Raw genomic sequence first — 98,716 nt, 5'->3', positions numbered from 1 at the left:
AGCGAACCGGGACAGCCGGATGGGCCTCGTGACCCCGGCTCGCCTTCAGACCCTGGTGCCGGGGACGAGGATCTCGCGGCTACGGGTGGTTCGCCGATGCCGCTTCTCGTGAGCGGCGCAGCAGTGATCCTGCTGCTGGGCGCCGTCGCTGTGGTGATTGCGATGCGCCGCGTGAGGCATCTGCAGTAGTTGCAGAGGTTCGCGAGGCGGGGACAGGAACGTCCCCGCCTCGCACAAGGAGAGTATCCTCGCGGAACCATCAGGTCATCGAGCTGAGCCCTTGATCTCCACTGGGCGATCGACTGAAGTTCCGTCGTCAAACGCGATAGTTCACTTCACAAGAGGGGCTAGGGATTGATGTCCCTGGCCCCTTCTTGTCGTGTCACCTGAGCTGCTTGAGCACCGCCTGGGCGGCGAGGCGGCCGGGCATCCCGTGCACGCCCGCGCCCGGCACGGTCGACGCCGAGCAGAGGAAGACGTCGGGGGCGCTCGTCGCCCAGGGCGAGAGGGCGAGACGCGGGCGGGCGAGGAGCTGCCGGAGGTCGCTGATCCCGCCGTCGATGGCGCCGCCGACGAGGTTGGGGTTGAGCGCCTCGAGGGCGGAGGGGCCCATCGAGTGCCGCGCGAGGATCCGATCGCGGAAGCCGGGCGCGAAGCGCTCGATGCGCGCCTCGATCGCCTCGACGGGGTCGCCGTCGTATCCGAACGGCACGTGGCAGTAACCCCCGAACGCGACCTTCCCCTCGGGCGCGCGCGTCGGGTCCATCCGCGACGCCTGCGACAGGAGCAGGAACGGCTCGTCCGGCATGCGGCCCCGCGCCACGTCGCGCTCCGCCCGGACGACCTCGTCGGCCGGGCCGCCCAGGTGGACGAACCCGGCGTCGGCGAGCGCGGGGTCCGTCCACGGCACGGGCGCGTCGAGCGCCCAGTCGACGCGGTGCACCGCGGCGCCGTACCGCATGCGGTGCAGGGCGTTCGCCGTGCGGGCGTCGAAGAGGTGCCCGGCGATGCGCAACGCGTCCCGCGGCGAGGTGTCGAGGAGCACGGCGCGGGCGCGCGGCAGCGTCTCGATGCGCGACACCCGGGTGCCCGTGACGAGCTCCCCTCCCCGCGAGAGCAGGCGCCGCACGAGGGCGTCCGCGATCGCCTGCGACCCGCCGACCGCGACGGGCCAGCCGACGCCGTGCGCGAGCGCGCCGAGGGCGACGCCGACGAGCGCGGTCGCCGGCTGGCCGAGGTCGACGATCGAATGCGCCGCGAGGCCCGCGATCACGGCGCGGGAGCGCTCGTCGCGCAGCGCGCGCAGGACCCACGGGGTGGGCCAGACGCTCGTCGCGCCGAGGGCGACGAGGTCGGGCGTCGGATGCAGGGGATCCCCGATCGCGCGGCCGAGCTGGCGCCAGCGCGGGGCGAAGAAGCCCATCACGCGGTTCCAGAGCGCCTCGTCGTCTCCGAACCTCTCGGCGGTCTCGGCGACGCTCCTCCGCAGGATCCCGGAGCGCCCGGGCGCGATCGGATGCCCGAGCGGCACGTCGGTCTGGGCGAAGGCGAGTCCCTCGCTCTCGAGCCCGAGGGCGCGGAAGGCGGGGCTCGCCATCGCCATCGGGTGGTTCGAGGCGCCGACGTCGTGCCGGAAGCCGGGGAGCGTCGACTCCACGGTGCGCAGCGCTCCTCCGGCCTCGCTCTGCGCCTCGACGACGACCACCCGCCAGCCCGCCTCCGCGAGGGTGACGGCGGCGACGAGGCCGTTCGGGCCCGCGCCGACCACGACGGCGTCGACGTCGTATCGGCTCATGGCCTCACGCTACCGCCGGGCGGGGCGCCTCAGGCGTCCTGCAGAGCGTGCGCGACGAGGCGCTCGAGCGTGCGGATGCCGTCGCGCGACAGGATCGACTCCAGGTGCCCCTGCACGCTGGCGAAGCCCCGGCCGCGCAGCGCGTGCACGTCGCCGTTCTCCGACGCCGCGATCTCGACGTCGCCGACCGCCCCGCTGCGGGTCTCGCTCGGCGTGAGCACGCGCACGCCCGGCAGGACGCGCGCCGTGAACGTGTTGTAGAAGCCGATCGCGGCGGGCTCGCCGAACAGGTCCACCTGCAGCTGGAGGCCCTGGTGCGGGCTGTCGAGCGCGGCGATGCCGATGCCGAGCCGGGTCGCGAGCACCTGATGGCTGAGGCACACGGCCACGAGAGGGGCGCGCGCGTCGAGGCGCCGCGACACGATCTCGCGCATCCGCCGCACGCGCGGGTTCGCGTCGTCGAGCGGATCCCCCGGGCCGGGGCCGGAGACGACGAGCTCGGCGCCGTCGACGAGCGCGTCGGTCGCCTCGCTCCAGGGGACGATCGCGACGTCGAGCCCGAGGTGGCGCAGCTGGTGGGCGAGCATCGTCGTGAAGCGATCCTCGGCATCGACGACGAGGGCGCTGCGTCCGGCGAACGGGCGCGGCGCGGATCCGTCCTGCTCCTCCAGCCAGAAGGGGGCCAGGCGCGCGTTGCGGGACGCGAGGAGCTCCGCGATCGCCGGATCGTCCGCGAGGCGGGCGGGCGCCGCCCCGGGGGCGTCCTCGTCGACGCCGGCGACCGTCGTGACGGCCCGGGGGATCGCCCCGATCGCCCCGAGCACGCCCGCGGCCTTGCCGTGGGTCTCCGCGACCTCTCCGTAGGGGTCGCTGTGCCGCACGAGCGTGGCGCCCGCGGGCACGCGCAGCTGGCCGTCCTCGATGTAGGCGGTGCGAATGAGGATCGGGGCGTCGAGGTCGTGCCCTCCGTCGCCGCGCGGCGCGAACAGCGCCGCGACGCCCGAGTAGTAGCCGCGCGGCTTCTGCTCGTGGCGCGCGATGACGGCGCAGGCGTTCTGCATGGGGGAGCCGGTCACGGTCGGGGCGAACATGGTCTCGCGGAGAATGTCGCGCGGGTCCATCGTCGAGGTGCCCCGTAAGACGTACTCGGTGTGCGTGAGCCGCGACATCTCCTTGAGGTGCGGGCCCGTGATGCGGCCGCCGTCGCTGCAGACGGCGCTCATCATCTTCAGCTCCTCGTCGACCACCATGAAGAGCTCCTCCGTCTCCTTGGCGTCGGTGAGGAACGCGGCGAGCGTCTCGGCGGTCGCGCCCCCCGCGGGGTGCCGGAAGGTGCCGGAGATGGGGTTCATCGTGACGGTGCGGGCCGCCCCGCCGCCCTCGCTGACGGCCGCCCCGCCGCCCTCGCTGACGGCCGTCACGTGCGCCTCGGGGCTCGCCCCGACGGCCACGTGACCCGGCGTCACGATCGCGAAGGTCCAGTAGGCCCCGCGCTCGTGCTCGAGCAGCGCGCGGAACCAGGTCAGGGCCGCCTGCCGGGGATCCGCGTCCACGCGGGCCGTGTAGTCGCGGCGGATGACGAAGTTGGCACCCTCGCCGCGGCCGATCTCGTCGCGGATCACGGTGCGCACCGCCTCCGCGTACTCCTCGTCCGCGAGGTCGAACCCGGCGTCGGCGAGCGGGACCTGCGCGTCGGGCAGGGCGGCGATCAGCCGGTCCGCGGGCATCTCGCCGCGCTCCTCGACGAGGAGGCAGCGGAGGGGGGCGCCGTCGTCGTGCGCGGCGAAGCCGCGCTCGCGCACCTGCCGGAACGGCACGAGGGCCAGCACTTCGCGGGGCGCGCCCGCCTCGTCGACGAGGGGGATCTCGGCGAGCAGGTCGACGTCGACGACGGGGCCGGAGAGCACCTCGACGCGGTCGGATCCCTCGCGGGCGATGAGGGCGAAGGACGCGTCGGGATCAGCCGCCAGGGCGATCGGGTCGGCGGCCGGGGAGGAAGGCGTCATGGGTCTCGCTTCGGATCGAGGCGGCACCGCATCACGGGTCGACCGCCGGGGGAGGACGGTCGTTTCGGGGTTCGCGAAAAGGGCCGCCTCAGCGAGCGGGCCACCACCAGATGCGGGTCGCGAACATACGCATGAACGTACACAGACGGCCGCGACCCGCGCAACTCGCGGCGGCCTGCCGACCCCGCGGGCGTAGGCTGGGCGCGTGCCCGCAGTGAACCTCGGTATGCCCCACGTCCCTGAGCTCCTCGCGCCGCGTCGGCGGAGCCGGCAGATCAGCGTCGGCCGGGTGAAGGTGGGCGGCGACGCGCCGGTGAGCGTGCAGTCGATGACGACGACGAAGACGCACGACATCAACGCGACGCTGCAGCAGATCGCCGAGCTCACCGCGTCAGGGTGCGAGATCGTGCGCGTCGCGTGCCCGACCGACAAGGACGCGGACGCGCTGAAGATCATCGCGCAGAAGAGCCAGATCCCGGTGATCGCCGACATCCACTTCCAGCCCAAGTACGTCTTCGCCGCGATCGACGCGGGCTGCGGCGCGGTGCGCGTCAACCCGGGCAACATCCGGAAGTTCGACGACAGGGTCGGCGAGATCGCGCGGGCGGCGCAGGACGCGGGCGTGAGCCTCCGGATCGGCGTGAACGCCGGATCCCTCGACCGCCGCCTGCTCGAGAAGCACGGCAGGGCGACGCCCGAGGCGCTCGTCGAGTCGGCGGTCTGGGAAGCGTCGCTGTTCGAGGAGCACGACTTCCACGACTTCAAGATCTCCGTGAAGCACAACGACCCGGTCGTGATGGTGAAGGCGTACCGGCTGCTCGCCGAGCGCGGCGACTGGCCGCTGCACCTCGGCGTGACGGAGGCGGGCCCGGCGTTCCAGGGCACGATCAAGTCGGCGACGGCGTTCGGGATCCTCCTCTCGGAGGGCATCGGCGACACGATCCGCGTCTCGCTCTCGGCCCCTCCCGCCGAGGAGGTCAAGGTGGGGCACCAGATCCTGCAGTCGCTGAACCTGCGGGAGCGCACCCTCGAGATCGTGTCGTGCCCGTCGTGCGGCCGCGCGCAGGTCGACGTCTACTCGCTCGCCGACAGCGTCACGGAGGGGCTGAAGGACATGACGGTGCCGCTGCGCGTCGCGGTCATGGGCTGCGTCGTCAACGGGCCGGGGGAGGCGCGCGACGCCGACCTGGGCGTCGCGAGCGGCAACGGCAAGGGCCAGATCTTCGTCAAGGGCGAGGTGGTCCGCACGGTTCCGGAGGCCGAGATCGTCGAGACGCTCATCGCCGAGGCGAACCGGATCGCCGACGAGATGGGCCAGGACGCGCCGGTCGGCACGGCCCAGGTCGTCACGAGCTGACGGGATCGTCGCCCGCCTCGGCGGGGCACGCCTGGGGTGCCAGGCGCTCGCGGAGCAGGGCGTCGGATGCGTCGAGATCGATGGCGCCGGATGCCGCGCCGATGACGCCGCCGCACGCCTCGTCGGGCGTCAGCGCACGTGCCCGATCGCGGGCGGGCGCCCGCCGCGCAGGAGGCGCGACGCGAACGCGACGACGCGGTCGATCTGCGACCCGAACGGGTTGTCGGCGACCATGTACGTCCAGGTCGACGACAGCCGCGACAGCCCGAGGCTCTCGAGCGAGTCTCCGGCCGCGGCGCTCTCGAGGATCTCGCGCGTCGCCCGCGCGGCGCCGGTCGGCACCGCCCGGAAGCTCTCGTCCTCGATGCGGGTGTAGGCCTGCAGCGGGCTCTGGCGGCCGAGGGCCCGCAGGTGGATCCCCTCCCGCACGGCGGCGAGCTCGCCGAGGTGATCGGTCCAGGCGCGGTCGATCTGCAGCAGCGCGACGTCGCGGGCGAGGCCCAGGCGCTCCGGCGCGGCCCACTCCCGCACCCGGTCGGGATCGTCTGGCCAGACCAGCGTCAGGTACTCGGCGAGGGCGTCGTCGTCGGCGAGGATCCGCTCCCGCGTACGCAGGAGCAGGGCCCTGTTGCGGTCGGTCCGCCGGTGGTAGCGCCTCGTCGTGCGGTGCAGCTCCATCAGCCGGCCCTCCGCGACGCGCTGCGCGTGCGCGTACAGCCGCCGCGCTCCCTCGCTCGCGATCCGCCCCTGGGCGTCGGGAGGGGAGCCGGCGAGCGCGTCGCCGCGCAGGATGAGGTTCTCCGTGATCACGGGATCCTCCAGCGAGGTGAAGAAGACCGACCGGCCCGGATCGCCCTGCCGGCCCGAGCGGCCGCGCAGCTGCCGGTCGAGGCGGGCGCTGTCCCCGCGCCCGATCCCGACGACGAGCAGCCCGCCCGCGGCCGCCGCGCCCTCTCCGAGCAGGATGTCGACCCCGCGCCCGGCCATCTGCGTCGACACCGTGATCCGGCCGCGCTCTCCCGCCCGGGCGATGACCTCGGCCTCCTGCCGGTCGTTCTTCGCGTTGAGCACGACGGGGTCGAGCCCGTGCCGGGCGAGCACGCGGGCGAAGCCCTCGGAGGCGGCGACGCTCGCGGTGCCGACGAGCACCGGCTGCCCCGTCTCGTGAGCGCGGCGGATCTCCCGCGCCGCCGCCTCGTCGCGCCGCCGGGCCGTGTCGAAGAGCCGGTCGGGCTCGTCGATGCGGATCACCCGGCGCTGGGTCGGAACGACGCCCGTCTCGAACCCCATGTCCTCGGCGAGGCGCTCGGCTGCTTCGGCGGCCGACCCGCTCATGCCCGTGCGGACGGGGTAGCGGCGCACGACGGACTCCACGAGGATCTGGTCGAGGACCTCCGCGCGGGCGGTCACCTCGAGGCCCTCCTTGCGCTCGATCGCCGCCTGCAGCCCGTCCGGCCAGCGCTGGCGATCCGCGATCCTGCCGCGCGCGGCGGCGACGAGCCGCACCCGCCCGTCCGAGACGACGTAGTCCACGTCGCGTCGCACGAGCGCCTCGGCGTGCAGCGCGACGTGGGCGGCGGTGAGGAGGTCGACCGCGTCGTCGGCATAGAGGTTCGGCACGCCGAGCGCCTCCTCGAGCGCCGCGATCCCGGCATCGGTGAGCGCCGCCGCCCGGCGGTCGGGGTCCACCTCGTAGTCGGATCCCTCGACGAGACGGCGCACGGCGTCCGCGACCCGCCGATCGTCGGGATCCGCGTTCGCCTCTCCCGCCAGCACGAGCGGCACGGTCGCCTCGTCGATGAGCGCGGCGTCGATCTCGTCGAGCACCGCGGCGCCGGGCGGCGGCACGAGGCGGTCCGCGTCGCGGACGCGCTGCCGATCGCGCAGCAGGTCGAACCCCACCTGCGGCACGGTCGAGAACGCGACGTCGGCGCCGTACGCCTCGCGTCGCGCGGCGTCGTCCATCCCCTCCACGACGGCGGCGCTCGTCATCCCGAGCAGGCGGAAGAACGGGGTGCCCTCCTCGGCGTCGCGCGCGGCGAGGTAGGCGTTGGCGGTGAGCACGTGCACCCGGACCCCCGTGCGCACGAGGCCGGCGGCGGCGAGGAAGCCGACGAGCGTCTTCCCCTCGCCTGTCGCCATGTCGACCACCCGGCCGCGCAGCAGAGCCGCCGCCGCGACGAGCTGAGGAGGGTGCGGATCCCGTCCGATGGCCCTCCTGGCCGCCTCGGCGACGAGCGCGAGGTGCGCCGCGAGCTGGTCGTCGTCCGCCGGGTCGAGCGGGAGGCCGGCGCGGGCCGCGAGGTCTTCGTCCGGCAGCGGCGACATCTCGTCCTCGCGGGTCCGGGCGGCGTCGGCGACGCGGCCCTCGGCGGCGAGGCTCGTCGTGCCCGGCTCCTGCTTCAGCCTCCGGGCGCCGTGCGCGATCCGCGACCACCACGTGCCATCGGAGCGCTGCCTCACCGCGCCAGGCTAACCCCGCGACGCGGGGGAGGGAGCCGTGATCGCGCGCGCTCGTAGAATGGTCGCGGAATCGAGCGCTCCCGGGACGACCCGGCGGGCGGACCGCACGAGCAGGGACGACCCCGCAGAACGGGAACGAGGCATGTCGTCCGTCCTCAGAGCCGTCCTCTCTCCGCGCGCGATCGCCGCAGCGGGTCTCGGATGGGGATCCGTGATCGCGCTCGCCGTCGTCGGGCCTCAGCGCCCCGACCTCCTCGCCGGTCCGGCGATCGCGGGGCTCCTCGCGATCGTGGTCGCGGTCGTCGTCGTGTGCGCGTTCGGCGTCGTGGCCCAGGCGGAGCGCCTCGCGCGTCTGCTGGGCGACCCCTACGGCACTCTCGTGCTGACCCTCTCGATCGTCGCGATCGAGGTGGTGCTCATCTCGGCGGTCATGCTCGGCCCTGGCGAGCACGAGACGATCGCGCGGGACTCCGTCATGGCCGTGGCGATGATCATCCTGAACCTCGTCGTCGGCGCGGCCCTCGTCGCGGGCGGCCTGCGGCACGACGTCCTCGCCGCGCGGTCCGAGGGCGCGACCGCCTACCTGTCTGTGCTCGTCGTGCTCCTCGTCGCGGCGTTCGCGCTGCCGGGGCTGATCGGATCCGGCGGCGCCTTCCGCCCGGCGCAGGCCGTGCCGATCCTCGTGCTCACGATCCTCCTCTACGCCTTCTTCCTCGCGAGGCAGACCGGGGCGCAGCGCGCCGACTTCCAGGAGATCGGCTCCGAGGAGGAGCACGGGCGCGCGCCCCTCGGGGAGGTCTGGCGCGCCCATCGCGCCGAGATCCTCGCACGCGCGGCGACGCTCGTCGTCACGGTGCTCCCCGTCGTCCTGCTCTCGCACGACATGGCGGTCCTCCTCGACGAGGGGCTCGCCCGGGCGGGGGCGCCGGTCGCGCTGTCCGGGATCCTCATCGCGGCCGTCGTGTTCCTGCCCGAGACGATCACGACGATCCGCGCGGCGCTCGCGGGCGAGATGCAGCGGGTCAGCAACCTCTGCCACGGGGCGCTCGTCTCCACCGTCGGCCTCACGATCCCCGCGGTGCTCGCGATCGGGCTCGCCACGGGGCAGACCGTGGTGCTCGCCGAGACGCCGACGAACCTCGTGCTCCTCGCCGCGACGCTGCTGCTGTCGGCGACGACGTTCGCGTCGAGGCGCGTCACGGCCGTGCACGGCGCCGCCCACCTGATGCTGTTCGCGCTCTACGGGCTCAGCGTCTTCGCCTGACGCGCGTCCGGCGACGTGCGCGGCCACCTCGGCGAGGAACCAGTCCGCCTGATCCTCGATCTCGGCGGGGTCCGTCAGGTGGACGAGGGGCAGCACGAACTCGTCGACCCCCGCTGCTGCGTAGGCGGACATGACCTCGCGCAGCCGCTCGGCGGAGCCGCCGACGGCGGGGCGGGATCGCTCGGCCGCCTCGCGCTCGCCGTCGGCGCCGGGCAGCACGTGGGCCTGCGTCGTGCGCCAGAGCGACGCGGGGTCGCGCCCCGCGTCCTCGAGGGCGGCCGTGAAGATCGCGTTCTTGCGGGCGAACAGATCGGGAGTCGCCCACATGTTCCACTCGTCGGCGTAGCGCGCGACGATCCGGGGCATCACCTTCTCGCCCTTGCCCCCGACGAGGATCGGGAGGCTCGCGTGCGGACGGGGGCTGAGCGTCGCGCGCTCGAGCCGGTAGCGCTCGCCGCGGTGATCGACGACGGGCTCGTCGCGCAGGCGCGTGATGACCTCGAGCGCCTCGCGGAACCACCGGATCCGGCTCGGCACGTCGCCGTACTCGATGCCGAACGCGCGGTGCTCGTTCTCCTGCCAGCCCGCGCCGAGGCCGAGCACGAAGCGGCCGTCCGCGATGTCGCTGAGTGCGGCCGCCTGCTTGGCGACGACGGCGGGGTGGCGGTACGTGTTGCCGAGCACCATCGAGCCGATGCGCACGTCGGGCACCGAGGCGGCCAGCGCCGCGAGCTGCGTGAGCGACTCTCCTCTCGGGCCGTCGTTCGGCTCGGCGGCGTTGTCCATGAAGTGGTCCTCGAGCCACAGGCCCCGCCAGCGGGCGGGGCCAGATCGCGCCTGCGCCGCTCGCGTCGCGACGGCGCGGAGATCGTTCCAGGGCAGATGCGCGGGCAGCCAGAGCGAGAACCTCATGCCCTCAGACTACGAGCCGTCGCGCGGTGGGCGATCTCCCTTCGCGCTCTCCCAGAGGGACGCCCACTGCTCGGGCGAGAGGTCCCTCGGCAGCGCGCGCTCGCCGATCCCCGCCCGCGCGAGCGTGCGGCGCGCCTGCGCGGGCCCGAGGGGCGCGGCATGGGTCAGCATCCGCGCGAGGCCCGCACCCCGCGCGACGAACACGGATCTCACGAAGCGCTCGTACGACGGGCGCCGGGCCGGATCCACGAGCGGCGTCGCGCGTCGGACGAGGCCGAGCACCCCGCCGTCCACCCCCGGGCGGGGCGAGAACCCGCGGGCGGGCACGCGGCCGTGGAGGGACGCGTCGAACCAGGGAGCCGCCTGCGCGGTCAGGATGGTGCCTCCGCCGACGCCCGCGCGCTTGCGGGCGACCTCCCACTGGGTGAGGAGGAAGGCCTGCTCCCACGTGCCGGTCGTCAGCAGCCGGCGGAGGATCGGGGTCGTGAGGTGGAACGGCACGTTCCCCACGACGACGGGCGCGCTCAGCGGGTGGCGGAGCGCGTCGGCATGCACGACGCGCACCCCCGGCAGGGCGCGGCGCAGCCGGCGGACGCGATGCTCGTCGATCTCGATCGCGGTGACGGGGCGGCCGAGGGCGCTCAGCGGACGCGTGAGAGCGCCGTCGCCCGCGCCGATCTCGAGGATCGGCCCGCGCGTCGAGGCCGCGAGCGCGGTGAGGAGGTCGATGGTCGGGCGGTGGACGAGGAAGTTCTGGCCGAGCTCGTGTCGGCCGCCGTGGGCAGAACGGGGCATGGGGTGCGCTCCAGGGACGAGTGTCGGAGCGCCCGAGAACAGGCGAGGCGCCGCAGAGGACGCGAGGGGACGCCGTTCCGAGGCGCTTCAGGGCTCTCGGAAGGACGACGCGCGATGCCGCGTGAGGGGAGACGCGCCGTCAGGCGCGGCGGTCCCGGAAGGTGCGCACGCACGTGTCCGCGCGCATGCAGATCAGACTTCCCATGCCGGCGACTGTATCAGGGGCGGCGAGCTCACGCCGCGTCGGCCTCCGCGAGGGCGCGGCGGATGTCGTCGAACGAGACCGCCCCGATCCGCTCGCCCGCCGCATCGGTCACGACGAGGGCATCGGCCGAGGAGCGCACGAGGGCGTCGAGGGCCGCGTGCAGCGTCGCGTCCCTCGGCACCTGCGGGGCGTCGTCGGAGACCGGCGCGCCCGCGAGCGCGAGGTCGCCGACGGCGCGCAGGCGCAGGCGCTGCATGGCGGCGCCGGATCCCACGAACCGCTCCACGAAGTCGGTCGCGGGCCGGCGCAGCACCTCGTCGGGCTCGGCGAACTGCGCGAGCGTCGCCGAGCGGTCGAACACGGCGATCCGGTCGCTCATCTTCACGGCCTCGTCGATGTCGTGCGTGACGAAGAGGATGGTCTTGCGCATCTCGCGCTGGATGCGGAGGAGCTCGTCCTGCAGCTCGATGCGGGTGATCGGGTCGATCGCGCCGAACGGCTCGTCCATGAGCATCACGTCCGGATTCGCGGCGAGCGCGCGGGCGACGCCGACGCGCTGCGCCTGCCCGCCCGACAGCTGGGACGGATAACGGGATCCGAACTCGCTCTCCGGCACGCCGACGAGATCGAGCAGCTCCCCGACGCGGGAGCGGATGTCCGCGCGACTCCAGCCGAGGAGCTTCGGGACGGTCGCCACGTTGTCGGCGATCGTGCGGTGGGGGAGCAGCCCCACCTGCTGGATGACGTAGCCGATGCGGCGCCGCAGCGCGACCTGATCGAGCCCCCCGATGTCCGACCCTCCCAGGGAGATCGTGCCCGAGGAGGGGTCGACGAGCCGGTTGACCATCTTCATCGTGGTGGTCTTGCCGCAGCCGGAGGGGCCGACGAGCGAGACGAGGGCGCCGTCGGGGATGTCCATCGACAGCTCGGCGACCGCGGGCCGCGCGGCACCCGGATACACCTTCGAGACGCGATCGAACCGGATCAGGGCGTCGGAGGTCATCGTCGGTGCGTCTCCCTGGTGTCGTGGTGCGGCCCGGAGGCGCTCCGCGTCCGGGGAGGCTCATCTTTCCACAGCGGCCTCGCGGCGGGCGCGTTCCGCGCAACCCGACGGAATAGACTCGTGCCGTGGTCACCCGTCTTTCGAAGCTCTTCGTCCGCACCCTGCGTGAGGATCCCTCCGACGCGGAGGTGCGCAGCCATCGCCTGCTCGTGCGCGCCGGATACATCCGCCGCCAGGCGCCCGGCATCTTCGCGTGGCTCCCGCTCGGGCTGCGCGTCAAGACCCGTCTCGAGCGCATCGTCCGCGAGGAGATGGAGGCGGCGGGCGCGCAGGAGGTGCACTTCCCCGCCCTCATGCCGCGCGAGCCCTACGAGGCGACGGGCCGCTGGGAGGAGTACGGCGAGAACCTCTTCCGCCTGCAGGATCGCCACGGCGCCGACTACCTGCTCGCCCCCACGCACGAGGAGGCGTTCACGCTGCTCGTGAAGGACCTCTTCTCGTCGTACAAGGATCTGCCGCTGTCGATCTACCAGATCCAGGACAAGTACCGCGACGAGGCGCGTCCGCGCGCGGGCCTTCTGCGCGGGCGCGAGTTCACGATGAAGGACGCGTACTCGTTCGACGTCTCCGACGAGGGGCTCGACGCCAGCTACGAGGCGCAGCGCGCCGCGTACGAGCGCATCTTCGGCCGGCTCGGCGTCGAGTACGCGATCGTGCAGGCCGACGCCGGCGCGATGGGCGGCTCCCGCAGCGAGGAGTTCCTGCACCCGACCCCCGTCGGGGAGGACACCTTCGTGCGCTCGGAGGGCGGATACGCGGCCAACGTCGAGGCGTTCGCGACCCTCGCGCCGGAGCCGATCCCCTTCGACGGGCTGCCCGAGCCGGTCGTGTTCGACTCCCCGGGCACGACGACGATCGACACGCTCGTCGCGCACGCCGCCCTGGCCGTCCCCGACGCACCGGAGGGCGGCTGGACCGCGGCGCACACGCTGAAGAACGTCGTCCTCGCCCTCGTGCACCCCGACGGCGCGCGCGAGGTGGTCGTCGTCGGGCTCCCCGGCGATCGCGACATCGACGAGAAGCGCCTCGAGGTGGCGTTCGCGCCCGCCGAGGCCGAGCCCGCCACGGCGGAGGACCTCGCGAAGCACCCGATGCTCGTGCGCGGGTTCATCGGGCCGTGGACGGCCCAGGGGCCGCTGCTCGGCGAGGAGTCGGCGACGGGGATCCGCTACCTCGTCGACCCCCGCATCGTCGACGGCACGACGTGGATCACGGGGGCGAACGTCGCCGACCGGCACGTGCACGGCCTCGTCGCGGGGCGCGACTTCGTGGCCGACGGCACGGTCGAAGTCGCGACGGTGCGCGACGGCGATCCGGCTCCCGACGGGTCAGGCCCCGTCTCGCTCGCGCGCGGCATGGAGATCGGCCACGTGTTCCAGCTCGGCCGCAAGTACGCTGAGGCGCTCGGGCTCAAGGTGCTCGATGAGAACGGCAAGCTCGTGACCGTCACGATGGGCTCGTACGGCATCGGCGTCACGCGCGTGCTCGCGCTCATCGCCGAGCTGTTCAGCGACGACAAGGGGCTCATCTGGCCCGAGTCGATCGCGCCGTTCGACGTGCACGTCGTCGCGACGGGCAAGGGCGAGGAGGCCTACGAGCTGGCCGGCGAGATGATCGCGGAGCTCGAGGCGGCCGGCCTCGACGTGCTCTTCGACGACCGCCCCAAGGTCTCGCCCGGCGTGAAGTTCGGCGACGCCGAGCTGCTCGGCGTGCCGAAGCTCGTGATCGCGGGCCGCGGCGCCGCCGACGGCCAGGTCGAGCTGTGGGACCGCCGCACGGGCGAGCGGGAGACCGTCGCCGTCGCCGAGGCCGTGGAGCGTCTGACCGCCTGACGCGCCACGCGCAGGGCCCGTCCTCCGGAGGACGGGCCCTGCGTCGTTCTCCCGCGCGTCACCCGGGGGACAGGGGAGGGACACCTTCGGGCGAGAGGGTGGAGGAAGCCGGTCGAGGGGCTGGCTCCCCGTCCCCATCCCTGAGAGAATCCTCCGCATGTCACAGCAGAACACTGTCCGCGTCCGACGCGGATCGGCGGTCGTCGCGGCCGCCGCGCTCGCCGCAGGTGGGCTCGTCATCGCTCCGAACGCGGCGTCGGCCGCGCCCGACGGGTCCGGGCTCGTCATCAGCGAGGTGTACGGAGGCGGCGGCAACAGCGGCGCCCCCCTCACGCACGACTTCGTGGAGCTGTTCAACCCGACCTCCGACCCCATCGACCTCTCCGACCTGTCGCTCGAGTACAAGTCGGCCGCCGGGGGATCCGGCGGCGTCGTCGACCTGTCGGGAGCGGTCGAGCCCGGCGGTCACTTCCTCGTCCAGCTCGCCGCGGGCAACGGCGCGGGCGACGCGCTCCCCGAGGCCGACCAGACCGGATCGATCAACATGTCCGGCGCGAACGGACGCGTGTACCTGTACGAGGGATCCGGGCAGTTCGACGGGGTCTCGGGCGACGTCGCCGGCATCGAGGGCCTCGTCGACATGGTGGGCTACGGCACGGCGGCCTCGTACGAGGGGAGCCCCGCGCCCGGCCTCGGCAACCAGACGAGCGCATCGCGCGCCGCGGACGGCGCGGACACCGACGACAACGCGGCCGACTTCTCGGCCGGCGCGCCCTCGCCCGTCAACGCGGCGGGCGAGACCACCGCGCCCGAGCAGCCGGAGGAGCCCGAGGAGCCGGGCGAGGTCGTCGAGACGACGATCGCCGACGCGCGCGGCCTGTCGGCCGGCACCCGCGTCGAGGTTCCCGGCGTCGTCACGGCCGTCTACCCCGTGGGCGGCTTCCGCGGATTCACGATCCAGGATCCGTCCGGTGACCCCGATGACGACGTGTCCGACGCGATCTTCGTGTGGGGCGACCAGGCGGTCGCGGCGATCGGCGGCGACGTCGAGATCGGCGCCCCCGTGCGCGTGACGGGCGCGACCGACGCCTACAACGGCCTCGCGCAGCTGCGCTTCGAGTCCGTCGAGACGACGGACGACCTCGGCGAGGTCCAGCCGATCGCCGACTGGGCGGTCGTCGCCGACGAGGAGTCGCGCGAGGCGCACATGAGCGAGCTCGTGCAGCCCGACGCCGCCTTCGTCGTGACCGACAACTACGACGCGAACTTCTACGGATCCTTCCTGCTGGCGCAGGGGGAGGAGCCCCTCGTGCAGCCGACGGCGGTCATCGACCCGCACGACGCCGACGCGATCGCCGAGCGCATCGCGGAGGACGACGCGCGCACGATCACGCTCGACGACGGGCGCAGCGTGAACTTCAACAGCCAGAAGGGCGAGCCGCTGTCGTACCTGACGCCCGAGAACCGGGTGCGCGTCGGCGACGCGGTCTCCTTCGAGCGCCCCTTCGTGCTCGACTGGCGCTTCGACGGGTGGAGCCTGCAGCCCACCGAGCCCATCGAGGGCGCGGGCGCGGAGCACGTGACCTTCGAGACCGAGGACGGCGTCGACGTCGCCCCGACGGTCGACGGCGACATCTCGGTCGCCATCTTCAACGTGCTCAACTACTTCCCGACCACGGCCGAGGAGTACGTCGACGCGGACCTCGGCACGTGCACCTTCTACACCGACCGCGACGGGGCGCGGATCACCGCGAACCGCTGCGACCCGAACGGGCCGCGCGGCGCGGCGGACGACGAGAGCCTCGCCCGCCAGGAGGCGAAGATCGTCCAGGCGATCAGCGAGCTGGACGCGTCGATCGTGTCGCTGCAGGAGGTCGAGAACTCGATCGCCTTCGGCAAGGACCGCGACTTCGCGCTCGAGACGCTCGTCGATGCGCTCAACGCGCACGAGGGCGCCGAGACGTGGGCGTACGCCGAGAGCCCCCTCGAGGTGCCGGCCGACGAGGACGTGATCCGCAACGCGTTCATCTACCAGCAGGCCGAGGTCGAGACGGTGGGCGCGTCGCATATCCTCCTCGACCATGAGGCGTTCGAGAACGCCCGCGAGCCGCTGTTCCAGGGCTTCAAGCCGGCCGGCGCGGCCGACGACGAGGCTTTCCTCGTCGCCTCGAACCACCTGAAGTCCAAGGGCTCGGGCGCCGACGACGGCACGGGGCAGGGCAACGCGAACCCCGACCGCATCCGCCAGGCCGAGGCGCTCGCCGCCTACACGACCGAGGTGCAGGAGCTCACGGGCATCGAGCCGGTGCTCCTCACGGGCGACTTCAACTCGTACGCGATGGAGGACCCCGCGATCGCCATCGAGGGCGCGGGCTTCACGAACCTCAACTACGCGCTCAACGGCGGCGAGGCGACGTACGTCTTCCAGGGGCGATCGGCCTCCCTCGACCACGTGTTCGCCAACGAGGCCGCCCTGGATCTCGTGACCGACGTCGACGTGTGGCAGATCAACGCGCAGGAGCAGATCGCCTACGAGTACAGCCGCTACAACTACAACGCGACGCTGCTGTTCGATGAGACGACGCCCTTCCGCGCGAGCGACCACAACCCGATCGTCGTGGGCCTGGCGGCGGCCGATGAGCCGGGCGACGACGACGAGGAGCCGACGGAGGACGCGGGCGAGACCGGCGCGGAGGATGCCGGCGAGGAGCTCACGGACGACGCCGGCGAGACCGGTGCCGAGGACGCGGGCGAGGAGCCCGTGGAGGACGCCGGCGAGAACGGCGGGGAGGACGCCGGGGAGGCCGGAGCCGAGGACCCGGGCGAGGAGCCCGCGGACGACGCGAGCGAGACCGGAGGCGAGGACGCGACCGAGAGCGGCTCGGAGGAGTCCGCCGAGGCCGGCTCCGAGGATCCCGCCGAGGACGGCGCGGAGGACGCGGCAGACGGCTCCGGCGCGGGCGAGTCGGGTGACGGCTCCGCGGAGGACGCCGGCGGCTCCGCCGACGACCCGGCGACGGATGACGACGGATCCGGCGACGAGTCGGCGCCGCTGAGCCCGACCGGCGGCGGGATCGCCGTGACCGGGATCGGCGCGCTGGCCCTGCTCGCGGTCCTCGCCGGGGTCGCTCTGCGGCGCCGCGCGGCCTGAGCAGCGCGCTCGCATCCGCAGGCCCGGACCCCCTCGGCGGGGGCCCGGGCCTGCGGCGCGCCGGGACGGGCGACGCGCAGGATCGGTCGGGTATCGTCGAACAGATATCGGCATCTCGACCTCGCCGATGGAGAGCTGAATAGGGAGGCTGCAATGGACATCGACCTGGCACTGCTGCGTTCGATCGAGCGCGAGAAGGAGATCCCGTTCGACGAGCTGGCGGAGATCATCGAACAGGCCGTTCTGACCGCCTTCGCGAAGCACGTCACGCAGACGGGGGAGATCCCGCAGGGCGCGCGCGCTCAGCTCGACCGCCGCACCGGCCACGTCGCCGTCCTCGTCCCGGTGACCGACGACGAGGGCGCGGTCATCGGCGAGGAGGAGCAGAACCCCGAGGACTTCGGCCGCATCGCCGCCTACGCCGCGAAGCAGGTCATCAGCCAGCGCCTCCGCGACATCGCCGACGACGCGGTGCTGGGCGAGTTCCGCGGCAAGGAGGGCGACATCGTCGCCGGCGTGATCCAGCAGGGGTCGAACCCCCGCATGGTGCAGGTCGACCTCGGCTCCGTCGAGGGGATCCTCCCCCCGGAGGAGCAGGTCCCCGGCGAGGACTACGCGCACGGCACGCGCATCCGCGTGTACGTCACGAGCGTATCCCGCGGCACGAAGGGCCCGTCGATCACCGTCTCACGCACCCACCCCGGCCTCGTGCGCAAGCTGTTCGCGCTCGAGGTCCCCGAGATCGCGAGCGGTCTCGTCGAGATCGTCTCGCTCGCCCGCGAGGCGGGGCACCGCACGAAGATGGCGGTCGTGGCGAAGGACCCGTCCATCAACGCGAAGGGCGCCTGCATCGGCGAGCTCGGCCGGCGCGTGCGCGCCGTGCAGGACGAGCTGTCGGGCGAGAAGATCGACATCGTCGACTACGACGACGACCTCGCGACGTTCGTGTCGCACGCGCTGAGCCCCGCGAAGGTCTCGTCGAGCTTCGTGATCGACGAGAAGACCAAGGCCGTGCGCGCGCTCGTCCCCGACTACCAGCTGTCGCTCGCGATCGGCAAGGAGGGCCAGAACGCCCGCCTCGCCGCCAAGCTCACGGGCGCCAAGATCGACATCCAGCCCGACAGCATCCTCGAGGGCGAGTGACGCGCGGTCGCTCCTCGGGGCGAGGGGTGTAGGATGGATCCCGTACGAACGTGCGTCGGCTGCCGCACGCGTGCCTCTCGATCCGCTCTTCTGCGGGTGACACTCCAGGAATCCCGACTCGTCGTCGACGAGATCGGCGGGCTTCCCGGACGGGGCGCGTGGGTGCATCCGACGCGCGATTGTGTGCAGCTGGCGCTGAAGCGCCGTGCATTCGTACGAGCACTGCGCGCATCGAGTCCGCTCGATGCGCAGACTCTCGAGGAATGGCTGAACAGCTATGGAAATCAAGTGAACGGCTCGAAATGAGACCCGTCCGCCTCTAGAGGTCTGCCCTGTCCGGGCAGGCCGCCCAGACAGGAGAATTGTGGCTAAACCACGCGTACATGAGATCGCCGCCGAGCTCGGCGTCGACAGCAAGACCGCACTCGCGAAGCTCAAGGAGCTCGGCGAGTTCGTGAAGAGCCCCTCGTCGACCGTCGAGCCGCCCGTCGCCCGCAAGCTGCGGGCCGCGTTCGCGGACGAGGCCGGCGCGAAGCCCGCCGACAAGGCCGCCGCCCCGAAGCCGGGCGCGCGCTCGTCGGCTCCCACGCCCGGGCGCCCCGGCGCGCCCAAGCCCGGTCCGCGCTCGTCGGCTCCGAAGCCCGGCGCCTCCGCGCCCGCCGAGAAGCCGGCCCCGTCGCGCTCCGGCGCGCCGAAGCCCGGTGCGGCGAAGCCCGCGTCGCGTGCGCCGAAGCCCGGCGCCTCCGCGCCGCAGACTCCCTCGAACGCGCCCCAGCCCGGCGGTCAACCGTCGGCTCCCGCCTCCGGCTCGGCCGCGCCGAAGCCCGGTCCGTCCTCCGCGCCGAAGCCCGGCGGGGCGCGTCCCGGCAACAACCCGTTCGCGTCGCAGCAGGGCATGGGCAAGCGCCCGGCCGGCCCGCGCCCGGGCAACAACCCGTTCTCGTCGCAGCAGGGCATGGGGCAGCGCCCCACGCCCGGCAACATCCCCCGTCCCCCCAAGCCGCAGGCGCCGCGTCCCGGTGCCCCGAAGCCGGGTCGTCCCGGCGGCGGTCGCGGCGGTCGTCCCGGACAGGGCGGTCGTCCCGGCGGCGGCGGAGCGCCGTTCCAGCAGCGTCCCGGCGGCGCCGGCGGCGGCATGCGTCCCGGCGGCGGGTTCGGCGGTCGTCCCGGCCCCGGTGGTCGTCGCGGCGGCACGGCCGGTGCGTTCGGAAAGGGGGGCGGCAAGTCCAAGCAGCGCAAGTCGCGCAGGGCGAAGCGCCAGGAATTCGAGATGCGGTCGGCGCCCGTCGTCGGCGGCGTCAAGGTCCCCCAGGGCGACGGCAGCACGGTCATCCGCATGCGTCGCGGCGCATCGATCGCCGACTTCGCGGAGAAGATCGAGCAGCTCAGGGGCGTTCCGGTTCCTCCCGGCAACCTCGTGACGGTGCTCTTCCACCTCGGCGAGATGGCGACGGCGACGGAGTCGCTCGACGAGTCGACGTTCGAGCTGCTGGGCGCCGAGATCGGCTACAAGATCGAGATCGTCTCGCCCGAGGACGAGGACAAGGAGCTCCTCGAGAGCTTCGGCCTCAACCTCGAGCAGGAGGAGCTCGACGAGGACGACGAGGACCTGGAGATCCGTCCGCCCGTCGTGACCGTCATGGGCCACGTCGATCACGGTAAGACCCGTCTGCTCGACGCGATCCGCAAGACGAACGTGACCGAGGGCGAGGCCGGCGGCATCACCCAGCACATCGGCGCGTACCAGATCTGGACCGAGCACGAGGGCCACGAGCGCGCGCTGACGTTCATCGACACCCCGGGTCACGAGGCCTTCACGGCCATGCGCGCCCGCGGTGCCGAGGTCACCGACATCGCGATCCTCGTGGTCGCCGCCGACGACGGCATCATGCCGCAGACGGTGGAGGCCCTGAACCACGCGCAGGCGGCCGACGTGCCGATCGTCGTCGCGGTCAACAAGGTCGACAAGCCCGAGGCGAACCCGCAGCGGGTGCGCTCGCAGCTGACCGAGTACGGGCTGATCGCCGAGGAGTTCGGCGGCGACGTCATGTTCGTCGACGTGTCCGCTCGCCAGAGCACCGGCATCCAGGATCTGCTCGACGCGGTCCTCCTCACGGCCGACGCGGGTCTCGACCTGCGTGCGAACCCGAACAAGGAGGCGCGCGGCGTCGCGATCGAGGCGAAGCTCGACAAGGGCCGCGGATCCGTCACGACCGTCCTCGTGCAGGGCGGAACGCTGCGGGTCGGCGACCCGATCGTCGCGGGCACGGCCTTCGGCCGCGTGCGCGCCATGATCGACGAGCACGGCGACAAGGTGCAGGAGGCGGCTCCGTCGCGTCCCGTCCAGGTGCAGGGCCTCAACTCGGTCCCGCGCGCGGGCGACCTGTTCCTCGTCACCGAGGACGACCGCACGGCGCGTCAGATCGCCGAGAAGCGCGAGGCCGTCGAGCGCAACGCCCAGCTGGCCAAGGCCCGCAAGCGCATGTCGCTCGAGGACTTCACCAAGGCCCTCGAGGAGGGCAAGGTCGAGTCGCTCAACCTCATCATCAAGGGCGACGTCTCGGGTGCCGTCGAGGCGCTCGAGGAGTCGCTGCTCAAGATCGAGGTCGACGACAGCGTGCAGCTGCGGATCATCCACCGCGGCGTGGGCGCGATCACCGAGAGCGACATCAACCTCGCGACGATCGACAACGCGATCGTCCTGGGCTTCAACGTGCGACCCGACACGAAGGCGCGGGAGGCGGCCTCCCGCGAGGGCGTCGACGTGCGCTTCTACAACGTCATCTACAACGCGATCGACGATGTCGAGGCGTCGCTGAAGGGCATGCTCAAGCCGGAGTTCGAAGAGGCCCAGGCGGGCCTCGCCGAGATCCGCGAGGTGTTCCGGTCGTCGAAGGTCGGCAACATCGCCGGTGTGCTCGTCAAGAGCGGCACGATCACGCGCAACGCCAAGGCGCGCGTCATCCGCGACGGCGTCGTGCTGGCCGATGGCCTCGCCATCGAGTCGCTGCGTCGCTTCAAGGACGACGTCACGGAGGTCAAGACCGACTTCGAGGCCGGCATCGGCCTCGGGAAGTTCAACGACATCCAGATCGGCGACGAGATCGAGACCATCGAGATGGTCGAGAAGCCCCGAGCCTGACAGAATCGGTCGTCAGACGAGCGACCGGATGGCGAGACGCCCGTGACCGCGGTTGCGGGCGTCTCGCCTCTCCGGGCCTCGCTCCGACGACCTCGCAGAAGGAGGACCCCATGGCTGGTTTCGAGCGTCAGGCGCGCGTCGCCGATCGCATCCGCGTGATCCTGTCGGAGCGCCTGCAGAAGGGGCTGCGCGATCCGCGGCTCGGCTTCGTGACGATCACCGACGTGCGCGTCACGGGCGACCTGCAGAACGCGTCGGTCTTCTACACGGTCTACGGCACGGACGAGGAGCGCGCGGGCACCGCGGCGGCTCTCCGCGCCGCGACGGGGCTGCTGCGCAGCGAGGTGGGTCGCCAGCTCAACACGCGCCTCACCCCGACGCTGGAGTTCATCCCGGACGCGCTGCCCGAGGAGGCGTCGCACCTCACGGAGCTGCTCCGCGAGGCGCAGGAGCGCGACGCGCAGGTCGCGGGCCTCGCCCAGGGCGCCGCGTACGCAGGCGACGAGGACCCGTATCGGCACGACGACGAAGACGACTGACCCGCGAGACGAGGCGCCCCGGAGAGCTCTGCTCTCCGGGGCGCCTCGTCGTCCTCCTACCGCGGCAGCGCCACGAGGTCGCCGTCCGAGACGATCAGGCCGTCGTCGAACAGCGAGGCGAGCGCGCGGTCCCTCTGGCCGCGGTCCGGCCAGTCGGCGAGCAGCGCGTCCTGGGGGAGCGACGAGGGGGAGGCGTCGCGCAGGGCCCGGAGGACCCGCCCGCGCGCCTGCCGGTCGCTTCCCTCGTACCTCGCCTGCTTGCGGCGGGTGTCCGGCGACGAGGGCGACCCGGCGGCCACCCAGGCGCAGCGGTCGCGGATCGGGCAGCCGCCGCACCGCGGGGCGCGCGCCGTGCAGACGACCTGCCCGAGCTCCATCGCCGCCGCGTTCATCGTCGCGGCGTCGACGGGATCCGCGGGCAGGAGCGCCTCCATCGCCGCCAGGTCGCGCCGGTGGGCGGCCGCGGGGTGCTCGACCCCGTCGACGGCGCGGGCGATGACGCGGCGCGTGTTGGTGTCGACCACCGGGTGGCGGTCGCCGTACGCGAACACCGCGACGGCGCGCGCGGTGTAGTCGCCGATGCCCGTCAGCGCGAGAAGCGCGTCCACGTCGCGCGGCACGACGCCTCCGTGCCGGTCGCGGATCTCGCAGGCCGCGCGGTGCAGCCAGAGGGCGCGGCGGGGATAGCCGAGGTTCGCCCACTGCAGCACCGCGTCCCCCGGGGCGGCGTCCGCGAGAGCGGTCGGGGTGGGCCAGCGCGCGAGCCACGCCTCGAGCAGGGGGATGACGCGCGCGACGGGTGTCTGCTGCAGCATGAACTCGCTCACGAGCGTCCCCCACGCGCCGAAGTCCGGACGCCGCCACGGCAGATCGCGGGCGTTCTCGCGGTACCAGGGCACGAGCGCGTCGGCGAGGGAGGAGGGCATCCCTCGATTCTAGGTTCGTCGGATCGTGACCGAATGGTTGGGAAATCGGAGCGAATCGTGATCGTCCCGTTTCATTCGGCGCGTAACGTCCACAGACGGCGCTTCCATCGACGCGCATGCGCTTCCGGGCCGCGCACCGCGGCGACGACGAGAGGGGATCATGGTCTCGACCGACGCTCGACGCCTCCGCGGGCGCACGGCGATCGCGGCGGCGGGGATCGCCGTCCTGCTGACGCTCGCCGGCTGCGCGCCCGAGGCGGACGACGTCCCCGCTCCACAGGCCTCGTCCCCGAACGCGACGCCCGATGCGACGGCCTCCCCGCAGTCGGAGCCGTCTCGTTCGGATGATCCCGCCGATCCCGGCACCTGGGTCGTCACCGACCGCGGCATCGGCCCGGTCGACGTGGGCGAGGACTACGAGACCGTCCTCGAGGAGGTGCGCGGCGCCGGCATCGGCCCGCTCGGCCCGCAGTGCGAGGGCGTCGCCTACGCCGCGAGCGAGGACAACACGTACGACGTGCAGATCGTCGACGATCGCGACGCGTCGTCCGACGGGGTCGTCGAGGTGAGCGCCCACTGGAACGGCGACGTGATGGGCGTCGGCCCGCGCACCCCGGAGGGGCTCGGGCTCGGCTCGACGAAGGCCGAGGTGCGGTCGGTCTACGAGGACGCGACCGAGCGGGCCTCCCAGATCGACGGCAGGTCGTTCGTCGTGCGCGGAGAGGGCGAGGCGCGGATCGTGTTCGAGTACGTCGACGGGAACGAGGGCGCCGTCGGCGTCGCCGTGATCGCGAGGGCGGCCTCCGAGCCGGCCTACGAGCCCTGCGCCTGAGCGGCCGGTCGCCGCATCGGCACGTGCGGGATGCCGTCCTCGAGGAACTCGTCGCCGCACGGCGCGAAGCCGAAGCGCCCGTACCAGTCGGCGAGGGGCGCCTGCGCGTCGAGCACGATCTCGCGCCCGGCGGCCTCCGCGAGCGCGCGCCGCATGAGCGCCGCGGCCGCCCCGCCGCCGCGGACGCGGGGATGCGCGACGACGCGGCCGATGCGCAGCGCGGTCCCGTCGTCGAGCAGCCGCAGGGTCGCCGCGACGCCCGAGGCGTCCTCGATCCAGAGCTGACGGGCGTCCGGCTCGAGGTCGCGGCCGTCCAGCTCGGGGTAGGCGCACGCCTGCTCGACGACGAACACGTCCACGCGCAGGCGCAGGATCCCGTAGAGCGTCTCGGCGGGGATCTCGGCGAGGGGCGCGACGCGCACCCGCGGATCTTCGGAGGATTCCGGCATCGCACCAGAATAGGCTGGCCACCATGGCCGACTCCGGGATCCTGCTCGTCGACAAGCCGCAGGGCATCACGAGCCACGACGTCGTCGCCCGCTCCCGCCGCGCGAGGGGGACCCGCAAGATCGGGCACGCGGGCACCCTCGACCCGATGGCGACGGGCCTGCTCGTCGTGGGCGTCGAGCAGGCGACCCGCCTGCTGACCTTCCTCGTCGGGCTCGACAAGACCTACCGGGCGGTCATCCGCCTCGGCGAGACGACATCCACCGACGACGCCGACGGCGAGAGCACAGGGCGCCCGGGGGCGGAGGGTGCCGACGAGGCCGCGATCCGCGCGGGCGTCGCGCGGCTGACCGGAGCGATCTCGCAGGTGCCGAGCGCCGTCTCGGCGATCAAGGTCGACGGGCGCCGCGCCTACGACCGCGTCCGCGCCGGGGAGGAGGTCGAGCTCGCGGCGCGCGATGTCGTCGTCTCGCGCTTCGACGTCCTCGAGGTGCGGCCGCAGGGGGATCTCGTCGACGTCGACGTCGTCGTCGACTGCTCGTCCGGCACGTACATCCGCGCGCTCGCCCGCGATCTCGGGCAGACGCTGGGCTGCGGCGGGCACCTCACCGCGCTGCGGCGCACGCGCGTCGGGCCCTTCGGCGTCGAGGGCGCCTGGGACGTCGACGCGCTCGCGGAGGCGGAGCTCGCGACGCCCGCCGAGGTGGCCGCGCAGGTGCTGGGGCGTCTCGACGTCCCCGCGGACGTCGCGCGCGACCTGCGCCACGGCAAGCGCGTCGACGCGCCCGACCCCTTCGACGGGCGCCGCGCGGCGATCGATCCCGACGGCGCGCTCATCGGCGTCGTCGAGCGCCGCGGATCCTCCATGAAGAGCATCATGAACATGCCGGAGCCCCAGGAGGGGAGCGCCCGATGATCCTCTGGTTCACGATCGCCCAGGTCGCCGTCGCGGTTCTCGCCGGAGTCGCCTGCCTCGTCATCGGGCTGTCCGGGCGTCGCCCCGGCGACGTCTCCGTCGGGTCGCTCGTGCTCGTCGAGCTGCTGCTCGTCGCCCAGGTCGTCGTCGCGATCGTCGCGCCGTTCGTCGGCAACGGCCCCACAGGCAGCCTCCTCGAGTTCTGGACCTACCTCGTCTCCGCCCTGCTGCTGCCCGCCGGCGGCGTGATCTGGGCGTTCATCGACCGGGGGCGCTGGAGCGTGGTCGTCATGGGCGTGCTGGCGCTCGCCGTCGCCGTCATGGTCTACCGGATGCACGTCATCTGGACGATCCAGATCGCCTGAGCACGCAGGCTCCGTCGATAGAATCGGTGACGCTATGTCTGAACCCGCGCGCAGCCGTCGCATGACCGGCATCGGAACCGTCCTCGTCTTCCTCTACGGCGTCATGGCGCTCGCGGCGACGGGGCGATCCTTCGTGCAGATCGCCGAGCGCTTCTCGGACGCCCCGATCCCGTACGCGCTCAGCGCGGCCGCGGCCGTCGTCTACATCCTCGCGACCCTCGCCCTCCTGTTCTCGAAGAGCGCCGCCTGGTACCGGATCGCGTGGGTCGCCGTGTGCTTCGAGCTCGCGGGCGTGCTCGTCGTCGGAACGCTCAGCTGGGCGGTCCCCGACGTGTTCCACTCCGAGGAGGCGACCGTCTGGTCGCTGTACGGCAGCGGCTACGTGTGGATCCCGCTCGTGCTGCCCTTCCTCGGAATCTGGTGGCTGGCGACGCACCGTCCGGCCGCCGCGCGGCCCGCGGCGGAGCACGCGGCATGATCGTCTTCCGCGACGTCGCGGAGATCCCCACAGGCTTCGGCCCCTCGGTCGTCGCGATCGGCAAGTTCGACGGGCTGCACGCGGGGCACCGCACGATCATCGATCGGCTCATGGTCGACGCGGCGGGCACCGACGCGCGCACCGCCGTGGTCACGTTCGATCGCCATCCGCTCGCCACGATCGCCCCCGACTCCTGCCCCGAGGCGCTCGTCGGGGTCGAGCAGAAGCTCGACCTGCTCGCTTCCACGGGCCTCGACGCGACGCTGCTGCTCGCCTTCGACGCCGAACTCGCCCAGGTCCCGGCGGAGGAGTTCGTGCGCCGCCACCTCGTCGCCGGCCTCCGCACGCAGCGCGTGCTCATCGGCGAGGACTTCCGGTTCGGCCGCGGAGGAGAGGGCGACGCGGCGCTGCTCGAGCGCATGGGAGCCGCCTGCGGGTTCGCCGTCGAGGTGGTCCAGGACGTCGCGAGCGCGGGGCTGCCCGACGGGGAGGCGGGGCGGCGCGTCTCGTCCAGCTGGATCCGCGAGCTCATCTCCGCGGGCGACGTCGAGCGGGCCGCGAAGCTGCTGGGCCGACCGCACGCCGTGCGGGGGGAGGTCGTGCGCGGCCTCCGGCGCGGGCGCGAGCTCGGCTTCCCGACCGCCAACCTCGCGCGCGATGCGACGGGGCTCGTGCCCGCGGACGGCATCTACGCCGGGTGGCTCGTCGAGCGCCTGCCCGCGGGCGAGCTGGGCGGGGGATCCCGCTATCCGGCCGCGATCTCGGTGGGCACGAACCCGACCTTCGACGACGTGCCCGAGCGGGTCGTCGAGGCACACGTCCTCGATCGCGACGACCTCGATCTGTACGGGGTCGTCGTCGACGTCGAGTTCGAGGCGCGGATCCGCGGGATGGTCGCCTTCACGGGCATCGACGACCTGAAGACGCAGATCGCGGACGACGTCGCCGTCGCCCGCGATCTGCTGAGGAGCCGCTCGGGTCAGTAGCTCGAGGAGTCCTCGGCGCCCGTCGCCGCCTCTCCCGCGGCGCGGCGGCGCGCCTCGCCGAGGATCGTCGCGGCCGCGCTCGTGCCGAGGCGCGTCGCGCCCGCGTCGAGCATCGCGATCGCGGCGTCGAGGCCGCGCACGCCTCCGGAGGCCTTCACCTGCACGGCGGGGGAGACCGACGCCCGCATGAGCTCGACGTGCGGCACCGTCGCGCCGCCGCCCGCGAAGCCCGTCGAGGTCTTCACGAAGTCGGCGCCGCCCTGCTCGACGAGGCGCGATCCGCGCGCGATCTGCTCGTCGTCGAGCAGGCTCGTCTCGAGGATCACCTTCGCGATGCTCCCGTCCGCCGCGTCGACGACGCCGCGGATGTCGTCGACGACCCGCGCGTCCTCTCCTCCGATGAGGCCGCCGATGTGCACGACCATGTCGAACTCGACCGCGCCGTCGGCGGCGGCCTGCCGCACCTCCGCCGCCTTCGCGGCGGTCGAGGTCGTGCCGTGCGGGAAGCCGATGACCGTTCCCACCGCGACGCCCGTCCCGTCGAGGCGGCGGACGGCGTAGGCCACGTCGCTCGGGCGCACGCAGACGCTGAACACCCCCCACTCGGCCGCGATGTCGAGCTCGCGGTCGACGTCGGATCGGGTGAACTCGGGCTTGAGGATCGCGTGATCGATGGTCGACGCGATGGACTTCTCGGTGTGCTCGGCTGCCATGCCACCCAGGCTACTCGCGAGGTTCCCGCGCGACCCCTGCGGATGTCCCGGACACGCCGGGGGAATGGCGTAGACTGTGCGGGTCACCACGCGACGCATCGAGCGCCGGCCTCTCCGGCGCGCGGGTCCCGCTCGGCTCCCGCCGCGTCCGCGATCACGACCTCACCGCCCGGCGGCTCCTCGAGTCCCGGGAGACCAGGCTCAGGAGGAGCATGCCGACCACGGCACCCGCGCGACAGCGCAAGAAGTCCTCGTCCGCACGCCGCGACGACGAGGCGCCGATCATCCCGATCCTCGCCCGCAAGGTGCGCGAGGTGGAGGCGAAGGCGCAGAAGAACAAGCTCGGCCCCACGAACCGGGTCAAGTTCCAGGTCATCGCCTTCCTCGTGCGCGAGGAGCGCGCCCGCGTGAAGGCCGACGAGGCGCTGAGCGACGCCGCGCGCGCCGAGCTGCTCAAGAGGCTCGACGGCGTCGCGACGATCCTCGCCAAGACGGCGGCACGCGACACCTCCCTCATCCAGCTGCTCGAGGCCGACCAGGCCACGAGCCCCGTCGCACGGCGCATGCGCCGCGACTGGCTGCTCGACGCGGGTGTGCAGCTCGCCCCCGACGAGCTCGTGATCGACGACGTCAAGCCCGCGGCCGCCGAGCCGGTCGTGCCCGCCGTCGCCGCGGAGCGCGCGGTCCGCCCGCCGCAGGTCGACGCGCGCATCGAGTCGAACCCCTTCCTCGCTCCCGACCTCTCCCACGCGCACCCGGACGAGACGCCTCGTCGCCGGCTCGACGGGTGGGAGCTCATGGGCCCGCTCTACAAGGCCTTCGCGCTTGGCGCGGGCGGCGGATCCGCGGTCATGCCGCTTCCCCCCGTGCCGGAGTTCGACCGGGTCTCGCCTCGCGGGCTCGAGGTCATGCCGCACCAGTCGCGCTTCCTCGAGGCGGTGCGCGAGGGCCACCGCCGCTTCCTGCTCGCCGACGAGCCGGGACTCGGCAAGACCGCGCAGTCGGTCCTCGCCGCCTCGGTCGCCGACGCCTACCCGCTCGTCGTGGTCGTCCCGAACGTCGTCAAGATGAACTGGGCGCGCGAGGTGGAGCGGTGGACGCCGCAGCGCCGCGCCGCCGTGATCACGGGAGACGGCGCCGACCTCGACGCCTTCGCCGACGTGTTCATCGTCAACTACGAGATCCTCGACCGCCACCTCGGCTGGCTCGCCGAGATCGGGCTGAGGGGCATGGTCGTCGACGAGGCGCACTTCATCAAGAACCTCACCTCGCAGCGCTCGCAGAACGTGCTCGCCCTCGGTCAGAGGGTGCGCGAGACGACGCCGGGCGGCGACCCGCTGCTGCTCGCGCTCACAGGAACGCCGCTCATCAACGACGTCGAGGACTTCGACGCGATCTGGCGCTTCCTCGGGTGGGCCGACGGCGTCAAGCCGGGGCCTGATCTCATGGAGAGGCTCGACGCGACGGGCTTCACGCCCGCCGACAAGGGGTTCTATCCCGCCGCGCGCCAGGCCGTCATCGACATGGGCATCGTGCGCCGGCGGAAGAAGGACGTCGCCCGCGACCTCCCGGACAAGCTCGTCGCCGACATGCCCGTCGAGCTCGACGACGAGTTCGGCCGGTCGATCGCGCAGGCCGAGCGGGAGCTCGCCCGCCGTCTCGCCGACCGCTACCGCCGCATCCTCGCCGCTCGCGGCGATCGCGGCCTCGAGCCCGGTGAGATCGACGACGACATCGTGCGCCTCGTGGCGGTCGGGGAGCTCGAGGAGTCGCGTTCGGCGGGCGCCGACGGCGACAACGTGTTCTCGATGGTGCGCCGCATCGGCCAGGGCAAGGCCCAGCTCGCCGCCGACTACGCCGCTCAGCTGCAGCGCTCCGTGGGGAAGGTCGTCTTCTTCGCGAAGCACGTCGACGTCATGGACACCGCGGAGGCGCACTTCGCGCAGTCCGGGATCCGCGCCGTCTCGATCCGCGGCGAGCAGTCCTCGACCGCGAGGCAGAAGGCCATCGACGCGTTCAACGACGACCCCGAGGTCGGCGTCATCGTCTGCTCGCTCACCGCGGCGGGCGTCGGTGTCAACCTGCAGGCCGCGTCGAACGTCGTGCTCGCGGAGCTGAGCTGGACGGCGGCGGAGCAGACGCAGGCGATCGACCGCGTGCACCGCATCGGACAGGACGAACCCGTCACCGCGTGGCGGATCATCGCCGCGCACACGATCGACACCCGCATCGCCGAGCTCATCGACCGCAAGGAGGGGCTCGCGCTGCGTGCTCTGGACGGCGAGCAGACGGGCGACGACGCGGTCGAGTCGGTGCAGCTCGCGGCGCTCTCGTCGCTGCTGCGCGACGAGCTGGCCCGCTGATCGCCGGACGCCACGCCCGGACGCGTCGCGATGCGGTGCGCCCCGACCCGGAAGGCCCTAGTCTCGAACATATGAAGATCGGCATCCTCACCTCGGGCGGAGACTGCCCCGGACTCAACGCCGTCATCCGCGGCGCCGTGCTCAAGGGCACGCGCAAGCACGACATCGACTTCGTCGGCATCCGCGACGGATGGCGCGGGCTCGTCGACGGCGACTTCTTCGAGCTCGAGCGCCGTCACGTGAAGGGCCTCTCGAAGGTCGGCGGCACGATCCTCGGCACGAGCCGCACCAACCCGTACGAGGGGGAGCGCGGCGGCGCCGAGAACATCAAGAAGACCCTGTGGGGGCACAAGCTCGACGGCATCATCGCGATCGGCGGCGAGGGCACCCTCGCGGCGGCGAACCGCCTGTGGCACGACGGGATCCCCGTGGTCGGCGTGCCCAAGACGATCGACAACGACCTGCGCGCGACCGACTACTCGTTCGGCTTCGACACGGCCGTCAACATCGCGACCGAGGCGATGGACCGCCTCCGCACGACGGGCGACTCCCACCAGCGCTGCATGGTCGCCGAGGTCATGGGGCGGCACGTGGGCTGGATCGCCCTGCACTCCGGCATGGCGGCGGGCGCCCACATCATCTGCATCCCCGAGGTCCCGCTCGACCCCGAGGAGATCTTCGAGCACGTCGAGGCGGCCGCCGAGCGCGGCCGCGCCCCGCTCGTCGTCGTGGCGGAGGGCTTCAAGCTGAAGGGCCAGGAGGAGGCCTACAGCGACAAGGGCCTCGACGCGTTCAACCGTCCGCGCCTCGGCGGTATCGGCGAGGTGCTCGCCCCGCTCATCGAGAAGGCGACGGGCATCGAGACCCGCTCCACCGTGCTCGGTCACATCCAGCGCGGCGGATCCCCGTCGGCGTTCGACCGCGTGCTCGCGACGCGCCTCGGCCTGCAGGCGGCCGACGCGGTCGTCGACGGCGCGTGGGGGCAGATGGTCGCGATGCGCGGCACCGACATCGAGCGCGTGTCGTTCGACGAGGCGCTCGGCGAGCTCAACGAGGTGCCGCTCGCCCGCTATGAGGAGGCCGCGGCTCTCTTCGGCTGAGCGCGAGCGCACGGGGCGTCGGCGGCGGGGAGACCCGCCGCCGACGCCTTCGTCATCACCCCGTGCGTGTCTCATCTCGTGTCGGTATCGCTCCTGTATTTCCGCACTTCGGGAGACACGGGGCGTGGGAGGACCGAATCGTGTCTCACGTGTTGTCAGATCGGCTCCTGCTTTCCGACAACAGGTGAGACACCATCGACCCGCATCGTTGCCGGGCGCGGCTGTGTTCCCCGGACCCCTCCGGTCAGGCGTGTCTCGAATAGTGCGGGAAACATGTCCTCCTTCCCGCATCTCGTGAGACATGGTGCGGGGAGGATCGTGAGCGTGTCTCGCCTTCTGCGGGAATAACGACTGCTGAGCGGCCGATCGCGAGACATGGCTCGGGCGGGGCGATCAGCCTCTCCAACCGCGCGAGAGCAGCGCGTCGCGGATCAGGCCGCAGGCGACAGCGGGATCCGGACGGAGATGGTGGTCGAGAATCCGCACGAGGCGCCACCCCTCACGTCGAACCGCCTCCCACCGGTCGGCATCGTGCGCGAACTGCCGAGGATCCGTCGCATGCTGTCGTCCGTCGTACTCGACGGCCACGCGGTAGCGGGGATACGACATGTCGAAGCGCGCGACGAAGACGCCGCCGTCGGCGAGCAGAACCTCGTTGAGAAGCGGCTCCGGCAGGCCCGATCGCAGAATCGCGAGACGGAGCTCCGTCTCGCGAGGAGACTCAGCGCCGTCGCGTATGAGGGGAAGCGCTGAGTCGAGGATCCGTCCCCTCATGTCGCCCATGTCGTCGACTTCGCGGGCCAGGTCTTCCCAGGCGCAGATCGCATGACGGCGGGAGATGAGGTGATCGCCGGCGGCGATGAGAGAGTCTCGAGGCCAGAGATAGCCTGCCTGACGCCAGGCGCGGGCCGGATCCTCGACGGCGAAGCCTGCCGGATGCTCTCGGCACGCGAGATCGCGACGCTGAAGACGGTGCCCGATGATCCCGCGGGTGCGGGGCGCGGCAGCCGGTCGATGCACCGCGACGTGCAGCGGGATCGGAGCGAGAAGAGGCGGCACCGGACAGCCGTAGAGCGCGAGGGCTGTCGTATGACTGTAGAACTGCCCGGGCGCGAGGAGAGGAGCGAACTCCCGGCAGGCGGAGACGATGTCGTCGGCCGGCGCATCGGAGAGCGTGCGGAGGCCGCGATAGGGCGCGCGCAGGTCGCGAGCCCGGAGCCGGTGAACGGGAACCCCGTGGGCACGGGCCTCGGATGTTCGGAACGGGCCCTCGCCAAGCGGGGGAGGAAGGGGCGTCGGCGTGCGCATGCCCCTCAGCCTCGTGGTCGCGTCTGGCGTATGCGGACGGAAGCCCCGGGAATGGGGACGGATCGGCGGGATCGTCCGACGTGGACACGGAGTCGGTGCTCGAGACGGAGTGGCCCGCGTAACGGGGCGTGTCTCGACTGAGGCGGGATCACATCCGCTCATCCCGCAGATGGTGGGACACGGTGTGGGGGAGAGCGCAGGCGTGTCTCGATAGGTGCGGGAATGCCGGGCCCATTCCCGCCCGAATCGAGACACGCACTGCGGGAGGCGGAGAGCTCGCTGTCTGCGGGCGGCGCGGCAGCGAGCATGTCTCAACTGGCGCGGGAAAGGAGCGGCGGTTCCCGCACGTCTCGGGACACGGTGTGAGGAACAGCGCAGGCATGTCTCGATTCGGGCGGGAAAGCTGAGCCCATTCCCGCCCGAATCGAGACATGCGCCGCCGGAGGCGGGATCAGGCGATGGCTCTCGTCATTCCTCGATGCCGAGCACGTCGAGGATCCAGGCGAGCTGGTAAGCGCGCTCGCGCCACGCGTTGTAGCGCCCGCTGACGCCGCCGTGCCCCGCGGTCATCTCGCACTTCAGCAGCGCGTCGACGCCCGCGTCGCGCAGGCGTTGCACCCACTTGGCGGGCTCGACGTAGAACACGCGGGTGTCGTTGAGCGAGGTCATCGCGAGGATCCGCGGATACCGCACGCCGTCCCGCACGTTCTCGTACGGCGTGTACGACTTCATGTACGCGTACACGTCGGGGTCGTGCAGCGGGTCGCCCCACTCCTCCCACTCGATGACGGTGAGCGGGAGCGACGGGTCGAGGATCGTCGTGAGCGCGTCGACGAACGGCACGTCGGCGAGGATCCCCCCGAACAGCTCCGGCGCGAGGTTCGCGACGGCGCCCATCAGCAGGCCGCCCGCGGATCCGCCCTCCGCGACGATCCGTGCGGGCGTCGTGTACCCCTCGTCCACGAGGAAGCGGGCGACGTCGACGAAGTCGCCGAACGTGCTGCGCTTGTTCGCGAGCTTCCCGCCCTCGTACCAGGCGCGCCCCATCTCTCCGCCGCCGCGCACGTGGGCGACGGCGAACACGACGCCGCGGTCGAGGAGCGACAGCCGCGCGGTCGAGAACGCCGGGTCGATCGAGTGCTCGTAGGCCCCGTAGCCGTAGAGGTGCACGGGCCGGGGCACCTCGCCTGGCTCGCCGAACGAGCGCTTCCAGACGAGGGAGACGGGGATCAGGGTGCCGTCGGCGGCGGGCACCCAGAGGCGCTCCTGCCCGTAGTCGGCGGGGGAGTAGCCGCCGAGCACGCTGGCCCGCTTGCGGCGGTGCAGCTCGCCCGTCGCGACGTCGTAGTCGTACACCGTGCCCGGGGTCGTGAAGGACCCGTAGTGCAGGCGCACGGTCGGCTGGGTCCACTCGGGGTTGCCGGCTGCGCCCGCCGAGAAGAGGGGCTCGTCGAAGGCGATCTCCCGCAGCTCGTGGGTCGCGTAGTCGAGGATCCCGATGCGCGGGATCCCTCCCTGGCGGAACTCGACGATCGCGAAGTCGCGCAGGCAGTCGACGTCCTCCAGCCGCACGCCGTCCTCGGCCGGGATCACCGTCTCCGGCTCGGCGGAGGGATCGTCGGCAGGCAGGCGCACGAGCTCGAAGTCGGGGGCGTTCGCGTTGTGCAGCACGTAGAGCCAGTCGCGCCCGTCGATCACCGCGTGGTCGACGGAGTACTCCACGCGGTCCTCGCGGGAGAACACCGAGATCGAGTCGACGTCCTCGCCCGCGTACAGCCGGGGCACGTCGGCCGCGGCGATGAGCGTCACCTCGCTCGTGGTGTTCGACCCCGACGCGATCTCGAGGAACCGGTCGCTGCGGGTGTATCCGGCCCCCGCCCAGAACGCCTCGTCGGGCTCGTGGAAGATCTCCACGTCGTGCTCGCGCGTCGCGTCGCCGACGCGGTGCAGCCACACCCGGTCGGGACGCCAGGCGTCGTCGACGGTCGAGTACAGGATGAACGCCCCGTCGGGGGTGAACTGCGCGCCGGCTCCGACGCCCTCCAGGAGGTCCGGCAGCTGCTCGCCCGTGGCGATGTCGCGCACGCGCACCGTGTAGCGCTCGTCGCCGCGCACGTCGGCGCCCCACAGCAGGCGCGCGCCGTCGGTCGTGACGCTGAACGCGCCGAGCGAGAAGAACTCCTCGCCCTCCGCCTCGACGTTCGCGTCGAACAGCACCTGCTCGCCCGGCACCTCGTCGTCGGGGGAGAGGCGCGGCGGGGTCCAGTCGTCGGGGCCGCTGAGGGGAGCGCGGCAGTTGAGGCCGTACTGCCGGTCCTTGACGGATCGGCCGTAGTACCACCAGTCGCCGCGGCGCACAGGCACCGACAGGTCGGTCTCGCGCACGCGGCCGCGGATCTCCTCGAAGAGCCTCTCGCGCAGCGGCTCGAGCGGGGCGAGCACCGCGTCGGCGTGGGCGTTCTCGGCCTCGAGGTGGGCGATGACGTCGGGCGACTCGCGATCGCGCAGCCACTCGTACGGATCCTCGAACGCGTCGCCGTGATGGGTGCGGGTCACGGGGATCCGCTGAGCGCGGGGAGCGGGCGGGACGGGGGACGAACGGAGATGCTCGGAGGTCACCGCTCCACGCTAGTCGGCCGGGCGGGAGGGGACGCGGTGCGGCGCGGAGCGGGCGGCGAACTCGGCCGCGGGCGGGTACCGTGGCCCCATGCAGTACGGCCAGCACCCGGCGGCGGCGCGCACCATCGTCCACCTCAGCGACACCCACCTGCTCGCGGCGGGGGCTCTGATCGGCGGCGCGTGGGACGCGACCGCCGGCCTCGACCGTCTGCTGGCGCGGCTCGAGCGGCTCGGATCCGCCGACGCGATCGTCGTGACGGGGGATCTCACGGACCTGGGCGAGCCCGACGCATACCGGGCGCTCGCCGCCGCCGTGGAGCCGGTCGCGGAACGGCTCGGGGCGCGGCTGATCTGGGTCGCGGGCAACCACGACGAGCGGCCGGCGATGCGCGCGGAGCTGCTCGGGCTCTCGGCCGACGAGCGGCCGATCACGAGCGTGGCGGACCTCGACGGGCTCCGCATCATCGCGCTCGACTCGACCGTCCCCGGCTGGCATCACGGCGAGATCGGCGACGAGCAGCTCGCCTGGCTGGGATCCGAGCTCGCGCGGCCCGCGCCGCTCGGCACGATCCTCGCCCTGCATCACCCGCCGTTGCCCAGCCACGTGCCGATGTTCGACATCCTCGAGCTGCGCGACCAGCGCTCGCTCGCCGAGGTCGTCCGCGGGTCGGACGTGCGGGCGATCCTCGCCGGGCACCTGCACTACGCGATGACGGGATCCTTCGCGGGCGCGCCGACGTTCGTCGCGTCGGCGAGCTGCTACTCGATGGACGTCGTCCGTCCGCCCCGCGAGGTGAACGGGATGGACGCGGGGCAGTCGTTCCATCTCGTGCACGTGCACGACGACCAGGTGACGGCGACCGTCGTGCCGGTGGAGGCCGCCGACCCGGCGGAGTTCTTCACGCCGGAGTGGTACGCGGCGCTCGACGCGATGACGCCGGACGAGCGGCTCGCGGCCTTCTCCCGCAAGCGCCGGTGAGCCGGGAGCGGCTTCCCCGGTTCCGGGCATAGCCTGGGAGCCATGACATCCGCGACGACGCGTATCGAGACAGATTCCCTCGGCAGTCGGGAGATCCCCGCCGAAGCCTACTGGGGCATCCACACCCTCCGAGCCCGTGAGAACTTCGACATCACGAAGCGCCCCATCTCCGTCTATCCCGAGCTCGTGACGGCGCTCGCCATGGTCAAGCAGGCCGCGGCGCGCGCGAACCGGGAGCTGGGCGTGCTCGACGCCGATCGCGCGGACCTCATCGACCGCGCGGCTCAGCGCGTGATCGACGGGGAGTTCCACGACGAGTTCTGCGTGGGCGTCATCCAGGGCGGCGCGGGCACCTCGACGAACATGTGCGCGAACGAGGTCATCACGAACATCGCGCTCGAGATGGCGGGCAGGGAGAAGGGCGACTACGACTACCTCTCCCCGAACGACCACACCAACCGGTCGCAGTCGACGAACGACGTCTACCCGACGGCGCTCAAGATCGGCATCCTCCTCGTGCACGTGTCGGCCCTCGACGCCCTCGACGACCTGCGCCATGCCTTCGCGCGCAAGGGCGAGGAGTTCCAGGACGTCCTCAAGGTGGGCCGCACGCAGCTGCAGGACGCCGTGCCGATGACCCTCGGACAGGAGTTCGGCGGCTTCGCCACGTCCCTCGGGCAGGACTGGCACCGGCAGAGCGACAACTCGAAGCTGCTGCTCGAGATCAACATGGGCGCGACGGCGATCGGCACGGGCATCACCGTGCCCCCGGGGTACGCCGAGGCGGTGCGGGCGCATCTCGCCGACATCTCGGGGCTCCCGCTGCGCACGGCGAACGACCTCATCGAGGCGACGAGCGACACGGGCGCGTTCATGTCGTTCTCGGGCGCGATCAAGCGCACCGCGATCAAGCTCTCGAAGATCTGCAACGACCTGCGCCTGCTGTCGTCCGGCCCGCAGGCCGGCCTCGGCGAGATCAACCTGCCCGCCCAGCAGGCGGGGTCGAGCATCATGCCCGGCAAGGTCAACCCGGTGATCCCGGAGGCGGTCAACCAGGTCGCGTTCGCCGTGGCGGGATCCGACACGACCGTCACGATGGCGGTCGAGGCGGGGCAGCTGCAGCTCAACGCGTTCGAGCCGGTCATCGCCCACTCGCTGTTCCAGTCGATCACGTGGATGCGCCAGGCGATGATCATGCTGCGCGTGCACTGCGTCGAGGGCATCACGGCCAACACCGAGCGGCTCGGCGCGATGGTCGGATCGAGCGTGGGCGTCATCACCGCGCTCACCCCGTTCATCGGCTACTCGGCGGCCGCGGCGCTCGCCAAGACGGCGCTGCTGACGAATCGCAACGTCGCCGATCTCGTGGTCGAGGCGGGGCTTATGGACCGCGCCGAGGTCGAGAAGCAGCTGCGCCCGCAGCGCCTGTCGGGGCTGGAGCCGATCACCACGGCGATCCCGATCATCTCGCCGGAGGACCTGCCGTAGGAGCCCGCGCAGACGAGAGGGCGCCGCATCCGTCGGATGCGGCGCCCTCTCGCATTCCGCGGGTCAGTCGGTCGTCGCGCAGCGCGTCGTGAGCTCGCCGATCCCGTCCACGGCGACCGTCACGGTGGATCCGTCGCGCAGCAGGATCTGCGGGTCGCGCGAGTAGCCGGATCCGCCGGGGGAGCCGGTGGGGATGAGGGTGCCTGGCATGAGGGTGATGCCGCGCGACAGGTGGGCGATGAGCGTCGCGACGCTGCGCACCATCTGGCCGGTGGACGCGTCCTGGACGATCTGGTCGTCGACGCGGGTCCAGATGTGGAGGCTCTGGGGGTCGGGGATCTCGTCGCGGGTGACGACGAACGGGCCGACGGGGGTGAAGCCGTCGAGCGACTTGCAGCGGCACCACTGCGCTTCGGAGTACTGGATGTCGCGCGCCGAGATGTCGTTGACGACCGTGTAGCCGAAGACGTGGTCGAGCGCGGAGGCCTCGTCGACGTCCTTCGCCGGACGGCCGATGACGACGCCCAGCTCGGCCTCGTAGTCGACAGACGCGGTCTGCGCGCGCGACCAGGTGGTCGTGCCCCCGTGGCCCGCGAGGGAGTTGGGCCAGAGCGTGAACACCGTGGGGGTGTCGTCGGTCTTGAGGCTCAGCTCGCCCGAGTGCGCGGCGTAGTTGAGGCCGACCGCCATGATCGCGGGGGGCGTCATGACCGCGGGGGAGAAGACGACGTCGGCGAGGGGCGTGCGGGGGCCGGCGTACGCGCTCGCCGCGGCCCGCACGGCGTCCAGCGCCTCGTCTCCGCCGGCGATGAGCTGCTCGAGCCGGGTGGCTCCTCCGTCCACGAGCACGGAGACGGGGACGGCGCCGTCCTCGGAGACCTCGACGAGGGTCGGGCCGGCGGCATCGGGGAGCGTGACGTGTGCGAAGCGCATGGTCCCCACCCTACCGGCGGGAGGGGCCCGCGCCCGGGGGCGTGCGCGCTCGCCGCGTAGGATCTCGGATCATGGCCCCTGGACACGAGAACCCGCTTGTCGGATCCGCGTACCCGACCGTGTTCGCGCAGCCTGAGCGGATGCTGCCGGACCGGATCGCGCCGGCTCCCGCCGCCGAGCCGCACCTCCCCGTCGCCCCTCCTCCCGCGGATCTCGCGCGCTCGGGGCGCACGGTGTGGCCGTGGCTGTGGTTCGTCATCGGGATCACCGCGGTGAGCGTCGTGGCCTACTTCCTGTGGTTCATCGGACCGGCGGGGTCGACGGTGGGGTTCGCGCTCGCCCTCGCGCCCTTCGTGCTCGTCGTCCTGGCGCTGCTGTGGCTCGACCGGTGGGAGCCGGAGCCGCGCGGCCTGCTCGTGTTCGCGTGCCTGTGGGGCGCCAGCGTGTCGATCATCGGCACGCTCGTCGTCAGCTTCCTCGTCGCCGTCGTCTCCCCGGCGCTCGCCGAGAGCACGGTGTTCGGATCGGTCGTGCAGGCTCCCGTCATCGAGGAGCTCCTGAAGTGCGCCGGACTGCTCGTGCTGAGCGTCATGGGGCGGCGGGCGATCGACGGCCCGCTCGACGGGGTCGTGTACGGCGCGCTCATCGGCGCGGGCTTCGCGTTCGTCGAGAACATCCAGTACTTCGCGGTCGCGCTGATCGAGGGCGGGGCCGTCGATCTCGGGGTCACGTTCGTGATGCGCGGCATGATGTCGCCGTTCTCGCACATCATCTTCACGGGCGCGTGCGGGTTCCTCATGGGGCTCGCGGTGCGCAGGGGCCGCAGCGTCTTCGGGTTCTGGGCGGCGGGCCTCGTCGTCGCGATGGCGCTGCACGCGTTCTGGAACGGATCGACCGAGTTCGCGAACTTCCTCGTCGTCTACGTGCTGCTGCAGGTGCCGATGTTCGCCCTGCTCGTCGTCGGCGCGATCTCGCTGCGCCGCGAGGAGATGCGCGTGCGGCGTCGGCGCCTCGAGGACTACGTCTCCGCCGGCTGGTTCTCGCGGCAGGAGGCGGATCTCCTCTCGACCCGGCAGGGGGCGAAGGCGGGGCTTTCCTGGGCACGGGGCGTGCCGGGCGGTCCGCAGCTCATGCGCTCTTTCATCCACGACGGCGCGCGCCTCGCGGGCGCCCGCCAGCGCGTGGTGTCGGGGCGGGACCCCCGCGCATCGGACGACGAGCGCGTGCTCCTCACGCGCATGATGGCGACTCGCCAGCAGCTCCTCGCGCAGATCGTCCGCCCGGCGCACTGAGGCCGGGCGCCCCGGAACCGCCAGCCGGGACGAGGAGCGCGCCCTCCGCCCCTTCGAGGTGCGCACGCTCCGCATCGCGCGCGTCTGACGCGGCCGACCCGGCTCTTCGCGCGACCCCCTTGACAGGGCGGATCCGCTGTCGCATCCTTATCCGCACAGATCAGCCCCCGACGGCTCTCAGGCAGTGCCGAGGCCCGGGGGCTGATCGCCGTCTCGGGCCTATGCGTTTCGTGGCAACGCGCGTCGCGGCTTTGACGGGCGGCTCCGAGTCCGGGTTGGATGGAGTCATGACTGCAGACCGCACGAAGCCCGAGTTCGACGCCCCCGACGGGCCGGCCCCGGCCGAGCTCGAGATCCGCGACATCATCGTCGGCGAAGGCGCCGAGGCGTCCCCCGGCGCGACCGTCACGATCCACTACGCGGGTGTCGAGTACGACACCGGCGAGGAGTTCGACTCGTCCTGGAACCGCGGCGAGCCCGCGCAGTTCCCGCTCGGCATGCTCATCAAGGGCTGGCAGGAGGGCATCCCCGGCATGAAGGTCGGCGGGCGCCGCCAGCTGACGATCCCGCCCGAGCTCGCCTACGGTCCCGCCGGCGCGGGGCACTTCCTCAGCGGGAAGACGCTCATCTTCATCATCGACCTCATCGACGCCGCCTGACGCAGGCGTCGACGTGACAGGGCCCCGGGAATCTCTCGGGGCCCTTTCGCGTTCCGTCTCCTAACAGGATGCACTTGAATACATTCACCTGCATGATTAGCCTGGAGCCGTCACCGCGAACGCGGCCTCGACGCCACATCAGCAAGGAGCTCTCATGACCATCGACATCCCCGGATACCGTCCCGGCACCTACGTTCTCGACGCGGCCCACAGCGAGGTCGGCTTCGAGGTCCGCCACATGATGATCTCGAAGGTCCGCGGTCAGTTCGCGGTCAAGGAGGCGACGATCGTGCTGCCCGAGAACCCGCTCGAGGCGACCGTGACGGCGACCGCCGACGTCGCGTCGATCGACACGGGCGACGAGGGGCGCGACGCGCACCTGCGCAGCGCCGACTTCTTCGACGCCGAGAACCACCCCACGATCTCCTTCCGCTCCACCGGCGTGCGCGAGGCGTCCGGCGGCTTCGTCGTCGACGGCGACCTCGAGATCAAGGGCGTGACGCGCCCCGTGACCTTCGATCTGGAGCTCGGCGGCTTCGGCGTCGACCCGTGGGGCAACTACAAGGCCGGCGCGACCGGGACGACGACGATCGACCGCGAGCAGTTCGGCCTGACCTGGAACGCCGCGCTCGAGACGGGCGGCGTGCTCGTCGGCAAGGACGTGAAGATCACGCTCGACCTGCAGGGCGCCCTTCAGGCCTGACGTCCCGAATGGGCGGATCCCGCTCGATGGGGTAAGCTTTCCTGGTTGCCGTCAGATCGGCCGCGGAGAAAGAGAGCTCGCACATCCTGTGACGGGCGCCGCGCAACAAGAGGAAGGGGATCGGTTCTATGGCACTCGAAGCTAGCGTCAAGAAGGCGATCATCGAAGAGTACGCGACGCACCCCGGTGACACCGGTTCCCCCGAGGTGCAGGTCGCGATGCTGTCGCAGCGCATCAAGGACCTCACGGAGCACCTCAAGGAGCACAAGCACGACCACCACTCGCGTCGTGGCCTGTTCCTGCTCGTCGGTCAGCGCCGCCGCCTGCTCGGCTACCTCCAGAAGACCGACATCTCGCGCTACCGCGCGCTGATCGAGCGTCTCGGACTCCGCCGCTAAGCACGCAGACAGCAGAGCGCACCAGCGTTCAATCGTCTTCTCGAAAGCCCCGTTCCCTCCGCCGGATCATTCCGGAGGGGACGGGGCTTTCGCCGTCCCCGCGGAGCCGGCATCGGCGCGGGAGGTGGAGTGCGCGTCGCCGGAATCGTCGGGGCCGTGCCCGCCGTCGTGCCTGATCCGCCTCCATATCAGATCCGGATGACCGGCGGGTTCGCCGTCCGTTCCCCGTGCGTTTGCCATCGCGACGGACGACGTTCCTCTCCCGCCGGTTCACTCCAGAAGGCGCGTGTCGCGCCGTCGTTCCTCCCCGCGCGCACCATGCGGGGAGTCCTTCCCCCGTCGCCACCTCCTCGAAGGCCGCCTCCATGAATCGTCCCCGTTCCCGCATGCCGTGGTTCTCTCGTCTCGTCGCCGCCATCGGCGGCGGCGCGCTGATCGTCACCGGCGCCGTCGTCGCCCCTGCGGCGATGGCGGATGAGAGCTGGGACATCGACGGAGACGGCTCCGTCCGCTCGCCCTATCAGATCGGCTCCGCCGACGATCTGCGCGCGGTCGCCGAGGCGATCAACGACAACTCCGGCGTCTACGGCTCGTCGGTGTACCGGCTCACCGCCGACATCGATTTCGGGGGAGAGACCTTCGAGGGGATCGACGCCTTCCGCGGCGTGTTCGAGGGCGCCGGCCACACCATCAGCGACATCGTCTACGGCCCCAGCGCGAGCTCGAACCGGCTCGGCTTCTTTCGCGAGCTCAATGACGCGACCGTGCGCAATCTGACCGTCGACGGCGTCGAAGCCGACAACGGCACGCTCTCCGACTTCGTGTCGGGCATGGCCGTGGTCTCGAGGGACTCGACGATGACGGGCATCTCCGTGCTCGACGCGACGCTGACCGCGACCAACGCGGAGAAGGTCGCCGGCATCGTGGCCGAGCTGGACGGCGGCGCCGTCTCGAACAGCTGGGTCGATGCGGAGATCACCGCGAACAAGATGGCGGGCGGCATCGCGGCCTACTCGAAGAACGGCGTCACGATCAGCGACAGCCTGGTCGCCGCCGACCTCACCGTCGTCGAGGACGGCGGCGCCGAGGGCAGCCGAGGCATCGACGCCGGGATGATCGCCAACTACCCGGGCAGCCCGAGCGGCGGATCGGTCTTCTCCGGCAACGTCGTCCTCTCCGGGTCGATCGACTACCAGGGCAGGATCGACGGCTTCGCCGGCCGCGTCGTCGGCTACACCGGGTACGACGGGTGGACGGCGAGCGACAACCTCGCGAACTCCGCGATCGAGATCGGCGGCGCCCCGGTCGAAGGCCCCGGCACGAAGGGCCAGCACGGAGCGGACGCCACGGCGGAGCAGCTCGCCGACCCCGCGACGTACGAGGACCTGGGATGGGACCTCGCCGGCGCATGGTCGTGGGACGACGAGCTCGGCCACCCGGTGCCGGCCTTCGTCTACGCCCTCTACGGCGACGGCACCGCCGAACTTCCGTTCGAGATCGCCTCGGAGGACGACCTCGAGTTCCTCGCCGCGCGGCTCAACGCCGACGACGCGACCTACGCCGGCGACAAGCACTATCTGCTCAGCGCGGACCTCGACTTCTCCTCCCGGGGGCACTGGCCCGGAATCGACCGCTTCGAGGGCGTGTTCGACGGCGCCGGGCACCGCATCGCCGGTCTGGTCTACGGCCCCGGCGGCGAGGGAGCCTCGCTCGGGTTCATCCGCGAGCTCCACGAGGCGACCGTGCGCCACCTCGTGCTCGACGGCGTCACCGCCGACCAGGGCGAGGGGACGCAGTTCGTCGCGGGACTCGCGGTGAGCTCCGTCCGGTCGACGATCTCCGGGAACACGCTCGTCGACATCGACCTCGACGCGCCGAACGCCGAGAAGGCGGCCGGGCTGGTCGCCGAGATGGACGGCGGCGTGGTCTCCGGGAACTGGGTCCGGGTCGATGCCGTCGCCGATCGGATGCCGGGCGGTGCGGTGGCGTACTCGAAGAACGAGGCGGTGATCGCCGACAACCTCGTCGAGGCGCAGCTGACCGTGCAGCGCCCCGGCGGCGCCGACGGCGAGCGCGGCACCGACGCCGCCTTCGTCGTCGCCTACCCGGGCAACCCGAGCACCCGGTCGGCCTTCACAGGCAATGTGGCCTACGACGGCTCGATCTCGTACGACGGCAGGATCGACGGCTTCACCGGCCGCATCGTCGGCTACACCGGATACGACGGCTGGACCGCCTCCGACAACCTCGCCAACGCGGCCATCTCGGTCGGAGGCGACGTCGTCGCGGGCGCCGGCACGAAGAACCAGCACGGCGCCGACCGCAGCGCCGAGCAGCTCGCGCAGCGGGCCACCTACGAGGCCAACGGATGGGACTTCGCCGAGGACTGGCGCTGGGATGACGAGCTCGGCCACCCGGTGCCGAAGTACGTGATGCCCGGGGAGATCCCGAACCGCGTCACCACCACCTTCTACGGCGACGCGTCCACGGGGCGCGCGTTCACCTGGTACTCGACCGTCTCCAGCGACACCGCCGTGGTGCGCGTCAGCACCGACCGGGAGTTCCCCGAGGGGGCGTCGACGTTCGAGATCGAGGCGGTGCGGGAGAGCAGCGAGTCCGGTGAGACGTTCTACCGCGCCGTCGCCGAGGATCTCCAGCCCGGCACCCGCTACCACTATCGTCTCGGCGATCCCGAGAACGAGGTCTGGAGCACCGCAGGGACGTTCCAGACGGCGCAGGGCACCGGCGACTTCAGCTTCGTCGCCCTCACCGACACGCAGTCCCAGAACCTCGCCGAGGCCGAGCTCTCGGCGGCGACCATGGCGAAGTCGCTGGCCGCCGTGCCGGCCGCGGAGTTCATGGTGCACAGCGGCGACCTGGTCGAGTCGGGCGCGCGGGAACAGGACTGGAGCGACCTGCTCGACTCGGCGCGGCAGACGCTGATGAGCACCACGCTCGCACCGGCGTCGGGCAACCACGACGAGGCGTACTCGGTGTTCCGGAACCACTTCACGCTCGAGCAGCCGAACGACCAGGACACCGACCGCGGCATCTACTACTCGTTCGACTACAACGACGCCCACTTCATGGTGCTGAACACCAACGAGGACTGCTGCACCAACCAGGAGGGCACCCAGGCGATCACCGACGCGCAGGCGGAATGGCTGCGCCAGGACGCGCTCGCCGCTCGTGAGGCCGGCGCGAGCTGGCTGATCCTCTCGATGCACAAGGGCCCGTACACCACCGCGAACCATCTCGACGACCACGATGTGGTGGCGATGCGCGAGGTGCTCATGCCGATCATCGACGAGGTCGGGATCGATCTCGTGCTCCAGGGGCACGACCACGTGATGAGCAGGACGAAGGTGCTCGCTCACGACCCCGACGGCGTCCAGCAGGCGCGGGCGGTGGAGACCACCGTGTACACCGAGATGATCAACGGCAAGCGGATCGAGTACACCGTCGACCCCGAGGGGACGATCTTCCTCCTGCCGAACACCGCCGGAGCGAAGCGCTACGACCAGAAGACCAGCGCCCGCGGATTCGACCTGGAGGAGTACCTGCAGCTGTTCGACCGCACGGGCGCGCAGGAGACGCAGAACTTCGCGTCCATCGAGGTCACGGACGATCAGCTCACGGTCGGGATGTACGACATCCGCAACGAGAGCAGCCCGCGGCTGTTCGAGAGCTTCGGCATCGATCGCTCACTCGCGCCGGTGGAGGCGGGGATCTCGGCTCTCCCTGGGGTCGACGAGCTCACCGTCGGCGACGCAGACGCCGTGCGGAGCGCCCGCGCCGCGGTCGACGCCCTCCGCCCCGGCCAGCGTGACGCTCTCGAGGGACTCCCCGCGCTGGAGGCCGCGGAGAGCCGCCTGCGCGAGCTGACCGGCCTCGTCTCGACTGACGGCAGCGTCGTCGCCTGGGCGAAGGCCGACGCCGAGCAGCGTCAGACTGTCACGGTGCGCAACGACACCCGCTCGTCCTTCCAGGACGTGCCCGTCCAGCTGAGGATCGACGACACCCCCGACGTCGACCCGGCGACGCTCGCCGTCTTCTCCGAGAGCGGCGTGCCGCTGCCCTACGAGATCGAGACGTGGAACGTCGGCGGCACCTCCGCGGTCTGGGTCAGGGCCGCCCAGCTGCCGGCCGAGGAGGCCGCCGTGCTGTGGACCTACTTCGGCGGCGGCAAGACCGCGAACGATCCGGCACGGGTCTGGGAAGGCGACTACGCGCTCGTCGAGCACTTCGGCGACGATCGCACCGCGGGAAGCGACGAGGTCGACTCCACCGGAACGGCGACCGGCACGCTCGTCGGCGCCGACCTCGAGACCGCGGTCTCGGACCGCGGCACCGGTCAGGCGCGCTTCGAGGGCTCCCGTCTTCAGTACCCGGGGGACATCGGCGGCGACGCCGACCGGATCAGCATCAGCGGGGTCTACTCGCTGACGGCAGACGACATCGAGGCGCTCTCGGACGACGCCCCCATCATCGCGAAGGAGAGCGCGACGGGCGACGGACGCACGTCGTTCTGGCAGGGCGTCGTCGCGAACGACTCCCGTGTGGGCACGCGCCTCGCCGGGAACAGCTTCGAGTTCGGCGACGTCGACATCAGCGGCCGCTACGACATCCCGCTGGACGGCGAGCCGCACCTCGTGACGCAGGTGTACGACGGCATGACGTACTCCGTGTTCATCGACGGCGAGGAGGTGCACAGCGAGATGGTCGAGTACCGCACCACCTTCGGCGACCACGGCGTGCGCACCACGATCGGCGACGACGACACCGGCGACGGCGAGCTGTCCTCTCCCTTCCACGGCGTGATCGACGAGGTCCAGATCGCCGGGGTCGCGTTCACGCCCGACTTCGAAGCGTTCCGCCACGCGAACTATCTGGGCGACGCGGTGTCGTCCGGCGAGCGCACCTCGCGCGCCGACGAGCCCGTCACCCTCGTCGTGGGCACCCCGACGACGGGGACCGAGGTCGAGGCGGGCCTGGTCGAGTTCGCCGGCAGCGTCAGCGAGCGCGCCACGCTCACCGGGCGGGTCGCCGGGACCGAGGTGTTCTCGGAGACCGTCGACGCCGGCGTGTTCCGCGAGCAGATCCCCGTGGACATCACGGGCGAGCACGACGTCGAGCTGCGCGCCACGACGGACAGCGGCAGCTCCGACACCGTGCGGGTCGGCCTGACCATCGAGGACACCACCGCCCCGGCGAAGCCCGAGGTGTCGGACACCTCCGCCGAGGCCACCCCGAGCGCGACGGAGATCGACCTCACCGCCACGCCGCGCACGGAGAGCCGGGAACAGGTGGAGGCGACCTTCTACGCCGACGAGCTCGTCGCGCTCGACGCGGAGAACACGGTCGTGCGCTCGGGATCCACCGCGGATCGCACGCCGGCGGCGCTGACCCCGTCGTCCGGCACGGTCTCCGGCGAGACGCTGCCGACGACGGTGGGGACCGACGCCAACCCGTACCAGATCTACGAGGTGAGCCTCACCGAGCAGCAGGCCGCGGAGGAGAGCTTCCACCTCGTCTGGAACGGCACCGGCGACGATCGCCGCGTCTCGGCGTACGTCTACGACCACACCATCGAGGAGTGGAAGCTCAAGGCGACCGACGCGGATCGCGACGGAGGCAGCATCGAGCTCGATGTCGAGGCGCGCTCCGACGAGGGCGCCGTCTCCGGCGACCGCACCCTGCATCTGCTCGTCTGGCGCGGTCTGACCGCCGAGCCGTTCGGAGCCGATCACGACTACGAGCAGGAGCCCGACGTCGCCGACTACGACTGGGCGCTCGACCACATCCCCGACACGCAGCTGTACACGCAGGCGACCCCGCAGATGTTCGCCGACCAGATGAGCTACGTCGCAGGGCGCGCGGAGGAGCGCAAGACCTCGATGGTCCTGCACGCGGGAGACCTCGTGAACCGCGAGTACCTGTCGCAGGAGTACCAGTGGCACAACGCCGAGCGGGGGATGTCGCAGCTGGACGAGGCCGGGGTCCCGTACATGGTGTCGTGGGGCAACCACGACTACTCCGACGGGCGCAACAACCGCGTGATGCTCCCGAAGCACTACCCGATGGAGCGCTTCGCCTCCAGCCTGGAGGGCTCGCCGTGGACCTTCGGCGGCAGCCACGACATCGACAACTACTACTACACCGGTGAGATCGGCGGAGCGGACATCCTGCTCCTGACGCTCGGCTTCTTCTCGTCCGACAACGCCGACCGCGACGGCCTGTCGTGGGCTCGCGAGGTCATCGAGCAGCACCCGGACCACGCGGTGATCATCGCCGCGCACCAGTCCGTGGACACCGGCGCGAACCGCTGGGCGAACGACAACGTCACCAGCCAGCTGGTCGACCCGTTCCCGAACGTGAAGCTCGTGCTCGGCGGTCACATCACCGGCACGGGCGTGGCCTCGCGCACAGCCGCCGACGACGCGCAGGTGTTCGGCATCCTGACCGACTATCAGGGGCGCGTCTACGGAGGCCAGCAGTTCTTCCGGTCGCTGAACGTCGACGCCGAGAACGGGCTGCTGTACGCCAACACCTACTCGCCGTATCTCGACACGCGCACGTCCGATGGGCCGTGGCATCAGGAGATCTCCGAGTCCGACATCGCCGGATTCCACGGAGCCGACAGCGAGAACTTCGTCCTCGAGCTCGACTTCGGCGGGACCACCGAGCGCACCCTCGCCACGGAGTCGCTGACCCTCGCGGTCGGCGAGCCCGCTCAGATCGGACCGGCGCAGACCGTGATCGGCGACGAGCCGGCGAGCGTCCAGCTGCTCGGCGTCCACCCGAACGCGGACTACGAGTGGTACGCCGAGCTGCGCGACGGCGCCGGGCACGTGACCCGCAGCACCGTGAGCACCTTCGCCGTCACCGGGGCCGAGGCGCCGAGCGCCCCGCAGGGCGTGATGGCCGAAGCCCGCGGCAGCGGGGTGACGGTGGTGTGGGACGCTCCGGAGTCGGACGGCGGCGCGCCCGTGGAGGCGTACGAGGTGCGGCTCAGCGACGGCACCACGCTCACGGTCGACTCCGGCGTGCGTCAGGCGACGTTCGCCGACCTCGCACCGGGCACGTACTCGGCGACGGTGCTCGCCCGTAACGTCGCCGGGTGGTCGGCGGAGTCGGATGCGTCCAACGAGGTCGAGGTCGTCTCCGGAACCGACGACGACGAGGAAGCAGAAGCCCGCCTCTCGGTCTCGGGCGAGCTGGTTCCCGGCGGCGAGATCACGATCCGGGGGACCGGTTTCCTCCCGGGAGGGGCCTACGAGCTCGGGCTGCGCCCCGGCGGGATCGACCTCGGGCCCGTCACCGCCGATGACGAGGGCAGTTTCGCCGTCACCGCGTCGATCCCGGAGTCGGCCGCCCCCGGCGCGTACACCCTCGCGGCGAGCCGGGACGGGGCGGACGTCGCCACCCTCGCCCTGCAGATCGCCTCCGGCGCGGACGACGACTCGACCGGACCCGGCGACGGTGGCTCCGGCGACGACTCGACCGGCCCCGGCGGCGACGGTTCCGGCGGCGCATCAGATGACGGCGGCGCCGGCGAGGACGGCTCCGGCGACAACGGGCTGAGCGGTCGTCTGCTCCAGACGGGAACGGATCCCGGTCTGATCATCTCCGGCATCGTTCTGGCAGGCGTCCTCCTGCTGGCCGGGCTGGGAGCGGTGCGCCTGGTGCGTCGCCGTCGGCACGCGGAGGTCTGAGCCGGGCTTCTGGCACAGCGGAAGGGGGCAGAGCGCGATCCGCGCTCTCGCCCCCTTTCGTCGCGTTCGGCGCGCGGAATAGCTTCGGAGAACGGGGTGTTGCACAATATAGATTCACGCGAATATAAAATGAACGGAGACCTCCGATGAGCGACGCCCCTGCCTGGCCGGGAATGCAGTTCGGCCTCTTCAGCGTGAGCGACATCACGCGCGACCCGGTGACGGGGATCACGCCGAGCGAGCCCGAGAGGATCCGCGACGTCGTCGCCATCGCGCGGCACGCGGAGGAGGCGGGCCTCGACGTCTTCGCCCTCGGCGAGCATCACAACCCGCCGTTCTTCTCCTCGTCCCCCACCACGACCCTCGCGTACATCGCCGCCCAGACCGAGCGGCTGATCCTCTCGACCGCGACGACGCTCATCACCACGAACGATCCGGTGAAGATCGCCGAGGACTACGCGATGCTGCAGATCCTCGCGGGCGGGCGCCTCGACCTCGTGATGGGGCGCGGCAACACGGGGCCCGTGTACCCCTGGTTCGGCAAGGACATCCGGGAGGGGCTTCCCCTCGCCGTCGAGAACTACGCCCTCCTGCGCCGGCTCTGGGACGAGGACGTCGTCGACTGGGAGGGGCGCTTCCGCACCGCGCTCAGCGGGTTCACCTCGACCCCCCGGCCCCTCGACGGCGTGGCGCCCTTCGTCTGGCACGGATCGATCCGCACGCCGGAGATCGCCGAGCAGGCGGCCTACTACGGAGACGGGTTCTTCGCGAACAACATCTTCTGGCCGGCGCAGCACTATCAGCGCCTCATCGGGCTGTACCGCCAGCGCTGGGAGCACTACGGGCACGGATCCCCGGAGACGGCGATCGTCGGCCTCGGCGGCCAGGTGTTCATGGCGAAGCGCTCGCAGGACGCCGTGGACCGCTTCCGGCCGTACTTCGACAGCGCGCCCGTCTACGGGAACGGGCCCTCGATGGAGGACTTCACGCAGATGACGCCCCTGACCGTCGGATCCCCGCAGCAGGTGATCGACCGCTACGCCTCGATGCGCGACCTGTTCGGCGACTACCAGCGGCAGCTGTTCCTCATCGACCACGCGGGCATGCCCCTGAAGATGGTGCTCGAGCAGATCGACCTCCTCGGCGAGGAGGTCGTCCCGGTGCTGCGCCGCGAGCTGCGTCGCGACCGGCCCGAGGCCGTCCCCGACGCCCCGACCCATGCGGCGCGCGTGCGCGAGGCGTACGGCGACGGGGCCCCGCGCGAGGCGCGCCCGCGCGCGAACCGCGGCGACAACGTGACGGGCGGCTCCCCCTACGAGGACGTCGTCCCGGAGCGGGGCGGCGCGGCCTTCGGGACGGCGGCGGAGCGATGAGCGCCGAGCGGGCGATCGCGGTCGTCTCGGCGGGGCTCTCGGATCCGTCGTCCACCCGGATGCTCGCCGACCGGCTCGCGCAGGCGACGGCTCGGGGGCTGGGGGCGCAGGGCGTCGAGGCGGAGGTGCGCCGCATCGAGCTGCGCGGCCTCGCGCACGACGTGACGAACGCGATGCTCACCGGATTCGCTCCGGCGCCGCTCGCCGAGGCGCACGAGCGGGTGGCGACGGCCGACGCGCTCATCGCGGTCTCCCCGGTGTTCTCGGCCGGCGTCTCGGGGCTCTTCAAGAGCTGGGTCGACGTGCTCGACCGCGACGCGCTCGCCGGCATGCCCGTGCTGCTCGCGGCGACGGGCGGCACGGCGCGCCACTCCCTCGTGATCGAGCACGGCATGCGGCCCCTGTTCGCGCACCTGCGCGCCGACCCCGTCCCGACCGGGGTGTTCGCGGCGAGCGCCGACTGGGGCGACGGCGCCGATCGCGTCGCTCCGCTGCAGGGGCGCATCGATCGCGCCGCCGCGGAGCTCGTCGCGCGCCTCGCGGGTTCGCCCGCGCGACGCGCCGCGGCGGATCCGCTGGATCCGGAGGCCTACCTCGGCGCGGGACGGTCGTTCGCCGATCTCCTGGGGGATCTCCCGGCGCGGGGATGACCCGCCGGTTTGACAGGTGAGGCTTACCTAAAGTTAGGCTGTCCTTCGGTCCCGGGACCCCCGGGCGCACAGCATCATGCGAAGGAAGTCTCATGGCCACACTCTCCGCGACTCTGCGGCGCACCGCCGCCGCCCTCGTCGTCGTCACCGCGGGCGTCTCGCTCGCCGCCTGCTCGAGCGACCAGGCCGAGGAGCCGGACGCGTCCGGCGACGCGCCGCAGGAGGAGTCGTCGGGGGAGTGGCCCCGCACCTTCGAGAACGCCGACGGCACCCAGACGGAGATCCCGGCCCAGCCGGAGAACATCCTGTCGACCTCGGTGACCGCGACGGGCACCCTTCTCGCGATCGACGCCCCGGTGACGCACTCCGGCGCCGACGGCAACGGCGACTTCTTCGCCCAGTGGGCGAACATCGCCGAGGAGCGCGGCGTCGAGTCCGTGTGGTCCGCGGGAACGATCGACCTCGAGGCCGCGCTCGTCGCCGAGCCCGACCTGATCGTCGTGGCCGCGACCGGAGCCGACTCGGTGGCCGACCAGGTCGCCGACCTCCAGGACATCGCACCGGTCGTCGTCGTCGACTACGGCGAGCAGACGTGGCAGGATCTCGCCGTCGAGCTCGGCGAGGCGACGGGGCTCGAGGTCGAGGCCGCGGCCGCCGTGGAGGAGTTCGACGCGCTGGTCGACGAGACCGCCGCCGCCATCACCGTCCCCGAGGGCGAGGCGAACATCGTCTCCTACAACGGCGCCGGGCAGAACAGCCCCATCGGCCGCGCCGGCGGCGCGCAGGGCGAGCTGCTGACGTCCCTGGGCTTCACCGTCGAGGAGCCGGACGCCGCGTGGCACACGCAGCCCCAGGAGCGCGCCGACTTCGTGTTCTCCGAGTACGAGCACCTCACCGAGCTCACGGCGGAGACGACCTTCATCCTGTCCGCCGACGACGCGGCCGCCGAGGAGGGCTTCGCCTCCGACCCCGTCCTCGCGAACGTGCCGTCCGTCAAGGCGGGGCAGGTGTACGGCCTCGGCCTCAACTCGTTCCGCATGGACCTCTACAGCGCGACCGAGGTCGTCGAGCACATCGCCGACATCTTCGGCTGAGCCGGACGCGTGCCCACGGCAGTCGCGCCGCGTGCGACCGGAGCGCCCGACGACGCGTCGGGCGCTCCGGCGCGCGGTCGCGTCTCGGCGCGGGTCGCCGGGATCGTCGCGCTCGTGCTCGCGATCGTCGCGGTGTCGTTCGTGAGCGTCGGCGTCGGGCCCGTCGCGATCCCGCCCGGCGAGACGCTGCGGTCGTTCGTCGCCTTCGACCCCGACGACGCGCAGCACCTGCTCGCGCAGCTCCAGCGCACGCCGCGCACGATCCTCGGCCTCCTCGTGGGGGTGTGCCTCGGCCTCGCGGGGGCGGTCATGCAGGCGCTCACCCGCAACCCGCTCGCCGAGCCCGGCATCCTCGGCGTCAACGGCGGCGCCGCCTTCGCGATCGCCACGGGCATCGCCGTCGGCCTGACGAGCGTCTGGCACTACACGTGGCTCGGCCTGGTCGGAGCGGCCGTCGCGGGAGCGGTCGTGTACCTGCTCGGCGGCGCGCGCACGGGCACCAACCCGGTGCGCCTCGTGCTCGCGGGCGCCGCCTCGTCCGCCGTGCTCATGGCGGCGACGCAGCTCGTGCTGGTCAACGCCTCGCCCGACGTCTTCAACCGGTTCCGGTTCTGGATGGTCGGCTCCCTCTCGGGGCGCGGGTACGACGTCCTCGCCGCGGTCTCGGTCCTCGCGGTCGTCGGCATCGTCGGCGCCGTCCTCCTCGCCCGCGCGCTCGACGCCGCCGTGCTCGGAGAGGACACGGCGCGCGCCCTCGGCGCGAATCCCGCGGTCGTCTGGTCGGTCGCGGGCGTCGTCGTCATCGTGCTCGCGGGCGCCGCGACGGCCGCCGCGGGCCCCGTCGTGTTCCTCGGCCTCGCCGCCCCGCACCTCGCTCGCCTCCTCGTCGGTGCGAGCCACCGCTGGGTGCTGCCCTACTCGGCGCTCATCGGCGCCCTCCTCGTCGTCGGCGCCGACGCGCTCGGGCGCATCGTCGTGCCGGGGCGCGAGGTGAGCGTCGGCATCATGATCGCCATCCTCGGCGGTCCCCTGTTCGTCTGGCTCGTCCGCCGGAAGAGGATCGCGACGCTGTGACCGCTCATCTCGCCCCGCCCTCCGGCCGCCTGCTCCGCGTCGGACGCCTCTCGATCGTCCTGCACCCCCGGGTGGCCCTGACGACCGCGATCGTCGCGCTCGCGGCGCTCGCCGCCGGGGTCGTCGCCCTCACCGTCGGCACCGCCTCCCTCACCATCGGGGAGGCGATCGGCGCGCTCGCCGGCTCCGGCGAGCCGATGCACGTCAAGGTCGTCCAGGGCATCCGGCTGCCGCGTGTCGTCACGGCGCTGCTCGCCGGCGTGGCCCTCGGCGCGTCCGGAGCGGTGTTCCAGTCGGTGTCGCGCAACGCCCTCGGCAGCCCGGAGATCATCGGGTTCACGACGGGCGCGGCCACCGGCGCGATCGTGCAGATCGTCGTCTTCCAGGCGGGCAGCGTGCAGGTCGCGATCGGCGCCTTCGTCGGCGGCATCGTCACGGCCCTCGTCGTCTACCTGCTCGCCGTGCGCGGCGGCGTCACGGGCGGGTACCGGCTGATCCTCGTCGGCATCGGCGCGGGCGCCGTGCTGCAGGCCGTCAACGGGCTGCTGCTCGTCATGGGCGACCTCGACCAGGCCGTGCAGGCGAACCTCTGGCTCTCCGGATCGCTCGACGCGCGCGGGTGGGAGCACGCGATCCCCGTCGGGGTGGCGTGCGTCGTCGTGCTCCCCGTGATCGCGCTCCTCGGCCGCCGCGCGACGCTCGCCGAGATGGGGGACGATCTCGCGGCCCAGCTCGGCGTGCGCGTCGAGCGGGTGCGCGTCGTCCTCATCTTCTGCGGCGTGCTGCTCGCGGCCGCGGCGACCGCCGCGTGCGGCCCCATCGCGTTCGTCGCGCTCGCGGCCCCGCAGCTCGTGCAGCGCCTGTCGCGCGGCAGCGGCGTGCCGATCGTCGGCGCGGCGGCGATGGGGGCCTGCCTCCTCGTCGTCTCCGACCTCGCCGCGCAGATCCTGCCGATCGACGCCGTCGTGCCCATCGGCCGCGTCACGGGCATCATCGGCGGCCTCTATCTCATCTGGCTCCTCACACGCAAGGGAACGGTGCGCGTATGACCACGGCGCTCGAGGCTCAGGGCCTCACGCTCGCCTACGACGGCCGCGTCATCTCGACCGGGCTCGATCTCGAGATCCCGCACGGGCGGATCACGGCGATCGTCGGACCGAACGGCTGCGGGAAGTCGACCGCCCTGCGGGCGCTCTCCCGGCTGCTCTCGCCGCGGGAGGGGCGCGTGCTCCTGGAGGGGGAGGACATCCGGCGGCTCGGCGGCAAGGAGCTCGCCCGGCGGCTCGCGCTGCTGCCCCAGACCTCCCAGGCTCCTGGCGGGATCACGGTGGCCGATCTCGTGGCCCGCGGGCGCTTCCCGCATCAGCATCTCCTCCAGCAGTGGTCGGCGGACGACGCGCGGGCGACCTCGCGCGCCATGGCCGCGACGAACGTCTCCGAGCTCGGGTCGCGAGGCGTCGACGAGCTGTCTGGCGGCCAGCGCCAGCGGGTGTGGATCGCGATGCTGCTCGCGCAGGACGCCCCCGTGATGCTCCTCGACGAGCCCACCACGTACCTCGACATCGCGCACCAGCTCGAGGTGCTCGAGCTGGTGCGCGCCCTCAATCGCGACGACGGACGGACGATCGTGCTCGTGCTGCACGACCTCGCGCAGGCCGCGCGCTACGCGGATCACCTCGTCGTCATGAGCGACGGCCGGGTCGCGGCGACGGGGGAGCCCGCGGCGGTGCTGACGGAGGAGCTCGTCGCCGACGTCTTCGGCCTCGAGGCGCGCATCGTCCCCGACCCCGTGTTCGGCATGCCCCTCGTGATCCCCATCGCGAGCAGAGCCGGCGCCGATGGCGGCTGAGCCGACGGAGCGGGCGGTCGTCGGCCTCTCGCTCTCGCCGACATGGCTGCGGGGAGCGGCCTGGCGCAGGGGCGACAGCGATGTCGAGGCCGTGCTCTCGGGCGACGCCCTCATCGCGGCGGCGCAGGCGGCGGAGGCCGCGGGCGCCGCCTTCGTCTTCCGCCCCGACCACCTCGCGCTCGACCCCTCCGTCCTCCGCGAGTGGCCCGGCGCGACGGGCCTCGACCCGATCGTGCTCATGACGGCGATCGCCAGGGAGACCGATCGCATCGGCCTCGTGCCCACGTACTCGACGAGGTTCGCGCCGCCCTACCTCGTCGCGCGGGAGCTCCAGTCGCTCGACCGGATCTCGCGGGGTCGCGCCGGGTGGAATGCCGTGACCTCGCGCGCGGGAGCCGGGAACTTCTCCGACGCCGCGGCGCCTGCGGACGACGGATACCGCGATGCGCGCGACATGATCGCGGTCGTCCGGCGCCTGCAGGCGAGCTACCCGGCTTCGGCGCTCCGCATCGACCGGGAGGGCGGGGTGTTCGCCGACCCGGAGAGCACCGTCCGGATCGAGCCGGCGGGGCGGTTCGACGTGTCCGGGCCGCTCACCGTCCCCGCATGGCGAGACGATCCGATGCCGCTTCTGCACGCGGGCGGGTCTCCCGCGTCGAGGGAGCTGGCGGCGGCCGACGCCGACGCGATCTTCGCCATGACGGCCGACGTCGATGCGGGGGCGGCGCTGCGGGAGGATCTCGCCGAGAGGACCGCGGCGTGGGGACGCGAGCCGGGAGCGGTGCGCGTGCTCCCCGGTCTCGTGCTCTGCCTCGCCGAGAGCCGCATCGACGCCGAGGAGCTCTACGCGCAGGCGCGCGCATCGACCGGCGGCGGGGCCGCGCACGCGACGGTCGTCGGCACCCCGCAGGACGCCGTCGACGAGATCATCCGTCGTCTCGACGCCGGCGCGGCCGACGGCGTCATCGCCCTGCCGTACGGGCACAGGGGATCCATCGACCTCCTCGCCGAGCGGGTGATCCCGACGCTCGCGGCCCGCGGACGGCTCGTGCCGCCGACGGACGACCTGCGCGCGGCGATGCGGGGCGGGGCCGCCGCTCCGTAGCCGGCGCGTGAACGCCGGGAGGCGGGGGATGAACCTCCGGGGAACCCTCCCGGATCCCCCTGCGCGCGCGGGCGAGCCGGAGGGATCCTGGTCGCATGCGCGTCGCGATCGTGGCCGAGTCCTTCCTTCCGCACATGAACGGGGTCACGAACTCCGTCCTGCAGGTCGTGCGCCATCTCGAGCGGCAGGGTCACGAGGTGCGGATCATCGCGCCGCGCGCACCGGGGCGGACGGACGACCTCGTCGCCGTGGACGCCGCCGCGCGGACGACGTGGCTGCGCTCCCTGCCCCTGCCGAGCTACCCGGACGTGCGGGTGGGGCTCGCGCCCGTCGCTCGGCTCAAGCGGCTGCTGCAGGAGATCCGCGCCGACGTCGTGCACCTCGCCTCGCCCGCCGTGCTCGGCTGGCAGGCGGTCGTCGCGGCCGAGGCGCTGGGGATCCCCACCGTCGCCGTCTACCAGACAGACATCGTGGCCTACACCGCGCGATACGGCGTGCCGGGCGTCGCCTCGCTCGCGGAGGGCCACGTCGCCCGCCTGCATCGGCGCGCCACGCTGTCGCTGGTCCCCTCGAGCGCCGCGGAGGCGCAGCTCGACGCGCTGGGCGTCGACCGCCTGTGGCGGTGGGGGCGGGGCGTCGACGCGATCCGCTTCGCTCCCGAGCGCCGCAGCGAGGCGTGGCGGCGGAGTATCGCGCCGGGGGAGCGGATCATCGGCTACGTCGGACGCCTCGCTCCGGAGAAGCAGGTCGAGGACCTCCGGGCGCTGGCCGGGATCGACGGGGCCCGGCTCGTGATCGTCGGCGACGGCCCGGAGCGGCCGCGACTCGAGCGGGAGCTCCCCGACGCCGTCTTCACGGGCTTCCTCGGCGGCGACGAGCTCGCCCGCGCGGTCGCGAGCTTCGACGTGTTCGTGCATCCGGGGGAGTCGGAGACCTTCTGCCAGACCGTGCAGGAGGCGCTCTCCTGCGGCGTGCCGGTCGTCGCGACGGGGGCAGGCGGGCCGATCGACCTCGTGCGCTCGTCGATCGACGGCTGGCTGTACGCGCCCGGCGATCTCGCCGACATGCGCTCCCGGGTCGAGGATCTCCTCGGCGACGAGGCCAAGCGGCGCTCGTTCGGCGCCGCCGCCCGCGAGAGCGTCTCCCGGCGCACCTGGGCGGCGCTCACCGATCAGCTGGTCGGCCACTACGACGAGGCGATCCGGCTGCGGCGCTTCGACGAGAGCCTCGTGGTCCGCGGCGCGACGCGGCCCGTCGTCCCCCGCCCCGCCCCGAGCGCGCGTCGCTGGCGCCGCTTCGTCGCCCTCGGCGACTCCCTCACCGAAGGGCTCAACGACTCGTCGCGCATGGCGGACGGGCAGTTCCGCGGCTGGGCCGATCGCCTCGCCACGCTCCTCGCGCAGTCCGACGCCTCCGACTTCCGCTACGCCAATCTCGCGGTGCGCAGCCGGCGCGTGCGCGACCTCGAGCGCGAGCAGGTGCCGGACGCGCTCGCCCTGCGGCCCGATCTCGTCTCGATCCTCATGGGGTCCAACGACCTCGTCGGCAACCTGGCGGATCCCGTCCGCACGGCGCGGGACCTCGAGCGGAGCGTGCGGCGCGTGCGCGCGACGGGCGCCGACGTGCTCCTCGTGACGCCCTTCCTGCCGCGCCTGCGCCTCGCCCGCCCCCTGGCCAGGCGCCTCGCGATCTACGCGCACGAGATGCGCCGGATCGCGCGGGAGACCGGGAGCATCCTGCTCGACGTCGAGGCGCTGCCCGAGCTGGGAGGCGCCGAGATGTTCTCCGCCGACGGCGTGCACCTGCACTCCCGGGGCCACCGCCTGCTCTCGTACCGCGCCGCGGAGGTGCTGGGCATCCCCGATGCGGAGGCGCTCGGCGGCCTCGACGACGCCCTGCACACGGGCGACGAGCCGGAGGGCGGGCCGTGGATCACCGAGCACGCCCTCCCGTGGGTCTGGCGCCGCATGCGCGGGCGCACCGCGGGCGACGGCATCGCGGCGAAGCACGACGACTGGGTGGTGATCCCCGGCAGGGGCGGCGACCGGCGCCGGGCCGAGGACCCGAGCGGCGTCTGAGAACCGCGCCCGCTCGGGGCGCGTCGCTGATAGGCTGGAGCGCGGATCCGCCTCACGCGGCGGATCCGCAACTCAACACACTCGCGGAGCAGGCTCGCAGGAGCTGGTCCCTAGAAGTGATCTCCCGGGCGGGCGTCCGGTGGCTCTCTCCTGGTGGCCAGCACGACACTCCTCGCTCCTGCTCCTCTCGTACGCCCGCGTCCCGCGCGGGCTCGAACGAAGGAGAGGCCTCTTGGAAGGTCCTGAAATCACCGCAGCCGAAGCCGTTCTCGACAACGGCCGCTTCGGCACCCGCACGATCCGCTTCGAGACCGGTCGCCTCGCGCAGCAGGCGCAGGGCGCGGTCGCCGCGTACCTCGACGAGGAGACGATGCTCCTCTCGGCGACGAGCGCCGGCAAGCACCCCCGCGAGGGCTTCGACTTCTTCCCGCTGACGGTCGACGTCGAGGAGCGCTCGTACGCGGCGGGCAAGATCCCCGGCTCGTTCTTCCGCCGCGAGGGCCGCCCGTCGACCGAGGCGATCCTCGTCTGCCGCCTCATCGACCGCCCCCTGCGCCCGTCGTTCGTCGACGGCCTGCGCAACGAGGTGCAGATCGTCGTCACGGTGCTCTCGATCGCGCCCGGCGAGTTCTACGACGCGCTCGCGATCAACGCCGCGTCGGCGTCGACCCAGATCTCGGGTCTGCCCTTCTCCGGTCCGATCGCCGGCGTCCGCCTGGCGCTCATCCCCGGCATGGGCCAGAACGACGACCAGTGGGTCGCGTTCCCCAACGCCGAGCAGATCGGCGAGGCCGTCTTCGACCTCACGGTCGCGGGCCGCGTGCTCGAGAACGGCGACGTCGCGATCATGATGGTCGAGGCCGAGGCGACCGAGGGCAGCTGGAACCTCATCCGCGGCGGCGCGACGAAGCCGAACGAGGAGATCGTCGCCGGCGGCCTCGAGGCCGCGAAGCCCTTCATCAAGCAGCTCGTCGAGGCGCAGGCCGAGATGGCGAAGGCCTCGACGCGGGCTCCGCTCGAGTTCCCCGTCTTCCCGCCGTACGCCGACGAGACCTTCTCGGTCGTCCGCGACAGCGCCCTCGAGGAGCTCCGCGGCATCTACCAGATCGCCGACAAGCAGGAGCGCCAGAGCGCCGACGACGCCCTCAAGGCCCGCGTCAAGGACGAGGTCGCCGCGAAGGTCGAGGCGGGCGAGCTGCCCGAGTCGTCGCTCGGCGAGGTCTCCGGCGCCTACAAGGCGGTGACCAAGGAGGTCGTCCGCGGCCGCATCCTCACGGAGGGCGCGCGCATCGACGGCCGCGGCCTCGCCGACATCCGCCCGCTCGACGCCGAGGTGCAGGTCATCCCGCGCGTGCACGGATCCGCGATCTTCCAGCGCGGCGAGACGCAGATCATGGGCGTCACGACGCTCAACATGCTCAAGATGGAGCAGCAGATCGACTCGCTGTCGCCCACGACGAGCAAGCGGTACATGCACCACTACAACTTCCCGCCCTACTCGACGGGCGAGACGGGCCGCGTCGGCAGCCCGAAGCGCCGCGAGATCGGCCACGGCTTCCTGGCCGAGCGCGCGCTCGTGCCGGTGCTGCCGAGCCGCGAGGAGTTCCCCTACGCGATCCGCCAGGTCTCCGAGGCGCTCGGGTCGAACGGATCGACCTCGATGGGCTCGGTGTGCGCGTCGACGCTGTCGCTCCTGAACGCCGGCGTGCCGCTGCGCGCCCCCGTCGCGGGCATCGCGATGGGCCTCGTGTCCGAGGACGTCGACGGCGAGACCCGCTACGCGGCCCTCACCGACATCCTCGGCGCCGAGGACGCGCTCGGCGACATGGACTTCAAGGTCGCAGGCACGAGCGAGTTCGTCACGGCCCTGCAGCTCGACACGAAGCTCGACGGCATCCCCTCCGAGGTGCTCGCCGCCGCGCTCACGCAGGCCAAGGACGCGCGCCTGCGCATCCTCGAGGTGCTGAACGCCGCGATCGACGCGCCCGACGAGATGGCGCCCACCGCGCCGCGCGTCATCAGCGTGCAGATCCCCGTCGACAAGATCGGCGAGCTGATCGGCCCGAAGGGCAAGACGATCAACGGCATCCAGGACGAGACCGGCGCCACGATCTCGATCGAGGACGACGGCACGGTGTACATCGGCGCGACCGACGGCCCCGCGGCCGACGCGGCGCGCGCGCAGGTCAACGCGATCGCCAACCCGACCAACCCCGAGGTCGGCGAGCAGTACCTGGGCACGGCGGTCAACATCGCCAAGTTCGGCGTGTTCGTCTCGCTGCTGCCCGGCAAGGACGGACTGCTGCACGTCACCGAGCTCCGCAAGCTCAACGGCGGAAAGCGCGTAGAGAGCATCGAGGACGTCGTCTCGGTCGGCCAGAAGCTGCTCGTGCGGATCTCGAAGGTCGACGACCGCGGCAAGCTGTCGCTCGAGCTCGTCCAGGAGGACGAGGCATCGGCCGAGGAGGCCGTCGTCGAGGGCTGACCCGCTCCCGCGTGCGAGGGGCCCGGAGGATCCGCTGGATCCTCCGGGCCCCTCGCCGTGATCGTGACCGGATCGTGAGGTCGGCATCCGCGTCGCGGGCGGAGGCGGGGCCACAATGGGCGGCGGGGGAGAGATGGAATCCGACATGCAGACCGCGGACGCCCCGCCGGCGCCCGCCCGCGCCGAGGAGCGCGCGCCCGAACGGCAGGGCGGCCCTTCCGTCGTCCCGGCCGCGGGTCGCGAGGAGCCGCGGGTGACGCTCGGGCGCACGGGGAGGAGCGTCTTCCCCGTGATGCTGACGGGCACCGATTTCGGGCCCGGCCTCGGTGCGCGCGCCGCGCACGAGGTGCTCGACCGCTACGTCGAGCTCGGGGGCAACGCGCTCGTCGCGACGGGACTCGAGGAGGCGGGCGTCATCGGCGCCTGGATGCGCTCGCGCCGGCTGCGCGACGACCTGGTGCTCTCGGCGCGGGTCTCGGCGCCGGACGACGACGCGCCGGGAACGATCGACCGCGCGGTGAAGCGCGCGCTCGGGGTGCTGGGCGCCGACCGCATCGACGTGCTCTTCCTCGCCCCGCGCGCGGACCGCGGGCTCGAGCCCGCGCTCGCCGAGGCCGAGCCCCTCCTCGCGTCGGGCCTGGTCGGCGCGCTGGGCCTGCGCGGCGTCCCCGCGGTCCGGCTCATCGAGGCCAGGGTGCTCGCGTCCGCCGGGTATCCGCGCGTCGACGTGGTCGACGCGCCGTACAGCCTCGTCGAGCGCGATCCCTTCGAGAGCAGCGGCCTCGCGACGATCGCGGCGCTGCAGGATCTCGCGATCTCCTCCTCCCGGCCGCTGGGGCACGGCTTCCTCACCGGCCCGCACCGCACGCGCCCCCACCGTGCTCGGCACGGTCGCGCCGCGCAGGTGGCTCGCCTGTTCACCCGGCGCGGGCGGCGCATCCTCCGCCAGCTCGAGCAGGTGTCGCTCGAGACCGGCCTGCCGCAGGCCGCCGTGGCGCTCGCGTGGGTGCGGGCGCAGCGCGGGGTCGCCGCGCCGATGGTCGCGGCGGCGACGCCGCCGCAGGTCGACGAGATCGTCCGCGGCGCGACGGCATCGCTCTCTCCCCGGCATCTCGACGACCTCGGACGGTAGACTGCAGGGGCGACGGCGCCTCATCCGCGACCTCGCGCCCCGACGGACCGCGACGAATCGAACGGCTGTGACGCACTACATCTACCTCGTCCGCCACGGCGAGCACCAGGACGCCGAGCACGGACTCGAAGACGGCCCGCTCTCCGCCCGGGGCATCCGCCAGGCCGGCCACCTCGCCGACCGCCTCTCGGGCGTCCCGCTCGACGCCGTGTGGCACTCGCCCCTCGTCCGCGCGGCCGAGACCGCGCGGATCCTCTCGGAGCGGATGCCCGCCATCGACCCCCAGCCGCACGCGCTGCTGTTCGACTGCGTCCCGATGGGCATGACCGAGGAGACGCCCGCGGTCTTCGAGCCGTTCTTCGGCGGCATCAGCGACGCGGAGATCGAGGCGGGGTCGGCGCAGATGGCCGACGCGGTCTCCGAGTTCCTCGTGCGCAAGCAGGGCGACGTGCACGAGCTGCTCATCACCCACAACTTCGTGATCGCCTGGTTCGTGCGCGAGGTCCTCGGCGCGGCCGAGTGGCGGTGGATGACGCTCAACCAGGCGAACTGCGGGCTGACGGTGCTCGCCCAGAAGCCGGGGCGGCCCTGGACCCTCGTCAGCCACAACGACGTCGCGCATCTGCCGTTCGAGCTGCGCACGGGGCTCCCCGAGATCCCGCCCGTGTGACGGCCGTCCGCCTCGCGGATCCTAGGATGGATCCATGACGAACGTGGCGCTGGTCGGCGGAACGGGAAAGCTCGGACGCATCATCCGCGGGGTGATCGACGAGGCCGACGGCTTCGAGACGACCGCGGTGCTCACCTCCCGCAGCTCCCTGGACGAGATCGCGGGAGCCGACCTCGTCGTCGACGCCTCCCACCCTGCCGTGAGCGGCGACGTCGTGCGCGCCGCGATCGACCGGGGCATGCCCGCGCTCGTCGGCACGAGCGGCTGGTCCGAGGAGCGCATCGCCGAGATCCGCCCCGCCGTCGAGGCGGCGGGGACGGGGGTCGTCATCATCCCCAACTTCTCCCTCGGGTCCGTCGTCGCGACCGCCCTGGCCGCCGCGGCCGCCCCGCTGTTCCCGTTCGCGGAGATCGTCGAGGCCCATCGCGACACGAAGGTCGACTCCCCGAGCGGCACGGCGGTGCGCACCGCCGAGCTGATCGCCGCGGCGCGGGACGAACCCGTCAGCGCGCCGCACGCCGATCAGCGCGCGCGCGGCGAGCAGGTCGCGCAGGTGCCCGTGCACTCGCTCCGCCGGCCGGGCGTCATCGCCCAGCAGCAGACGATCCTCTCGGGGCCGGGCGAGACCATCGTCATCCAGCACGACACGTCCGACCCGGCGGCGGCCTACGCGCCGGGCATCCTGGTCGCGCTCGACGCGGCTCTCCGGGCGGAGGGCGTCGTCGTGGGGCTCGAGCGGTTCGTCGACCTGCGGCTCGGCGCCTGATGGGCGCACGCATCGGCGTGGCCCTCATGGCCGTGCTCCTCGCGCTCTACATCTGGCTCGCGGGCGGTCGGGCGGTCGCGCTGCTCACGGCGGGGATCGACCTCGGCCAGCCGATTCCGGTCGTCATGGGCGTCGCGATGCTGGTCCTCCCCGCGATCGGCGTGTGGGCGCTCGGCCGCGAGCTGTGGTTCGGATGGCGGGCCGACCGCCTCGCGAAGCGCCTCGGGGAGGAGGGACTCCTCCCGTCGGAGGACGTGCGGCTCACGCCGTCGGGGCGCGTCGCGCGCGCCGACGCCGACGCCCTGTTCCCCTCCTACCGCGAGGCCGTCGAGACGGAGCCCGACGACTGGCGGGCCTGGTTCCGCCTCAGCGTCGTCTACGACGCGGCGGGCGATCGGCGCCGCGCGCGCGAGGCGGCTCGCACGGCGATCCGCCTCGAGAAGACGGCGGGCTGAGACGGCGAGAGGGGCGGATCCGGCATCGGATCCGCCCCTCTCGCATCTCGCGGCTCAGCCGAGCGTCGCCTCGAGGGTGATCTCGACGCCGGCGAGCGCCTGGGAGATCGGGCAGCCGGTCTTCGCGCCCTCGGCGAGCTCCGCGAACTGCTCGTCGCCGAGGCCGGGCACGACAGCCGACACGTTGAGGTGGCTGCCGGTCACGCCGGTGCCGGGCACGAACGTGACGGAGGCGGTCGTGCGGATCGACTCGGCGGGCGTTCCCGCCTGGGCGAGCGCGTTCGAGAGCGCCATCGAGAAGCACGACGAGTGGGCCGCGGCGATGAGCTCCTCGGGGGTCGTCGTCGACTCCCCGCCCTCGCTGCGCGACTTCCAGTCGACGGGGAAGGTCCCGATGCCCGATGCGGGGGCGACGGAGCCGGAACCCTCGACGAGCGATCCCTGCCAGGTGGTCGTTGCTTCGCTGGTGACGGACATATGAGACTCCTCGCGGGTCGGGGAAGCGGTTTCGCGCTCAGCCTATCCGTCGGCGCGGAGAGGGGGAACCGTTCGCAGGAAGCGCATACGCTGGAGACATGACGGACGCGATCCCGACCCCCTACGAGGACCTCCTGCGCGACGTGCTCGCGAACGGCGCGCGCAAGTCCGATCGCACGGGCACGGGCACGTCGAGCGTCTTCGGACGGCAGCTGCGCTACGACCTGTCCGAGGGCTTCCCGCTCATCACCACCAAGCGGGTGCACTTCCGCTCGATCGCCCTCGAGCTGCTGTGGTTCCTCCGCGGCGACTCGAACGTCCGCTGGCTGCAGGAGCGGGGCGTGACGATCTGGGACGAGTGGGCCGACGAGAACGGCGACCTCGGCCCGGTCTACGGCGTGCAGTGGCGCTCCTGGCCGACGCCGGACGGCGGCCACATCGATCAGATCGCCGAGGTCATGCGCCAGATCCGGGAGACCCCCGACTCCCGCCGCATGATCGTGACAGCGTGGAACCCCGCCGAGGTGCCCGACATGGCGCTGCCGCCCTGCCACGCGATGTTCCAGTTCTACGTCGCCGACGGGAGGCTCAGCTGCCAGCTCTACCAGCGCAGCGCCGACCTGTTCCTCGGCGTCCCGTTCAACATCGCGAGCTACGCGATGCTGACGATGATGATGGCACAGCAGGCGGGCCTCGAGCCGGGCGAGTTCGTGTGGACGGGCGGCGACTGCCACATCTACGACAACCACCGCGACCAGGTCGCCGAGCAGCTCTCGCGGGATCCGTACCCGTATCCGGAGCTGCGGATCCGGCGCGCCGAGAGCATCTTCGACTACGTCTACGAGGACTTCGAGGTCGTCGGGTATCAGCACCACCCCGCCATCCGCGGGGCCGTCGCGGTCTGAGGGAGCGAGAGCATGGTCATCCGATCGATCTGGGCGCAGTCGCGCACCCGAGCCATCGGCGCCGACGGCGCGATGCTGTGGCACGTGCCGGAGGACACCGCGTTCTTCAAGCGAGCGACCGACGGTCAGCCCGTCGTGATGGGGCGGCGCACGTGGGAGTCGTTCCCCGACCGCTTCCGCCCCCTGCCCGGCCGCTCGAACATCGTGGTGACGCGGCAGGAGGGCTACGAGGCGCCGGGCGCGGAGGTCGTCTCGTCGCTCGAGGAGGGCGTGCGCCGCGCGCAGGAGATCGACGACGAGGTGTGGATCATCGGCGGCGGCGAGATCTACGCGCAGGCGATGGGCATCGTCGACGAGCTGTGGGTCACGGAGATCGACTCGGACGTCGACGGCGACGCCCACGCGCCCGCCTTCGGCGACGAATGGGAGCGGGCGCGGGCGCTCCCCGAGCGGACGGGGGAGTGGCTCACGAGCGCCTCCGGCACGCGCTACCGTTTCCTCGCTTTCGTCCGCAAGGGATAACCTGGAGGGCATGACCGCCTCAGCCAACCCGTTCGGACAGGTACTCGTCGCGCTCGTCACCCCGATGACGGCCGACGGCGAGGTCGACTGGGACGCGACGGAGAAGCACATCGACTCGGTCATCGCGTCCGGCGCGGACGGGATCGTGGTCACGGGCACGACGGGCGAGACCTCGACGCTCACCGACGCCGAGAAGCTCCGCCTCGTCGAGGTGGGCAAGAGCGTCTCCGACGGCCGCGCCAAGATCATCACGGGCGGCGGATCGAACGAGACCGCCCACGCCATCGACCTCTACCAGAAGAGCGAGAAGGCGGGCGCCGACGGCATCATGATCGTCACGCCGTACTACAACAAGCCCACCCAGGCGGGCATCCTCACCCACTTCCGGCTCATCGCCGACTCGACCGATCTGCCGGTCATCCTCTACGACATCCCGGGGCGCACGGGCGTCCCGATCCGCTACGAGACGATCCTGCGCCTCGCGAAGCACCCCAACATCCTCGCGGTCAAGGACGCGAAGGGCGACCTCAGCGAGGTCAGCCGCGTGCTCAACCAGACCGACCTGCTGTACTTCTCGGGCGACGACGCGAACGTCCTGCCCGAGCTGGCCATCGGCGCCTCGGGCCTCATCGGCGTCACGGCGAACATCGCCGCCGGCCCCTACCGAACCATCGTCGACGCGGTCAACCGCGGCGACCTCGCAACCGCCACCGAGCAGCACAGGAAGCTCGAGCCCCTGGTGCGCGCGCTCATGACGCACGTGCCGGGAACGGTCTCCACCAAGTACGTCCTCCACGGCCTCGGCCGCATCTCCAGCCCGCGCGTGCGCCTGCCGCTCGTGGGGCCGGAGGAGTGGGAGGCCGCGATCATCGAAGACGAGCTGGCGCTCGTCTCGGACGTCGACGGTGTGGACTTCTCGAACTTCCGCCCCGACCGCAATGCGGCCGCGGGCGGCGCGCTGCCGAAGGTGCCTGGCACCACTCGGTGACGACACACCCTGCGCGTGACGCGCGGAAAGGCACAATGTCCACTCCTGTCTTCGATCCGCCCCCGCTCGATCCCGGCACCCTGCGCGTGACGCCCCTCGGCGGCCTCGGCGAGGTCGGCCGCAACATGGCCATGTACGAGTTCGAGGGCAAGATCCTCATCGTCGACTGCGGCGTGCTCTTCCCGGAGGAGCACCAGCCGGGCGTCGACCTCATCCTCGCCGACATGGAGCCCCTGAAGGGCCGTCTCGACGACATCGTCGGGCTCGTGCTGACCCACGGCCACGAGGATCACATCGGCGCCGTGCCGTACCTCCTGCGCCTGCGCGAGGACATCCCGATCTACGGATCCAAGCTCACGCTCGCCCTCACGGCGGCGAAGCTCAAGGAGCACCGCCTCACCCCGCGCTCGCACGTCGTGCGCGAGGGCGACCGCCTGCCGGTCGGCCCCTTCGACCTCGAGTTCGTCGCGGTGAACCACTCGATCCCCGATGCGCTCGCGGTCGCGATCCGCACCGAGGCGGGTCTCGTGCTGCACACGGGCGACTTCAAGATGGATCAGCTGCCCCTCGACGGGCGCCTCACCGACCTGCGCGCGTTCGCGCGCCTCGGCGAGGAGGGCATCGACCTGTTCCTGCCCGACTCGACCAACGCCGACGTGCCGGGCTTCACGCCGACGGAGCGGCAGATCGGCCCGGTCATCGAGCAGGTCATGGCGCAGACGACGGGCCGCGTCATCGTCGCGAGCTTCTCGAGCCACGTGCACCGCGTGCAGCAGGTCATCGACGCGGCGCACGCCAACGGCCGCCGCGTCGCGCTGCTCGGCCGCTCGATGGTGCGCAACATGACGATCGCCCAGCAGCTGGGCTACCTCGAGGTGCCGGAGGGCGCGCTCGTCGACTACAAGAAGTCGGGCGACATCCCCGACGGCGAGATCGTCTACATGTCGACGGGATCCCAGGGCGAGCCGATGGCGGTGCTGAGCCGCATGGCCAACCTCGACCACGCCATCGAGCCGGGCGAGGGCGACACGGTGATCCTCGCGTCGAGCCTCATCCCCGGCAACGAGAACGCCGTCTACCGCGTCATCGACGGCCTCACGAAGCTCGGCGCCAACGTCGTGCACAAGGCCAACGCGAAGGTGCACGTCTCGGGGCACGCCGCGGCGGGCGAGCTGCTGTACTGCTACAACATCCTCCAGCCGAAGAACGTGATGCCCGTGCACGGCGAGTACCGCCACCTCACGGCCAGCGCGAAGCTCGCGCAGCAGACCGGCATCGCGGAGGAGAACACGATCATCGCCGAGAACGGCACGTCGGTCGATCTCCGCGACGGCGAGGCGTGGGTCTCGGGGCAGCTCGACCTCGGCTTCGTCTACGTCGACGGCTCGAGCGTCGGCGCCATCACCGACGCCGATCTGAAGGACCGCCGGGTGCTCGGCGAGGAGGGCTTCGTCTCGGTCATCGTCGTCGTCGACTCCCAGAGCGGGCGCATCATCTCGGGGCCCGAGATCCAGGCGCGCGGCATCGCCGAGGACGACCGGGTCTTCGACAAGGTCAAGCCGAAGATCGTCCAGGCGCTCGAGGAGGCCGCGCAGAAGGGCGTGCGCGACAACCACGCGCTCCAGCAGACGGTGCGCCGCACGATCGGACGCTGGGTGAGCCAGCGGCTGCGCCGCCGGCCGATGATCGTCCCGGTCGTCATCGAGGCCTGACCTCTCCCGCTCGGCCCCGGCGCTCTCCCGCGAGAACGCCGGGGCCGAGCGCGTCCTGCGGTCGTTTGTCGGAGGGGCGGCGTACCGTGGGATCCATGGCACGCTCGTCCACCGCGCCCAAGAAGAACGGGCAGTCCGGCCGCGGCGCCTCCTCGAAGGGGTCGTCGGGCCGCTCCGCGCCCGCACCCAAGAAGCACATCGACGACGTCGAGCGCCCGTCCGTGCCCGTCCGCATGTGGAACGGCATCGCCCGCGCGACGGGCGGCGTCTTCCGCGCATTCGGCCCCGAGACGCTCGACAGGAGCGACAGGCGCGACGGGTTCCCGACCCTGCTCGTCCTCCTCGCGATCGCGGGGGCGGTGGTCGAGTGGTTCTTCGTCGGGAACGAGGTCGCTCAGACGATCAGCGCCTTCTCCTTCGGCCTCTTCATCGGCCGCCTGGCGTTCGTCTTCCCGGTCCTGCTGCTGCTCCTCGCCGGGTGGCTCTTCCGGCACCCGTCGTCCGTCCACGACAACGGACGCGTGGGCATCGGCTTCGCGCTGTTCACGATCTCGGTCGCGGGCATCTGCCACGTGGCGATCCCGGGGCCAGACGGATCGCGCCCCTCGCCGTCGGAGGGCATGCCGGCGCTGAGCGCGTCCGGAGGCCTCTTCGGCTGGCTGGCGGGCGAGCCGCTCGCGCTCCTCATCACGCCCATCGGCGCATATGCCGTGCTCGGCATCTTCGTCGCGCTGAGCCTGCTCATCATCACGAAGACCCCGCCGAACCGCATCGGCCGCCGGTTCCGCGACCTCTACACGTGGATGTTCGACGCCGAGCCGGCGCGCGACGAGGCCTCGCCCGACGCGGCGACCGAGGTGCTCGACGAGGAGCCCGCGAAGAAGAAGCGGGGGCGCAGGCGCGGCGCGCAGACCGACGAGCCCGACGCCCCGGCCGAGGGCGACGACGACCTGCCGTGGTGGCGGCGCAACGCCTCCGGCCGCGAGGAGGACGTCGACGCGGTCACCGACCCGCAGGAGCTCACCGACCTCCTCGGAGAGCAGAGCGACGGCGGGTACGACCAGGCGGTCGTCACGAGCGAGGCCCCGGCCTCCGACGCGGTCACCGAGGTGCTCGACGATCCCGCCATCCGACAGCTCCGCGCGACGGGCGACCTCGACGAGATGCGCACGGGGCTGATGGGCGATGGCGACGGGGAGGGCGACGACGAGATCGGCGGCTTCTCCGGGTTCGGCACAGACGGTCCCGGCGCCAGGGGGCCGCAGCCCCCCGAGGCGCCCTACTCGCTTCCCTCGCCCGCGACCCTCGCGGCGGGCCCGCCCGCCGTGGTGAAGTCCGAGACCAACGAGCGCATGGTGGCGCAGATCGAGAGCGTCTTCGAGCAGTTCAAGGTCGACGCGAAGGTCACGGGCTTCTCGCGCGGGCCGACCGTGACCCAGTACGAGGTCGAGCTGGGGCCGGGCGTCAAGGTCGAGAAGATCACGCAGCTGTCGAGCAACATCTCCTACGCGGTCGCCTCGAACGACGTGCGCATCCTCGCGCCCATCCCCGGCAAGAGCGCGATCGGCATCGAGATCCCGAACGTCGACCGCGAGACGGTCGCGCTCGGCGACGTGCTGCGCTCGGCGGCGGCCCAGAAGTCCACGCACCCGCTCACCATCGGCGTCGGCAAGGACGTCTCGGGCGGCTTCGTGGTGGCCAACCTCGCGAAGATGCCTCACCTGCTCGTCGCCGGATCCACCGGCTCCGGCAAGTCGAGCTTCGTGAACTCGATGATCACGAGCCTGCTCATGCGCGCGAAGCCGAGCGAGGTGCGCATGGTCCTCGTCGACCCCAAGCGCGTCGAGCTGACCAACTACGCCGGCGTGCCCCACCTCATCACCCCCATCATCACGAACCCGAAGAAGGCCGCTGAGGCCCTGCAGTGGGTCGTGAAGGAGATGGACATGCGGTACGACGACCTCGCGTCGTTCGGGTTCCGCCACATCGACGACTTCAACCGCGCCGTGACGGCGGGCGAGCTCGAGCTGCCGCCCGGCTCCGAGCGCGTGCTCAAGCCGTATCCGTATCTCCTCGTCGTGGTCGACGAGCTCGCCGACCTCATGATGGTCGCGCCGCGCGACGTCGAGGACTCGATCGTGCGCATCACCCAGCTCGCGCGCGCGTCGGGCATCCACCTCGTGCTCGCCACCCAACGCCCCTCGGTCGACGTGGTCACGGGCCTCATCAAGGCCAACGTCCCCTCCCGCCTGGCCTTCGCCGTCACGAGCGTGACCGACTCGCGCGTCATCCTCGACGGGCCGGGCGCCGACAAGCTCATCGGCCAGGGAGACGCGCTGTTCTCCCCGATGGGCTCCTCCAAGCCCTTCCGCCTGCAGGGCGCGTGGGTCACGGAGGACGAGATCGACCAGGTGGTCAAGCACGTCACGGGCCAGGCGCGGCCCGAGTACCGGGCAGATGTCGCCGAGGCGCTCGACGCGAAGAAGAAGGAGATCGACGAGGACATCGGCGACGACCTCGAGGTGCTCCTCGCCGCGGCGGAGCTCATCGTCACCAGCCAGTTCGGCTCGACGTCGATGCTCCAGCGCAAGCTGCGCGTCGGCTTCGCGAAGGCGGGGCGCCTCATGGACCTCCTCGAGTCCCGCGAGGTCGTGGGGCCGTCGGAGGGGTCGAAAGCGCGCGACGTGCTCGTGCAGCCCGACCAGCTGCCCGCCGTGCTGGCGCGGCTCAAGGGCGAGGAGCCTCCGGCCGCCGCGGCGGCGCCGGCCGAGCCGACTCCGGACGGCCAGGGCGCAGGCGCGGAGCGCGCCGAGCCGATCGATGACGACCGCTACGGCGACGACCCGATCGAGGCGCAGTTCTCCGGCCTCCCCACGGTCGACGAGTCGGAGAGCGAAGACGCCTGGCAGCTCACGGGGCGCGACGACTGAGCCGTCGTCTGCGAGACTGACCCCATGGGCATCCACCCGCAGCTCCCGAACGCGATCACCGTCGCGCGGATCCCGCTCGCCGTCGTCTTCTTCGTCCTGCTGATCGTCGGCGGACCGTTCGGAGACGACAGCGGCGCCGTCCGCTGGGTCGCCGCCGTGCTGTTCGTGTTCGCGATCTCGACCGACTGGATCGACGGCTACCTCGCTCGCCGATACGAGATCGTGAGCGACTTCGGCAAGCTGTGGGATCCGATCGCCGACAAGCTCCTCACGGGCGCGGCCTTCGTCGGGCTCGCCGTGCTGGGCGAGGTGGCCTGGTGGATGGTCATCGTGATCCTCGTCCGGGAATGGGGCATCACGGTGCACCGCCTGCGGGTCAGGCGCGCGCACGACGTCTCGGCGGCGTGGATGGGCAAGGTCAAGACGGCGTTCCAGGGGGTCGCGCTCTCGTGGGCGCTGATCCCGTTCGACGTGCTGATCCCCCGCGACATCTGGACGACCGTGACGGCCGTGCTGATGTGGATCGTCGTGATCCTCACCGTGGCGAGCGGCGTCGACTACGTCGCCGCGCAGATGCGCGGCGCGCGGGCCGCGCGATGAGCGAGCCCGCGCCTCCCGAGCCGACGCGCGCCGACGAGCTGCTCGCGATCCTGCGGGACCGCGGCTGGACCGTCGGCGCGGCCGAGTCGCTCACGGGCGGTCTGGTCTCGAGCGCCATCGTCGAGGTGCCTGGCGCCTCCGCCGCGATGCGCGGGGGAGTCGTCGCCTACGACACGGCGATCAAGGCGTCTGTGCTCGGCGTCGACGCCGACCTGCTGGCTCGGCACGGGCCCGTGCACCCCGAGGTCGCCAGGCAGATGGCGCTCGGCGTGCGCCGCGTGCTGACCCTCGGCGGACGGCCCGCCGAGGTCGGCATCTCGACGACGGGGATCGCGGGTCCCTCCTCGCCCGATGGTCAGCCGGTCGGCACGGTGTGGGTGGGGGTCTCGACGCCGGCGGGCGAGCGCGCGGAGCGCCACCTGCTGGGCGGGGATCGCGCCGAGATCCGCGACGCCTCGGTGCGGGCCGCGATCGCGCTCGCGATCGACGCCATCGCGGAATAGATCCGGGGAGGACGCCGTTGCATCTCTGTACGACAGCCGTTTATGACCCGCGAGCGTTCTCGCGGGCCTTACCCTGGTAACCACGCGTCGCAGTCGTGACGTGTTCCAGGACCGAAGCAAGGGAGGGGCCGCCATGATCCTGATTCGTCAAGAGATCGGCGAGGTGCTTCGCGATGTCCGTCAGCAGAAGGGCAAGACGCTCCGCCAGGTCGCCAGCAGGGCGAGCGTCGCGCTGGGCTACCTGAGCGAAGTGGAGCGCGGACAGAAGGAGGTCTCGAGCGAGATCCTCGCGGCCGTGGCCGAGGCGCTCGAGGTGCCGCTGTCCGCGTTGCTCCGTCGGGTCGGCAACCGCATCGCCGTCCTCGAGGGCATCGACAGCGCGTTCCCCGACGTGGTGCCCGACGAGCTCGTCGCCGAGGTCGAGCCCGAGCTGTCCCTCCGCTGAGCCGCGAGCCGCATGAGGAGAAGCGAGTTCCTGCGCGCCGTCGAACAGCAGTTCGGCGCGCGCGCCAACTGGATCGTGAGCGACCTCGTGCTGCCCGGGATCGATCGCACGGCCGCCGACGCCCTGGAGGCGGGCGTCCCGCCGCGCGACATCTGGCGCGCGCTCTGCGACGAGACCGATCTGCCTGCGTCGGCGCGGTACGGCGTGGGGCTGCGGGATCCGCGCGACTGAGCGACGATCTGCGACGCATCTTCGATTCCCTCGATCCGACGGCGCGTCGGATTCGAAGATGCGTTCGAGGGGGCGTAGGCTCTGTCCACAGACGTGGCGACGCGGTTCCTCTCCACAGATCGGGCGTCTCCGGCTTCGTTTGTCGGAGGCCCTCCGTAACGTGAGAGGCGGTCGCACAGGCCACGCGCCCTGTCGAAGAATCCGTCCCCCAGAGGCGGGTCACGACAGCCTATGGGCGGCGGAACTCGACACCTCAGGAGCACACCATGGCAGCAGCAGATCGCGAGAAGGTCCTCGAGACCGCGCTCGCGCAGATCGATCGTCAGTTCGGCAAGGGCACGGTGATGCGCCTCGGCAGCGAGGAGCGCGCGCCCGTCGAGGTCATCCCCACGGGCTCCATCGCCCTCGACGTGGCGCTGGGCATCGGCGGGCTGCCGCGCGGGCGCGTCGTCGAGATCTACGGCCCGGAGTCGTCGGGTAAGACGACGCTCACGCTCCACGCGATCGCCAACGTCCAGGCGGCCGGCGGCATCGCGGCCTTCGTCGACGCCGAGCACGCCCTCGATCCCGAGTACGCGCGCAAGCTGGGCGTCGACATCGACCAGCTCCTCGTGTCCCAGCCCGACACGGGAGAGCAGGCGCTCGAGATCGCCGACATGCTCATCCGGTCGGGCGCGATCGATCTCGTCGTCATCGACTCCGTCGCGGCCCTGGTGCCGCGTGCCGAGATCGAGGGCGAGATGGGCGACGCGCACGTGGGTCTCCAGGCGCGGCTCATGTCCCAGGCGCTGCGCAAGATCACCGGCGGGCTCAACCAGACGAAGACCACGGCGATCTTCATCAACCAGCTGCGCGAGAAGGTCGGCGTGTTCTTCGGGTCGCCCGAGACGACCGCGGGTGGAAAGGCGCTCAAGTTCTACGCGTCGGTCCGCCTCGACATCCGTCGCATCGAGACGATGAAGGACGGATCCGAGGCCGTCGGAAATCGCACGCGCGTCAAGGTCGTGAAGAACAAGATGGCGCCGCCGTTCAAGCAGGCCGAGTTCGACATCCTCTACGGAACGGGCATCTCGCGCGAGGGGTCGCTCATCGACTTCGGCGTCGAGCACGGCATCGTCAAGAAGTCGGGCTCCTGGTACACCTATGACGGCGACCAGCTCGGTCAGGGCAAGGAGAACGCCCGTCGCTTCCTCATCGAGAACGACGACGTCGCCCTCGAGATCGAGAACAAGATCAAGGTGAAGCTCGGCATCATCGCGGCGCCGGAGGGTGCAGACGACGCCGAGGCTCCGGCCGACGAGGTCGCGGCGCGCCGCACCGCCTGATCCGATGTCCGCACACGACGACGCCGAGGAGCGGCTCGCCCCGGTCGTGCCGCTCTTCGGCGGCGTGGCTCCGGAGAAGCCGGAGCCCGAATCCGACGCGGCTGACGACTGGCACACCACGTGGCGGGGCGCCGAGCGCCCCGCCACCCCGGTCCGGGCGCTCGACGATCCCGCCGTGCGCTTCGTCGAGGCGGGGGAGGGCGAGCCGGATCACGGCGATGCCGACGTCGACGACCCCGAAGTCGACGCCCGCCAGGCGGAGCAGAGGCTCGTCGCCTCGCTCGCTCGCCGCGGACTCTCCGTTCGCGAGGCGGGCGAGCGTCTGCGTCGAGACGGGTGCCCCCGCGACGAGGCCGACGACATCATCGCCCGCCTCGTCGAGATCGGCGCCCTCGACGACGATCGGCTCGCGGAGCAGCTCGTCCATGCGGCGGTGAGCCGCAAGGGGCAGGGGCGCCGCGCGATCGCGCAGAGCCTGGCGAAGCGCCAGGTCTCGCGGGAGGCGATCGATCTCGCGATCGCCGACCTGCCAGACGACGACGCCGAGCGGGCGCTCGAGTTCGCGCGCTCGAAGGCCCGCACGCTCGTCCGGTACGACGAGCAGACGGCGCTGCGCCGTCTCACCGGGCAGCTCGGCCGACGCGGCTTCGGCGGGCACGCCGCCATGTCCGCGGCCCGCCAGGCGCTCGACGAGGCCCGCGGCGGCGCGCGCGGCGTGCGCTTCGAATGATCGGCGGGCTGAGACTGCTGTGAGGCGGCGCGCCGTAGAATGATCCGCGCTATGACCACTCCCTCCAGCGCCCCCACCGTCATCGACCCCTCGCCCGCCGCGTTCGACGCCGGCGGCCGCCCGCGGTCCTACGAGGTGCGCACCTTCGGGTGCCAGATGAACGTGCACGACTCCGAGCGCCTCTCCGGGTCGCTCGAGAGCGCGGGCTACGTGAGGGCCTCCGACGGCGACGACGCCGACGTCGTCATCATCAACACGTGCGCGGTGCGCGAGAACGCCGCCGGCAAGCTCTACGGCACGCTGGGGCACCTCAAGTCGAAGAAGGCCGACCGCGAGGGCATGCAGATCGCCGTCGGCGGCTGCCTCGCCCAGATGGACAAGGAAGCCGTCGTCGAGAAGGCTCCCTGGGTCGACGTGGTCTTCGGCACGCACAACATGGGATCCCTTCCGCAGCTGCTCGAGCGCTCGCGCCACAACGGCGAGGCCGAGCTCGAGATCCTCGAGTCGCTCGAGGTGTTCCCCTCCACGCTGCCCACCAAGCGCGACTCGTCCTTCTCCGGCTGGGTGTCGATCTCGGTGGGCTGCAACAACACCTGCACCTTCTGCATCGTCCCGAGCCTGCGCGGCAAGGAGAAGGACCGCCGCCCCGGCGACATCCTCGAGGAGATCCGCCTGCTGGTCGACGACGGCGCGATCGAGGTCACGCTGCTCGGGCAGAACGTGAACACCTACGGCGTCGAGTTCGGCGATCGCCAGGCGTTCGGCAAGCTGCTGCGCGCCTGCGGCGAGATCGACGGGCTCGAGCGGGTGCGGTTCACGAGCCCCCACCCCGCGGCCTTCACCGACGACGTCATCGACGCGATGGCCGAGACGCCGAACGTCATGCCGCAGCTGCACATGCCGCTGCAGTCGGGCAGCGACCGCGTCCTGAAGGACATGCGCCGCTCCTATCGCTCGAAGCGGTTCCTCGGCATCCTCGACCGCGTGCGCGAGCGCATCCCGCACGCCGCGATCACGACCGACATCATCGTCGGCTTCCCCGGAGAGACCGACGACGACTTCGAGGACACGCTGCGCGTCGTCGAGGCGGCCCGCTTCTCCAGCGCCTTCACGTTCCAGTACTCGATCCGCGAGGGCACCCCGGCGGCGACGATGCCGAACCAGGTGCCCAAGGAGGTCGTGCAGGAGCGCTACGACCGGCTCATCGCCCTGCAGCAGCGCATCACGCTCGAAGAGAACGAGAAGCAGCTCGGCCGCACCCTCGAGGTGCTCGTCTCGACGGGCGAGGGCAAGAAGGACGCCGAGACCCATCGCCTCACGGGCCGCGCCGAGGACAACCGCCTGGTGCACTTCGAGGTGCCGGAGGGTTCCGACGCGCCTCGCCCCGGCGACGTCGTCACCGTCACGGTGACGCACGCCGCCCCGTCGCATCTCCTCGCCGACAGCCCCGACGGCGCGCCTCTCGTCATCCGCCGCACCCGCGCGGGCGACGCGTGGGATCGCGCGCAGAGCGACTCCTGCGCCGTCCCCACGGGCGCCGCGAGCGGCGGGGGAGCGGTCAGCCTCGGCCTGCCGGTCATCCGCACGGGCGCGTGACCGGCGGCGCGCCCCGTCCCCGCCTGTGGGCGGTCCTCGGCGCCACGGGGACCGGGAAGAGCGACCTGTCTCTCGACCTCGCCGACGAGATCGCCGCGCGGGGCGGGCGCGCCGAGATCGTCAACGCCGACGCGATGCAGCTGTACCGCGGCATGGACATCGGGACGGCGAAGGTGCCGGTCGCGGAGCGCCGAGGGATCCCGCACCACCTCTTCGACGTCCTCGACGTGACCGACGAGGCGGCCGTCGCCCGGTACCAGGTCGAGGCGCGCGCCCGCATCGAGGGGATCCTCGACGCGGGGGCGCACGCGATCCTCGTCGGCGGCTCCGGGCTGTACGTCTCGAGCGTCGTCTACGACTTCCGCTTCCCCCCTCGCGACGACGCGCTCCGCGCCGCGCTCGAGGCGCGTCTCGACGAAGAGGGCGCGGGCGCGCTCTTCGAGGAGCTGCGCCGTCGCGATCCTGCGACGGCAGCTCGCGTCGATCCCCGGAACGGGCGCCGCGTCGTCCGCGCGCTCGAGGTGCTCACCCAGGGCGAGGCGGGGCACGGCGCCGCCCTGCCCGACCGCCCCGTCCTGTGGCGGCCGGAGACCACCCTGATCGGCCTGCACCTGGAGCGCGCTCGGCTCGTCGAGCGCCTCGACGCGCGGGTCGAGCGGATGTGGGCCGCGGGGCTCGTCGAGGAGACGGAGCGGCTCCGCGCGGAGGGCCTCGAACGGGGGCGCACGGCGAGCAGGGCGATCGGCTACGCGCAGGCGCTCGCCCAGATCGCGGGCGAGAAGACCGCCGACGAGGCGATCGCCGAGACGCAGGCGCTCACCCGGCGCTACGCGCGGCGGCAGGTGTCGTGGTTCCGACGCTATCGGGAGATGCGCTGGCTCGAAGCCGGGGCGCCCGCCGCCTCCGCGCTCGCCGGCGCCTGAGGCGCGCCGCTCAGCGGCCGACGAGGCCCCACTCGTGGGCGAGGATCACGAGCTGCACGCGGTCCCGCGCCTCGAGCTTCTGCAGCAGCCGGCCGATGTGGGTCTTCACGGTCGACACGGAGACGACGAGGCGCGCGGCGAGCTCGTCGTTCGTGAGCCCCTCGCCGACCGCGACGAGGATCTCGCGCTCGCGAGGAGTGAGCGACCCGAGCCGCGGATCCTCCGTCGCCTCGCCGCGCGCGGGCGTCTCGACGAAGGCCTCGATCATCCGGGCGGCGACGCGCGGCGAGAGCGCGGCATCGCCGCGGTGCACGGCGCGGATCGCGGTCAGCAGCTCCGCCGGGCGGGCGTCCTTCAGGAGGAAGCCGCTCGCGCCCGCGCGGAGCGCCGCGAACGCGTGCTCGTCGAGATCGAAGGTCGTGAGCACCAGCACCCGGGGGCCGTTCTCGGCGCTGGTGATGAGCTCGGTCGCGCGGATCCCGTCCAGGCGCGGCATGCGCACGTCCATGAGCATCACGTCGACCCCGCCGCGCCGGGCGCGCGCCACGGCCTCCGCTCCGTCCGCGCACTCCGCGACGACCTCGACGTCGGCCTGCGCCTCGAGCATCATCCGCAGGCCCATCCGCACGAGCTCCTGGTCGTCGACGAGCGCGATGCGGATCTCGTCCTCGGTCATCCCGTGTCCCTCCCTCGACGCGTCCGCTCTCATCCTGCCGCAGCCTCGTCGCCGGGGCCGAGCCGCACGCGCAGGGCCCAGCGATCGCCCTCCCTGCCCGCGCGGACGGATCCGCCGTGCAGCGCGGCCCGCTCGCGGATGCCCACGAGACCGCGCCCGTCGAGGGCCGTCGCCGGGTCGAGCGTCATCCCGTTCTCGATGTCGATGTCGACGCGGTCGCCCTCGCAGCGGGTGGCGACCACGACGTGCCGCGATCCCGGCGCGTGCCTCAGGACGTTCGTGAGCCCCTCCTGGACGATGCGGAACACCGTCAGCGCGATCCCTCCGCCGGGGATCGGGGCTCCCTCGTGCCGGCGCACGACGGGCATCCCCGCCTGTCGGAACCGCTCCACGAGGCCGTCGAGGTCGGCACCTCCGGGCAGCGGCGCCAGGTCGACGTCGGCGGCGGGATCCCGCAGCACGCCGAGCAGGCGCCGCATCTCGGCGAGCGACTCGCGCCCCGTCTCGGCGACGCGGCGCATCGCGTCCGGGGCGCGGTCCGACCCCGTCTCCGCCTGGGCGGCGGCTCCCTCGGAGAGGGTGATCATGACGGTGAGGCTGTGCGAGACGATGTCGTGCATCTCGCGGGCGATGCGCGTGCGCTCCTCGGAGACGGCGAGCCGCGCCCGCTGGTCGCGTTCGCGGGCGAGGTCCTCCGCGCGGGCGATGAGGGCGCGCTCGTAGCGGCGGCGCCCTCCGACCCAGAGCCCGATGAGCGTCGGCAGCGCGGCGAGGAACACAGCCGTCACGAGGGAGGTCAGGGCGAGCCACCACCAGCGGGGCTCGGCCCCGACGGGGCTCGTGATCTCCAGGGCCCCCTCCATGTCGAAGAAGCTGTCGACGAACCAGACGGCCGCGCTGACGCCGCCCGCGATCCAGGTGCGCCGCGCCGTCGTCACCACGCCCAGCGTGTACAGCGCGACCCAGGAGGAGAGGCCGCCCGCCGGTCCCGCGGCGCCGGGCAGGAGCGAGACGGCGAGGGCCACCGCGAGGAACGTCGTGGGCAGGCGCCGGCGCAGCAGGGTCAGCGCGGCGAGGACGACGATCGAGGCGAGCGCGAGCGGAAGGGACCAGGGGTCGTCGACGGCGATCGAGACGATGAGGAAGAGCGCACCTGGCGCGACCGCGGTCAGCGCGGCGAGGGCGATGTCGACCCCGCGCGGGTGCGCGTCGAGCCAGCGGCGGATGACGCCAGGGGGCCGGGGGAGGGCCAGCTCCGCGGGGCCCGGGACCGCCGCACGAGGGCGGTCGAGCTCGGGCGCCGGCGAGAGCGTCATGGGAAGAGAACCTACGCGTCGCGGCGGTTCATCGCGATCGCCCCGCCGACGAAGGCCGCGGCGGCCCAGCCGATCGTGAGCGCGAGGTCCCGCAGCAGGTCGCCGGTGATCTCCAGCGGCGTCTGGACGAGCGTCTGCGAGGTGGATCCGAGCAGCAGCTCGGAGATCGCGGGGCCCCACTCCCAGGGGAGGGTCGCGAGGATCATGGGCGCGACGAGGAGGAAGACGAGCGCGAGCGTGACGGTCCAGGTCTCGGAGCGCAGCAGGGCGGCGAGCCCGAGCGAGAACACCCCCACGAGCGACACGGACAGCGCGGTGCCGATGACGGGGAGCACGGCGTCGGCGAACGGGTCGCCGAGCCCGATCGGCATGCCGAACAGCGCGGAGAGGCCCGCCGACGCGGCGAGCGCGAGCGCGAAGGCGACGAGGGATCCGGCGAAGAGCGACGCCCCGACGACGAGGGCCTTCGCCCCCAGCACGCCCGTCCGTCGCGGCGCCGCGGCCAGCTGCGTGCGCAGGGAGCCCGTCGCATGCTCCTTCGCGTAGGCGCCCGCGCCGACGATCACGGCGATCGCGAGGGCGAAGATCGAGCCGTTCAGCGCCAGCTCCGCGGGGGAGGGCATCCACTCGAGCAGCGCCGCTCCGCCGTCCGGACCCCGGAACTCCGTGCCGTAGAGCACGGAGAGACCGGCGGAGGGGAGGATCACGAGGGCGATGCCGATGAAGAGGGCCGCGCGGTTGCCGCGCAGGCTGGACAGTCCGATGCGCTCGGCGGCGACGAGGGAGCCGAAGGTGATCCGGGCTCCCTCCGTCGCGGAGGAGCGCTCGCGGGCGGAGGGGACGGCGGTGGCGGTGTCGGTGCTCATGAGGTGATGCCCTTCCTCGTCAGGCCGCGGCGGCCTGGTCGCTGCGGTATTCGGTGGCGTCGTCGGTGAGGGCCAGGTAGGCCTCCTCGAGGGAGGAGCCGACGGGGGAGAGCTCGAAGAGGTCGAGCCCCTCCTCCGCGGCCGCCCGGGCGATGCGGTGGGCGGGGATCCCGTCGATCTCGAGGTCCTCCCCCGAGGTCCGCGTGACGCGGACGCCGTCGGCGGCGATGCGGCGCGCGAGGACGTCCGCGTCGGACACCCGCACCCGTGTGAGGTCCCGGTCGGCGGCGCGGAGGAACTCCGCGAGCGGGGCGTCCGCGAGCACCCGGCCGCGTCCGAGGACGATGATGTGGTCGGCGGTCTGCGCCATCTCGCTCATGAGATGCGACGAGAGGAACACGGTGCGTCCCTCGGCGGCGCGGGCGCGGGCGAAGCCGCGCACCCAGTGCACGCCCTCGGGGTCGAGCCCGTTGACGGGCTCGTCGAAGATGAGCACCTGCGGGTCTCCGAGCATCGTCGCGGCGATGCCGAGGCGCTGGTGCATGCCGAGCGAGAATCCTCCGATGCGGCGCCCGGCCACCTGGCCGATGCCGGTGAGCGCGATGACTTCGTCGACGCGGCGCCGGTCGATGCCGTTCGTGGCGGCGATGAGGCGCAGGTGCGCTTCGGCGGTGCGTCCCGGGTGGGCCGCCTTCGCGTCGAGCAGCGCGCCCGCCTGGCGCAGCGGGGCCGCGTGCTCGGCGAACGGACGCCCGTTCACGGTGGCCCGGCCGGAGGACGGACGGTCGAGGCCCATGATCATCCGCATCGTCGTCGACTTCCCGGCGCCGTTCGGGCCCAGGAATCCCGTGACCCGCCCCGGCTGCACGGAGAAGGAGACGTCGTCGACGGCGGTGCGCGATCCGAAGCGCTTGGTGAGGTTCTCTGCGGTGATCATGTCTCCATCCCACCGGTCAGCCGCGTGCGGCGCATCGGCGCGCGGGATGATCTTGCGCGGGAGAGGTCGTACCAAGGGATGACTCCCGCCTCCTCTGAGCTGAGCTGTCCGCGTGCCACGGTGGCGCGCACGTCCCCCACCCGCAGGAGCCCTCGTGTCCGATCGCCCCGTCGCCGCCGAAGATGTCCGTCTGCCCGAGACGACGCCGGAGTCGTTCCGGCGCGCGCTCGTGCATCACCTCGCATACACGGTGGGCAAGGCTCCCGAGCACGCCTCGACGTTCGACTGGCGGCTCGCGCAGTCGCTGGTCATCCTGTCCGATGCGGCTCCGGAGGGGGGAGGGCAGCGCCGGCCCGTAGACTTCCCCCATGCCCGAGATCGCGTTCACCAAAGGCCACGGCACCGGAAACGACTTCGTCATCGTCGCGGATCCCGAGGGCGAGCGCGATCTGACTCCCGCGCAGGTGGCCGCGCTGTGCGACCGCCGCTTCGGCATCGGCGGCGACGGCCTGCTGCGCGTCGTGCGGTCGTCGGAGATCGCGGAGGGGGCGCGGATCCTCGACGAGGAGCCGGGGGCCTCGTGGTTCATGGACTACCGCAACGCCGACGGCAGCGTCGCGGAGATGTGCGGCAACGGCGTGCGGGTCTTCGCGCGCTACCTGCTCGACACGGGGCTCGCGACGCTCGAGCCCGGATCCGCGCTCCCCGTGGGGACCCGCGCGGGCGTGAAGGACGTGCTGCGCAGCGAGACCGGCTTCCAGGTGGATCTCGGGCGCTGGCGGTCGGGCGGGGAGGATCCCCTCGTGCGCGCGAAGGGGCTGTCGGTGCCGCGGCCGGGGATGTCGGTCGACCTGGGCAATCCGCACGTGGTGGTCGCGCTGGCGAGCGTCGAGGAGCTCGAGGGGCTCGACCTGGGGGCGGTGCCGATCCTCGATCCGGCTCCGGCGGACGGCGCGAACATCGAGTTCGTCGTCCCGGAGGAGCCTCTGGTGAAGGACGGCGTCGGCCGCATCCGGATGCGGGTCTTCGAGCGGGGAGTGGGGGAGACCCTCTCGTGCGGCACCGGGACGGCCGCCGCCGCGCTCGCCGTGCGCAGCTGGGCGGGGGAGGGCGCGCCGAACGCGTGGCGCGTCGAGGTGCCGGGCGGCGTGCTCGGGGTGCGCATGTTCCCGACGGAGGAGGGGGAGCACGTGGCGCTCTCGGGCCCCGCGACGCTCGTCTTCTCGGGCACGGTCTCCCTCGCCTGAGCTTCTCGGGATCGCACGGATCCGCGGCGCCCGGCGGATCTCGAGACGCCCGCCTCGCGTCAGCCGACGGCGAGCGCGGTGGCGAGGCCGAGCATCGCGACGGCGATGAGCGCGTCGAGCACACGCCAGGAGCGGGGCGACCGCAGCCATCGCGCGGCGTAGCGGGCGGCGAAGGTGATCACGGCGAACCAGATCGCGCTGCCGAGGATAGCGCCGAGGGCGAAGACCCAGCGCGCGTCGCCGTAAGTGGTCGACACGGAGCCGAGCAGGAGGACCGTGTCGACGTAGGTGTGCGGGTTCAGCCAGGTGATGGCGACGCAGGTGAGCGCGGCGGGCAGGAGGGCGCCCTTCGTGCGCTGCGCGACGACGGCGATGGTCGCCGTCGCGACGGAGCCGAGCGACCCGTCCGGGGCCGGCGCCGGGGCGGGGTCGGGCTCGCCGCGCTCGGCCGAGGACACGTCGATGGTCTCGCCGCTCGGGCGCACCACGCGGAAGGCGGCGAACAGGCCGTACCCCGTGAGGAACAGCACGCCGGCCCAGCGGGCGACGTCGAACAGCCAGGGCACGTTCTCCACGACGTACCCGAATCCGCCGACGCCGGCCGAGATGAGCACGATGTCGCTCGCGAGGCAGATGACGGCGAGCACGATCGCGTGGCGGCGTCCCTCGGACGCGTGACGGATCCCCTCGCGCAGCAGGAACACGTTCTGCGCGCCGGGGGCGACGATGATCGACAGGCACAGGCCGATGCCGGCGAGAAGAGCGGTGAGCACGTCTCCATGCTCGGCCGCCCCGTGGCAGAATCAAAAGCAGATGTGCAGTTGCGAAAGCTGGTGAAGCAGGGCTTATGTGGATCGCGCCGGAACTCGCCGCCACGGTGGCGGCTGCCGTCGACGAGGGATCGTTCGAGGGCGCGGCTCAGCGCCTCCGCATCTCGCCGTCGGCGGTCAGCCAGCGCCTGCGCGCGCTCGAGACGCAGCTGGGCCGGGTGCTCCTCGTGCGTTCGCGGCCGGTGCGGCCGACGTCCGCGGGGGCCATCGTCGTGCGTCTCGCGCGCCAGTACGCGGTCATCGGGCACGACGCGGAGGTGGCGCTCGGCCTCGATCGCCGCGGCACGATCCACGTGCCGATCGCGGTCAACGCCGACTCGCTCGCGACCTGGCTGCTGCCGGCGCTGGAGAGGGTCACCCGCGGGCACGACGTCACGTTCGAGCTCCTGCGCGAGGACGAGGACCGCACGGGCGACCTCCTCGAGTCCGGCTCGGCGCTCGCCGCGATCACCGCGCAGTCCCGCCCCATCGCGGGGTGCTCCGTCACGCCGCTCGGGTCGGCCCCGTATCTCGCGGTCGCGACGCCCCGCTACATCGAGAGGTGGCTGCCGGCCGGCGTCTCGTCCGACGCCCTCGCGGCGGCGCCGCTCATCGACTTCGACCGCTCGGACGACATCCAGTCCGACTGGCTGCGCGCGCACGGGACCGATCCCCTCGTGCCCCCGCGCCACTACGTCCCCGCGTCGGAGGACTACGCCGCCGCGGTGCGCCTCGGCATGGGGTGGGGGATGCTCCCCGTCGCGCAGGCCGGGCCCGCGATCGAGCAGGGGATCCTCCGCACGCTCGGACAGCCGGATCTCGCCGATCCGCTCTACTGGCAGCAGTGGAACCTCGCCTCGCCGGCGCTCACCGCGATGCGGGAGTCGGTCGTGGACGCCGCGCGCGCCGCCCTGGACCCGCCCGCGTCAGACGACGGGGATCGGGCCGGGTGACGGGCCGCCGTGATGGCGCACCTTGAGCACCCGGAAGCCCTTCGCGGTGGCGTGCCGCCTGGTCGAGAAGCCGTCGACGAACGTCTGATCCATCCACCGGTGGAGGGAGTCGCTCCCGAGGTTGCGCTGCACGACGAGGTAGGCGTCGCTGTCCGGGCCGAGGCGGGGGATCCACGTCTCGAGCAGCTCGTGCAGCTGGGGCTTGCCGATGCGGATGGGCGGGTTCGAGCGGATCGTGCGGAACGAGGCGTCGGAGGGGATCTCATCGGCCGTCACGGCTCGGACGTTGTCGAGGCCGAGGGCCTCGGCGTTGCGCCGCACGAGGTCGAGCGCGCGCTCGTTGACGTCGAGGGCCCAGACCCGGGCGTGCGGCGAGAGCATCGCCATCGTCAGCGCGATGGGGCCCCAGCCGCAGCCCACGTCGAGCAGATCGCCGCCGGGCGGCGGGTCGGGCATGTGCGCGAGAAGCACCTCGGTGCCCTTGTCGATGCGATCGGGGCTGAACACCCCGCGCGCCGTCACCACCTCGACCTCGCGGCCTGAGAGGGTCACGCTCAGCGGTCGCAGCTGCTCCGGGCTCGAGGGCGTCGCGCTGAAGTAGTGATCCCCCATGGCGGGCGACTCTACCGCAGGCGCGGGCGCTCCACGAGAGGCGGATTCCCAGAACGCCGTGGCCTCGCCAGGCGGATCCGCCCGCGCCGGGCCGCGCGCCTCCCGATCCGCGGTATCCTGGAGGGCTCAACACTCCCGATGAGAGGCATTTCTTGGTCGACAGCACCGAAACCCGCGTCCCCGCGGACGCACCCGCCCACGACGACGACGCCGTGGACCGCATCCTCGCACGCGACGAGCGGCGCGGCTCCGCCCGCGTGTTCGGCGCCGCGACGGCCCTGCAGAGCGACGAGACGGCGCGCGGCGGAGACGACGGCGAGCAGTGGGATCGCCAGGAGCGGCACGCGCTGCGCCGCGTCGCCGGCCTGTCCACCGAGCTCGAGGACGTCACGGAGGTCGAGTACCGGCAGGTGCGCATGGAGCGCGTCGTGCTCGTCGGCGTCTTCTCCTCGGGGTCGCTCGAAGACGCCGAGAACTCGCTGCACGAGCTCGCGGCGCTCGCCGAGACGGCCGGGTCGGTCGTGCTCGACGGCGTGCTGCAGCGCCGCCCGAACCCGGATCCCGCGACGTACGTGGGGCGCGGCAAGGCCGAGGAGCTGCGCGACATCGCCCAGGCGACGGGCGCCGACACGGTGATCGCCGACGCCGAGCTCGCTCCCAGCCAGCGACGCGCCCTCGAGGACGTCGTCAAGGTGAAGGTCATCGACCGCACCGCCGTGATCCTCGACATCTTCGCGCAGCACGCGAAGACCCGGGAGGGCAAGGCCCAGGTCGAGCTCGCCCAGCTCGAGTACCTGCTGCCCCGCCTCCGCGGGTGGGGAGACTCGATGAGCCGCCAGGCGGGCGGGCAGGTCGGAGCGGGCGGCGCGGGGATGGGCTCGCGCGGGCCGGGCGAGACGAAGATCGAGCTCGACCGCCGCCGCATCCGCACCCGCATGGCCCTGCTGCGTCGGCAGATCCGCGAGTTCGCGCCCGCGCGCGAGGCGAAGCGCTCCGAGCGCCGTCGCAACACGATCCCGTCTGTCGCGATCGCGGGCTACACGAACGCCGGCAAGTCGAGCCTGCTCAACCGCCTGACGCACGCGGGCGTGCTCGTCGAGAACGCCCTGTTCGCGACGCTCGACGCCACGGTGCGGCGCACCGAGACGGCCGACGGGCGGGTCTTCACGCTCGCCGACACGGTCGGCTTCGTGCGCGACCTGCCCCACCAGCTCGTGGAGGCCTTCCGCTCGACCCTCGAGGAGGTCGGGAGCGCCGACGTCATCGTGCACGTCGTCGACGGGCACCACCCGGATCCCGCGGGGCAGCTCGCGACCGTGCGCGGCGTGCTGGCCGACGTGGGGGCGCGCGACGTGCGCGAGATCGTCGTGTTCAACAAGATCGACCTCGTGGACGAGTCGGAGCGCCTCGTTCTGCGCGGGCTCCAGCCCGACGCGGTGCTCGTCTCGTCGCGCACGGGCGAGGGCGTCGACGAGCTCCGCCGCGTGGTCGAGGACGCCCTCCCCGTTCCGCAGGTCGAGCTGCGCGCCCTCGTCCCCTACGAGCGGGGCGACCTCATCTCGGCGATCCACGAGACGGGGCAGTTCCTGTCGCAGTCTCACGAGGCCGAGGGGACCCTGGTGCACGCGCGGGTCGACGAGCGCCTCGCGTCCGACCTCCGCCCGTTCGCCGTCGCCGGCTGACCGCGCGTCCCGCCGTCAGCTGAGAGGCAGCGGCGGGACGCCCGCGGGTGCGAACCCGAGCACCTGGCCGAGGAACGCGAGCTCGGCTGCGAAGCAGCGCTCGATCGTCTCGGCACTGCGGAACCCGTGGCTTTCGCCCTCGAACAGCAGATAGGCGTGGGGGACCCCGTTGCGGGCGAGCGCGTCGGCGAGCGCCTCGGACTGCGAGGGCGGCACGACGGGATCCTCGGATCCCTGGAGGATGAGCAGGGGGGTCGTGAGGCTCTCCGGTCGCGACAGCGGCGATCGATCGATGTAGACCTGCTCGTCCTCCGGCCAGGGGCCGACGAGCGAGTCGAAGTAGCGCGCCTCGAAGTCGTGCGTCTCGGCGAGCAGCATGCGCAGGTCCGCGACGCCGTAGCGGCTGATGCCGGCGGAGAACACGTCGGTGTCGGCGAGCGCGCAGAGCACGGTCCAGCCCCCGGCGGATCCGCCCTTGATGGCGATGCGATCGGGGTCGGCGAGCCCCGCGTCGACGAGGCCCCGCGCGGCCGCGGCCACGTCCTGCACGTCGGCCACGCCCCAGGCGTGCCGCAGCCGATCGCGGTAGGCCCGTCCGTAGCCGGAGGAGCCCGAGTAGTTGACGTCGAGCACGCCGATCCCGCGGCTCGTCCAGAACGCGGCGTTCTGCGAGAGGTCTCCCGTCACGTGCCCGGTGGGGCCGCCGTGCACGAGCACGAGCACGGGAGGCAGCTCGCCAGGGGGAGCCTCGGCGTCGGGGCTCGACGGGGGATAGAAGAAGGCGTGCACTTCGCCGTTGGGCCCCGGGAACGTCATGGGGCGGGCGACCGAGCGCAGTCCGGGCGCGCCGCCGACCTCCCCGCCGCGCACGGGGGAGAGCGAGCGCTCGTCCACGTCGAGCAGCCACAGGCCGCCGGGCACCTCCGCGCCCGCCCCGCTGAGGAGGACGCGCTCGCCCTGCACGTCCTCGATGTGCAGATCGCCCGTGAGCGGCGTCTCGAGCTCGGTCACGGCGCCGGAGGCCGGGTCGATCATGACGAGGCGTGAGCGGCCGTTCGTCACGACCGCGAGCACGCGGCCGTCGGCGAGCGGGGCGTACCAGCGGGTCCCGAGGCTCCATAGCGGGCCGCCCGTGTCGCCGTCGACGGGGAACAGCAGCTCGGGCGCCGAGGCGGCGGGTCCGTCGGAGATCCGGGTGCGGAACAGGTTCCATCGCGCCGGGCCGAGCGAGGCGTCGGCGGCGGATCGCGGAGGGTCGGCCGCGAACAGCAGCTCGTCGTCCGAGATCCACTCGGGCTGCAGCGCGGCGACGTCCGCCCCGGATCCGTGGCCGCCGGCCACGCGGATCCCTCCGACCGCGCGCCCGTCCTCGTCGAGATCGGCGACGCGCAGCTCCGCGGCGTCCCACGGCATGTCCGGGTGATTCCAGGCGATCCACGCGATGCGGCCGGCGCGGGGGGACGGGAAGGCGAGGAAGTCGCTGCCGGCCACGACGCTCGCGATGCGGTCGGGGTCGGCCGCCGCGGACCCGTCGATCGGGATCCTCACGATGTCGCGCGCCGGGGTCGTGTGGGGTTCCCCGTGGGTCTCCCTGACCGCCCAGAGAGCGTCCTCCGCCCAGACGAGGTCGCCGAAGCAGAAGCGCGGATCCTCCGGCGTGAGGGGCACGGGGTCGTCGCCCGGCGCGAGCAGGCGCACGCGCTGGTCGGCCTGCGTCACGAACGCGACGCGGGCGTCGCCGAGGAGCGTCCAGGCGCCGCCGCCGTACTCGTGCACGCGGGAGCGCGCGCTCCAGGGGGCGGGCAGCAGCGGCTGATCGGACGCCGACGACAGGATGGCGGTGCGCCCGCGCTCGGCGGGGATGCCCTCGGCCCAGAGGATCTCGTCGCCCGCGAATCGCGCTCCCGAGAGGCGGAGGGATCCGCTCGGCATGTCCTGGGGGCGGATCGGGGACGGCCACGTTCCGTAGGGGAGCTGCTGCGCGGGGGACATGCCCCCACGCTAGGGCACGGGCCGCGGACGCGTCACGCCGCGGGGCGTCAGACGGCGCGCAGCACCGCGACGACCTTGCCGAGCACGACCGCCTCGTCGCCGAGGATCGGCTCGAAGGCGGAGTTGCGCGGCAGCAGCCAGACGTGCCCGTCGCGCCGCCGGAACGTCTTGACGGTGGCCTCGCCGTCGAGCATGGCGGCGACGATCTCTCCGTTCTCCGCGGAGGCCTGCGCGCGGATGACCACCCAGTCGCCGTCGCAGATCGCGGCGTCGATCATCGACTCGCCCTGCACCTTCAGCATGAACAGCTCGCCGCCGCCGACCAGCTGGCGGGGGAGGGGGAAGATCTCCTCGACCTGCTGCTCGGCGGTGATCGGGACGCCTGCCGCGATCTGCCCGACGAGCGGGACGAGGGTCGCGTCGCCCATGGCGGGCGCGCTGTCGGCGGGGCTCTCGGTCGAGGCGCCTGGCAGGTCGATGAGCACCTCCATGGCGCGGGTCTTGCCGGGGTCGCGGCGGAGGTAGCCGCTCAGCTCGAGCTGCCCGAGCTGGTGGGTGACGCTCGAGAGCGACTTCAGTCCGACCGCGTCGCCGATCTCGCGCATGCTCGGCGGATAGCCGTTGACCTGGATCGACCGCTGGATCACCTCGAGGATCGCGAGCTGCTTCTCGCTGAGGCTCTTGCGGCGGCGGCCCGGCCGCTTTCCCTCGGTCCTGTCGACGGCGCTCATCCGCGTCTCCTCTTCGAATGTCAGTGGCCCCTGGTGGGCTGTGGTCGTCTCCCCGACGGTACGTCATGCGCACCGTTCTTCGACACCTTTGTTCGAGTGTGTCGCCGACATCGGGCGCGTCGGGAGATGATCGGGGGTTGACTCGATCGGATTATCGAAGATATATTCGGAACATCGGTACGACGGAGGGCATCACGATGAGCACGATCAGCATGGCAGCGGCGGGCGTCGGCTCGGCTCGCCCCGCGACGCGCACCCGTCTGCGCATTACCGCACGGGGGCGTCGCGTCCTCGCCGCTCTCGCGGCCGCACCGCTCGTCGGCGCGATCGCGGCGGGCGTCCTGGGTGGCGGCATCGCCCTCGGCTCCGGCGAACAGGGCGCGGAGCCGGGCTCGTTCGCCACCGTCACGGTGTCGCCAGGCGAGTCCCTGTGGACGATCGCGGAGCGCGTGGCACCGTCCGCCGACCCCCGCGACGTCGTGGCCGAGATCGCCTCGCTCAATCAGCTGGGCGCGCACCCCGTCCAGGCGGGCCAGACGATCGCGATCCCCGCCCAGTTCTCGTCCGACAGCTGAGTCGCGCCGTAGCATGGGGGCGTGGTGACTCTCGACGACCTGCCCCTCCGCGACGATCTGCGCGGTCAGAAGCCCTACGGCGCGCCCCAGGCGCCTCTCCCCGTGGCGCTCAACGTCAACGAGAACACACACCCGATCCCCGCCGAGGTCGCCGACGACATCGCGGAGTCGGTGGCCAAGGCCGTCTCGGGGCTCAACCGCTACCCGGACCGCGAGTTCGCGGAGCTGCGCGAGGGGTTCGCCTCGTACCTCGGCCACGGGCTTGCCGCCGATCAGATCTGGGCGGCGAACGGCTCGAACGAGGTGCTGCAGCACGTGCTGCAGGCGTTCGCCGGACCCGGGCGCTCGGCCTTCGGCTTCGCGCCCACCTACTCGATGTACTCGCTCCTCGTGCGGGGCGTGGGATCGACGTGGATCGCGGGGGAGCGCGGGGCGCGCTTCGAGCTGGAGCCCGGCGACGCCGCGCGTCAGGTGCGCGAGGCCGACCCCGATGTCGTGTTCCTCTGCGCCCCCAACAACCCGACCGGCACGCGGCTGCCACTCGACGTCGTCGAGGCGGTCTACGAGGCCGCGCGCGGCATCGTGATCGTCGACGAGGCCTATGTCGAGTTCGCCGGCGACGAGCAGCCGTCCGCGATCACGCTGCTCCCCGGACGCGAGCGCCTGCTCGTCTCGCGCACGATGAGCAAGGCGTTCGCCTTCGCGGGAGCGCGCGTCGGCTACCTCGCCGCCGACCCCGCGGTCGTCGACGCGCTGCGCCTCGTGCGGCTGCCCTACCACCTCAGCGCGGTCACGCAGGCGGCGGCGTCCGCGGCGCTGCGGCACAGCGAGACCATGCTCCGCACGGTCTCCGACATCGTCGTGCAGCGCGACCGCATCTCCGCGACGCTCGAGGCGCTGGGCTACGACCCCTACCCCTCGGCGAGCAACTTCGTGCTGTTCGGCGGGGTCGACGACCCGGCCGACACGTGGCGACGGCTCTATGACCGCGGGGTACTCGTCCGCGACATCGGCATCCCGGGGCACCTGCGCGTGACCGCGGGGACGGAGGCCGAGACCACCGCGTTCCTCGACGCTCTCGCCGCCCTCCGCGACGCATAGGATCGACGCATGACGAACGCCCGCACCGCGAGCCTGACCCGCACCACGAGCGAGTCCTCGATCGAGCTCGAGCTCGACCTCGACGGCAGGGGGAAGAGCGACATCTCGACGTCGGTCCCCTTCTTCGACCACATGCTCACCGCCTTCGCGAAGCACTCGCTGACCGATCTGCGCGTGCGGGCGACGGGAGACACCCACATCGACGTGCACCACACGGTCGAGGACACGGCGATCGTGCTCGGGCAGGCGGTGCGCGAGGCGCTGGGCGACAAGTCGGGCATCGCGCGCTACGGCGACGCGCTCGTGCCGCTCGACGAGGCGCTCGCGCAGGCGGTGGTCGACATCTCCGGCCGTCCCTTCCTCGTGCACGAGGGCGAGCCCGACGGCTTCGCGATGCACCTCATCGGCGGGCACTTCACGGGGTCGATGGTGCGCCACACCTTCGAGGCGTTCGCCTTCCACGCGGGGCTCACGATGCACGTGCGCGTCGTGTCCGGCCGCGATCCGCACCACATCGCCGAGGCCGAGTACAAGGCGCTGGCCAGGGCCTTCCGCCAGGCCAAGGCGATCGATCCCCTCGTCGACGGGGTGCCCTCCACCAAGGGTGCGCTGTGACGGACGCGCGCCCCGTCGTCGCCGTCCTCGACTACGGATCCGGCAACGTCCACTCGGCCGTCAAGGCACTCGACGCCGCGGGCGCGGATGCGCGCCTCACCCGCGACCGCGGCCTCGTCGCCGACGCCGACGGCCTCCTCGTCCCCGGCGTGGGGGCGTTCGACGCGGTCATGCGGCAGCTCGAGGCGATCCGCGGCGGGGAGCTCATCGAGCGCCGTCTCGCGGGCGGCCGACCCGTGCTGGGCATCTGCGTCGGCATGCAGGTGCTGTTCGAGCGCGGCGTCGAGCGCGGCGTCGAGACCGAGGGCCTCGGCCAGTGGCCGGGCGCGGTCGAGCGGCTTGACGCGCCCGTCGTCCCGCACATGGGGTGGAGCGCGGTCGAACCCGGCGCCGGCTCCCGGCTGTTCGCGGGGCTCGAGGGGGAGCGCTTCTACTTCGTGCACTCGTACGCGGCGCGCGCGTGGTCGCTCGATGTGATCCCGCCCTTCCCCGAGCCCGCGGTGACGTGGGCCGTGCACGGCTCCCCGTTCGTCGCGGCGGTCGAGAACGGCCCCCTGTCGGCCACGCAGTTCCACCCCGAGAAGTCCGGCGAGGCGGGCATCCGCCTGCTGCGCAACTGGATCGGCACGCTGAGCCGCTGAGCACCCCGCGCGGATTGGCGCGATGACCCCGCGGGGTCTAGCTTTGATGCTTGTGCGTGACGTGGGAGAGTCCCGCGGGCATCGAGGAGACATGAACGATTTCGCGTCCACCCCCGGACTGGTCCTTCTTCCCGCCGTCGACGTCGCCGACGGCCGCGCCGTGCGCCTCACCCAGGGCGAGGCCGGATCCGAGACGAGCTACGGCGACCCGGTCGAGGCCGCCGAGCAGTGGCGCGACCAGGGCGCGGAGTGGCTGCACCTGGTCGACCTCGACGCGGCCTTCGGCCGCGGCCAGAACACCGCCGTCCTGCGCCGCGTCATCAAGCACATGAAGGGCGTGAACGTCGAGATCTCCGGCGGCATCCGCGACGACGCCTCGCTCGAGGCGGCGCTGGAGAGCGGCGCGCAGCGCGTGAACCTCGGCACCGCCGCCCTCGAGAACCCCGACTGGACCGAGGCGGTCATCGCCCGCTACGGCGAGGCGATCGCGGTGGGGCTCGACGTGCGCGGCACGACGCTCGCCGCCCGCGGCTGGACCCAGGAGGGCGGCGACCTCTGGGAGGTGCTCGAGCGCCTCGAGGCCGCGAACTGCGCGCGCTACGTCGTGACCGACGTCACCAAGGACGGCACGCTGCGCGGCCCGAACATCGACCTGCTGCGTCAGATGACCGAGCGCACCGACCGCCCGGTCGTCGCGTCGGGCGGCATCTCGAGCCTCGACGACATCGCCGCGCTGCGCGACCTCGTCCCCGCGGGCGTCGAGGGTGCGATCGTCGGCAAGGCGCTCTACGCCGGGGCCTTCACGCTCGCCGAGGCGCTGGATGTCGCACGGGTCTGACGGATCCGGCCGCGACCTCCCGGAGCACCTGCGCGGTCTCGCGGGCTCTGCGGCGGACTCGGCGGGCCAGCCGTGGGCCGGCCGCGCCTTCCAGCCCAATCCGGCGGCGGGCGACGACGGCTCGGCGGATCCGGCGCTGTGGGATGCGCTCGTGCGCTTCCGGGAGGGCTCGGGCGACGCCGTCGCTGTGGTCGACGCGCTGCGCACCGCGCGCGTGCTCGTGCCGCTCGTCGCCGAGAAGGGCGAGGAGGGCGTCGGGCCGACGGGGCTGACGGTCGACAAGACCCAGGAGCTGTCGATCGTGACGGTGCGGGCGCCGGACGGCCGGTCGGTGCTGCCGGTGTTCACCTGCGTCGAGACGATGCGCCGCTGGAACCCCGCGGCGCGCCCGATCCCCGTCGCGGGCACCAGGGCCGCCCTGGCGGCGGCGGGGGACGAGACCGACCTCGTCGTCGTGGATCCCACGAGCGAGACGGAGTTCGCGGTGCGGCGTCCCGCGATCTGGTCGATCGCGCAGGATCGCGCGTGGGCGCCGCCGTGGCTGAGCACCGAGGTCGTCGGGGCCTTCCAGGAGTCGGTCGGCCAGGAGCTCGCGGTCATCGACATCCACGTCGGCCCCGGCGATCCGGAGGCGCGCCTGCGCGGCCCCGAGGTGCTCGTGACCCTCACTCTCGTCAGGGGGCTCGACCGGGCCGAGCTCGACGTCGTGCTCCAGCGTCTCGCGCGGCGCTGGTCGCAGGACGACCGGATCGCGGTGCTCGTCGACTCGATGCAGGTGCGGCTCGCCCCCGCCGACGACTGACGCCCGCCGGCGGGAGCCGACGGGCGTCACGGGGCGGGTCAGACGACCGAGCCGGTGTACTTCTCGCCCGGCCCGCTGCCGGGGGCGTCCGGGATCCGAGAGATCTCGCGGAAGCGCAGCTGCAGCGTGCGCAGCCCGTCGCGGATGGGGCGCGCGTGGGAGTCGCTGATCTCGGGGGCGGCGGCCGTGACGAGCCCGGCGAGGGCGTTGATGAGCTTGCGCGCCTCGTCGAGGTCGACGAGCTCGTCGGCGTCGGCCTCGTCGCCCAGCCCGAGCTTGACGGCGGCGGCGCTCATGAGGTGGATGCAGGCCGAGGAGACGACCTCGACCGCCGGCACGTCGGCGATGTCGCGCACGACGTCGGTGGCGGCGGCCTGGGCGTCGCGCTCCTCCCAGCGGTGGATCCGCGAGGCGTCGGACGAGGGGGCCGGGGCGGGGGAGCCCTCGGGGATGGCGGTCATATGCTGCTCTCTGCTAGACTTCTCCGGGCTCCGAAATCCGTTTCGGACGAAAGAGGATCTACATCCCACCCGCGCTTGCCGCTCCAGGCTACCGGGTCACAGCCGCTCCGCTCGCCGCATGGCGGGCAGGGCAGTCCTGCTCGAGGGCTGCCGGAGGGCGGATGGTGCGCGATGCACGGCGTCTCGCACGGGTGGCTGCAGATCTCTCTCCCGCCCGTGGCGCGGTCCGCGCACCACGGTGGCTCTCATCACCGAACCCAAGGAGTTCCGCATCAGCGATCCCCGCATCAACGAGCGCATTCGCGTTCCCGAGGTCCGTCTCATCGGCCCCGGAGGCGAGCAGATCGGCGTCGTCAGCAGCTCGGTGGCTCTCCGCCTCGCGCAGGAGGCCGACCTCGATCTCGTCGAGGTGGCACCGCAGTCCCGTCCGCCCGTGGCCAAGATCATGGACTACGGCAAGTTCAAGTACGAGGCTGCGCAGAAGGCCAAGGACGCACGTCGCAACCAGGCCAACACGGTCCTCAAGGAAGTCCGCTTCCGTCTGAAGATCGACCAGCACGACTACGACACGAAGCGCAAGCGCGCGGAGGGCTTCCTCCAGGCCGGCGACAAGGTCAAGGCCATGATCCTGTTCCGCGGTCGCGAGCAGCAGCGTCCGGAGATGGGCGTGCGCCTGCTGATGAAGTTCGCCGAAGAGGTCTCCGAGTTCGGCACCGTGGAGTCGCGGCCGAAGGTCGATGGGCGCAACATGGTGATGATCATCGCCCCGGTCAAGAACAAGTCCGAGGCGAAGGCCGAGCAGAACGCTCAGCGCGCGGCCAACAAGAAGGCGGCGCGCGAGGCGAAGCACAGCGCCAAGCAGCAGGATGAGGCTCCGGCCGACGCGTCCGCGTCGGAGTGAGCGCACCCGAAGTCTTCCCGCCGAGAGGCGGGCAGCTCCCACGTCGCCCCTGAGGGCGCAAACGTCAAGGAAAGTCACGAAGAATGCCGAAGCAGAAGACCCACTCGGGTGCCAAGAAGCGCTTCAAGATCACCGGCAGCGGGAAGATCAAGAAGCAGCAGGCCAACATGCGCCACAACCTCGAGCACAAGTCGAGCCGCCGCACCCGTCGTCTGAACCAGGATCAGATCATCTCGGGTAACGACGTCAAGACCGTCAAGAAGCTCCTCGGTCGCTGAAGCGCCCGGCTAGTTCGTTTAAGGAAGACATCTCATGGCAAGAGTCAAGCGCGCAGTCAATGCGCACAAGAAGCGTCGCGTCATCCTCGAGCGCGCCTCGGGTTACCGCGGCCAGCGTTCGCGCCTCTACCGCAAGGCGAAGGAGCAGGTCACCCACTCGCTCGTCTACGCGTACCGCGACCGTCGTAAGCGCAAGGGCGACTTCCGTCGTCTGTGGATCCAGCGCATCAACGCCGCGAGCCGCGCGAATGGCCTCACCTACAACCGCTTCATCCAGGGCCTGAACCTGGCGGGCGTCGAGGTCGACCGTCGCATGCTGGCCGAGCTGGCCGTCAACGAGCCCGCGACCTTCGCGAAGCTCGTCGAGGTCGCCAAGGGCGCGCTGCCCGGCGACGTGAACGCGCCGAAGGCCGCCGCCTGATCTCAGGCGCGCAGAGCGAGTGAAGAGGGGCGTCCCGGATGGGGCGCCCCGCTTCGCGTCCTCGGAGGCGCATCCGTAGACTCGACCCGTGCTCGAGAATCCCCGCGCGGCCCGCGTCCGCACCGTCAAGAAGCTCGCGCAGCGCTCGGAGCGCCGCGAGACCGGCCGGTTCCTCCTCGAAGGGCCCCAGGCGGTCCGGGAGGCGCTCACCTATCGGCCCGACGTGGTCGAGCACCTGTACGCGACGCCCACGGGCCTCGAGAAGCACGGCGACCTGCGCGCGCTCATCGACGACGCGCAGGCGGAAAACCCCGACCTCCTCTGGGACTACGCGTCCGAAGAGGTCGTGCAGGCGATGAGCGACACGGTCACGCCGCAGGGCTTCGTCGCCGTGGCGCGGCAGAACCCGACGGCCCTGAAGGACGTCTTCTCGGGGGAGCCTCCGCGGCTCGTGGTGATCTGCGAAGAGGTGCGCGACCCCGGCAACCTCGGCACGATCCTCCGCGCGGCCGACGCAGCCGGCGCCGATGCGGTGATCCTGACCGGCCGCACGGTCGACCCGTTCAACCCGAAGGTCGTCCGCTCGACGACGGGATCCCTGTTCCACGTGCCCTTCACGGTGGAGGGCGAGCTCGCCGACGCGACGGGCCGCGCCAGGGGAGCGGGGCTGCGCATCGTCGCCGCGGACGTCAAGGGCGAGGACCTCACGGCCGCCCGCGAGCGCGGGACGCTCGCGCAGCCGACGGCGTGGGTGTTCGGCAACGAGGCGCGGGGACTCGCGGACGACGCGATCGCGCTCTGCGACGAGGCGCTGCGCCTCCCGATCTACGGACAGGCCGAGTCGCTGAACCTCGCGACCGCCGCGAGCGTGTGCCTGTACGAGACGGCCTTCGCGCAGCGCGCCGCCTGATCGACCGCGCAATCTGCGCGGTCGGCCGATCTCCGCGCGTTACGAGTGTGTAACCCGCTCGCGTGTGCGGTGGCACGGTGCCCGAACCTGCGCATATGCTGACCGGCATGGCAGAGCCGCTCGTCGTGATCGACCACGTGGAGAAGCACTACGGTGACTTCCATGCGCTGAAGAACATCAACCTCACCGTCGGCAGGGGAGAGGTGGTCGTCGTCATCGGGCCCTCGGGCTCCGGGAAGTCCACCCTGTGCCGCACGATCAACCGCCTCGAGACCATCACGAGCGGTTCGATCTCGATCGACGGGAAGGAGCTCCCGAAGGAGGGCAAGGCGCTCGCGGAGCTCCGCGCCGAGGTCGGCATGGTGTTCCAGTCGTTCAACCTCTTCAGCCACCTGACGATCCTGGAGAACGTCACGCTCGGGCCGCGCAAGGTGCGCGGACTCAGCGCGAAGCAGGCGGAGGAGGAGGCGCGTCAGCTCCTCGACCGCGTGGGCGTCGGGCACCAGGCCGAGAAGCTGCCGGCGCAGCTCTCCGGCGGCCAGCAGCAGCGCGTCGCGATCGCACGCTCCCTGGCGATGCGCCCCAAGGTCATGCTCTTCGACGAGCCGACGAGCGCGCTTGACCCCGAGATGATCAACGAGGTGCTCGACGTGATGGTCGGCCTCGCGAAGGAGGGCATGACGATGGTCGTCGTGACCCACGAGATGGGCTTCGCCCGCAAGGCGGCCGACCGCGTGGTCTTCATGGCCGACGGCGAGATCGTCGAGGAGGCGACGCCCGACGAGTTCTTCACGAACCCGACCTCGGACCGCGCCAAGGACTTCCTCTCGAAGCTCCTCACCAACTGACCTGCAATTCCGATCGGCGCCGCCCACAGCATCCGCGGCGCTCCCACCATCAGGAGGAACCCATGCGCAAGATCCGCAACATCGCGGCCGCGGGCATCGCCGCCTCGGCGCTGTTCGCCCTCACCGCCTGCAACAGCGGCAGCCCCACCGGAGAGACGGGCGGCGAGGCCCCCGAGCAGGAGGTCGCGGAGGACGTCGCGCTCGAGGGCAGCCCCACGTACGACGCCATGGTCGAGCGCGGCGGACCCGTCATCGGCGTCAAGGAGGACCAGCCGGGTCTGGGCTACCTCGACGTGACGACGGGTGATCGCAGCGGCTTCGACATCGAGATCGCCCGATGGATCGCCGCGTCGCTCGGCTTCGAGGAGGGCGACATCTCGTATGAGCCCATCGCCTCGGCCAACCGCGAGCAGGCGCTCGTGAACGGCGACATCGACTACTACGTCGGCACCTACTCGATCACCGATCAGCGCAAGGAGCAGATCGACTTCGCCGGCCCGTACTTCGAGACCGGCCAGGGCTTCCTCGTCAGCGCGGACAGCGAGATGACCGAGGTCAGCGACGTCTCCGACTTCAACGGCATGACGGTCTGCTCCGCGACGGGATCCACGCCGATCCAGAACATCAAGGAGAACTACCCGGAGATCAAGACCGAGGAGTACGACATCTACTCCCAGTGCGTCGAGGACGTGCTGAGCGGCAAGGTCGACGCGGTCACGACCGACGCGGCGATCCTCATCGGCTACGCGGCGCAGGACCCGGACAACCTCAAGGTGCTCGACGGGCTCTTCACCGAGGAGCGCTACGGCGTGGGCATCCCGAAGGGCGACACCGCGCTCCTCGAGCACATCAACACGCTGTTCACCGACGGCGGCGACACCTGGCAGGAGATCTTCGACAGCACGCTCGGTCAGGCGGGCATCGAGATCGACCAGCCGGCCGTCGACCCGGTCGAATGACGTCCGTCGGGGGGGGGGGGCCCCGGCCCCCCCCCCCCCC

General features: G+C 72.2%; 84 protein-coding genes and 2 pseudogenes. 64 read left to right on the top strand and 22 right to left on the bottom strand.

Translation table 11 applies throughout. From position 1 onward, the window contains the following. A pseudogene (locus tag NHL53_RS07955) lies at positions 1-189 on the top strand (hypothetical protein); the annotation flags it as partial. A gap of 193 nt (positions 190-382) precedes the next feature. On the opposite strand, the gene NHL53_RS07950 reads toward NHL53_RS07955, so the two are convergent. Together NHL53_RS07950 and NHL53_RS07945 are read right to left on the bottom strand one after the other, a co-directional pair. Continuing rightward, positions 383-1,795, bottom strand: coding sequence for a phytoene desaturase family protein (locus tag NHL53_RS07950; RefSeq protein WP_433776319.1), 1,413 nt, complete (start codon positions 1,793-1,795; stop codon positions 383-385). Between the two features lie 29 nt (positions 1,796-1,824). Beyond that, positions 1,825-3,801 carry an anthranilate synthase family protein gene (locus NHL53_RS07945; RefSeq protein WP_433776318.1) on the bottom strand — a complete coding sequence of 659 codons (1,977 nt, stop codon included), beginning with the start codon at positions 3,799-3,801 and terminating at the stop codon, positions 1,825-1,827. Between the two features lie 226 nt (positions 3,802-4,027). Between NHL53_RS07945 and ispG the strand changes: the two genes are divergently transcribed. Further along, the gene (gene ispG, locus NHL53_RS07940) at positions 4,028-5,158 is read left to right on the top strand and encodes a flavodoxin-dependent (E)-4-hydroxy-3-methylbut-2-enyl-diphosphate synthase (protein WP_433776321.1); all 1,131 of its coding nucleotides are present in this window, start codon (positions 4,028-4,030) and stop codon (positions 5,156-5,158) included. Positions 5,159-5,287: 129 nt separating this feature from the next. Here the strand turns inward: ispG and secA2 are convergent, their stop codons facing one another. Further along, positions 5,288-7,621 carry an accessory Sec system translocase SecA2 gene (gene secA2, locus NHL53_RS07935; protein WP_433776317.1) on the bottom strand — a complete coding sequence of 778 codons (2,334 nt, stop codon included), beginning with the start codon at positions 7,619-7,621 and terminating at the stop codon, positions 5,288-5,290. 142 nt (positions 7,622-7,763) lie between these two features. Between secA2 and NHL53_RS07930 the strand changes: the two genes are divergently transcribed. Beyond that, on the top strand, positions 7,764-8,885 hold the full coding sequence (locus NHL53_RS07930) for a calcium:proton antiporter (RefSeq protein ID WP_433776316.1): 1,122 nt from the start codon (positions 7,764-7,766) through the stop codon (positions 8,883-8,885). A gap of 72 nt (positions 8,886-8,957) precedes the next feature. Here the strand turns inward: NHL53_RS07930 and NHL53_RS07925 are convergent. The 3 genes and pseudogenes from NHL53_RS07925 to NHL53_RS07915 all read right to left on the bottom strand — a co-directional run. Next, positions 8,958-9,797, bottom strand: a pseudogene (locus NHL53_RS07925) (LLM class flavin-dependent oxidoreductase); the annotation flags it as partial. A gap of 9 nt (positions 9,798-9,806) precedes the next feature. After that, on the bottom strand, positions 9,807-10,592 hold the full coding sequence (gene erm / locus NHL53_RS07920) for a 23S ribosomal RNA methyltransferase Erm (RefSeq protein WP_433776315.1): 786 nt from the start codon (positions 10,590-10,592) through the stop codon (positions 9,807-9,809). A 233-nt stretch (positions 10,593-10,825) separates the two neighbouring features. Further along, the gene (locus NHL53_RS07915) at positions 10,826-11,800 is read right to left on the bottom strand and encodes an ABC transporter ATP-binding protein (protein WP_433776314.1); all 975 of its coding nucleotides are present in this window, start codon (positions 11,798-11,800) and stop codon (positions 10,826-10,828) included. 125 nt (positions 11,801-11,925) lie between these two features. On the opposite strand from NHL53_RS07915, the gene NHL53_RS07910 reads away from it, so the two are divergent. From NHL53_RS07910 to rbfA, 6 genes are all read left to right on the top strand, one after another. Then, entirely contained in the window at positions 11,926-13,692 is a 1,767-nt protein-coding gene (locus NHL53_RS07910; protein WP_433776313.1) for a proline--tRNA ligase, read from the top strand. Positions 13,693-13,849: 157 nt separating this feature from the next. Further along, the gene (locus NHL53_RS07905) at positions 13,850-16,843 is read left to right on the top strand and encodes an ExeM/NucH family extracellular endonuclease (RefSeq protein WP_433776312.1); all 2,994 of its coding nucleotides are present in this window, start codon (positions 13,850-13,852) and stop codon (positions 16,841-16,843) included. Between the two features lie 153 nt (positions 16,844-16,996). Continuing rightward, positions 16,997-17,986, top strand: coding sequence for a transcription termination factor NusA (gene nusA / locus NHL53_RS07900; protein WP_433776311.1), 990 nt, complete (start codon positions 16,997-16,999; stop codon positions 17,984-17,986). Positions 17,987-18,082: 96 nt separating this feature from the next. After that, positions 18,083-18,292 carry a YlxR family protein gene (locus tag NHL53_RS07895; RefSeq protein WP_433776310.1) on the top strand — a complete coding sequence of 70 codons (210 nt, stop codon included), beginning with the start codon at positions 18,083-18,085 and terminating at the stop codon, positions 18,290-18,292. A gap of 58 nt (positions 18,293-18,350) precedes the next feature. Continuing rightward, positions 18,351-21,128 (top strand): translation initiation factor IF-2, encoded by a 2,778-nt coding sequence (gene infB, locus NHL53_RS07890; protein WP_433776309.1) that lies wholly within the window; start codon positions 18,351-18,353, stop codon positions 21,126-21,128. A 110-nt stretch (positions 21,129-21,238) separates the two neighbouring features. After that, the gene (rbfA, locus tag NHL53_RS07885) at positions 21,239-21,667 is read left to right on the top strand and encodes a 30S ribosome-binding factor RbfA (RefSeq protein WP_433776308.1); all 429 of its coding nucleotides are present in this window, start codon (positions 21,239-21,241) and stop codon (positions 21,665-21,667) included. A 56-nt stretch (positions 21,668-21,723) separates the two neighbouring features. Here the strand turns inward: rbfA and NHL53_RS07880 are convergent, their stop codons facing one another. Beyond that, positions 21,724-22,593 carry an A/G-specific adenine glycosylase gene (locus NHL53_RS07880; RefSeq protein ID WP_433776307.1) on the bottom strand — a complete coding sequence of 290 codons (870 nt, stop codon included), beginning with the start codon at positions 22,591-22,593 and terminating at the stop codon, positions 21,724-21,726. A 160-nt stretch (positions 22,594-22,753) separates the two neighbouring features. On the opposite strand from NHL53_RS07880, the gene NHL53_RS07875 reads away from it, so the two are divergent. Further along, on the top strand, positions 22,754-23,425 hold the full coding sequence (locus NHL53_RS07875; RefSeq protein ID WP_433776306.1) for a hypothetical protein: 672 nt from the start codon (positions 22,754-22,756) through the stop codon (positions 23,423-23,425). Here NHL53_RS07875 and NHL53_RS07870 read toward each other — a convergent pair. Continuing rightward, entirely contained in the window at positions 23,407-23,874 is a 468-nt protein-coding gene (locus NHL53_RS07870) for a GNAT family N-acetyltransferase (RefSeq protein WP_433776305.1), read from the bottom strand. The two genes, NHL53_RS07875 and NHL53_RS07870, sit on opposite strands and share 19 nt — an antisense overlap. Positions 23,875-23,897: 23 nt before the next feature. On the opposite strand from NHL53_RS07870, the gene truB reads away from it, so the two are divergent. The 4 genes from truB to NHL53_RS07850 are packed head-to-tail and all read left to right on the top strand — an operon-like array spanning position 23,898 to position 26,617. Then, positions 23,898-24,788, top strand: coding sequence for a tRNA pseudouridine(55) synthase TruB (truB, locus tag NHL53_RS07865; protein WP_433776304.1), 891 nt, complete (start codon positions 23,898-23,900; stop codon positions 24,786-24,788). Further along, on the top strand, positions 24,785-25,153 hold the full coding sequence (locus tag NHL53_RS07860) for a hypothetical protein (protein ID WP_433776303.1): 369 nt from the start codon (positions 24,785-24,787) through the stop codon (positions 25,151-25,153). Before truB ends, NHL53_RS07860 begins: the two co-directional genes overlap by 4 nt. A 34-nt stretch (positions 25,154-25,187) precedes the next feature. Beyond that, positions 25,188-25,631 (top strand): hypothetical protein, encoded by a 444-nt coding sequence (locus NHL53_RS07855; protein ID WP_433776302.1) that lies wholly within the window; start codon positions 25,188-25,190, stop codon positions 25,629-25,631. Next, entirely contained in the window at positions 25,628-26,617 is a 990-nt protein-coding gene (locus tag NHL53_RS07850) for a bifunctional riboflavin kinase/FAD synthetase (RefSeq protein ID WP_433776301.1), read from the top strand. Before NHL53_RS07855 ends, NHL53_RS07850 begins: the two co-directional genes overlap by 4 nt. Here the strand turns inward: NHL53_RS07850 and deoC are convergent. After that, positions 26,611-27,330, bottom strand: a complete 720-nt coding sequence (gene deoC / locus NHL53_RS07845) for a deoxyribose-phosphate aldolase (RefSeq protein ID WP_433776300.1) — start codon at positions 27,328-27,330, stop codon at positions 26,611-26,613. The genes NHL53_RS07850 and deoC overlap by 7 nt on opposite strands. Before the next feature lie 212 nt (positions 27,331-27,542). On the opposite strand from deoC, the gene NHL53_RS07840 reads away from it, so the two are divergent. Beyond that, positions 27,543-29,693 carry a DEAD/DEAH box helicase gene (locus tag NHL53_RS07840; RefSeq protein ID WP_433776299.1) on the top strand — a complete coding sequence of 717 codons (2,151 nt, stop codon included), beginning with the start codon at positions 27,543-27,545 and terminating at the stop codon, positions 29,691-29,693. Positions 29,694-29,764: 71 nt separating this feature from the next. Next, positions 29,765-30,793 carry a 6-phosphofructokinase gene (locus NHL53_RS07835; protein ID WP_433776298.1) on the top strand — a complete coding sequence of 343 codons (1,029 nt, stop codon included), beginning with the start codon at positions 29,765-29,767 and terminating at the stop codon, positions 30,791-30,793. A 393-nt stretch (positions 30,794-31,186) separates the two neighbouring features. Here the strand turns inward: NHL53_RS07835 and NHL53_RS07830 are convergent, their stop codons facing one another. Both NHL53_RS07830 and NHL53_RS07825 read right to left on the bottom strand, forming a co-directional pair. Then, positions 31,187-31,576 (bottom strand): DUF559 domain-containing protein, encoded by a 390-nt coding sequence (locus NHL53_RS07830; RefSeq protein ID WP_433776297.1) that lies wholly within the window; start codon positions 31,574-31,576, stop codon positions 31,187-31,189. 993 nt (positions 31,577-32,569) lie between these two features. Beyond that, complete coding sequence (locus tag NHL53_RS07825) at positions 32,570-34,720, bottom strand: S9 family peptidase (RefSeq protein WP_433776296.1); 2,151 nt, start codon at positions 34,718-34,720, stop codon at positions 32,570-32,572. An 88-nt stretch (positions 34,721-34,808) separates the two neighbouring features. Here NHL53_RS07825 and NHL53_RS07820 point away from each other — a divergent pair, with 88 nt between their 5' ends. Together NHL53_RS07820 and NHL53_RS07815 are read left to right on the top strand one after the other, a co-directional pair. Next, positions 34,809-35,699, top strand: coding sequence for a metallophosphoesterase (locus NHL53_RS07820; protein ID WP_433776295.1), 891 nt, complete (start codon positions 34,809-34,811; stop codon positions 35,697-35,699). A 42-nt stretch (positions 35,700-35,741) separates the two neighbouring features. Beyond that, complete coding sequence (locus NHL53_RS07815; RefSeq protein ID WP_433776294.1) at positions 35,742-37,187, top strand: aspartate ammonia-lyase; 1,446 nt, start codon at positions 35,742-35,744, stop codon at positions 37,185-37,187. 63 nt (positions 37,188-37,250) lie between these two features. Here NHL53_RS07815 and NHL53_RS07810 read toward each other — a convergent pair whose 3' ends face one another. After that, positions 37,251-38,120, bottom strand: a complete 870-nt coding sequence (locus NHL53_RS07810; RefSeq protein ID WP_433776293.1) for a fumarylacetoacetate hydrolase family protein — start codon at positions 38,118-38,120, stop codon at positions 37,251-37,253. Positions 38,121-38,191: 71 nt separating this feature from the next. On the opposite strand from NHL53_RS07810, the gene NHL53_RS07805 reads away from it, so the two are divergent. The 18 genes from NHL53_RS07805 to NHL53_RS07720 all read left to right on the top strand — a co-directional run bounded on the left by NHL53_RS07805 (position 38,192) and on the right by NHL53_RS07720 (position 63,618). Next, the gene (locus NHL53_RS07805) at positions 38,192-39,412 is read left to right on the top strand and encodes a PrsW family glutamic-type intramembrane protease (RefSeq protein WP_433776292.1); all 1,221 of its coding nucleotides are present in this window, start codon (positions 38,192-38,194) and stop codon (positions 39,410-39,412) included. Positions 39,413-39,699: 287 nt separating this feature from the next. Continuing rightward, entirely contained in the window at positions 39,700-40,071 is a 372-nt protein-coding gene (locus NHL53_RS07800; RefSeq protein ID WP_433776291.1) for an FKBP-type peptidyl-prolyl cis-trans isomerase, read from the top strand. Positions 40,072-40,225: 154 nt separating this feature from the next. After that, the gene (locus NHL53_RS07795) at positions 40,226-40,774 is read left to right on the top strand and encodes a YceI family protein (protein ID WP_433776290.1); all 549 of its coding nucleotides are present in this window, start codon (positions 40,226-40,228) and stop codon (positions 40,772-40,774) included. Positions 40,775-40,902: 128 nt separating this feature from the next. Further along, positions 40,903-41,172, top strand: coding sequence for a 30S ribosomal protein S15 (rpsO, locus tag NHL53_RS07790; RefSeq protein ID WP_433776289.1), 270 nt, complete (start codon positions 40,903-40,905; stop codon positions 41,170-41,172). Positions 41,173-41,558: 386 nt separating this feature from the next. Then, entirely contained in the window at positions 41,559-48,887 is a 7,329-nt protein-coding gene (locus NHL53_RS07785) for a metallophosphoesterase (RefSeq protein ID WP_433776288.1), read from the top strand. Between the two features lie 173 nt (positions 48,888-49,060). Then, the gene (locus NHL53_RS07780) at positions 49,061-50,260 is read left to right on the top strand and encodes an LLM class flavin-dependent oxidoreductase (protein WP_433776320.1); all 1,200 of its coding nucleotides are present in this window, start codon (positions 49,061-49,063) and stop codon (positions 50,258-50,260) included. Continuing rightward, positions 50,257-50,910 carry a CE1759 family FMN reductase gene (locus NHL53_RS07775; protein WP_433776287.1) on the top strand — a complete coding sequence of 218 codons (654 nt, stop codon included), beginning with the start codon at positions 50,257-50,259 and terminating at the stop codon, positions 50,908-50,910. The genes NHL53_RS07780 and NHL53_RS07775 overlap by 4 nt, the downstream gene beginning before the upstream one ends. 92 nt (positions 50,911-51,002) lie before the next feature. Then, positions 51,003-52,004: a Fe2+-enterobactin ABC transporter substrate-binding protein gene (gene fepB / locus NHL53_RS07770; protein ID WP_433776286.1), complete on the top strand. Its 1,002-nt coding sequence runs from the start codon at positions 51,003-51,005 to the stop codon at positions 52,002-52,004. A gap of 9 nt (positions 52,005-52,013) precedes the next feature. After that, positions 52,014-53,078 (top strand): FecCD family ABC transporter permease, encoded by a 1,065-nt coding sequence (locus tag NHL53_RS07765; RefSeq protein WP_433776285.1) that lies wholly within the window; start codon positions 52,014-52,016, stop codon positions 53,076-53,078. Further along, a complete protein-coding gene (locus tag NHL53_RS07760; RefSeq protein WP_433776284.1) occupies positions 53,075-54,127 on the top strand; it encodes a FecCD family ABC transporter permease in 1,053 nt (350 codons plus the stop codon). Before NHL53_RS07765 ends, NHL53_RS07760 begins: the two co-directional genes overlap by 4 nt. Beyond that, positions 54,124-54,927 (top strand): ABC transporter ATP-binding protein, encoded by an 804-nt coding sequence (locus NHL53_RS07755; RefSeq protein ID WP_433776283.1) that lies wholly within the window; start codon positions 54,124-54,126, stop codon positions 54,925-54,927. Before NHL53_RS07760 ends, NHL53_RS07755 begins: the two co-directional genes overlap by 4 nt. Next, positions 54,917-56,032: an LLM class flavin-dependent oxidoreductase gene (locus NHL53_RS07750; protein ID WP_433776282.1), complete on the top strand. Its 1,116-nt coding sequence runs from the start codon at positions 54,917-54,919 to the stop codon at positions 56,030-56,032. The genes NHL53_RS07755 and NHL53_RS07750 overlap by 11 nt, the downstream gene beginning before the upstream one ends. A gap of 95 nt (positions 56,033-56,127) precedes the next feature. Then, entirely contained in the window at positions 56,128-58,110 is a 1,983-nt protein-coding gene (locus NHL53_RS07745) for a GDSL-type esterase/lipase family protein (RefSeq protein WP_433776281.1), read from the top strand. A gap of 232 nt (positions 58,111-58,342) precedes the next feature. After that, entirely contained in the window at positions 58,343-60,595 is a 2,253-nt protein-coding gene (locus NHL53_RS07740) for a polyribonucleotide nucleotidyltransferase (protein WP_433776280.1), read from the top strand. Between the two features lie 145 nt (positions 60,596-60,740). Beyond that, positions 60,741-61,727 carry an aldo/keto reductase gene (locus NHL53_RS07735; RefSeq protein ID WP_433776279.1) on the top strand — a complete coding sequence of 329 codons (987 nt, stop codon included), beginning with the start codon at positions 60,741-60,743 and terminating at the stop codon, positions 61,725-61,727. A 67-nt stretch (positions 61,728-61,794) separates the two neighbouring features. After that, complete coding sequence (locus NHL53_RS07730; protein ID WP_433776278.1) at positions 61,795-62,397, top strand: histidine phosphatase family protein; 603 nt, start codon at positions 61,795-61,797, stop codon at positions 62,395-62,397. Positions 62,398-62,431: 34 nt separating this feature from the next. Next, positions 62,432-63,163, top strand: coding sequence for a 4-hydroxy-tetrahydrodipicolinate reductase (dapB, locus tag NHL53_RS07725; RefSeq protein WP_433776277.1), 732 nt, complete (start codon positions 62,432-62,434; stop codon positions 63,161-63,163). Beyond that, on the top strand, positions 63,163-63,618 hold the full coding sequence (locus tag NHL53_RS07720; protein WP_433776276.1) for a hypothetical protein: 456 nt from the start codon (positions 63,163-63,165) through the stop codon (positions 63,616-63,618). Before dapB ends, NHL53_RS07720 begins: the two co-directional genes overlap by 1 nt. A 54-nt stretch (positions 63,619-63,672) precedes the next feature. Here NHL53_RS07720 and NHL53_RS07715 read toward each other — a convergent pair whose 3' ends face one another. Further along, entirely contained in the window at positions 63,673-64,095 is a 423-nt protein-coding gene (locus NHL53_RS07715) for an OsmC family peroxiredoxin (protein WP_433776275.1), read from the bottom strand. Positions 64,096-64,193: 98 nt separating this feature from the next. Between NHL53_RS07715 and NHL53_RS07710 the strand changes: the two genes are divergently transcribed. The 13 genes from NHL53_RS07710 to miaA all read left to right on the top strand — a co-directional run bounded on the left by NHL53_RS07710 (position 64,194) and on the right by miaA (position 77,505). Then, complete coding sequence (locus NHL53_RS07710) at positions 64,194-65,000, top strand: thymidylate synthase (protein ID WP_433776274.1); 807 nt, start codon at positions 64,194-64,196, stop codon at positions 64,998-65,000. A 12-nt stretch (positions 65,001-65,012) separates the two neighbouring features. After that, a complete protein-coding gene (locus NHL53_RS07705; RefSeq protein WP_433776273.1) occupies positions 65,013-65,522 on the top strand; it encodes a dihydrofolate reductase in 510 nt (169 codons plus the stop codon). Positions 65,523-65,532: 10 nt separating this feature from the next. After that, complete coding sequence (dapA, locus tag NHL53_RS07700) at positions 65,533-66,510, top strand: 4-hydroxy-tetrahydrodipicolinate synthase (protein ID WP_433776272.1); 978 nt, start codon at positions 65,533-65,535, stop codon at positions 66,508-66,510. A gap of 35 nt (positions 66,511-66,545) precedes the next feature. Next, positions 66,546-68,222: a ribonuclease J gene (locus NHL53_RS07695; RefSeq protein ID WP_433776271.1), complete on the top strand. Its 1,677-nt coding sequence runs from the start codon at positions 66,546-66,548 to the stop codon at positions 68,220-68,222. Between the two features lie 95 nt (positions 68,223-68,317). Then, a complete protein-coding gene (locus tag NHL53_RS07690) occupies positions 68,318-71,152 on the top strand; it encodes a DNA translocase FtsK 4TM domain-containing protein (protein WP_433776270.1) in 2,835 nt (944 codons plus the stop codon). Between the two features lie 24 nt (positions 71,153-71,176). Next, complete coding sequence (pgsA, locus tag NHL53_RS07685) at positions 71,177-71,752, top strand: CDP-diacylglycerol--glycerol-3-phosphate 3-phosphatidyltransferase (protein WP_433776269.1); 576 nt, start codon at positions 71,177-71,179, stop codon at positions 71,750-71,752. Beyond that, positions 71,749-72,255, top strand: coding sequence for a CinA family protein (locus tag NHL53_RS07680; RefSeq protein ID WP_433776268.1), 507 nt, complete (start codon positions 71,749-71,751; stop codon positions 72,253-72,255). The genes pgsA and NHL53_RS07680 overlap by 4 nt, the downstream gene beginning before the upstream one ends. A gap of 133 nt (positions 72,256-72,388) precedes the next feature. Then, positions 72,389-72,700 (top strand): helix-turn-helix domain-containing protein, encoded by a 312-nt coding sequence (locus NHL53_RS07675; protein ID WP_433776267.1) that lies wholly within the window; start codon positions 72,389-72,391, stop codon positions 72,698-72,700. A 12-nt stretch (positions 72,701-72,712) separates the two neighbouring features. Then, positions 72,713-72,931, top strand: coding sequence for a DUF3046 domain-containing protein (locus tag NHL53_RS07670; RefSeq protein WP_433776266.1), 219 nt, complete (start codon positions 72,713-72,715; stop codon positions 72,929-72,931). 266 nt (positions 72,932-73,197) lie between these two features. Then, positions 73,198-74,256 (top strand): recombinase RecA, encoded by a 1,059-nt coding sequence (gene recA / locus NHL53_RS07665; protein WP_433776265.1) that lies wholly within the window; start codon positions 73,198-73,200, stop codon positions 74,254-74,256. A 4-nt stretch (positions 74,257-74,260) separates the two neighbouring features. Continuing rightward, positions 74,261-74,986, top strand: a complete 726-nt coding sequence (locus NHL53_RS07660; RefSeq protein ID WP_433776264.1) for a regulatory protein RecX — start codon at positions 74,261-74,263, stop codon at positions 74,984-74,986. Between the two features lie 51 nt (positions 74,987-75,037). Then, positions 75,038-76,582, top strand: coding sequence for a tRNA (N6-isopentenyl adenosine(37)-C2)-methylthiotransferase MiaB (gene miaB, locus NHL53_RS07655; protein ID WP_433776263.1), 1,545 nt, complete (start codon positions 75,038-75,040; stop codon positions 76,580-76,582). Continuing rightward, positions 76,579-77,505: a tRNA (adenosine(37)-N6)-dimethylallyltransferase MiaA gene (miaA, locus tag NHL53_RS07650; RefSeq protein WP_433776262.1), complete on the top strand. Its 927-nt coding sequence runs from the start codon at positions 76,579-76,581 to the stop codon at positions 77,503-77,505. Before miaB ends, miaA begins: the two co-directional genes overlap by 4 nt. 10 nt (positions 77,506-77,515) lie before the next feature. On the opposite strand, the gene NHL53_RS07645 is transcribed toward miaA, so the two are convergent. From NHL53_RS07645 to NHL53_RS07630, 4 genes are read right to left on the bottom strand one after another with little or no spacing between them, the layout of a single operon-like run. After that, positions 77,516-78,181: a response regulator transcription factor gene (locus tag NHL53_RS07645; RefSeq protein WP_433776261.1), complete on the bottom strand. Its 666-nt coding sequence runs from the start codon at positions 78,179-78,181 to the stop codon at positions 77,516-77,518. 29 nt (positions 78,182-78,210) lie between these two features. Next, entirely contained in the window at positions 78,211-79,497 is a 1,287-nt protein-coding gene (locus tag NHL53_RS07640; protein ID WP_433776260.1) for a sensor histidine kinase, read from the bottom strand. An 11-nt stretch (positions 79,498-79,508) separates the two neighbouring features. Beyond that, positions 79,509-80,363 carry an ABC transporter permease subunit gene (locus NHL53_RS07635; protein WP_433776259.1) on the bottom strand — a complete coding sequence of 285 codons (855 nt, stop codon included), beginning with the start codon at positions 80,361-80,363 and terminating at the stop codon, positions 79,509-79,511. A 19-nt stretch (positions 80,364-80,382) separates the two neighbouring features. Further along, on the bottom strand, positions 80,383-81,300 hold the full coding sequence (locus tag NHL53_RS07630) for an ABC transporter ATP-binding protein (protein ID WP_433776258.1): 918 nt from the start codon (positions 81,298-81,300) through the stop codon (positions 80,383-80,385). Positions 81,301-81,668: 368 nt separating this feature from the next. On the opposite strand from NHL53_RS07630, the gene dapF reads away from it, so the two are divergent. Beyond that, positions 81,669-82,547: a diaminopimelate epimerase gene (gene dapF / locus NHL53_RS07625; RefSeq protein WP_433776257.1), complete on the top strand. Its 879-nt coding sequence runs from the start codon at positions 81,669-81,671 to the stop codon at positions 82,545-82,547. A gap of 59 nt (positions 82,548-82,606) precedes the next feature. On the opposite strand, the gene NHL53_RS07620 is transcribed toward dapF, so the two are convergent. Next, positions 82,607-83,320 (bottom strand): LysE/ArgO family amino acid transporter, encoded by a 714-nt coding sequence (locus NHL53_RS07620; RefSeq protein ID WP_433776256.1) that lies wholly within the window; start codon positions 83,318-83,320, stop codon positions 82,607-82,609. A gap of 74 nt (positions 83,321-83,394) precedes the next feature. Here NHL53_RS07620 and NHL53_RS07615 point away from each other — a divergent pair, with 74 nt between their 5' ends. Further along, positions 83,395-84,309: a LysR family transcriptional regulator ArgP gene (locus NHL53_RS07615; RefSeq protein ID WP_433776255.1), complete on the top strand. Its 915-nt coding sequence runs from the start codon at positions 83,395-83,397 to the stop codon at positions 84,307-84,309. Here NHL53_RS07615 and NHL53_RS07610 read toward each other — a convergent pair. Then, positions 84,283-84,921, bottom strand: coding sequence for a class I SAM-dependent methyltransferase (locus NHL53_RS07610; RefSeq protein WP_433776254.1), 639 nt, complete (start codon positions 84,919-84,921; stop codon positions 84,283-84,285). The genes NHL53_RS07615 and NHL53_RS07610 overlap by 27 nt on opposite strands. 152 nt (positions 84,922-85,073) lie before the next feature. Here NHL53_RS07610 and hflX point away from each other — a divergent pair, with 152 nt between their 5' ends. Then, a complete protein-coding gene (gene hflX, locus NHL53_RS07605; protein WP_433776253.1) occupies positions 85,074-86,603 on the top strand; it encodes a GTPase HflX in 1,530 nt (509 codons plus the stop codon). A gap of 15 nt (positions 86,604-86,618) precedes the next feature. Here the strand turns inward: hflX and NHL53_RS07600 are convergent, their stop codons facing one another. Together NHL53_RS07600 and lexA are read right to left on the bottom strand one after the other, a co-directional pair. After that, positions 86,619-88,595, bottom strand: a complete 1,977-nt coding sequence (locus NHL53_RS07600; RefSeq protein WP_433776252.1) for an alpha/beta hydrolase family protein — start codon at positions 88,593-88,595, stop codon at positions 86,619-86,621. A 47-nt stretch (positions 88,596-88,642) separates the two neighbouring features. Then, entirely contained in the window at positions 88,643-89,326 is a 684-nt protein-coding gene (gene lexA / locus NHL53_RS07595) for a transcriptional repressor LexA (RefSeq protein WP_433776251.1), read from the bottom strand. Positions 89,327-89,523: 197 nt separating this feature from the next. On the opposite strand from lexA, the gene NHL53_RS07590 reads away from it, so the two are divergent. The 6 genes from NHL53_RS07590 to NHL53_RS07565 all read left to right on the top strand — a co-directional run bounded on the left by NHL53_RS07590 (position 89,524) and on the right by NHL53_RS07565 (position 93,898). Continuing rightward, a complete protein-coding gene (locus tag NHL53_RS07590; protein ID WP_433776250.1) occupies positions 89,524-89,901 on the top strand; it encodes a LysM peptidoglycan-binding domain-containing protein in 378 nt (125 codons plus the stop codon). 21 nt (positions 89,902-89,922) lie between these two features. Further along, positions 89,923-91,002 carry a histidinol-phosphate transaminase gene (locus NHL53_RS07585; protein ID WP_433776249.1) on the top strand — a complete coding sequence of 360 codons (1,080 nt, stop codon included), beginning with the start codon at positions 89,923-89,925 and terminating at the stop codon, positions 91,000-91,002. Positions 91,003-91,011: 9 nt separating this feature from the next. Then, the gene (hisB, locus tag NHL53_RS07580) at positions 91,012-91,617 is read left to right on the top strand and encodes an imidazoleglycerol-phosphate dehydratase HisB (protein WP_433776248.1); all 606 of its coding nucleotides are present in this window, start codon (positions 91,012-91,014) and stop codon (positions 91,615-91,617) included. Then, positions 91,614-92,258 (top strand): imidazole glycerol phosphate synthase subunit HisH, encoded by a 645-nt coding sequence (gene hisH, locus NHL53_RS07575; RefSeq protein WP_433776247.1) that lies wholly within the window; start codon positions 91,614-91,616, stop codon positions 92,256-92,258. Before hisB ends, hisH begins: the two co-directional genes overlap by 4 nt. A 91-nt stretch (positions 92,259-92,349) precedes the next feature. After that, positions 92,350-93,096 (top strand): bifunctional 1-(5-phosphoribosyl)-5-((5-phosphoribosylamino)methylideneamino)imidazole-4-carboxamide isomerase/phosphoribosylanthranilate isomerase PriA, encoded by a 747-nt coding sequence (gene priA, locus NHL53_RS07570; RefSeq protein ID WP_433776246.1) that lies wholly within the window; start codon positions 92,350-92,352, stop codon positions 93,094-93,096. Beyond that, positions 93,080-93,898, top strand: coding sequence for an SseB family protein (locus NHL53_RS07565; protein ID WP_433776245.1), 819 nt, complete (start codon positions 93,080-93,082; stop codon positions 93,896-93,898). Before priA ends, NHL53_RS07565 begins: the two co-directional genes overlap by 17 nt. A 38-nt stretch (positions 93,899-93,936) precedes the next feature. Here NHL53_RS07565 and NHL53_RS07560 read toward each other — a convergent pair whose 3' ends face one another. After that, the gene (locus NHL53_RS07560) at positions 93,937-94,359 is read right to left on the bottom strand and encodes a DUF1844 domain-containing protein (RefSeq protein ID WP_433776244.1); all 423 of its coding nucleotides are present in this window, start codon (positions 94,357-94,359) and stop codon (positions 93,937-93,939) included. Between the two features lie 238 nt (positions 94,360-94,597). Between NHL53_RS07560 and infC the strand changes: the two genes are divergently transcribed. The 6 genes from infC (at position 94,598) to NHL53_RS07530 (ending at position 98,676) form a co-directional block, all read left to right on the top strand. After that, the gene (gene infC, locus NHL53_RS07555; protein ID WP_433776243.1) at positions 94,598-95,260 is read left to right on the top strand and encodes a translation initiation factor IF-3; all 663 of its coding nucleotides are present in this window, start codon (positions 94,598-94,600) and stop codon (positions 95,258-95,260) included. Positions 95,261-95,343: 83 nt separating this feature from the next. Further along, positions 95,344-95,538 carry a 50S ribosomal protein L35 gene (gene rpmI / locus NHL53_RS07550; protein WP_221585640.1) on the top strand — a complete coding sequence of 65 codons (195 nt, stop codon included), beginning with the start codon at positions 95,344-95,346 and terminating at the stop codon, positions 95,536-95,538. A gap of 34 nt (positions 95,539-95,572) precedes the next feature. Beyond that, positions 95,573-95,959, top strand: coding sequence for a 50S ribosomal protein L20 (gene rplT / locus NHL53_RS07545; protein ID WP_433776242.1), 387 nt, complete (start codon positions 95,573-95,575; stop codon positions 95,957-95,959). A gap of 88 nt (positions 95,960-96,047) precedes the next feature. Beyond that, positions 96,048-96,869, top strand: coding sequence for a TrmH family RNA methyltransferase (locus NHL53_RS07540; RefSeq protein ID WP_433776241.1), 822 nt, complete (start codon positions 96,048-96,050; stop codon positions 96,867-96,869). Positions 96,870-96,976: 107 nt separating this feature from the next. After that, a complete protein-coding gene (locus NHL53_RS07535) occupies positions 96,977-97,717 on the top strand; it encodes an amino acid ABC transporter ATP-binding protein (RefSeq protein WP_433776240.1) in 741 nt (246 codons plus the stop codon). 62 nt (positions 97,718-97,779) lie between these two features. After that, positions 97,780-98,676: a glutamate ABC transporter substrate-binding protein gene (locus tag NHL53_RS07530; protein WP_433776239.1), complete on the top strand. Its 897-nt coding sequence runs from the start codon at positions 97,780-97,782 to the stop codon at positions 98,674-98,676. The last annotated feature ends 40 nt before the right edge of the window (positions 98,677-98,716 follow it).

It is taken from the genome of Microbacterium sp. gxy059 (assembly GCF_050958665.1).
GTDB lineage: Bacteria > Actinomycetota > Actinomycetes > Actinomycetales > Microbacteriaceae > Microbacterium.
This window is presented reverse-complemented; position numbering and strand designations above follow the sequence as displayed.

Excerpts from the sequence above, each read along its gene's own strand:
- NHL53_RS07950 (WP_433776319.1), bottom strand. The coding sequence starts at position 1,795 with ATGAGCCGATACGACGTCGACGCCGTCGTGGTCGGCGCGGGCCCGAAC.
- NHL53_RS07945 (WP_433776318.1), bottom strand. The coding sequence starts at position 3,801 with ATGACGCCTTCCTCCCCGGCCGCCGACCCGATCGCCCTGGCGGCTGAT.
- ispG (WP_433776321.1), top strand. The coding sequence starts at position 4,028 with ATGCCCCACGTCCCTGAGCTCCTCGCGCCGCGTCGGCGGAGCCGGCAG.
- NHL53_RS07930 (WP_433776316.1), top strand. The coding sequence starts at position 7,764 with ATGTCGTCCGTCCTCAGAGCCGTCCTCTCTCCGCGCGCGATCGCCGCA.
- erm (WP_433776315.1), bottom strand. The coding sequence starts at position 10,592 with ATGCCCCGTTCTGCCCACGGCGGCCGACACGAGCTCGGCCAGAACTTC.
- NHL53_RS07915 (WP_433776314.1), bottom strand. The coding sequence starts at position 11,800 with ATGACCTCCGACGCCCTGATCCGGTTCGATCGCGTCTCGAAGGTGTAT.
- NHL53_RS07905 (WP_433776312.1), top strand. The coding sequence starts at position 13,850 with ATGTCACAGCAGAACACTGTCCGCGTCCGACGCGGATCGGCGGTCGTC.
- nusA (WP_433776311.1), top strand. The coding sequence starts at position 16,997 with ATGGACATCGACCTGGCACTGCTGCGTTCGATCGAGCGCGAGAAGGAG.
- rbfA (WP_433776308.1), top strand. The coding sequence starts at position 21,239 with ATGGCTGGTTTCGAGCGTCAGGCGCGCGTCGCCGATCGCATCCGCGTG.
- NHL53_RS07880 (WP_433776307.1), bottom strand. The coding sequence starts at position 22,593 with ATGCCCTCCTCCCTCGCCGACGCGCTCGTGCCCTGGTACCGCGAGAAC.
- NHL53_RS07875 (WP_433776306.1), top strand. The coding sequence starts at position 22,754 with ATGGTCTCGACCGACGCTCGACGCCTCCGCGGGCGCACGGCGATCGCG.
- NHL53_RS07870 (WP_433776305.1), bottom strand. The coding sequence starts at position 23,874 with ATGCCGGAATCCTCCGAAGATCCGCGGGTGCGCGTCGCGCCCCTCGCC.
- truB (WP_433776304.1), top strand. The coding sequence starts at position 23,898 with ATGGCCGACTCCGGGATCCTGCTCGTCGACAAGCCGCAGGGCATCACG.
- NHL53_RS07860 (WP_433776303.1), top strand. The coding sequence starts at position 24,785 with ATGATCCTCTGGTTCACGATCGCCCAGGTCGCCGTCGCGGTTCTCGCC.
- NHL53_RS07855 (WP_433776302.1), top strand. The coding sequence starts at position 25,188 with ATGTCTGAACCCGCGCGCAGCCGTCGCATGACCGGCATCGGAACCGTC.
- NHL53_RS07850 (WP_433776301.1), top strand. The coding sequence starts at position 25,628 with ATGATCGTCTTCCGCGACGTCGCGGAGATCCCCACAGGCTTCGGCCCC.
- deoC (WP_433776300.1), bottom strand. The coding sequence starts at position 27,330 with ATGGCAGCCGAGCACACCGAGAAGTCCATCGCGTCGACCATCGATCAC.
- NHL53_RS07840 (WP_433776299.1), top strand. The coding sequence starts at position 27,543 with ATGCCGACCACGGCACCCGCGCGACAGCGCAAGAAGTCCTCGTCCGCA.
- NHL53_RS07835 (WP_433776298.1), top strand. The coding sequence starts at position 29,765 with ATGAAGATCGGCATCCTCACCTCGGGCGGAGACTGCCCCGGACTCAAC.
- NHL53_RS07830 (WP_433776297.1), bottom strand. The coding sequence starts at position 31,576 with ATGGGCGACATGAGGGGACGGATCCTCGACTCAGCGCTTCCCCTCATA.
- NHL53_RS07820 (WP_433776295.1), top strand. The coding sequence starts at position 34,809 with ATGCAGTACGGCCAGCACCCGGCGGCGGCGCGCACCATCGTCCACCTC.
- NHL53_RS07815 (WP_433776294.1), top strand. The coding sequence starts at position 35,742 with ATGACATCCGCGACGACGCGTATCGAGACAGATTCCCTCGGCAGTCGG.
- NHL53_RS07810 (WP_433776293.1), bottom strand. The coding sequence starts at position 38,120 with ATGCGCTTCGCACACGTCACGCTCCCCGATGCCGCCGGCCCGACCCTC.
- NHL53_RS07805 (WP_433776292.1), top strand. The coding sequence starts at position 38,192 with ATGGCCCCTGGACACGAGAACCCGCTTGTCGGATCCGCGTACCCGACC.
- NHL53_RS07800 (WP_433776291.1), top strand. The coding sequence starts at position 39,700 with ATGACTGCAGACCGCACGAAGCCCGAGTTCGACGCCCCCGACGGGCCG.
- NHL53_RS07795 (WP_433776290.1), top strand. The coding sequence starts at position 40,226 with ATGACCATCGACATCCCCGGATACCGTCCCGGCACCTACGTTCTCGAC.
- rpsO (WP_433776289.1), top strand. The coding sequence starts at position 40,903 with ATGGCACTCGAAGCTAGCGTCAAGAAGGCGATCATCGAAGAGTACGCG.
- NHL53_RS07785 (WP_433776288.1), top strand. The coding sequence starts at position 41,559 with ATGCCGTGGTTCTCTCGTCTCGTCGCCGCCATCGGCGGCGGCGCGCTG.
- NHL53_RS07780 (WP_433776320.1), top strand. The coding sequence starts at position 49,061 with ATGCAGTTCGGCCTCTTCAGCGTGAGCGACATCACGCGCGACCCGGTG.
- NHL53_RS07775 (WP_433776287.1), top strand. The coding sequence starts at position 50,257 with ATGAGCGCCGAGCGGGCGATCGCGGTCGTCTCGGCGGGGCTCTCGGAT.
- fepB (WP_433776286.1), top strand. The coding sequence starts at position 51,003 with ATGGCCACACTCTCCGCGACTCTGCGGCGCACCGCCGCCGCCCTCGTC.
- NHL53_RS07755 (WP_433776283.1), top strand. The coding sequence starts at position 54,124 with ATGACCACGGCGCTCGAGGCTCAGGGCCTCACGCTCGCCTACGACGGC.
- NHL53_RS07750 (WP_433776282.1), top strand. The coding sequence starts at position 54,917 with ATGGCGGCTGAGCCGACGGAGCGGGCGGTCGTCGGCCTCTCGCTCTCG.
- NHL53_RS07745 (WP_433776281.1), top strand. The coding sequence starts at position 56,128 with ATGCGCGTCGCGATCGTGGCCGAGTCCTTCCTTCCGCACATGAACGGG.
- NHL53_RS07735 (WP_433776279.1), top strand. The coding sequence starts at position 60,741 with ATGCAGACCGCGGACGCCCCGCCGGCGCCCGCCCGCGCCGAGGAGCGC.
- dapB (WP_433776277.1), top strand. The coding sequence starts at position 62,432 with ATGACGAACGTGGCGCTGGTCGGCGGAACGGGAAAGCTCGGACGCATC.
- NHL53_RS07720 (WP_433776276.1), top strand. The coding sequence starts at position 63,163 with ATGGGCGCACGCATCGGCGTGGCCCTCATGGCCGTGCTCCTCGCGCTC.
- NHL53_RS07715 (WP_433776275.1), bottom strand. The coding sequence starts at position 64,095 with ATGTCCGTCACCAGCGAAGCAACGACCACCTGGCAGGGATCGCTCGTC.
- NHL53_RS07710 (WP_433776274.1), top strand. The coding sequence starts at position 64,194 with ATGACGGACGCGATCCCGACCCCCTACGAGGACCTCCTGCGCGACGTG.
- NHL53_RS07705 (WP_433776273.1), top strand. The coding sequence starts at position 65,013 with ATGGTCATCCGATCGATCTGGGCGCAGTCGCGCACCCGAGCCATCGGC.
- dapA (WP_433776272.1), top strand. The coding sequence starts at position 65,533 with ATGACCGCCTCAGCCAACCCGTTCGGACAGGTACTCGTCGCGCTCGTC.
- NHL53_RS07695 (WP_433776271.1), top strand. The coding sequence starts at position 66,546 with ATGTCCACTCCTGTCTTCGATCCGCCCCCGCTCGATCCCGGCACCCTG.
- NHL53_RS07690 (WP_433776270.1), top strand. The coding sequence starts at position 68,318 with ATGGCACGCTCGTCCACCGCGCCCAAGAAGAACGGGCAGTCCGGCCGC.
- pgsA (WP_433776269.1), top strand. The coding sequence starts at position 71,177 with ATGGGCATCCACCCGCAGCTCCCGAACGCGATCACCGTCGCGCGGATC.
- NHL53_RS07680 (WP_433776268.1), top strand. The coding sequence starts at position 71,749 with ATGAGCGAGCCCGCGCCTCCCGAGCCGACGCGCGCCGACGAGCTGCTC.
- NHL53_RS07675 (WP_433776267.1), top strand. The coding sequence starts at position 72,389 with ATGATCCTGATTCGTCAAGAGATCGGCGAGGTGCTTCGCGATGTCCGT.
- NHL53_RS07670 (WP_433776266.1), top strand. The coding sequence starts at position 72,713 with ATGAGGAGAAGCGAGTTCCTGCGCGCCGTCGAACAGCAGTTCGGCGCG.
- recA (WP_433776265.1), top strand. The coding sequence starts at position 73,198 with ATGGCAGCAGCAGATCGCGAGAAGGTCCTCGAGACCGCGCTCGCGCAG.
- NHL53_RS07660 (WP_433776264.1), top strand. The coding sequence starts at position 74,261 with ATGTCCGCACACGACGACGCCGAGGAGCGGCTCGCCCCGGTCGTGCCG.
- miaB (WP_433776263.1), top strand. The coding sequence starts at position 75,038 with ATGACCACTCCCTCCAGCGCCCCCACCGTCATCGACCCCTCGCCCGCC.
- NHL53_RS07645 (WP_433776261.1), bottom strand. The coding sequence starts at position 78,181 with ATGACCGAGGACGAGATCCGCATCGCGCTCGTCGACGACCAGGAGCTC.
- NHL53_RS07640 (WP_433776260.1), bottom strand. The coding sequence starts at position 79,497 with ATGACGCTCTCGCCGGCGCCCGAGCTCGACCGCCCTCGTGCGGCGGTC.
- NHL53_RS07635 (WP_433776259.1), bottom strand. The coding sequence starts at position 80,363 with ATGAGCACCGACACCGCCACCGCCGTCCCCTCCGCCCGCGAGCGCTCC.
- NHL53_RS07630 (WP_433776258.1), bottom strand. The coding sequence starts at position 81,300 with ATGATCACCGCAGAGAACCTCACCAAGCGCTTCGGATCGCGCACCGCC.
- dapF (WP_433776257.1), top strand. The coding sequence starts at position 81,669 with ATGCCCGAGATCGCGTTCACCAAAGGCCACGGCACCGGAAACGACTTC.
- NHL53_RS07615 (WP_433776255.1), top strand. The coding sequence starts at position 83,395 with ATGTGGATCGCGCCGGAACTCGCCGCCACGGTGGCGGCTGCCGTCGAC.
- NHL53_RS07610 (WP_433776254.1), bottom strand. The coding sequence starts at position 84,921 with ATGGGGGATCACTACTTCAGCGCGACGCCCTCGAGCCCGGAGCAGCTG.
- NHL53_RS07600 (WP_433776252.1), bottom strand. The coding sequence starts at position 88,595 with ATGTCCCCCGCGCAGCAGCTCCCCTACGGAACGTGGCCGTCCCCGATC.
- lexA (WP_433776251.1), bottom strand. The coding sequence starts at position 89,326 with ATGAGCGCCGTCGACAGGACCGAGGGAAAGCGGCCGGGCCGCCGCCGC.
- NHL53_RS07590 (WP_433776250.1), top strand. The coding sequence starts at position 89,524 with ATGAGCACGATCAGCATGGCAGCGGCGGGCGTCGGCTCGGCTCGCCCC.
- hisB (WP_433776248.1), top strand. The coding sequence starts at position 91,012 with ATGACGAACGCCCGCACCGCGAGCCTGACCCGCACCACGAGCGAGTCC.
- priA (WP_433776246.1), top strand. The coding sequence starts at position 92,350 with ATGAACGATTTCGCGTCCACCCCCGGACTGGTCCTTCTTCCCGCCGTC.
- NHL53_RS07565 (WP_433776245.1), top strand. The coding sequence starts at position 93,080 with ATGTCGCACGGGTCTGACGGATCCGGCCGCGACCTCCCGGAGCACCTG.
- NHL53_RS07560 (WP_433776244.1), bottom strand. The coding sequence starts at position 94,359 with ATGACCGCCATCCCCGAGGGCTCCCCCGCCCCGGCCCCCTCGTCCGAC.
- rpmI (WP_221585640.1), top strand. The coding sequence starts at position 95,344 with ATGCCGAAGCAGAAGACCCACTCGGGTGCCAAGAAGCGCTTCAAGATC.
- rplT (WP_433776242.1), top strand. The coding sequence starts at position 95,573 with ATGGCAAGAGTCAAGCGCGCAGTCAATGCGCACAAGAAGCGTCGCGTC.
- NHL53_RS07535 (WP_433776240.1), top strand. The coding sequence starts at position 96,977 with ATGGCAGAGCCGCTCGTCGTGATCGACCACGTGGAGAAGCACTACGGT.
- NHL53_RS07530 (WP_433776239.1), top strand. The coding sequence starts at position 97,780 with ATGCGCAAGATCCGCAACATCGCGGCCGCGGGCATCGCCGCCTCGGCG.